Here is a 91,766-nt window from a genome sequence, read left to right as displayed (position 1 = left end):
AGGCTAGAATTCTAACCCTGACCCCTGATCGGGGCGGGAGACAGTTTCAGGTGGGCAGTTTGACTGGGGCGGTCGCCTCCTAAAAGGTAACGGAGGCGCGCAAAGGTTCCCTCGGTCCCGTTGGAAATGGGACGATAGAGTGCAAAAGCAGAAGGGAGCTTGACTGTGAGACCCACAAGTCGAACAGGGACGAAAGTCGGCTTTAGTGATCCGACGGCACCGCGTGGAAGGGCCGTCGCTCAACGGATAAAAGTTACTCTAGGGATAACAGGCTGATCTCCCCCAAGAGTTCACATCGACGGGGAGGTTTGGCACCTCGATGTCGGCTCATCGCAACCTGGGGCTGAAGTCGGTCCCAAGGGTTGGGCTGTTCGCCCATTAAAGCGGTACGTGAGCTGGGTTCAGAACGTCGTGAGACAGTTCGGTCCATATCCGGTGTAGGCGTAAGAGCATTGCGAGGAGCCTTCCTTAGTACGAGAGGACCGGGAAGGACGCACCGCTGGTGTACCTGTTATCGTGCCAACGGTAAACGCAGGGTAGCCATGTGCGGAGCGGATAACCGCTGAAAGCATCTAAGTGGGAAGCCCACCTCCAGATGATTGCTCTCATGGCATTAAGCCAGTAAGGTCTCGGGTAGACTACCCGTTGATAGGCTCTAGATGGAAGCTCGGTAACGAGTGCAGTCGAGGAGTACTAACCGACCGAGGGCTTGACCTGATTCTTCTTTCACCACTTTTTTCCTAGCTTTTGCAGTCTTGAGGGTTCTACCCTTCCTGGTGTCTTTAACGTGATGGCACCACTCCGATTCCATCCCGAACTCGGTTGTGAAACTTCACCGTGGCCAAGATACTTGTCGGGTTGCCGACCGGGACAATAGCTCGATGCCAGGATTATTCTTTCCTACCCCTCAATCTCACCAGATTGGGGGGTTTGGTTTTTAGGAAAAATCAGAGGATTTTAAATCTAAACCTCGCTCAAATATTGTATCTATGGCTAACATTTCTCCGTCGCTAGTCATAAATTTATGATCTTTGGTTGCTTGGATAGTTTGCCCATTTTCTAGGGTGTATTCAAAGACCTCTTGTAAACCCCGCTCGTGCCATTGAGAGATTGGTTGACTATAAACAAAACCATTTTTATCTACACTATAAACAGTACAGTTAATTTCTTCGCTCACAATTTTAGCAATTGGCAATAATCCGTATTCCTCAGTCAAAATTAACGTCTCACCTCCCAGACAATATTCGGCAAAATTTACCATCTGTTCAAAGAGATTTTCAGCGATTCTTTTTTCCACACCATTTTTAGCAGCACCATCGATAAACATCTCCCTTTGTTTCTGCATTTCGGAAGCTTTTTTCTTACCCATTGCTCGACGCAATAGATCCGCTTCTCCTAGGGAATAACCCGCTAAATCCTGCGCCATTTTCATAATCTGTTCTTGATAGACTAAAACTGCGTAGGTTTCCTTAAGAATTGGTTCCAATAAAGGATGATCATAACGAATGGGTTCTCTACCGTGTTTTCTGCCAATAAAGAGAGGAATTAATCCCGCATCTAAAGGTCCGGGGCGATAGAGTGCTAGGATTGAAGATATGTCCTCAATACCCGATGGTTTTAACTCTTTAACGATCTGTTTCATCCCCGATGATTCTAACTGGAAAATACCTTCTAAATCCCCTTCTTCTAGTAATACGTGGGTTTTGAGAATATCGGGAGGTAGTTTTTTATGTTCCCCTTTAGCCCGAATTTGCAGGGCTTTTCTTTCATCTAAAGGCAATTGTTCGAGATCGATATCTATACCCTGATTTTGTTTAATTAAATCGGCGGTTTTTTTCAAAGTGGTTAAATTTCTTAAACCTAAAAAGTCCATTTTTAACAATCCCAATGATTCTAAATCCTCCATGAAATATTGGGTAATTACCGCCCCATCATTATTTTTCTGGAGGGGAACCACTTCATCTAAAGGTTGGGAAGAAATGACGACTCCCGCGGCATGAACTCCGAAGGTTTTGTTAGTACCTTCGATACGAATTGCCATATCTAACCAATGACGCACATGGGGTTCCGTATCGTATCTTTCTTTAAATGCTGGTTCGGGAGTTTCATCGGAAATCATCACTTTTAAAGGTGTGGGTTTACCGCGAGAAACGGGAATCATTTTCGCCATTTTGTCCGATTCGGCGTAGGGAATATCTAACACCCGCGCCACATCTTTTAAGACAGCTTTTGATGTCATACGGTTAAAAGTAATGATTTGGGCAACATTAGCCTCACCGTATTTTTCCGTAACGTATTGGATCATTTCATCCCGTCTCTCGATACAGAAATCTGTATCAATATCAGGCATAGATTTCCGTTCAGGATTGAGAAAACGTTCAAATAATAACCCGTGATGAACGGGATCAATATTGGTTATTTTTAAAGAATATGCTACCAAAGAACCCGCAGCAGAACCGCGTCCTGGGCCGACGGGAATATCATGATCTCTAGCATATTTTATATAGTCCCAAACGACGAGAAAATAGGTAGAAAATCCCATTTTCTGTAACATTTTTAATTCGTATTCAAGCCTTTCTTTGTAAACAGTTTCAATCTCGTGACGAGAAGGACATTTTAATCTTTCTAGTAATCCTAACCAAGCAATTTCTTCTACATAACTATCAGCAGTATGTCCCGCAGGAACTGGATAATTAGGCAGTCTTGGTTCATTAAAGATGTTATAAGGTTCGACTTTTTCTGCTACTTCTAAGGTGTTATTAATCGCTTCTTCAATCACATCTTCTGGCAGATGATCACGGAAAAGTAAACGCATTTCATCAGCAGATTTTAAGTATTCTGTGCCGCTATAACGGAGTCGTTTGTCTTCAGTAATTAACTTGGCAGTTTGAATACAAAGCAAGGCATCGTGTGCCTCTACATCGTAACAGGAAATAAAGTGAGAATCGTTAGTAGCAACTACTTTAATTCCTAATTCTTTAGCAATTTTAACTATTTCTACATTGACAATCCGATCTTCTTTAGAACCGTGGTCTTGAATTTCTAAATAAAAATCATCACCAAAAAGTTTTTTATACCATTTAGCCGTTTCCTTAGCAAGTTTTCTATTATTAGCTAAAATCGCTTGGGGAATCTCTCCACCCAAGCAAGCACTGGTAACTATCAATCCTTCGTGGTATTGTTGGAGTAACTCTTTATTGATACAAGGACGAGCAAAAATGCCTTTACCTTGAATACCTTTCAGATTAGAAATAGTAGTTAATTTAACCAGATTTTTATAGCCTTGGGTGTTTTTGGCTAAAACAACTTGATGATATTTTCGGTGGCGAAGATTGACTTCAATATCGCCATTGACTACATACATTTCATTGCCAATAATTGGTTTTATTCCCTTATTACGGCAGGTTTTAATTAATTCGATCGCACCATACATGACTCCATGATCGGTTAAAGCGATCGCTGGTTGTCCTAATTCGATCGCTCGATCAATTAGTGCCGGTAATTGGGAAGCACCATCAAGTAAGCTATAATCACTGTGAATATGTAAACCGACAAAAGACATAGTTTTTCAGGAAAAAGTGACAAGGAAAAGGGGAAAAAAAACAGAATTTACTTACTTTTAATTTTCAGCAATCACAGTCTATTTTTAGGGTTGATTGAGAATCGTATAGGGGAAAGAACTTTCTTCTAAATTAAACCATTGTTCTCGCAGTTTCTGGTTATCATTGCTGCCGACAACAGTATCAACAAATTTTTTCCATTCGGGATCGTTTTTGGGTAAAATACAGCCATAAAGTTCGGTGGTAATCGGTTGACTGGGTAGTAGCACAAATTGTCGCGGATCCTGTCCTTGTTTAACGATTTCCCCCAGTAGAAGAATTCCATCACTAACCACTGCTTTAACTTCTCCCCTTTGTAATTTTGCCACTGCCTCACTTCGATCGCTGACAGCTTGCCAATTAGCCAGAGGATAGATATAACGAATAATACTATCGGTGGTGGTGTGGGGAATATAGGCGATCGCAACTGCCGCTAAAGTGTTATTAATATCTATTTTATCAACATTTTCCCTTTTAGTTAAAAATTGCGCTCCTGTCATAAAATAGGGAATAGAAAAATTAACCCTTTCTAGTCTTTCTTCCGTGATTGTTGCCGCATTACAGGATAAATCTACTTGTCCCTGTTCCACTTGCTGAAAACGATTATTAGTCGTCGCTTCTATAAAGGTTATTGTAATCGGTTTACCTAATTCTTGTGCTAATCGACGTTGGACTAAGCGCATTAATTCCACTCCGTAACCTGTCCATTGTCCCGTTTTCTCATCGATATAACTAAAGGGAGTAGCGTCTTTTCTGGCTGCCGCTTTTAATTCTCCTGTGCGAGCAATTCTTTGTAAAACTGTTTCTGCCAAGGCTGATAAATGTAGGTTATTTATCAGTAAAAGACCTAGAAAAATAAACCAAAAGTTTTTAGACATATCAAGAAAGCAAGAAGGAGATAGGGAGAAAAAAGCTAACCACCGACGTGCGATTAGCAAGTACTGCTATATTTTAACTAGAGCTTGCTGAATAAATCTAAAAACTTTGTTGGATAAGACTTTTAGACCTTTTTAAAATCCAAAAGTGCCTCGTCTGGGAGTGATCAGGGGGAAAATTCAGGTACTTTTTCCCTGAAAATTAGGTAATTGAGCAGATGAAAATCGGTAAAACCCTACACCCCACACCCAACCCCCCCGATGTCGGGGGGGTTGGGGGGGCCACACCCTACCCCCACCGAAAAACTTTTTGCCGCAAACCCTAACTACGATCCTCAAATAATCCACTCAAACGTTCTACTTCTGTTTGTGCTGTGTACATAGGAGTTCCGGCCAGAATTCCGGTAACATTGCGGAAAGGTTGACCGATGTGCATACCTTGATGATCGATCGAAAACTCACGAATATCCTTATCGTGCATAGAACCGCGCATTTTTAAAACAGTGATACCGCGGCGCATTTCTCCATACATTTCCACATAACGCAGCAGAATAATTGAATCGGTAATTGTAGAAATATGCGCTTCTGTGATCGAGGAACCTCCTAATAAAGTGGGAGTGGTGGAAGTAAATAATCCTCCCACCTCTTTTTGCTTAATAAAAGAAGTCAAACCGATAATAAATTCCCGAAATCCTTTCAGATTAGAAACCCTTTCTAAAGCAGATAAACTATCTACTGCCACTCGATTAGGTTGAAACTCCTCGATAATTTCCTTCATCATAATTAAATGATTTTCTAAACCCGTAGTTTCCGGATAACGGCAGACTACCTTTAATTTACCTTCCTTTTCCATGCGGTCATAATCCACACCCCAACCGGTAGCATTTCTAAATAACTGTTCGCGACTTTCCTCGAAGGCAAAAATTAAACATCTTTCCCCATTGGTTACTCCCCCTGCCATAAATTCTGTCACCATGAGGGTTTTTCCTGTTCCTGTGGCTCCCGAAACCAAAATAACCGAATCGCGGAAGAAACCACCCCCACACATTCTATCGAGTTCCAGACTGCCGGAAGTAATACGAATATTAGAGGATTTTTGTTCTAATTCAATGGCTGACAAAGGAATAATCACAGCCCCTTTATTGGGAATAATTGTAAAAGGAAATTCTCCTTTTTGGTGATCGGTTCCGCGATATTTTAAAATTTCGATCGTCCTTCTTCTTTTCTCATCGGTTAAAACGTTGCGTAAAATCACCACATTATCGGCAACAAACTCCTCCACCCCATAACGACTGATTTCGCCGTATTCTTGCGTTCTTTCTGCGGTCATAATCGCTGTTACTTCCAATTCTCGCAAAGCGGTTGCCAGACGAAAAAGATCACTTCTCACTTGAGCGCTATCACTCAAATGGCTAAAAATTGCGCCTAAAGAATCCATAGACACCCGTTTGGCTTTATTTTTGCGGATAGCAAACTCAATGCGAGCGATTAATGCGCCTAGGTCGTATTCTCCCGTCACCATCGGCTTTTCTTCCGGTTGGGGGGAAGCATCGACAAAGGCCCACTGACGATTCTCCTCCCACTGCCGGATATTCCAACCAAAACCACCCATATTTTTTCTTAGTGCTTGGGGTGGCTCCTCGAAGGTGACAAAAACGCCATTTTCTCCATTTTTGATGCCTTCTGCCAGAAATTGACAGGCAAAAACCGTTTTAGCACTTCCTGCCGTCCCCGCTATCAAAGTCGCTCGTCCTTTCGGTAATCCCCCTTCCGAAAGAAAATCAAAGCCGGGGATTCCTGTTTCTAACTTCTCAATCAACTCTAGGGGATTATTTTGCGTCATTTAAGTTCTCTATGAAAACGAGCTAATGTTTATTGTACCTATTTCAGTGACCAGCGATACCAGAAATTCATCCCTAGTTGGGGTGTATCAAGAAAATTCAGTGAGCGTTGTTAACTTTTATGACAATATCGACTAGATTATCCACATTATCTGCTGAGAATTTCTCGAATATAAATGATCAATAAATAATCCCAAGAGCTTATTTTTCAAGAAAATATTAAGTAGGCTGTGTTAGCGCAGTAAGGTAGTTAGGGTTAGATTCCCGCACAAAATTTACCCAAAACAGGAATAGAAATAAAAATCATCTCATCTAATAAAAACAAGATTACGGCTGTTACTATCGTCCTAATTGCCCAATTTAATCTAATTGCTTTTTGCTCTCTAATTTTAGAGATTATAACTAAAGTTTCTGTTTGTAAATATTGTATTAAAGCCGTTAGATAGTCTTCTTCCTCTGCTTGGTTCCATTCCTCAGCAAGCAATTGTTCTGGTAGGATAATTTCACCACCCACTACTGGGGATAGACCCCATAATCCTAAGCCAATAGTAATAATTGTGAATAAATAGGCCAAAAATTTCAAAAGATAGCAGGTAAGACAAGGATAAATAGACTGGTTACATTCAAGGGAAACTAGATAAGCAGGTCAATGTCAGCCACAATTAACCAAAACCCCCCTAATAGTCAGAATCAAAGTAAGTTTTGTATTTAGTTGATTAATACTATCCTTGACAACTTTGAGAGAGTTTAAGGTATAATCATAGGTAAGCTGGATATTTGTCATAGTTATTTGCTCTACTATGGAACATACAACCGATAATAATCAAAATCAGCAAGAAACCGATAATCAAACAGAAAAAATAGCAAGAGATAATAAACCCATCCTGAAGATTGATCCTAAGAAAACTATACCCTACATACAGGAAGGAATCAAACCGAAAAATAGATAAATTCTGTTTATTTCAGGGTTCCTTGAGATGCGTCAAATGATGGCGCATCTCAAGGAAAAATCAAGTATATTTCTCTAACTATAAAGGAACTTGAGTAATCCAATCTTGATACTTTGGTTCCTGATTGAGAACGATAGAACTTAACTTTTCTTTTAACTGATAAGTAATCGGTTTAGCCGCAGGTAAAGAAAAAGTTTCAATCTTTTTAATCGGAGTAATTTTTGCCGCAGTGCCACTTAAAAACACCTCATCAGCGATAAATAACTCCGTCTTATCTACGGGTCTTTCAATAACCGGAATACCCAAATCCCGCGCGATAGTTAAAACACTATCTCTAGTAATACCCTCTAGGATATCTTGGTCAAAACTAGGAGTAATTAGCTGACCATTTCTGATGATAAAAATATTCATTCCCGTCGCTTCACAGACTTTACCCTGAGAATTCATCAAAATTGCCTCATCAAACCCCGATTCTACCGCTTCCGTTTTTGCTAAAGCAGAAGTGATATAAGCGGCGCTAATTTTACCTCGCAACGGGAAACTTCTATCCTCTTGACGATACCAAGAACTAATCCGACAGTTAACCCCATCGGCTGCTAAATAATCATCCATTTCTAGACCATAGACTAGAAAATCCTTCTCGATACCATGTAATCGCGGAGCAATTCCCAACCCGGAACTATAGACAAGGGGACGAATATAAAAAGGTCGATTACACTGATTTTTTTTCACAAAATCGATAATTATTTGATAGATTTTATCGGCAGGAATCTCGTAATTAAGAAACTTAGCACTTTGACTTAAACGCTGACAATGACGTTCTAATCTAAATAATAATATCTGTCCCGGATTGCTAGGGTCGGGAGTACCTCGTAAACCCCCAAAAGCGGCAGTTCCGTAGTGTAGTGCGTGGGTAGCAACGGATAATTTTGCCTCACTAAAAGGGATAAATTTATTCTCAAAATAGGCGAGAGGAAGGAAAGGAATTTCGGTAATAGACATTTTTTTTTGATTGAACCAAGAACTAAACGGGATTTACCCATGCGGAAAAATTTTGTTTCTGGCTATTAGAAGGATTTTCTACCCTGATAATTTCATAGCGAATCGTCTGCGGGGCGGCCAGTGGAACAGCAAGGGTTCGCAATTCATCGAGATGAAAGACTGTTATCTGAATAATATCACCTGCGCGGTAGTCTTTTAATCTTTCGTTTAACTGTTCCGCCGTCACCCGCAATCCATCGATAGCCAATAACTCATCATCAGCATTAATTCCCGCTTTTTGGCAAGGGGAACCCATCTCGACAAATTTAATTATTTCTTTACCCGCTTCACTCTGTACCCGCATTCCCAGATGAGGTATCGTCTCCCCATTGCCAACACCCCGCAGATAGAGTCCAAAAGGTTCAAGATATTCATTAAAGGGTAATTCTGCCAAACCGTCGATATAACGGCGGTAGAAGTCGCTTAAATCCACCCCTGCGGCAGATTCGAGAATTGCCTGCAACTCCCCATCGGTATAACCAATCTCCTCTTTACCGAAATGTTGCCACATCGAGCGTAAAACATCATCGAGGGAACGACGGTTATCGGTGTGGGTGCGAATTAGTAAATCGAGAAGCAGCGACAATAATTCCCCCTTGAGATAGTAGGAAATTTGACTATTATCGCTATTGCTATCCCGTCGGTAGAGTTTTATCCAGGCATCGAAACTCGATTCGCCTAGAGGTTGGACAAGACGACCGGGTATATTGAGATAACGGGTGATTTCTTTGCTTAAAAGCTCTAAAAAAGTCTTACTATCGTATATTCCCGCCCGTAGAGGGATTACTATATCGTAATAACTGGTGGTTCCTTCGGCAAACCAGAGGGAAGAAGTATAATTTTCTGCATCATAATCGAAGCTTTCTAAAGCTTTTGGGCGAATACGCTTGATATTCCAGAGATGAAAGAACTCATGGGCGACTAATTGCAGAAAACGATTATACTTATCCTTATCTCGTAATCCCAAACGCGCATAGTTAAGGGTACAGGAATTTTTATGTTCTAGTCCCCCGTAACCGGCTGCCGAAAGATGTAGCAAAAAGAGATAATTATCATAGGGGAGTCCACCGAACATAGCCGACTCGGTTTGAATAATTTTAGTGGTATCGGCGATAATTTGACTAGGATTAGCGTTTCCCCGTCCCCAGATAGCTAATTGATGGGGTTTTCCCTCGACGACAAAATCGTATAACTGATGAATCCCCACTTCCACGGGACTGTCCACCAGGGTATCAAAATCGGGAACGTGAAAGGTGTTTTTCTGTCCGGGTAAAGATTTTAAGGCAGTGGTAACGCGCCAATCGGCATGGGGAGGGATAATTGTCAGGGTGAGGGGATGTTTTTGATAATCGGGGATATAGAAAAATAAAGCAGCCCCGTTGAAGTAACCGTGAGTATCATCGAGATGGTTGGTTCTGACGGTTAAATCGTGGGCAAAAACGCGATATTTGACTGTTATTTCTGAACTATTACCGGTGTCAATCTGCCAGTGATTTTTAGCAACTTTGCGACTGTTGAGGTTAACAGCTTGAAAATCTTGAACTAAACGGGAGTATTCCCGCACTAGATAGGAACCGGGAGTCCAAACCGGCATTTTTAGGTTTAAAATCGGAGCTTGCCAACCGGTAATCTGTAGAGTAACTTCAAAGAGGTGTGAAGTCGGTTCCGACATAGCCACTTGATAGCTGAGACTTAAACGAGTTGAGGAGATGGTAGTGGGGGAAATAAGACTGGTCATCGGCATTAAACGGCTTTTAAGTTATTCTACTAAATCCAGTTATTAAAAACTGATTATTTATTCCCCCTTTTGCATGACTGCCTCTCCTGATATGTAGCCTATACTCAACGGATTTAGTATTATAGCGGTGCGAGAAATCCGATGGTTTTCCAAGATTTGGCCGAGCAGTTTGGGAAAGAAAACCCTCGCAGGATTTGCGGGGGTTTTTCGCCGATTCAGCGTCTTTCTGCCGGGGGTGCGGGAGGAATCACATCGGTGGGAGGAGTTACCTCTAGGGGAACCGAACGAGTTTCGGGAGCTGCCACAGTGACGGGAACGGTAATCGGTTCGGCTGCTGGGGGGGCCGTATTTTCAGGACGAGGAGCAGCGGCACTGGTAGGAGCAGTGCTAGTACGCCGACGACTAGAACGGCGTTGGCTGGGTTCGCTAGTATTAGAACGGACGATAGTTTGCTCACGACTTACCCGAACCCGTCGCCGTCTGCGGATGGGTCCTTCGGTGGGGGAACCCTCATCGCTGCTGGCTAAACGATTGTTAGTAGTTTGGGTAAAGTAGGTACGTCGGGGTTTAATTGGTTCCGCTTTTAATGTCACTGGACGTTTGCCTAAATTCGGTTCTGGGAAACCTTGATAGGGAATGTCCTTAATTGCTCCTAACATAAATTGTCGCCACATCCAAGCGGACATGGTACTGGCTCCATTGGTGGGTTTATTATTGTCATTACCGAGCCAAATTCCCGTGACTAATTGGGGAATATAACCGACAAACCAAAGGTCGCGAGCCTTGTCAGAAGTGCCGGTTTTTCCTGCCACCGGACGACCAATTTGTGCGGGGGTTCCCGTTCCCGAATTAACCACATCTTGCAGCATCCAAGTCATCGTCGCTGCCGTGTTTTGATTGAGAGCAGTTTTCGGTTTAAAATTGGCTTGATAAATTACTTTACCATGGCGATCAAGTACCTGATTAATACCGTAAACTGGTTGATGCACACCATTATTAGCCAAAGTACCGTAGGCGCTGGTCAATTCTAAAAGATTGACTTCCGAAGCACCCAAAGCCAAAGAATAAGTGGGTAAAAGTTTCGACTGGATCCCCATATCTTGAGCTAATTTAATCACCGGATTCCAACCCACAGCCACTAACACCTGAACTGCCACCACATTCAGGGAAGAAGTCAAAGCATCGCGCATGGACACCTCGCGGCCGCTATACTTATCGCCGTAGTTTTCCGGTTTATAACCATCCACCACATACTGAGCATCTTTATAATTAGAATAGGGGGATTTCCCCGCCGCAATCGCCGCCGCATAGACAAAAGGCTTAAAAGTAGATCCTGGCTGACGTTTTGCTTGTGTCACCCGATTGAATTGATTCTTATCGTGGTCAATTCCCCCGACCATGGCCTTAATTTGTCCATTTTTGGGGTCAATTGCCACTAAAGCCGCCTGTTGGAAGTTCTGCCACTTGCCATAACGAGAAACCGCTCTTTCTACCACTTCCTCCGCTTCGCTTTGCCAACGAGGATTAAGGGTAGTTTTTACCACCAATCCCCCCGCTTCTAGGGTTTTAGCGGGAACCAGTTGCGGCAGTTCTTTTTCCACATAATCGGTAAAATAGGCCGCTTGCCGTTGCAGACGTTTTAGGGGACTGGTTTTAATGCCTAGGGGAGATGCGATCGCCAGTTGCGCTTGAGCCTTAGTAATAAATCCCACCTCGGCCATAGTTTTGAGGACGATATTACGCCGTTCTAGGGCAGATTTAGGGTTTTCGAGGGGAGAATAGAGACTAGGAGCGGGAACAATGCCAGCAAGGGTGGCAGCTTCGGCTAGAGTTAATTTATCGACGGGTTTACTGAAATATAACCAAGCGGCATCGGCAAGACCGTAGGCCCCGGAACCGAGATAAACTAGGTGAAAATAACGCTCTAAAATCTGGTCTTTTGTATATTTATCTTCTATTTTCTGAGCGATACGCATTTCGCGTAATTTGCGATCAAAGCTCCTTTCTTGGGATAAAAAGACAATCCGGGCCAATTGTTGGGTGATGGTGCTGCCTCCCTCCACCACTCCCCCGGCTCTCAGGTTAGAAAAGAGAGCGCGAGCAATACCCTGGCCATCAACTCCCCCGTGTTCGCGAAACCGGCGGTCTTCACTAGCGATAAAGGCCTCCTGTACCAGTTGAGGAACTTGGGCAATTTTCACAGTTTCGTAAGTGCTAGGGCCATTTTGCTTGAGGATTCCCCCATTAGCGGCTTGAATGGTTAGGGTGCCGGGACGAGTATATGTTTGTATATCGGCGATATTTTGCGGTAAAGAGCTTTCAAGGCGATAAATGCCCCAACCTACCCCCAAAAGTCCCCCTGTCACGCCTAATCCCAATCCCAAGTACAACCCAAAGCGGGGATGTTGTCGCCATTGCGGTAAGGGGGAATTGTCGATCAGGGTAGTAAATTTGTTTTTTAAGGGTTTTAACGTCTCTAGAGCCTTGTTACTGGTTCGGGAGACTAAATTGACCTTTTTTTCTTTGGAAGCGGCTTCTACTGGCTTTTCCCCCGCAACTGGCGCAGATTTGGAGTCGATAGGATCGACTTTAGGGGGTTGCTCGGAATTCTCTAATTTATTAGCAAGATTATGAAAAAATTGACTAAGTTTTTGTTTGTATTTCATGTTAATCGAGCGGGTGAGGGTGAGGGAGTGGGAAGTGGGGTGTGGGGGTGTGGGGTGTGGGGTGTGGGGTGTGGGGTGTTGGGGAAGTGGGGAGGTGGGGTGTGGGGTGTGGGGTGTGGGGTGTCGGAAGAGTAAATAGAAATAATCTCCTATCTCCTGTCTCCTGTCTCCCGTCTCCCGTCTCCTGACGACCGTCTCCTGTCTCCCGTCTCCCGTCTCCTGTATCCTGACGACCGTCTCCTGTCCCCTGACTCCTTAAAGATCGCTAAATTGTCGCCACCATTGCTGGAGAGGATAATAGACGAGGGGAGTCCAGAGACTACTAAGCAGAGCAGCAGTGAGGGCAATGCGTTGATAATCGAGCCAAAGATCGGCGAGATTTTTGCCTCCTTGTAGATAGTATTGAAAAGCGATGGCAGCGTCGGCAATTAAAGTCATAACAAAGACAATTAAGACCACGGCGATCAATTCTTCTTTAACATAACGTTGTCGGTGTAAACGGGAAGTGAGGAAGCCGATGAGACCAAAAACCATGATATGGGAAGGATAATTAGAGGTAAGACTATCTTGAATAGTGCCGATCGCTAATCCGGCCACCACACTATCGAGACAAGAGCGATTGAGACTCCAACTAACCAACCAAATCAGTAACCAATTGGGAGCGATGCCTAAAATCTCCATACCGGGCAGCCGCATTAAGGAAAGAAAGGTACAGAGAAGCAGTGAAGCGATAGTGACTAAAATATTCAGGATAAAACGAGAACGGGCTGATAAACGGCTTAATTTCAGCATAATTCCCCCTCTCACTGCTGGGGTTGCGGGTGAACGAACACCCATTCGAGATTGTCCACGGTGGCGGTAAATTCAATTTTGGCGGTGGGGGCGGGATTTTCCTGTAAATTAAGGGAAATTATGCGACCGATGGGCAACCCCGGCCAAAAAAGACTACTAAAAGCCGAAGTTGTCACCACATCTCCCGGTTTGACATCGGGAGCTTTTTCAAAAAAGCGCAGGGTGGCGACTTGGGAATTCTGACCTTGAATCAAACCCATGGACCGACTACGATTTACCGTTGCTCCGATGCGACTTTGGGAATTACTGACCAATAAAACTTTGCTGGTGTGGGGAGTAACTTCCGTAATCCGTCCCACTAAACCGCCAATTCCCGTCACCGAAGCACCCACTGGCACACCATCGGCGCTACCGCGACCGATAATTACCTGTTGCCACCAATCATCGGCGCTGCGGCCAATAATTGGCGCAGAAATCAGGGGTTTTTTCTGGGTTTGATAATAACCAAGCTGTTTTTTTAATTGTTGATTTTGATATTCGACTTCACTTAAACGATTTTGTAATTCTCGCACCCGTTGATCGGCCAGAAGTTGCTCTTGCAGATTAGTTTCCTCTCCCTGAAAAGGACGAGTTAATAAACCATACAATTCTAAAATCGCCCCACTTTGATAGGTGCGAATGTACCAAGCTCCCCCCAAAGCGGCAGCGAGCAGAAACAGTCGCCATCCCTGCTGTGTCCATTTTCGTCGTGCTGAATACATGAGCGATTTAAAACCTCTTGACTGTGTAGAGTGAGAATCCGTCCATTTTTCCGCTGCTGATGGCTAACGGCTAACCGATCCTAGTGACCTTTAGACATTGCGAGTTGTTTCATTAACGATCCGCTCAAAGAGTTTCTGATTTTTTAACACTTCTCCCGTGCCTTTGACCACACAGCGCAGGGGATCTTCAGCGACATGGGTAACGATACCGGTTTCGTGACTGACTAGGCGATCGAGTCCCCGTAATAAAGCACCTCCTCCCGCTAACATGATGCCGCGATCAATAATATCAGCAGCTAATTCGGGGGGAGTTTTTTCTAGGGTACGTTTGATCGCATCAATGATCACGGAAAGTGGCTCATCCATACTTTCCCGCACTTCTTCCGCTTTGATCGTCACGGTGCGGGGTAAACCGGACATAAGATGCAATCCCCGCACTTCCAGAGGAGGAAATTCATCTCCGGGGGTGGGATAAGCGGAAGCAAGGCGAATTTTAATATCTTCGGCCGTACGTTCCCCGATAATCAGATTATGGACTTTTTTCAGATAAGCGATAATTGCTTCCGTCAGTTCATCCCCGGCCACACGCACCGATTCGCTGATCACTGTCCCATCGAGACTGAGAATCGCCACTTCCGTGGTGCCACCACCGATATCAATGATCATATTTCCCGTCGCTTCCGAGACGGGTAAACCGGCACCCAAGGCCGCAGCAACCGGTTCATCAATTAACCCCACTTCTCGCGAGCCGGCATTTTTGGCCGCATCCACCACCGCACGTCTTTCTACTCCAGTAATCCCACTGGGAACACCGATTACCATGCGGGGATTGCCAATCGTACCATCGAGCGCTCGTTTGATGAATTCCGCTAACATGATCTCGCAACTGTAAAAATCGGCGATTACCCCATCGCGCAGGGGTCGCAGAGCGGTGACATGGCCCGGAGTTCGACCGAGCATTTTTTTGGCCTCCTCCCCGACAGCGACCGGGTTACGATCTTGATCGATCGCCACTACCGATGGTTCCTCTAAAACGATGCCTTTCCCTGATACATAAACGAGGGTGTTTGCTGTCCCCAAGTCTATACCTATGTCCCTTGATAAGGCTAGACCTCTAAAAAAACGCACTTGTTTTCACTCCTGTTCTGATAACAACGTTACTATAGCTAGACTTTCGATCGAATCGACTTGGATTTTATTAGGTTTTGTTTCTCAAGTCTAGTTAATTATCGCTTCTTTCTCTCCGGATTTACGCAGGTCTTCGGCCTAATTTTCTGGCTGCCCACCGGTCAAGTCCAAGGTTTCGGGCTAAAATAAACATACTATTGTACTAAATTGAGGATTTAAGACCATGAGTTTAAATCTGGTTCATTTGGTGGGACGAGCGGGGAGAGACCCGGAAACGAAGTATTTCGAGTCCGGCAGTGTTAAGTGTACCTTCACTTTAGCGGTTAATCGTCGCTCTAAAAATAGCGATCAGCCGGATTGGTTCGATCTGGAAATTTGGGGCAAAACGGCGGAGGTGGCCGCTAATTATGTGAAAAAAGGCGGTTTAATCGGGATTAAAGGGTCTTTGAAAATGGATACCTGGAATGATAAAAACACGGGATTAGCTCGTTCTAAACCGGTAATTCTCGTCGATCAATTAGATTTACTCGGTTCTAAGCGCGATAGTGAGGCTAATTCCGAGCGAGAATTTTAAAGCTTGAGCGGCATTATTTCCAGATTTTGGATGTGTTAGCCTCTGGTAACACATCCTTATTAGACCTCTGGTAAAAATCAAAAATTGTTGTTAGGGTCAGGAGTCAGTAGTCAGGAGTCTCCGAGTCAGGAGTTAGGAGTTAGGAGTCTCCGAGTCAGGAGAATTAAGAATGAATAATAATCAATTAAGTAGCTGGTTATAATTAAATTGAAGATAGCTCCCCCCTTAATCCCCCCTTAATCCTCCCTTAATAAGGGGGGGATCTGACAATTTTTAACACCTACCTACTTAAATGGTATATTCACAGATTTTATGCCATTTAATCCTTATTTTTGCCGTTTTTGAATCATCAAAAATGAATTATGCAAGAGCAGAAGTGTTGAACGTTGAGAAAAGTCAGAAAAAAAATGCTATTATATGGCATAGAACGAGTTAGTTAGGACAGATGCCTGAAGGCTTTACTCACAGCATCCACAAGGTTTTCACTATCATTGATAATCTGACTAACATAGTTTTTCAATCTAGCCCAGAACTTTTCAATTTTGTTGAGGTCTGGAGAATAGGCGGGTAAAAATAGCACTTCACATCCCGCTTTAGCTAACAATTTTTTGATTCTCTCTTTGGGATGAAAACTGGCGTTATCAATGATGATAATTTGACCGGGTAGTAGTTCGGGTAATAGCAATTGTTCTATCCACTCACACACCAACTCTGTATTACAGTACCCCTCAAACACCATTGGCGCGATCGTGGAACCACGCCACCAACCGCTGATCACACTAACTCGTTCGCTACAGTGACCTAACTTTAAAGCCTCAAATCTTTCTGATTTGTGACAATATCCATAAGGATAATCGATGGTGTTATCTATTCCAGCTTCATCAATATAGACAAATCTTTCCGGGGCATAACCTCTGATTTTTTGGAGAAACTCTTTTCGGGCTTCTTCATCTCTTTCTCTGTAGCCATAAGTTTTTTTTTTCTAGTAAATCCAATTCTTTTGAGCGCTTGACCAATTCTCATCCTACTGACTGGGTTAGCCCATTTTTGCGCCATTTTTTCTTGGGTCAAATGCCCATATTGTTCGGCCAACTTTTGAAAGGCTTCTAAATCGTCAATTTTGGGCTTCGGCCCTCGACGATAGTTAGTTTTAGCGGCCACCGTCCCAGTTTGTTTCTTCCGTTTCAGCCATAGGTCTAATGTATTACGACTAATATTGAGGGTGCGACAGACATGGCTTTTTTTCTCCCCTCGCTCTACGGCACTCACTGCTTTCTGTCTTAAATCATCACTATAGGGTGCTGCCATGAAAGCTTCTCCTCATTTCTTTTTCTCTATTATGTCCTAACTATCCCGCTCTTTGCTATAGATAGAATCTAGACAACTTATTCCCCTCACAATAGGGAGTTTGCCCTGATGACGAATTTTTCAAAACTCATAAAAGAGCTTCTCAAACCACTGCCTAAAAATGACTACCCCGCTTTAGATACTTTTACATTTTTGTCCTGTTGGATTGGTTTTGCTTTAGATAAAAGCATCGTCAGTATGAGGGACTTATGCAGTAGAATGGTACTTCAAGGAATTAATGTAAATTTATCCACATTTTCTAAGGCAAGCAAAATTAGAGAAACAAGTCCATTTGAGAAAGTCATTGTCGAATTAAATAAGCGTTTAGTTGCCAAAAAAGGAATAGAGAATGCGCGAGCTTTATTTCCTATTGACTCAACAATAATTAGCTTAACCAGTAAATTACTATGGTCCCAGGGATGGCATCAAGTAAAACTATTCTCTGGTCTTAATAGTATCACAACAGAGGTGGTCGGAATACTCATCCATTTTGGTCAAGGTCATGACTCAAAAGAAGGAGGAAAAACGATAGAAGCAATTCCTGTAAATGGAGTTGGAGCAATGGATAGAGGATTTGCGTCTAATCAAAGAATCACCGAATTATTAGAGAGTAGTGACAAGCATTTTGTCTTGAGAGTGAAAAATAATATTAGCCTAGAGATGCTCGAAAATGGCAAGTGTAAACTCGGAAAAGATAAAAGACAAATAGAAGTAAGAGTAGTCGCTTTTTGCGACCTAGAAAGTCAAACAGAATTTCGGCTGGCGACAGATTTACCTCTAGAAGGAGAAGGAGCAGTTAGTAATGAAGAAGTTGCCGAAATTTACATCCAAAGATGGCAAATAGAACTGCTGTGGAAATTTTTAAAAATGCATCTAAAGTTGGATAATCTAATCACTAAAAACGAGAACGGAATCCGCCTACATATCTATAGTTGCATTATCGCTTATCTGATTCTACAGCTAATAGATATTGAAGAAGGATTTGGGAAAAGCTTATTAGACAAACTGCGCTATTTACAGAGTTTCATGTGTCAACATATTAGCTATGTACACTGGTTCCGGAGGATTGTCTATTCAATTTAAAATTTGATGTTATAGGGGTATTATGCTTGTCAATGTAAAGTTTTATTACAGGATTCAACGTTTCTGATGCAAGAGGTTTATTGATTCTCTAATTGACTGGAAAAATATTGCTGTAAATCTGGTAAAACTTCCCGATAAATAGCTGTATTTATCTCTAGATCACAGCCAAGAATAGAATTAAAAGGGATAATTTCCACCAGAGAATTACTATAAGCGATCGCTTGTAAAGTCCCGACAAATTCAGGGGTCCAGAGATTTTCTTGCAGGGAAATATTTTGTTTTTTTAACCAGCCGATCAAAGCCGAGCGCCCGATCCCGGGTAAAATATCAGCAGTAAGCAGGGGACTGTACCAGCAATTATCTTTCCATCCCCATAAATTGCCCGTGCTAGTTTCTAACCAATGACCGACTCGATCGACTAATATCGCTTCTTTTGCTCCTTTTTTTTGAGCAGTTTGTGCCGCTAACCAAGGGGTTAAATAATTACCAGTTTTATGTTCTCCTAAAACGCGTTGCCAAGCGGGATTATCTATTACCCACCCAATAATTCCCTGCTCTTGTCTAATGTTTAAATCTTCGGGTAAAAATCTGCCTTTAATCCACTCCCTACCATCGGGAAAAATTGTGATTCTCAGGACAGGATACAATAGGGATAATTTTTCGGATCCTTGGCGAATTCGCTGCCAATCGGGAGCGGGCCAGTGGAAAACTTGTAAACTAGAGTGCAAACGTTCGAGATGCTCTTGCCAATGGGTTAGGGGATGATCTAAGCTTTGTTGATAGATACGCAGGGTAGTAAATATTGTGGCTCCATAAAGCAACCCAATATCATCAATACCCAGACTTATTCGCTCATTCTCGATTAATTCGCCATTATACCAATACATAATCAGTTAACTGTTTACTGACCTAGCTTATGAACCGTCAAAAATTTACTTGGGGATATTCTGGTTATAAATTGCGTCAGAGAGAAAATTTTAAAGAATTTCTGTGTTTACTGGGATTATTAATAGCGGCCTTAATTATCTATCTAGTGGGATTAGGTAATTTACCCTTGCGGGATTGGGATGAAGCGACCATTGCTCAGGTGGCCAAGGAAATTAGCCAAACCCCGCTGGAACAATTGCGCTGGTTATTTCCTAGTCTTTGGGGTGATCCCTACCTGAATAAACCGCCATTGATTCATAGTTTAATTGGTCTAACCTACCATTTCTGGGGCATCAATGAGGCCAATACTAGACTAATTCCCGCTTTTTTTACAGCTTTATCGGTGCCGCTTCTCTATCTTCTCGGTCGAGAAATTTTTCCGGCTCGTTTGCCAGCTTTACTGTCGGCCTTGATCTATTTAACTCTTTTGCCGGTGGTGCGCCATGGCCGTTTGGCCATGTTGGATGGAGCGGTATTGTGTTTTGAAATGCTGATGTTTGTTTGTTTACTGCGCTCACGGCGCGATTTACGCTGGTCTCTGGGGGCGGGGTTAGGATTTGCCCTCCTTTGTCTGACGAAGGGGATTATGGGGCTATTATTGGCGGGTATCGGCTTGATTTTTCTGCTCTGGGATACTCCTCGGTTGTTAACTTCTGTCTATTTTTGGTCGGGTTGGTTATTGGGAGCAACCCCCGCTTTTGCCTGGTATAGCGCCCAATTTTGGCACTACGAGCGGGAGTTTCTCGATTCCCTTTTTGTTCAACAGTTAAAGCGAGTTAGTGACGATCTGGACAATCATCGCGGACCGTTTTGGTATTATCTACTGGAAATTCTTAAATATAGTTGGCCCTGGTTAATTTTCTCGGTTTGGGGTTTAGGTTTAGCGCGTCAGGAATATCTCTACAGTTGGGCGAAGTTACTGTTAGTTTGGACGGGTGTTTATCTGTTGGTGGTCTCGGTAATGGCGACCAAATTGCCTTGGTATATTCTGCCGATCTATCCGGCCTTGGCTTTAGCGGCCGGTTATGCCTTGGCGCAGCTGGGTAATCTTCCCATCGATCGCCCCTATAATCCGATCTGGTCAATTATTTTGGGTATTATCGGCCTTGGGGCGGGTTTATTAGCTTTAATGGTCTATTTTCCTGGTAATTTTGCCCCGATCGAACCTGTCCATCCTTTGATTCTGTTAACCTTATTGTCACTTTCCCTGACCATGGTGACAACGGCGTTTTTGTTAGCCCGGCGCTCGGAACAATTCATCGTGGTTTTACTTTGGGGAATGTTGGTTTCTTTGTTTATTTTTGTCAATTCTCCCCTGTGGATCTGGGAATTAAATGAGAATTTCCCCGTCAAACCAGTGGCGAGTTTAGTGCAGAAATATGTGCCGGCCGATCACCCTGTTTATATTGCTTTTGCCTACGAGCGCCCCTCGTTAAATTTTTATAGTGGTCGTCGGGTTTTTCCCCTTGCTGCTGAAGAATTAATCAATCATTGGCAAAGTCACAAGCAACCTTACCTAATTATCGATCGTCAAACCAAAGAAGCTACTGATTTAGAAGGGTTAAAGGTGATCGGGTCCACGGATTCCGGTTGGTTTTTGGTGACGAAGCAGTAGTGAGGTTAATTAGAGTTCTTGCATAATTAATTAATTTTTGAGAGGGCAAAAATGAGAAAAATAGGCATAAAATTGTCTAAAATCTGTGAATAGACCATTTAATTGATTAATGCTCATTCTTAATTCTCCTGACTACTGACTACTGACTACTGACTCCTCACCTAACCGAAGATTTTTGATTTTTGCCAGAGGTCTATTGTTAATTGGGTGCATATCACATTGGCAAAAATACCGACAATCAGCAATGCTCAGTGATACTAAATCCAGTTATTAAAGACTGATTATTTATTCCTCCTTTTGCCTCTTGCAAGAGTGCCTCTTGCCTGTCCTCATAAATAGCCTATACTCAGCGGATTTAGTATGACTCCCGACTGCTAACCCCAGGAAAAAGTTTTTCAGCAGCTCCTAGTTAATTTTACAGATCAAGTTCCAAAAAACCAGAAAAAAGCGGGGTAATTTGCAACTACCCCACTAATATTAAGTAGCTGGTTATAATTAAATTAAAAATGGATTTTAGGTTCGATCCCCCCTTAGTACTAGGGTTGATTCATAGTAGGGTTGATTCATGAATCAACCCTACCCTATAGTCCCCCCTTGATAAGGGTGGTGTCTGATAATTTTTAACGCCTACCTACTTATCAAGGAATTACGATTACTTATAAGCGTCCATACCCTCACAGGAACAAACCAGATTTCTGTCCCCGTAGGCATTATCAACCCGTCCCACTACCGGCCAGAATTTATAATCTTTTAGCCAAGAAAGCGGGTAGGCTGCCTGTTGACGGGAATAGGGACGACTCCAATCATCGGCAGTTAAAACCGCAGCTGTGTGGGGGGCATTTTTCAAAGGATTATCGTGGGGATCCATGCTGCCATTAGCGATCGCTTGTACTTCTTGATAGATAGTTAACAAAGCTTCACAAAAACGGTCTAATTCGCCCAAAGATTCGCTTTCCGTGGGTTCCACCATCATTGTACCCGCCACGGGCCAGGAAACCGTCGGCGCGTGGAAACCGAAATCCATCAAGCGTTTTGCCACATCTTCCACCTCGATGCCGGCCTGTTTTTTCAGGGGACGTAAATCAATCACGCACTCGTGGGCAACCGTTCCCGCGCTACCCTTAAATAAAACCGGATAGGCCGACTCCAGACGAAAAGCCATATAATTAGCGTTCAAAATTGCCACTTCTGTCGCTTTTTTCAAGCCGGCTGCCCCCATCATAGCGATATACATCCAAGAAATCACCAAAATGCTGGCACTACCCCAAGGCGCGGCCGAAATTGCCCCAATCGAGTCCTGATGCTTACCGTTAGCGGTTTCTGGGGATAATTTCGCCAAAACCAGGGAAACATCGGGCAGAAAAGGCACTAAATGGGATTTTACTCCGATTGGTCCCATGCCGGGTCCCCCCCCACCGTGGGGAATACAGAAAGTTTTATGGAGATTCAAGTGACAGACATCGGCGCCAAAATCCGCCGGACGACATAAACCCACCTGAGCATTCATATTGGCTCCATCCATATAGACTTGACCACCGTATTGATGAATCAAGGCGCAAATTTCGCTAATTCCCTGTTCAAAAACGCCGTGAGTGGAAGGATACGTTACCATCAAAGCCGCTAGATTATCCTGATGCTTCTGGGCCTTAGTTTTTAAGTCATCAATATCAATATTGCCCCGAGAATCGCAATTAACCGCCACTACTTTCATACCACACATAACGGCGCTGGCAGGATTAGTCCCGTGAGCGGACTCAGGAATTAAGCAAATCTGACGATGACCTTGACCGCGACTTTCATGGTAGGCTCGGATCACCTGTAAACCGGCATACTCTCCCTGGGAACCGGCGTTAGGTTGTAGAGAAATGCCATCAAACCCGGTAATTTCCCCTAACCAAGTCTCTAACTGTTGAAAGAGAAGTTGATAGCCTTCTGCTTGGTCAATCGGAGCAAAAGGGTGTAATTGGCCGAATTCTGCCCAAGTTACCGGAATCATCTCCGCTACGGCATTGAGTTTCATCGTACAGGAACCGAGGGGAATCATGGAAGTATTTAAGGCTAGATCCTTTGTTTCCAGACGGTGCAGATATCTGAGTAATTCCGTTTCCGAGTGATAACGATTGAACACCGGTTCGGTAAGATAGGCACTGGTACGGGTTAGATTAGCGGGTAATTCTAGACTAATTTTCTCGACTAATTCCGCCGTGGTAAAGGGCAATTCCTCGGTGGGGGCAAAAATTTGCCATAAATCCCACACATCCCTGAGACTGCTGGTTTCATCGAGACTAATTCCTAGATTATTCTCATCAAAATAACGCAGATTAATCTTATGGGTTTTTGCCTTGGCGAGGAGAGCCTTAACTCCCGTGGATACCGTAACTTTGAGCGTATCGAAGCACGGTTCTTTCCCCACCTGATAACCCAACTGTTTTAAACCAGTTGCCAATAAAGCGGTTAATTTCTGCACTCTTTGGGCGATTTTCTTGATTCCTTCCGGTCCGTGATACACGGCGTACATGGAAGCAATCACCGCTAGTAACACCTGTGCGGTACAAATATTACTGGTGGCTTTATCCCGGCGGATATGTTGTTCGCGGGTTTGCAAAGCTAAACGCAGTGCGGGTTTACCCTGACTATCCTTCGATACCCCGACAATGCGCCCCGGAATACTGCGTTTATAGGCATCTTTGGTGGCAAAATAGGCGGCATGGGGACCCCCATAACCCAAGGGAACCCCAAAGCGTTGACTGCTACCCACGGCAATATCAGCCCCCAATTCGCCGGGGGGAGTCAACAGGGCTAAACTGAGAATATCGGCGGCAACGGTGACTAACGCGCCATTTTGCTGCGCTTTGGCGATAAATTGCCGATAGTCATAAATTACGCCATCGGTGGCTGGATATTGTAATAATGCGCCAAAAATCGGCGTTTTAAAGTCAAAGAGACGATGATCATCGATAATAATGTCAATACCTAAAGGAATCGCTCTGGTTTTAACAACTTCAATTGTTTGGGGATGGCAACTACTAGAGATAAAGAAAGCATTGGCTTTAGTTTTGCACAGTCCGTAACTCATAGTCATCGCTTCTGCGGCTGCTGTTCCTTCATCGAGGAGGGAAGCGTTAGCAATTTCCAGACCGGTTAAGCTAGTGATGAGAGTTTGGAAGTTTAAGAGAGCTTCTAAGCGTCCCTGGGCGATTTCCGCTTGATAGGGAGTATAGGCGGTGTACCAACCCGGATTTTCTAAGATGTTGCGGAGAATTACCGGCGGGGTGATACAGTCATGGTAGCCCATGCCAATAAAGGAGCGAAATACCTGATTTTTGGAGGCAATAGCTTTTAATTGGGCAAGAGCGGCGTATTCACTCAAGGCAGGTGGTAGATTAAGGCTTTTTTGTAAACGAATTCCTGACGGGACAGTTTTAGCGATTAATTCCTCCACGGTAGCAACACCCAAAACCGCCAGCATTTTCTCGATTTCCGTCTCCGTCGGTCCAATGTGACGGTTAACAAAGCTATCGGTACAGTCTAGCAGGTCTTGCAGGTCAGCAGGAGCGAATTCCTCGGTTTTCTCGGCCGTAATTGACCTATTTAGCATATTAATCTCGGTTTCAACAATTACAAAAGTGCTGCGTTTCATCGCTAGGGGTGATTTTAACGCAACTTGTAAAATTTTTGTAATATTTGAAGCCATCAGCTAGATAAGCTGTCCGCGCCTTTAAATTGCTTGTTGAAATGAGGCAAGAGGCAAAGCACAAGGCAAATCCGCACCCCGTCAAGAAAAACTACGGGTTTCAACCTAGATGCGGTTTAGTGATAATTCTTTGACAATAGAGTTGAATTCCCTGTAACTTGGCTAGGGAGAATTTTGGTTTAATGGGAAGGATCAGTAAAGACATAAAACTCATCCGCAGCAAGCGATAAACAAGGATAGTTAAAGTCGTATGTTTTTCGAGACTGAGAAGATAACTATAGATATTATGAGTTAGTCTTAGATAACCATAGCGACGGGTGATAGAAGATGGTTCATGAATGATTTTAATCTGATTGGTAACAACGACTAAATAGCCTTGATTTGCGTATCTTCGGGAAAAATCAAAGTCTTCGTAGTAGAGAAAGTAATCGGTATCGAAATGGGGACAAGTGGAAAAATTCGAGAAATTAATTAATAAACTGCATCCCGTCACCCAGTCGGGAATAAGATAGGGTTTATCTCGATAGTCTAAGGATTCCTCTACTACGTTAATTGTGCCGATTTTGGCATTAAATTTTCCCCAACCAAACCAGATTTTACCATCCGGTTCGTAAATTTCTGTACCGGCGATGGCAACTTCCGGATATTGCTGAAAAAATTTGCTTGCTTTCTCCAGAGAGTCCGGTAATAAGTAAGCGTCAGGATTAACTAACCAAACGATAGCTTCTCTGTCTTGTTGATAAATCCAATTAAGTCCCAGATTACATCCTTTCCCAAATCCTAAATTTTCCCCCGCTTCAATAATCTTGACTCTTTCAGCTGCTAGAGATTGGATATTTTTATCTTCAGTGGAATTGTTAACAATGATGAGAGTAGCAGATAAGTCATCGTTGAGGGAAGCGATTAAACGCTTAATTAATTCCGCGCAATTGTAGTTAACGGTCAATAGATAAATCATTACAGATAAAAGGTAGGAGTCACTGGCAATTAACAATGGTTAGAGAATAGAGAATAGCTTTCCCGTGAGAATTACTTTTTTTGAAGACGACAGAGATTAAAATTTTCAATTTTACTGGGAAAGGGTTGACAACTTTGGAAGTCAATAACGAGATTTTCCTTCGCTAAATCCCCCACTATATCAGGGGATTTTTTATTAAAGTCCGTCTGGAGAATGTAGAGAGATTCTGGGGGAGTATTAGCAATAAATGTCTCGGCATTTTTTCGCATTAAAGTTCCCTCACTGACTCCAGTATTGCCTTTGAGTCTCACAAAACGAGTCGAAGCGGGAAAATAAGGGACGATAAAAGATGTTCCTTCATCTCCCCAGATAACAATCGTGGAATTTTCGTAGGGTTTTAATGCTTGACTATCGATACCAAAATAATGATCTGACCATCCCATTCTCCACCAATCCATCGGTTTAACCGTAGTGACAATTAAGGAAAATATTACCAAGTTTATGATTAATAATGGTTTCTTGCGAGGATAAAGATAGGCAATAATCAAAATAATTAAAGTGGGAGTGATTAATTCTAATGGCATTAGATAACGATAGATAGAAAATCCCACTAACCAAATAGAGTAAGCGGTCAGAGAAAAAGGCAGTAAAAACCCTAAAACTGCACCGTGGGTTAAGTCAGGTTCAGAAGATAGATTGCGCTTAGAAATAGCACGAAAAATAATCACTACTATTAGTAAAATTATCAATAAATAGGTGATGGCTAATCGGCTATCTTGGAAAGGAACCTCAGATACAAGAGTTTGTCTCTGGATAAAATAAACAGGATAAAACAACCATTGCCAGATATCTTTAGGCAAATATTGTATCCCTTTAAAATTGTAGTCGGTTTCGATATAAGGAGATTGAAAGATTTTATTATAGAAGGGAAAAAGAGGATTAGCAAACTTTGTCCACATTAGGATTATCCAATAACCAGCAGTGAGACTAAAACCCACGGCCATTGAGAGAATTGATAGGATTAAATTGCGTAATTTGTCTGACCAAGAATTAGGTAAAAAATTAATGGCTACCAAAAAGCTAATACCATATAAAGCATTGGTTAATTTAAACCCCGTTGCTAATCCTAATAAGAATCCAGCTAAAAGAATATTTTTAGAGGGAATTGGCAGATTTTTCCCTAAACTACTAACTATAAAAAATAATCCTCCCAGAACGAAAACACTGGTGGTATTATCACCAATACTGGTTCCTAACTCCGAGATATAGGCTGCCCCAAAAATACTGGTAATCGCTGCCGCTATGCTTAGAGTTATCTTGTATCTTTCGGAAACTTTATCCAGGGAATGATAGGTAATTAGGTGAACTAACCATTGATTTAACCCGTGAAATCCTCCCATTAAAAACCCCACGACAATCGGAGGCAGTTTCAGATAATAAACAGCGACGAAAAAGGGAACATCAATCAGGGGATTAAAAAAAGTTTGTATCTGTGCGGGTAGGACATCATACTTAAACCTTCCTGTCAATAACATATAGGGATTATAAAAATGATAGTTTCGTAAATCCCAACTAACATCTTGACCTAAAATAACCGAGATAATTCCCAAAGCAACAAAGTAGATAATTGCCCAAAATAAGGGATGAGAAAGTGGAAAACGTTTCAGGGTTGTCATAATTAAAATTTCAAGATTTATTTGTTTAGTTTTACTAGCTTAACTTGGCAATTTATAGTTAAGGATGAGATGAAGATTACCTAGTAACAATCCCCAAAAGACAATCAGCATGATTATCTTGACAAAATTAGTTAAAATTTTCGATTTTTTCTCGGTTAAATCATTAAAGAAAAATCCCCCTAAAGTAATTGCCGTTCCGATAATAAAGTAATATCTACCGTAAGGGGAACTCAAAACCCAATCCTTAATATTTAAATTCACCGACCAAACGACAAGAAAAATAAAGATAGTGGCAGCACCGATAAAATCAGGGTTCTTACGAAAATCGTCTAAGAATATACCAAGCACCAGAAAGAGAAATCCATAGTAAGGAATTACATACCAAGCATAGTAATGACTTTGAGCGCCAGAAAAGGTGAGAAGAATTGTATAGATTAATATAGGAAAAATTACTAATCGTATTTTAGATATTTTCAAAGGAAATCTGGACACTAACAGGAGAGTAATCCAACTAAAAATTAACCAACCATCCTCAAAAAAAACTGTGGGTAAAACTAGATTTTTTAACATAGCAAAATCCGTAAAGCGATTTTTATGTTCTTGGAGAGTAGTTAAAAACCAACTAAAATCATAAAACCAACCGTAAAGGTAATACAAACCAAAGGATAAAACTGCCGTCAGAGAAGCGATTAAGCTATCTCGCCAATTTTTTTGTAATAACAGTAAAGCGACTAGAGAACCTAGAATATATAATCCTGTCACCTTAACTAAAGGTGCTAAACCACCTAGAACTATAGCCAAGTATAGATACTTTTTTTGAGACTTTTCACCGTACTGAAGGAATAAAATTGCTACCGCTAAACTTAGACATAATAATAAATTTTCACTAACTGCTAAACGAGATAAAAAAACCGTATTGGGGTTAGTGGCAAAAATTAAAGAAGTTATAATCGCCACACTGGTATTAGTCAAACGTAAAGCTAATAAATAAAGTAAGAAAATAGAGAGAGTGCCAAAAACTAAAGAAGGAATCCTAATTACTGTTAAACTACAGTCAAAAAATTCCTTTGCTCCCGATAAAATAGCCGTCATACCCACAATTAATCCAAACAAGGGAGGATGATCAAACCAAGGAGTAACAAAACGATAACGAACGGCAGTTTTTTCCCAAACTGTCACCAAAAAATCATCCGTGGGACTGAGGAAAGACCAACTGGTAGGAACTCCCTCTTGAATCAAACTCATGCCACTCCAAGCAAAAGCAAATTCATCTTGAGTCCAGTTATAGGGAGGTAAGGAATCGTACTGATAATATCTTAAAATAAATCCTAAGCCCGTAATTAATATACCCAGAAATAGACGGTAATCAAACTTTTCAAAATTATTAAATAGAAAATCTCGCTGTAGCATTATTCTGAAATTGGCTCGCTATTTATCTTTTGGGGTGAACCCGTGCTATTGTAACATGGTTTGACGGTTAAATTTTTTGACAAACCCAGATCGATTAAATACCCGATTATCGAGGTTAAGTCATCTCGATAATTTCTCCTTCGTAAATTCTCAGGGATATCAAATGGTCAACTCATCTTTATAGCCAACTCCAGACAAGGGACTCATTTCTGGCAGAAAAGTTCCCCAGTTTCTCCCCACTAAACTATAACTTAAGAGATTGACATTACCATCAGCAATATGCTAAAAAACATTAGCTTGATAGCCGAGTAACAACAATTACCCCGTTAAAAATCCCTAGATTTTCCCCTAAAGCAAAAATCTTTATCCTTAGTTGCCAACATGATTCGTCAGTTAAATTATTCTAGAGTTTGGTTGTTATTAATCCTTATTTTTGCCCTTTTCCTACGTCTAAATGCCGCTTTCTCTTATCCTAATATTCTCTGGCCGGATGAAATTTTTCAGACCTTAGAACAGGGTCATCGACTAGCTTTTGGTAATGGGATGATACCTTGGGATTTTCGGGACGGGATTCGTTCTTGGTTATTTCCGGGCATTCTTGGCGGGATTATGAAGTTAACTGCTGGTTTTTCGGAAGGCTCCAGTGGCTATCTGGCCAGTGTCAAGATTTTCCTCAGTTTACTATCTTTAATTCCCGTTTGGATCGGATTCTCGATCGCCTACGAAAGCATCGGTTTGGCCGGCGCTATCCTAACCGGCGGTATTTGTGGGATTTGGTTTGAATTTATTTATTTTGCCCCGAAAGCCTTCACCGAAGTTATTGCCGCTTATTCCCTGCTGGTCGGCGTTTATTTAGGATGCTACGGCAAAAATCCCCCCTCTCGTCAGCGACTGTATTGGACAGGGTTTTTCTACGGATTGACCACCTATCTTCGATTTCATTTACTGCCGGCCATCGCCATCGCCCTCATTTATCAAGTTAGACAAAAAAATTTTCCACAATTACCGCCCCTTGCCCTCGGTTTTATCGGTCCGGTTTTGCTGGGGGGTGCTTTAGACGCTTTCACTTGGTCCACCCCCTTCCAATCGATTTGGAAACTGATCTGGATTAATATTTTTGAAGGAAAATTTAATAGTTTTGGCGTATCACCCTGGCAGCAATATTTTACTTGGCTAGCCCTCAATTGGTCTTGGTGGCTGTTTCCGATCCTCGTCTTCTGTGCAATCGCTGCTCGTCGTCACTGGATTCTCGCCCTTCTGGCCCTAGTTATTATCCTCTCTCACAGCTTTTTAGGTCACAAAGAATATCGCTATATGTTCCCGGCCCTACCACTAATTATTATTCTCGCCAGTTTGGGTACTGCCACTCTCGTCTCGCGTTTATCGTTAATGCGAGGTTCCCTCGCTGGCAAAACTATCGTTATTTTTAGTAGTTTACTTCTTTGGGCTTTTCTATCTTGGTTGCTGGCGGGGCGTTTTAATACCGACCAGACTTTTAATTTCGGACCGCCTTGGCAAAAACCGGGCTATACTCACTGGCAAACCCACGGCGGACAATTACAGGCCTATCAGTATTTAAGTAGCGAGAAAAAACTGTGCGGTTTAGGAGTAAAAGGATTGGCGTGGCAGTACACGGGGGGATACGCTTACTTACACCAAGATGTACCGATTTATTTCCTCAAAGATAACGAAAATTTCGAGGCACTACAACCTTATTTTAATTATCTATTATTTAACCAAGACCGGGCCGCGGTCGGAGATTATCAACGGGAGAAATGCTTTAACGGAACTTGCGTTTACAGGCGCTCGAACTCTTGTCAAGTTAACCCGGATTATCATATCAATCAGTATCTCAAAGAAGCTGGTGAGTAGGATCATATATCCTTATGCAAATTTGCAAAATTTGTCAAAAATAAGTCTAAAAAGCAGAGAAAAAATTTTAATTATGTAAGCGGGATAACTTCGATCATGAAAAAAGTTAAAATCTTGCCAATTTACCTAAGTTTTCTAATTTTAATCTATATAATTTCTGTCATGACGGTCAACCTCTCCTCTTTCCCCGCATTGCAAGGAGATGAGGCTTGGTTTGGACTGAATGCCCGGGAAATCCTCCACCACTATTTTGATTGAATACTGTCCCCATTGTCTAGATTTTCCCAAATCTTGGAAAATTATCTAAGGAAGTTACCGCGAATCTATCATTATTAAAAACAAATCATCCACACAAATCCTCAGCTTAATTTTGATAAAAGCCAATAATAAGCTGACTTTAAACCTCAAAATTTTTGGTAAATATCTTGACAAATGATCCCGATCAATGGTATGATCAGAGTGGTTTTGGTAAAAATATCCAACAGCCAGAGACTCCCTAGACTAACTTAGTAAAATTAATTCCTCCCTATTGATAGATGAAAATCAAGAAATATCTTAAGTTCTGGAAATATCCTCGCTTAGTTGATGAACGAGAGACTTTAATTGAAGAACGAGATTCTCTCAAAGATCATCTGAAGAGTTTGAATCAAGAAAAACAAGAAATGATTCGGGAAAAAAACGCTCTTTATGAAAGATTAGGTCAGTTATCTTTAACCATTCCCGAACTGCAAGAAATTAGTCCGAAACTTCTCGATATTAGCGTCATCAAAAATAAAGCCCGCCAGTTTCGAGTCCAATTAGATGCCGAAAAAGAAAAACTCGCTCCCGACAATTTTGGCTGGTATCCTTACAACACTTTAACCTGCTTCGAGATTCTCGAATTACTATTAACTGGTAAAAACCGTTTTCTCCTGGAATTAATCTCGGAAAAACCGATTGTTGATATTGGTTGTGCCGATGGGGATCTGGCGTTTTTTCTGGAATCTTTGGGCTGTAAAGTGCAGGTAGTTGACTACGCTCCTACTAACTTTAACCTTATGCAAGGGGTTAAACTGCTCAAAACCGCGCTTTCTTCCTCTGTGGAGATTCATGATGTTAACTTAGACTCTCAGTTTCTGCTTCCCGAAAAAAGCTATAGTTTAGTCATCTTCTTAGGAATTTTATACCATCTCAAAAATCCCTACTATGCCCTCGAAACCTTAGCGAAATCTGCCAATTATTGCCTGATTAGCACCCGCGTCACTAAGTTTAATACGGTGAGTAATGCCGCTAATCGAGTCGATCTTTCCGCGATTCCTCTAGCCTATTTACTCGATGAACTAGAAGCAAATAATGATTCCACCAACTATTGGATCTTTTCTAATGCCGGGTTACGCCGAATTTTACAGCGAACCGGCTGGGAAATTTGCGATTATATAACAGTAGGTAATACCGAAAACTCCGATCCCGCCAGTCGTGACGGCGATGAAAGAGCCTATTGTTTAGTAAAAAGTCGTTTCTATCAAGATTAGAAATGCCTAAATATCAGACCAGTCTCCTAAAAATATGAACTATCCCCCTAATCCCCTCTTAAACCGACGTAGCTTGCTGAAATTAGCGGCCCTAGCCGGAGGAAGTGCCGGACTAGCTACCCTTCTCTCCTCTCGGCTCAGTTATTCTGCCGACCAAAACCAAGCTATTGCCGAGAATATAGAGGCAATGGAGGAATTTTTGCGGCAAATTCGCCCAGTAGATTCGCAAAATCTCCAGTGGACAGAATATAGCTTTGAAACAGTCACCGTCAATCGTCAAGGGCAAATTATTGATCGCCGTCAGGGTAGCGCTCGCTCCTGGAGCGAACCCCTAGGCAACGGCAGCGAACTAGAAATGGTAGCCATTCCGGGGGGCAGTTTTCGACGCGGCTCGAAAAATGAAGAAAGAGGCGATCATACTAGCAGTGAAAAACCAGAAAATTCCGTGACGACGGCGGCCTTTTTTCTGAGCAAATACCCGATCACCCAAGCACAATGGCGAGCGATCGCCCAACTGCCGAAAATTAATCTCGAACTCAACCCGGCGCCCTCCTTTTTCCAAGGCGATAACTTACCCGTAGAGAGAGTCTCCTGGTACGAGGCGATCGAATTTTGTCAAAGACTCTCCCGATCCACCGGCAAAGATTACCGACTAGCGAGTGAATCACGCTGGGAATACGCCTGTCGCGCTGGTACAACCACCCCCTTTTACTGCGGGGAAACCCTCACCAGCGAGCGGGCCAATTACTTTGCCGTCTATGATCCCTACGCGGAAGAACCCAGCAGCGCCTATCTGGCCAAGACTACCCCGGTGGGCAGTTTCGCCCCCAATAATTTCGGTCTCTACGATATGCACGGCAACGTGGGCGAATGGTGCGCCGATAGCTGGCACCGGAATTACGAGGGAACCCCGCCCCTGGATGGTAGTGCTTGGTTAGACAGCGATACTCGCTTGCAGCCCCGTTATCGTTCCGCCCGTTTAGTGCGAGGGGGCAGTTGGGGCGATGAAGCTAGGCACCTACGCAGTGCCAATCGCACCTTTTGCCTTCCCGATCAACACCACAGCGTCTTGGGTTTACGAGTCATGGCCGATAGCTTGCCCTGAGCTACGTCGAAGGGTACCGGTTAATCAATGCTTGTGTCCGCCCAAGAGACGACAAAGGTATGGTTCAATAGGTTAGGTTCCAAAGGGCCAAAACTATTCAGAATCTTCTGCCGTTGTCAGTGCGTCTGTAGCTAAATCAACCGCGAGTGAGGTCAAATTTTTCATGAAGGTACAGCAGTCTCATCTTTTCTTAACTCCCCCCACAGGAGATCTACAGGTACCTTTATCTCCTCCTCCCCCAGACGACGGCAACTTAGAAGCAGAAAAAAATTATCCTCTCAGCCTGTCTCTAGTCATTCCCACCTACAATGAACGGCAAAATATCGTTCAATTAGTCAACATTCTTAGTCAAATACTTGACGAAGCCCTTGCCAAAGATTACGAACTGATCGTTGTCGATGATAATAGTCCCGATCGCACTTGGGAAGTCGCCGCATCTTTAATCGCTGAATATCCCCAGCTGCGAGTGCTGCGCCGGGAGGGAGAAAAAGGCCTATCCTCGGCAGTGGTAAGGGGGTGGCAAGTGGCACGGGGCGACATTCTTGGGGTCATCGATGCCGATTTACAGCATCCCCCGGAAGTGTTATTAAAATTATTCGAGCAAACCAGAGCCGGAGCCGATCTCGCCGTGGCTAGTCGCCATGTGGAAGGGGGTGGAGTCAGCGAATGGAGTCTGACTCGACGCTTCCTCTCCCGGGGGGCGCAGCTGTTGGGATTAGTCATTCTGCCTAACGTGGTGGGACGGGTATCGGATCCGATGAGTGGCTATTTCATGGTTAATCGACAAGCGATCGCAGGCCCGATCTTAAACCCGATGGGCTATAAAATTCTCCTCGAAGTTATCGGCCGCGGCAATATCGACCGGATCGCCGAAGTGGGTTACGTTTTCCAAGAGCGTCAAGACGGCGAAAGCAAAGTCACCTGGCAACAATACATCGAATATATCCTGCACCTGCTGAAATTGCGTTCCCGCGGTCGTTTCGGTGGTCTGAAAAGGCGTTGGCAATTCCCCCTCGCTCGCTTTCTTCGCTTTAGTTTAGTCGGGTTTAGTGGCCTATTCGTCGATATGGCCATCTTGTATCTCCTCAGCGATCCCACTACCCTCGCTTGGGGAGTAACTCGCAGTAAGATTATCGCCGCCGAGGTGGCTATTATTAATAATTTTCTTTGGAACGATCGCTGGACTTTTGGCGATTTGTCCACCGGCCAAAATCAGTGGCAGCAGCGTTGCAAACGTTTTCTTAAATTTAATCTTATTTGTTTGGCCGGTTTGATCCTCAACGTCCTGCTCTTAAACTTTTTCTTCAATGTCTTACATATTAATCGCTATATTGCTAACTTAATAGCGATCGCTATGGTTACTGTTTGGAACTTCTGGATGAATTTAAAACTCAGTTGGCGTGTGACGGATGTTAAACCGGAAAAGTCCGGCAAGCCATAGGAAAGCCTTTGAAAACTTGCCCTCTCATCCTGCAAACCCTTTTTAATGGAGTTCAACCTCTGGCAGCCTTAATGTTCGGGACTTAAAAGCTGTCAGGGGTCAACAGGAAACCGATTACCAGGGATTTAAGTCTCAAAGAGGGGATGGAATGGCTTGCTCAAAATGCCGATGACTTTGCTTGGGGAAAGGCCGCCGACCCCGATTATTACATGGGTTTATCCCGATACGATTACTTCCAAGCTTTCCCCCATTGTCCCATTGTTCATGCCGTCCAACGCCAAGAAACCCCCCTAACCATCATTAAACGTTGTCGTCAGCCATGATCGAAATGACTGCTATTCCGCCGATTTCTCTGAAAAACTACCGTATCGCCGTCATAATTCCCTGTCACAACGAAGAACTAACGATCGCTAAAGTGGTCTCCCAATTCCAAACTTTTTTGCCAGAAGCGGCAATTTATGTTTATAACAACCGTTCTACCGATGATACCGTGACCGAGGCACTGAAAGCGGGGGCGATCGTGCGTCAGGAAATCCAACCGGGAAAAGGCAATGTTGTCCGGCGGATGTTTGCCGATATCGAAGCGGATATCTATATTCTCATCGATGGTGATGATACCTACGAAATTGCGGCAGTACGTCGCTTAATTGAACGAATGCTGGGGGAACAGTTAGATATGGTGGTCGGTGCGCGTCGGGAAGCGGCAAAATCCTCCCAGGCTTATCGTCCCGGTCATCGCGCTGGTAATCTATTTTTAACGGGATTGGTGAAATTTTTGTTTGGAGCGCGTTTAATCGATATGCTCTCCGGTTATCGCGTCTTTTCTCGTCGTTTCGTCAAATCTTTTCCCGCTTTGTCCAATGGTTTCGAGATTGAAACCGAGTTAACTATCCACGCTTTAGAATTAAAAATTCCCTTCGCTGAAGAACCAACCCTCTACGGGGAACGTCCCGAAGGTTCCCAAAGTAAGTTAAAAACCTTTCAAGATGGCTGGCGGGTATTGGGAACCGCTATCCTACTATTTAAAGAAATTCGTCCTTTTCTCTTTTTTAGCCTTGTATCGCTGATTTTGGCGGTTATTTCCCTCCTCTTAGCGATTCCCGTCCTGTTTGAATACCTCGAAACCGGCTTAGTGCCACGTTTTCCCACCGCTATTTTATCGGCCTCGATCATGCTTTTAGCCTTTTTAGGTTTGACCTCTGGCATGATCCTCGATTCCGTCTCCCGGGGACGAAAAGAGATGAAACGAATGGCTTATCTAGCTAACAGTTGGCTGAAAGTTTAGGGGAAAAAGTTCGCTAAACATACAGGTCTAGGTCATATATCGGGTTAAACCGTCTCTAACCGTTGCAGCACGGAGGAGGGTTTTTTGTCAATAAATTCCGCCGGCGAAATTTGATATTTAATCAGATTGGCTAATTCCTCTAGTTGGCTGATGGCTTCCGCGCCTTCGAGTTTCATTAACTCTCGATCATCGCGCATTTCTGTCCAGGTGATGCCGTAATCGGACACGAGAAACCGAATTAGATGGGTTTCACCCAATCCCACCATAAAAGATGCGCTATTCAGTTGACCGCCACAGGTGTAGCAAGATGCTAGATAACCTTGATTTTCTAGTGCGATCGCTAAGGCCTGTAAATCCATGACTAAGTCTTTGACCAGTTGGCGATGCTGTTCTGCAAGTCGTTTAAACACAATTTTCCTCCTGATAACACTGCCCAAGTATAAAACCTTAACACTTTTTTAAGATTCTTTTCTGAGAAAATAGGGTAAGTGAACTAAGTTTTCTTACGGATGTTAAGCAACAAAATGTAAAGAACCCGAGACCTAGGGTAGCGTGAATTCCTGAGTTCGCCAAGTATGTGTAAGTACAAAGCCACCAGTTTATCCGTCTTTCCACCCCCTCGATCCCAACCATTCCCATCATGCCTATTTTTAAAGTTTATGATCCAGTTTCGACAAAAAAGTTCGTAAATCTATATTGACAATTACATAAACCTATGCTTCTATGCCGGATGCGGAGGGGTGTGGGGTGTAGGGTGTGGGGTGTAGGGTGTAGGGTGTGACCCCCCAACCCCCCCGACATCGGGGGGGCAGGGGGGGTGTGGGGTGTGGGGAGAATAAATAAAAATAATCTCCTGTCTCCTGACTCCTGACTCCTGATCACTGATTACTGATCACTGATCACTGATTACTGATAAGATTGTTACGAAAATATAAACACGAAATTCTATAGTTAGCCATGACCCAAAACGGAAGCTCGAAGTCGATCGTTGTCTCTCCCTCGATCCTATCGGCGGATTTTAGTAAATTAGGAGCCGATATCGAGGCTGTGGATAAGGCAGGAGCCGATTGGATTCACGTTGATGTGATGGATGGTCGTTTTGTCCCGAATATCACCATTGGACCCCTGATTGTCTCCGCTATTCGTCCCTATACGAAAAAACCTTTAGATGTGCATTTAATGATCGTGGAACCAGAAAAATATGTGGCTGACTTTGCGAAAGCGGGTGCTGACATTATTTCTGTTCACGCTGAACATAATGCTTCTCCCCACCTCCATCGTACTCTTTGCCAAATTCGCGAACTCGGTAAACAAGCGGGTGTGGTATTAAATCCCTCCACTCCCTTAGATTTAATCGAATATGTGCTGCATTTGTGCGATTTAGTCCTAATTATGAGCGTTAACCCCGGTTTTGGTGGCCAGAGTTTTATCCCGGAAGTTGTCCCCAAAATCCGTCAATTACGCCAAATGTGCGATGAAAAAGGCTTGGATCCCTGGATTGAAGTGGATGGCGGCTTAAAACCGGCTAATACTTGGCAAGTTCTCGAAGCGGGTGCTAATGCGATCGTAGCAGGTTCGGCGGTATTTAATGCCCCTGATTACGCGGCGGCGATCGAAGGTATCCGTAACAGCAAACGTCCCCAACCTCAATTAGCCACGGTTTAATTGCCGCGGGGGTGGGTTAGCTGTTGACTAATTATCTTAGTATTCGCACTAACCCACTCTGTTGATTTGTTCTAAAACCTGCCGCCATAAACCGGAATTAGAGACGGCTAAAACTTCGCTAGAATCAGCTTGTAGGGGATTACCCGACCAATCGCTAATTATTCCGCCAGCACCTTCAATAATCGGGATTAAAGCACAAAAATCGTAGTATTTCAGGTCTGATTCTAGGATTACCATCGGCATGGCAGTGCAGCCGGTGGCTAACATCATATAGTTATAACAATCACCCCCAAAAGCACTACGTTTACAGACGCTTTGCAGCTGACGAGCGATCGCCTGTTGTCGTTCTGTGATAAACATTAAGGGAGTGGTGGAGGCTAAACAGGCATTTTTTAAGACAAGTTCCCGATCTTGACGGTAGGGATTAACAATCATCCGGTTATTATAAAGACTGGCTTTTCCCTTCACTCCTAACCAGCGATCGCCTAAAATCGGTTGATCGACAATTCCTAAAATCGGTTGATTTTCTGCCACCAGGCTGATTAAAGTCCCAAAAATCGGTAATCCCTTGACAAAAGAGGATGTGCCATCGATCGGATCCAACACCCAATAACGACCACTTTGGGAGGGAATATTGGCTCCTTCTTCCCGAATAACCCCATCTTCAGGCAATTCTCGCCGAATAATCGCTACCATCGCCTCCTCAGCTTCTTGATCGGCGATTGTTACTATTGAGGAAACTTGCTCGAGTTTTGTCTCGGTTTCTAGATGGGGCTGCCGAAAATAGCGCTGGATAATCTCTCCAGAAGCGTCCGCTAATTGATGAGCTAGTTGGATAGTGCGATCAATATTCATCAATAAAAGTTATCCATACAGGAAAAGAATAATGTTTATTTATGGTAAAGGGGAATTCGGGAAGTGGGGAAGTGGGGGAAATTTGCCTATCATCCTAAATCCCTGTTGCCTCTTGGATAGTGCGATCAATATTCATCAATAAAAGTTATCCATACAGGAAAAGAATAATGTTTATTTATGGTAAAGGGAAGTGGGGAATTGGGGAAGTGGGGGATTTAGCGGAAATTTCCCTATCACCCTAAATCCCTATTGCCTCTTGCATAGTGCGATCAATATTCATCAATAAAAGTTATCCATAGTGGAAAACAATAATATTTATTTATGTTAAAGGGAAGTGGGGAGATGGGGGATTTAGCGGAAATTTCCCTATCACCCTAAATCCCTATTGCGGCATCGAACCTAGAACTATCAGTGGGTAACAGCTTGATTTTGACTCCATAATTAAATTAGTCAACGATCGACTCAATCTCAAGACGAGAAAAAATTAATCTATTTAGGAGTTTAGCTGATGACGGCTTTTACGGAAAATGACCTAAAAAGGTTAGAAAATCTGATTATCAATGGACAAAAAGCGATCGAAACTCGTTTAACCTCTTTGGAGAGTGGACAAAAAGCGATCGAAACTCGTTTAACCTCTCTGGAGAATGGACAAAAAGCGATCGAAACTCGTTTAACCTCTTTGGAGAGTGGACAAAAAGCGATCGAGAATAGTTTCGGAGAGATCAAAAGAGAAATTCAGGTCTTAGAGATAGGACAGACGGAAATTAAGGGAGAAATCAGGACTTTAGACGCAAAAATCACCGGTTTAAATGAAAGAGTGCAACTCATCGAGGCATCCGTGGGAAAAATTCCCGATTTAGCTGAAAAAATCGGGGGGGTAAAAAACTGGATTCGGGGAAAATAAAACTAGGCCATGTAACATAGTATTAAGCATTTGTATATTTTTATTAATTTTTATGGAACAGACAGCTTTAAATCTGATCGCGATTACCGTTTTTTCGATCACTCTTTCCGTATTTGTCACTCCTTTGCTGTCTATTTCGCCTTTTGTCCCCGCTTTAGCTACTTTTAGCCTCTTGGGATTAGTTACAGTTGATACTCTCACCTTTAATAACCGGGGTGTGACTTTACTACTGGATGCTCTTTCTCCCAGTAAACACCGTCAAAGAGTTATTCACCACGAAGCCGGACATTTTCTCACCGCTTATATTTTGGGCATTCCGATCGCCAGTTATAGTTTGACCGCTTGGGAAGCCTTTCGTCAAGGCCAGGAGGGAGTCGGCGGTGTTCAATTTGACCTAGCAGATTTAGAGCAAAAAGTCAAGAACTTTACCGATTTTCCTGCTTTTTTAGAGCGAATTTCTACGGTGTGGATGGCGGGAATTGCTGCCGAAACCTTAGTTTATGGTAAAGCGGAGGGGGGAGAAAGCGATCAATTTTATCTGCAATCGGCCTTAAAATTAGCGGGGGTTCCTGAGAATAATTATGCCCAAAAAGAGCGCTGGAGTTTATTACAGGCAAAAACTCTTTTAGAAAAACAACAGACTGCCTATCAAGCTTTAGTGATAGCTATGGAAAACAGGGCAAGTGTGGAAGAATGCTGTCGGGTGATTAGTGAAAGTTTAGTATAACGGGAAAAGTAATTAGGGATGAATTTGATGATTTCCCCGTTAAATTTTTATGAATAATCAGAGCATTCAGTCCGATCAGCGATTAGCTTTAATTGTGCGCGGAGCAGTACAAGGGGTCGGTTTTCGTCCTTTTGTTTATCGATTAGCAACGGAATTAAACCTAACTGGTTGGGTGAATAATACAGCAGCGGGAGTTTTTATTGAAGTCGAGGGCAATCGAGACAAACTAGAAACTTTTTTGAATCGATTATCTTTAGAAAAACCACCTCAATCGCTAATTGAAAATATTGAGACTCAATGGTTAAATACCGTCGGTTATCAAAACTTTAGCATACGTCCTAGCAGCGGCGGTGAAAAGAATACAATTGTTCTGCCCGATTTAGCCACTTGTCCCGATTGTTTAGCCGATATTTTTGACCCTAATAATCGTCGTTATCGCTATCCTTTTACTAACTGCACTAACTGCGGTCCTCGCTACAGTATCATCGAGAGTTTACCCTATGATCGCAGTGCCACAACTATGAGGGGTTTTAATCAGTGTCCCGAATGTCAAAGGGAATACGAAAACCCTCTGGATCGCCGTTTTCATGCCCAACCGAATGCCTGTCCTCGTTGCGGACCCCAAATTAGTCTTTTAGATAGTCAAGGCTCTGTATTAGCGGAAAAAGATCAAGCTTTAATCGCTACTGCTAGAGCAATTGAACAGGGAAAAATTATGGCGCTCAAAGGATTAGGAGGATTTCACCTAGTTGTCGATGCAAGAAATACGGAAGCAGTGCAAAAATTGCGACAACGTAAACAGCGACCAGATAAGCCTTTTGCCGTGATGTATCCTAATCTTGACTTAGTGAAAAACCACGGTTATGTATCTTCTTTAGAATCGCAATTATTGCAGTCTCCTGCTGGGGCAATTGTCCTGATTAAACAGCGAAAAAATGATCTTTCTGCTGCCGTTTCTCCGGGTAATCCCTATCTAGGAGTCATGTTACCCTATACTCCCCTACATCATCTTTTATTGGCAGAATTAGGCTTTCCTATTGTAGCAACCAGTGGTAATATAGCCGATGAACCTATCTGTATTGAGGAAAAAGAAGCTTTAGAAAAATTAGGAACAATCGCCGATTTATTTCTAGTTCATAATCGTCCCATAGTTCGGCCAGTGGATGACTCTATTATCAGGGAAATGGCAGGAAAAGCGATGATTTTGCGGCGAGCGCGGGGATATGCTCCCTTTCCAGTTAAAGTTAATGAGGGAGATTTCCCCCCGATTCTGGCCGTGGGAAGTTATTTTAAAAATACCGTGGCTATCTACCAAAAAAATCAAGTTTTTATTAGTCAACATATCGGCGATTTAGATACAGTTAATGCCGTCAATCATTTTGAAAATATCCTCGATAGTTTAAAAAAATTATACGAGTTTGTACCCGAAGTTATTGCCTGTGATGCCCATCCTGAATATCTAGCGACCAAGTACGCTTATAGCTTAAATTTACCCGTTATTCCCATTCAACACCATTACGCTCACGTTTTATCCTGCATGGCAGAACATCAGCTACAACCTCCGGTTTTAGGGGTTGCTTGGGATGGAACAGGATACGGTTTAGACGGCACAATTTGGGGGGGAGAATTTATCCATATTGCTGCCGATTCTTGGCAGCGAGTCGCCCATTTTAAACCCTGGCCATTACCCGGAGGAGAAAAAGCGGTTAAAGAACCCAGACGCGTAGCTTTAGGATTACTAGAAGTTATGGAAAATGCTGATAGGATAAAATCAGCTTTTAGTGAACAGGAATGGTCGATTTTTAGGCAAATGTTAACCAAAAAAATTAATTGTCCTTTAACTTCTAGTGTCGGGCGTTTGTTTGATGGTGTGGCGGCGATTCTAGGTTTATGTTATCAATTAAGTTTTGAGGGACAAGCAGCAATGCAATTAGAATTCGCCCTTGAGGGCATTAAAACGGAGGAATATTATAATTTTTCTTTATCAGCTGACTCACCCATAGTTATTGATTGGAATCAGATAATTTTAGGAGTTGTTGAGGATTTAGAAAAACAAGTACAAATCGGCATAATTGCCGCTAAATTTCATAATAGTTTAAGTGAGATTATTGTAGAAATTGCTCAGAAAATAGGTAGAGAAAAAATTCTCTTGACGGGAGGCTGTTTTCAAAATCGTTATCTGACGGAAAGAACAATTAATCGCTTACAAGCTTCGGGATTCCAACCCTACTGGCAGCAAACTGTTCCCACTAATGATGGTGGTATTAGTCTTGGTCAAATTATTGGGGCTTTTTCTCAACTTAAACGGTTCTAGATAGGACAAAATTAACTTCTTGGTTAGGACAGGCAAGAGGCAAGGGGTGCATCTCACATTTGCAGAAATACCGACAATCAGCAATTATCAGTGACCCTTAAATTATTACAGACATATCAGCAGCTGCCTGTAAGCATCCCACCGAAAAACTAATGCGCTCCAGGGTTTGGGTAGGGTTGATTCATGAATCAACCCTACTATAGAGTTCTTGCATAATTAATTTTTGAGAGTGCAAAAATGAGATGCACCCAGAGACAAGGGGCAAGAGGTAAGAGGTAGTTATAAGCGTTAAAGATAAACCACAGAGACAGAAAGAACAGAGAGAGCCGATTTTTTTCTAGACTGTTAAACGATGCCACTCGACGATTTTATTGCCTACTTTCAAAATGATTGCTTGACCTAAACCGAGTTCTTGTGTCACATTAACTAGATGGGCAAAATTTTGACGGGTGATTGCTAGTCCCTGCAAACAGGCTAGAAAATCGAGACAGAGAACCGTAGAAAATTCCCAAGTTTGCCGGTAAACACGGCAATTATCCGGTAAAAAAGCCACAAGAGTGCGAAAATGACTCAAAGCGGCTTTCTCAAAATTGGCGCTAGTGCAGTCAAAAGACGAGTGCTGATAGCTCATAAAAACTTGGCCTGATAGGAAGAGAGCAGGGTTTCCCTCAGACTAGCACCTCGCTTCTGGGGATCACGTTCCCTTTAGAATTTCTCAATAGACTGGCAAATCCCCCCAGAGGGGTATCCTTACTCGCAAACAAATTGCTAGAAGCTAGGTTTCTTCCCAGAGATAGTGTACTTTAGATATTGATGTCCTTCCGGCTGGCAAGATAACCCGCAAATTTCCCCACTCGTCCCTAGCGATAAAAGGCTGTATTTAGTCAAAAATCAAGTGTTGACTTTGATGCAAAACTTGCCAAGTAAAAAATGATGACAGCCTCAAGTTGCCGCTTAACTACTTGACTAATTAACTGATAACTGGTAACTAAAATTATGAATAATGCAATTGTCAAACCGAGAGATGTACAAGTAGCACCGATAGCCGTCGATACTTTTGTCTTTCGTTCCCGCACTTGGGACCGGTTAAAATTCGAGATCGAATACGGATTACAAAAGGGAACCACCGCCAATAGTTATCTGATTAAAAGTGAAAAAGTCGCTCTTTTTGATCCACCAGGGGAATCATTCTCGGCTATATTTTTAGAGGCTTTAACTAAAAGAATCAATCCGAAAACTATTGATTATATTATCCTCGGTCACGTTAACCCCAATCGTGCCGTCACCCTCAAGGCACTTTTAGAAATAGCTCCTCAAGTCACTTTTGTTTGTTCCAATCCGGGGGCAATTTCCCTGAAAAAAATTCTCGAAACTGAAGCATTAAATCTATTGGTTGTCAAGGGGGAAGAAATATTAAATTTAGGAGCAAACCATCAATTAGAATTTATCCCCACTCCTAACCCCAGATTTCCCGATCAACTCTGTACCTACGACAGCAAAACTGATATTCTCTACACCGATAAATTATTCGGAGCGCACGTTTGTGGCGACCAAATTTTTGATGAGGGTTGGAGCGTTTATAATGAAGATCGGCGTTATTATTTTGATTGTCTCATGGCTCCCTATGCCAGCCAAATTAGCAACGCTTTGGAGAAATTAGCCGCTAAATCGCCCTTATTTTATGCCGTTGGTCACGGTCCTCTGGTGCGTTACGCGATGCACGAATTGACCCTTTCCTATCAACAATGGTTAGCAGTACAAACGTCCCAAGAGTTGACAATCGCCCTGATTTATGCTAGTGCCTACGGCAACACTGCCACCCTCGCTCAAGCGATCGCTATGGGGATCACGAAAGCGGCAGTGGCAGTCACGGCGATTAACGCCGAGTCCGCCGAACCGGACGAGATCAAAACGGCGATCGAAAAAAGTGTCGGTTTTATCTTTGGTTCCCCCACTTTGGGAGGACACACGCCGACTCCCATCCAAACCGCCTTGGGGATTACCCTGGCAAATGGCGATAAAAGCAAGCTGGTGGGGGTTTTTGGCTCCTACGGTTGGAGTGGGGAAGCGATCGATCTTTTGGAAAGTAAATTCCGGGATGGCGGTTATCGCTTCGGTTTTGAGCCAATTCGGGTTAAATTTAAGCCCACGGAGGCAATTTTAAAGACCTGCGAGGAAGCAGGAACCGATTTCGCTCAAGCAGTCAAAAAAGCTCGCAAAAGCAGACAACCGAAAACTAATGTTAACCAACCCCAAAGTGATCGGCGATCGCAAGCCCTCGGCCGTTTGGTGGGTTCTCTCTGTATCGTCACCTGCGAATTGGGGGAATTGCGCGGCGCCATGTTAGCCTCTTGGGTGTCGCAAGCGACGTTCACGCCACCTGGATTGACTATTGCCGTGGCGAAAGAACGAGCGATCGAGTCTCTGCTTTATAGTGGTACGCCTTTTGTCCTTAATATCCTCCAAGAAGGTCAACATTTGGCTTTAATGAAGCATTTTCTTAAACCTTTTTCCCCCGGAGAAGATCGTTTCGCTCATATCGAAACCACTAAAGCTGAGAACGGTGGGCCGATTCTGGCCGAAGCGCTCGCTTATCTGGAATGTCGGGTGGAACAACGAATGGAGTGCGGTGATCATTGGCTGCTTTATGCGATCGCAGAAAAAGGCAAGGTTTTACACCAGGGTTTAACCGCCATCCATCATCGCAAATCCGGCAGTTATTATTAGTTTGTCGTTATCATCATTTCAGGGGGTGTTTTCAGGCAGGATAACGCACCCTGATTGGTCTAAAAATATTCTTAGTACCTAGGCAAAATTAATTACACATATCTAACTACCTCTTGCATGAGTGCCTTTTCCCTTTTGCCTTTTGCCTATCCTAACCAAGAAATTAATTTTGCACGACTACTTATGAAAAGCATTGTTTTAATTGTTGGCTTTGAAACCTTTAACAGTAATTTGTATCGGCAATCAGGCCTGTTGGCTAGTTCTAAATGTCCCGATTTAGAAGTAAAAGTATTTAGCGATAAATCCTTGACTAGCGAACCGGAAATAGTCGAGCAAGCTTTAGCCACTGCCGACGTTTTTTTTGCTAGTTTGATCTTCGATTACGATCAAGTTACTTGGCTACGGCAACGAGCGGCACAGATTCCGATTCGCTTAGTTTTTGAGTCTGCTTTAGAGTTAATGAGTTTAACCCGTTTGGGAGAATTTGCCATCGGGGATAAACCAAAAGGAATGCCAAAACCAATTCAATTTATCTTGAGTAAATTTTCCAGTGGCAAGGAAGAAGATAAGTTAGCCGGTTATCTTAGTTTCCTCAAAACCGGTCCGAAACTACTGAAATTTATTCCCGCTAAAAAAGTTCAAGATTTGCGTAATTGGTTAATTATCTACGGTTATTGGAATGCGGGAGGAACCGAAAATGTTGCCGCTATGTGTTGGGTAATTGCCCAAAAATATCTAGGATTAAAAGTACAGGAAATACCCGAAGTTATCGAAACTCCAAATAAGGGACTATTACACCCCGATTATCAGGGTTATTTTCTCACTCCCCAAGAATATTTGACTTGGTATAAAAAAAATAAATCCCTTGATAAACCAGTGGTTGCCCTGCTGCTTTATCGGAAGCACGTTATCAGTAAATTGCCCTATATTAATCAATTAATCCGTCATTTTGAAACGGCTAATTTAATTCCCCTACCCGTGTTTATTAACGGAGTAGAAGGCCATACAATTGTTCGGGATTGGTTAACCACAGACTACGAAATTCAGCAAAGAAAAAAAGGAATCATTGAAACTCCTTCTTTAAGTGAAGATGCGGTGACAGTAGATGCAATTGTCTCGACGATTGGCTTTCCTTTGGTGGGGGGTCCTGCGGGTTCTATGGAAGCAGGAAGACAGGTAGAAGTGGCTAAACGAATTCTGTCCGCTAAAAATATTCCTTATCTTATCGCTGCCCCTTTATTGATTCAAGATATTTATTCTTGGACAAGACAGGGAATCGGTGGTTTGCAGAGTGTGGTTCTATACGCTTTACCTGAATTAGATGGGGCAATTGATACGATTCCTCTGGGGGGATTAGTGGGGGAAACTATCTATTTAATCCCCGAAAGATTACAGCGTTTAACTGGACGTTTAAATAGTTGGATTAAGTTACATAAAACCCCTCCGCAAGAACGCAAAATAGCCATCATTCTCTATGGATTTCCGCCTGGTTATGGGGCAGTTGGTACGGCAGCTTTATTAAATGTTCCCCGTAGTTTAGTTAAGTTTTTACAAGCTTTGCAAGCGCAGGGTTATAATGTGGGAACGATTCCCGAAGACGGGGAAGAAATTATTCAAAAAGTTAAATTTGCCGATGATGAAAATCTCTCTAAACACAATCGTTTATCGATAGAAACTTTAGAAAATTGGCTAGGTTATCTGTTAACCTCTCGCATTGAAAAACACTGGAAATCTCTGAAAGATGCGGGGATAAAAACTATTGGCAACCAGTATCATTTAGGGGGAATTGAGTTAGGTAATATCTGGATTGGAGTGCAGCCACCTTTAGGAATTGCTGGGGATCCGATGCGGTTAATGTTTGAAAAAGATTTAACTCCTCACCCTCAGTATGCGGCCTTTTATCAGTGGTTACAAAAAGATTTTAAGACCGATGCGATCATTCATTTTGGTATGCACGGAACCGTCGAATGGCTGCCCGGTTCACCCCTAGGAAATACTGGTTATTCTTGGTCAGATATTTTATTAGGAGATTTACCGAATTTATATATTTATGCCGCTAATAATCCCTCGGAATCTATTCTAGCCAAACGTCGCGGTTATGGGGTGTTAATTTCCCATAATGTGCCTCCCTACGGACGAGCGGGATTATATAAAGAATTGATGATTTTACGAGATTTGATTGCAGAGTTTCGAGAAAATCCTGAGAAAAATTACGCTTTAAGAGATAGTATTCTCCAAAAGATTATTGATACAGGTATCTCTAAAGATTGTCCTTTTCTGGAAGCAGAAAAACAGGGAATAGAGTTCACTTTAGAAAATGCCAAATTATTTAGCCGCTATGCACTAACCGATTATTTTGTCAAGGTGTATAATTACCTACAAATCGTCGAACAAAGACTATTTTCTTCCGGGTTACACACCCTAGGAACTGCTCCCAATCAGGAAGAATTAAAAGGTTATCTTGATGCTTATTTTACCGATTTATCTGAGCGAGAATTTCAGCAAATTATCGCTGACGAAGCAACCAATGAAAAGGTTAAAGAAGGCATTACTATTAAAAATTTATTAGGACAAAATAGCGAAGAGTTAACTAATCTTTTGCGAGGATTAAATGGGGAATATGTACCCCCAGCGCCGGGGGGTGATTTACTCCGGGATGGTGCGGGAGTTTTGCCCACAGGACGCAATATACACGCTTTAGACCCCTACCGGATGCCTTCCCCAGCAGCCTACACCCGCGGACGAGAAATCGCCAAAAAACTGCTAGAACAAAACTTAACTGAAAAAGGAAAATATCCCGAAACTGTAGCGGTTTTACTCTGGGGATTAGATGTGATTAAAACTAAGGGTGAATCCCTGGGTATTCTCTTAGAATTAGTCGGTGCGGAACCGGTGAAAGAGGGGACAGGAAGAATTGTCAGATATGAATTAAAACCTCTAGGGGAAATTGGACACCCGCGCATCGATATTTTGGCTAATTTATCGGGAATTTTTCGGGATACTTTTATCAATATTATCGAGTTATTGGATGATTTAATGCAGCGGGCAGCCGAGATAGAAGAATCGGAAAATGATAATTATATCCGTAAGCACTATTTAGCCTTAAAAAGTCAAGGAATTGACAATGCCAGCGCTCGTTTATTTTCCAATCCTGCCGGGGATTTTGGCTCTTTAGTTAATGACCAAGTAGTGGAGGGAAATTGGGATAATGAAAACGAATTAGCGAAAACTTGGGAAAAGCGTAATGTTTTTAGTTATGGTCGTCAAGATAAGGGACAAGCGCGACCAGAAGTGCTACAACAGTTATTAAAAACCAGTGAAAGTATTATCCAAGAAATTGACTCGGTAGAATACGGTTTAACCGATATTCAGGAATACTACGGCAACACGGGAGGATTAAAATTAGCCGCAGAAAAACAAAGCGGTAAACGGGTGATGACGAGTTTTGTCGAGAGTTTTTCCAATGATACAACTCCCCGCAAATTAGAGGAGGTTTTGCGCTTAGAATACCGCAGTAAATTACTCAATCCTAAATGGGCCAATGCCATGGTTAATCAAGGTTCTGGTGGGGCCTACGAAATCTCCCAAAGAATGACCGCTTTAATTGGTTGGGGCGGTACGGCTAATTTTAGTGACGATTGGGTGTATGATCAGGCAGCCGATACCTACGCTTTTGATGCAGAAATGGCGGAAAAATTGCGTCAAGCTAATCCTGAAGCTTTCCGTAATATTGTCGGTAGAATGTTAGAAGCACAGGGTCGCGGTTTTTGGCAAGCAGACCCCGATAAATTAGAGAAATTACAGGAATTATATCAATTGACCGATGAAAAGTTAGAAGGGGTTACTTAGGGTTTTCATGGCAACAGGGGATCCTGATGATAATCTGATTTCCCTCCTGTTTTACTCAGCAGACGGATATTTTCAATCAGGATTGATTTTTCTAACGCTTTAGCCATATCGTATAAAGTCAAGGCTGCCACCGATACCGCAGTTAAAGCCTCCATTTCTACACCGGTTTCCGATTTTGTCACCACTTCTGCCCGAATTTCGTAGCCGGGTAACTCTGCTTTCGGGATAATCTGAACATTGATTTTTTGCAGGGGTAAGGGATGGCAAAGGGGAATTAAGGAGGAAGTTTGTTTGGCCGCCATAATTCCCGCTAGTCTGGCCGTCCCTAAAACGTCACCTTTAGGCGCATTTCCCTGTTCTATGGCTTCAAAAGTCGTTTTTAGCATTCTCACTTGTCCTAGGGCGATAGCAGTGCGTTTAGTGGGCATTTTCTCCGATACATCCACCATCTGGGCCTCGCCTTGGCTGTCGAGATGAGATAATTTTTCTTTACCCTCTTGCGTCATTGAATGAACCTGTGCTATAGTGGTTTACTGTTGAGAAAAACAAGGGCTTGTAGCTTAGTGGATTAGAGCGTGTGGCTACGGACCACAAGGTCGGGAGTTCGAGTCTCTCCAAGCCCGTTAGATACAATGGCATATACTACAGGAATTAGGAACCATAGCTCCCTAATTCCTTTGGTTTTTTGCTCAAAACTCCCTCAAGTCTCTTTATAGTACAAGTGTATGCAAGGCTGGCTGAATAAATCTAAAAAACTTGTTGGATAAGGCTTTTAGACTTTTTTGACCTCAAAAAGTGCCGACCCTTGCACTGATCGGGGGTAAAATTCCGGTACTTTTTGCCTGAAAATTAGGTAACTGACTACCTCAAAATCGGTAAAACCCTACACCCCACACCCCACCCCCCCAACCCCCCCGATGTCGGGGGGGCAGGGGGGGTGGGGGTTGGGGGGGCCACACCCTGCCCCCACGAAAAACTTTTTGCCGCAAACCCTATGTATTTGCTGCCAGGGTACTGAGGCTAAATTGGAGGGCGTTGCTGATTTGAGATCTGAATCTTTTTTGGTGGTGTTTTTAAAACCTAGAGCCAAACTCGCTTTTGGATACGATGCACAGTTAGCATTCATACCTTGATTCAGCAACGCCGAAAAGCGCATTCGTTTAAGGCAAAGTGAACTGTTGCAAAAATTTCCAGACTACTTCACTAGCATTGATTGCTTGACTGTTCTTGCCCACTAGATTTTCACGGTCTCGATTGCTAAAATCGTTTTGGTTAGCTCGTCTCATGATTCGCCCTCCAGGCCAACCATGACCTCCTCCCTCAATGCGATAGAGCATGACGGTGGCATTTTGATGACAACCTGAATACTGGTAAGATACCACTTTAGTCCCATCATGCTCCGTGTCAGGAAGTTGTTCCTCTTTTGGCGTTGCCGAGCAGCCATTATTTTTGCGCCAAAATGCCACCGTCTCCGGAACTGAAAGGATTTCTCCTCTGGCACCCACTGTCATTTCTCCTCCTACCCAAGGGACAAGTCTATCCTCAGTGCCATTGATCATAAGTACGGGAATAGGTCTTTGGGGCCGACATCTAGATTCGAGGGATTTTGCCATCGTCGAACTGACAGAGGCGATCGCAGCAATTTGGTTAGCCATTTCGCAGGCTAATCTTTGGGCAAAAAACCCTCCATTGGAACCCCCAGTAACATAGATTCTTTTTCTGTCAACATTCCTCAATTTTTCTACGTCTTCAATCACGGCCCGAACGAAAGCAACATCGTCAATTTCTGGGTGAACCTCAGGGGTGTTGCGTCCGTCATTCCATTGCCCCCCAGCAGCACCTAAGTTAATGCCGTTGGGATAGACAACGAGAAAATCTTCTCTATCAGCTAAATCGTTAAACCCGGTTTTCGCCGCCATGGTATCACCTTGACCAACACCACCGTGAAAAGCTAACAACAGTGGTATGGGTCTGTCCCTAGTATAAGAACCGGGAGTGTAAAGATAGTAACTTCTTTCTAACCCTTGATTGTATAGAGTTCTCAAGACCATATCTTGATTGAGATTAACTCTCCTTCTTCTTCTCATTGTCTGCGATAGTAACTGTTCCTTTAAACTTTCTTGGGGTTGTGGCTGGCTGGCATAACAAGCGGTCAAAAATAAGAGAGTAAGCAGACATAAAAGAAAAATCATGCTTGTCATTCGCCTGAGCTTTCCAATTTTCATTTTAAGCAAATTGTCAACATTATAAGGGAGTGATTGGGTTTAAGGAAGCCAAGACCAAATTTCGATCTGGAAGAAACGCACAATCGGACTGGAAAAAGCGACAATGAAGGGTTTCATCGGCCCTTCAATCTTAGCATAGCCCGTCATCCCAGTCTTAAAAAGGTGTTTTCCATAGGGAATTTCCACCAAAACCTTCACAACTGGTTCTGAAGACAAATCGGCCGTTGTTGTGCTGTTGCCGGCCGCAGGGGTAATGGAGACAACTTTCCCCATAATGGTTTCCGTGGGATAGGCATTGAGTTTGATTTGAACATTTTTACCAATCGAAAATTGTCCGACATCGTACTCTGGAACTTGCACTTCTGCCAAGATCTTGGTAGCATCTTGCGCTGTCGCAAAGGTCTCTCCTTGATCCAAATAGCTACCCACTTTGGTGTCCAGATAAGGAGTTACTAGATAACCATCCAAGGGCATGACTAAGGTGGTGAGTTTGAGTTTATCTCGCTCTTGCTGCTCTTGTTTCCTTAAGCGTTCTAGCTCGGCACGAGCCACTTCCACATCCTGCCGAGCCGCTTCAATCTCGTCGGGGTAGGGACCGGCTAACAATAACTTGAGTTGAGATTCACTTGTCTCCAAAACTCTTTGCTTGCTTGCTAGCTGGCTGCGTGCTTGTTCGATTACTTGTTGCTGTTGTAACAAAGCCTGGCGCTTTTCTTCCGCTTCAATTTTCTTGGTTTGAGCGTTCCTTTGGGCATCTTCTACAAGATTTAGGGCAATTGCTCCCTCTTTGTAACCTTCTTCCAGGCGAGAAGCCTCACGGAAATAAAAATCAGCTTGGGTGAGCGCGCTTTCTATTTGCTTCTTGATTACCTCTAAATTTTGCTTGTCCACTGCTACCTCTTTCTTAGCTTTATCTACTTCTTCTCGAGCTATCTTTACCTGATTGCGGGCTACTTCCACATCTTCCTTTCTTGGCGTGGCTAAAAGTTTAGCTAGATAAGATTGCTTAATTTTGACATCGCCTAGCGCTTTTGCGATTTGAGATTGCAGCGTCTCTATCGTATCTTCAATATCGACATCTTCCATCTGGGCAATGACCGTTCCTTTGCGGATTAATTGCTCGTTACCCCCTGGGAACATGACGCGAGTAATTTTGCTTTTACCATCAACTTCAGCCTGAATAGCCACCTCGGCGGGAGTGAGTAATTGCAGGGGACCTCCTGGCATAGTCCGATAAGGCAGAAAAAGCAGCGCCACCAAACCAGCTAGGATAAAAAATTTCAGATTTTTCTTCAGCCAAGACTGAAAGCCTTGGCGAGAACGACTTGAGGGCTTTTTTGAGTTCTTAGTCTCTTCTGTCAAGTTAGAAGGAAGGCCACTCGTACCTTGGGAATTCCGTCCCCTGAAGAACAAGCGAGAAATCTGTTTGCGAAAACCGATGAATACCAGGACGGAGACGATAATTATCGCTGATTCAGCCCCAAAAATTTCTGGAAAAAGTGTGTATAGACCTTTGGCAAAATTGGTAACGATCAAATAGATCATCAATAAACAAAATAAGATACTCCCCAGGCCAAAACCGACAAGCATCAATTTTTCTCTCGTCGATAAAAAACTAGGCAGATTCCGCCCCTTGATCACCATCCCCCACGCTCTGAAAGACTGAGACATAAAGTTATCCGGCAGTCGGAAAAAAGCGATCAAGAAATAATAACCATAGAGAGGCCAGAGAGGGCAGGCCATCAACACAAAAGTTACCAAAGCAGCATGGGCGAGTAAGAGGAGCCAAATATGAAATGCTGTTCCTGAACTTCTCTGTGCGTACCAAAAAATCATACCAAAGCTAAAGATAAAAAGGCGCATGATCAAGGGAGTCCCATAGATCCAGAGTTGGGCCTTTCGTGGTACGCTTTGATACTCTCTCAGGTCCACCTGGAAGTGAGGCTTGAATCCTAAAGCCAAGGTCATGCCAAACACGCTGGAACGTCCGCCATAGGCAGCAAACACCGTCCCTTGAATAATACGGCCGCATAAATTCAAGATTAAAATGTCAACTAAATAACTTAGGACAAAGGGTAAGCCATCAACAAAACGCCCCACGTCGTACCATAAAACCGTCCTATTATTCCAAAAAGTCAATAGAGCAATAGGTAAAAGAGGCAGCAATAGCCAAGTTGACCATCTAAGCCAACGGTGGCAAGGGTGAGTCCAACGGGCTAGGCTAGTAAAAACGGCATCAGGGTTAGGATGTTTCCAAATAAAACGCAACGAATGCTGCTTGGATTTTTTCTTGGTTGGCGAGGAGTTTTTGTGACCGTTTCCTTCCTCGGATTGAGAGGATGGCAATTGGTTCTGATGCGGTTCTAGTAGTCCAAAACTATCAATCTGTCCAGCAAACTTCTGGTAATCTTCTTCAGTGAGACTGATATTAAAGCGTTCTTGAAAACTAGCCAAGATTTCTGGTACAGATGTCACCCCATCCATAAGTTGACATAAAAAATATTCTTCTTCTCCGAATTCAAAAGTTTCCTGAGAGATGGGATCTTGAATAAAATAACGCTTGGCCGAGGTTTGACGATCTATTTTCCTGGTGACAAGCAAATCCTCACGCAAGCAATTGGAGAGAGGCATAGGCATAGAGCTATTAATAAAAAATTATAGATATGATACTAGATTTATTTTAAAGCATAGTATATTATATGGTTAACTATAAACTCTGATAGGTCGAGAACCATTTTATGAGAACGACTAAACATAAAAACCGACTCACGGGAGACATCTATACCGTAGCATCGAAGCCGCCGATGCACCTGGGCGGCAATAGTCCACCCTCGATCAATACAGCGTTCATTAAAACTGATGTTAGAATAAAAAAGCCAACGCACCCAGGGGTGCCAAGATGGGCGAATTGGTGGTTCTCGCCAGACAAAAAGCTTGACCAAAGTAAAATACCTGACAACAAGGGCGACATCGTTTGTAAATGAGGAATCGCAACATAATCAAGTTTTGTTATCTGCTGCCGGGCAGTCAGTGGATTTAAAACAGATGCTTGTGGAGGGGAATCTGGACGGGGTTTCAAGACAGAGATGACTTGGGACTAGACAAACCCGATGAAACAAGAATCTCCCGTCAAGCTACGCTGTGACGGTGAGAGTGTCAATGTAAAGCCGTGCTTCTAGCACGGGGTTTCCCACCCAATTTTTCTGATGAATTCGGCAAACTCACCTGCTCAGATTGCGATTATTGGCATGGCTGGACTGTTCCCAGGCGCCAAGGATCTGGCTACCTACTGGCAAAATATTCTCAGTAAGGTCAGCGCCATTCGAGAAGCCCCCGATGACTGGAATCCTGCCAATTCTTGCGATGATAATGGCGGATTATATACCTGTAAAGGGGGGTTTCTTGATGATATCGCCGAATTCGATCCCCTAGAATTTGGCATTATGCCCAACTCCATTGAGGGGGGCGATCCGGATCATTTTCTCTCCCTGAAAATTGCCCGGGATGCTTTGAAAGATGCCGACTATCTCGTTCGCCCTTTCAACCGTGAAAAAGCTGGCATTATCTTGGGGCGCGGCACTTACTTCAATCGGGGTTTTGGCACGGTCATCCAACATGGTCTGATCGCCGATCAAACCATAGAACTGTTACAGCAAATCGTCCCCACTCTCGATGCCGAAACCTTGGGCCGGGTCCGCCAAGAGCTAAAAGCCAGCTTGCCCCCCTTTAATGCCGAGATGTCCCCTGGATTAGTACCTAATGTGGTGACTGGACGCATTGCCAACCGCCTCGATTTAATGGGTCCTAACTACTTAGTGGATGGAGCTTGCGCTTCCTCTTTGATTGCCGTTGATTTAGCAATCCAAGAACTGTTGAGCGGTCGCTGCGACATGATGCTGGCGGGGGGAGTCCAAGCTTCTACACCACCCCAGGTTCACATGGTCTTCAGCCAACTCGATGCCCTCTCCCGTTCTACCATCAAGCCTTTTGACCAGTCTGCCGACGGAACTCTTCTCAGTGAGGGCTTGGGAATTTTAGTGCTCAAACGCCTAGCTGATGCCCAAAAAGACGGCGATCGCATCTACGCAGTTATTCAAGGTATTGGCACTGCCAGCGATGGCAAAGGTTTGGGACTGTTAGCTCCCCGTTGGCAAGGGCAGGTACTGGCCATCCAGCGAGCTTACGAGAATAGCGGCATTGATCCAGACACAGTTACTCTTGTGGAAGCTCACGGCACGGGGATGCCCTTGGGAGATAGGACAGAAATTAAGTCCCTCACCCACATCTTTGGCCAACGTCAAGGGGAGATGCCCCACCGGGCCATTGGTTCGGTTAAATCAGCGATCGGCCACTGCATTCCCGCCTCCGGAGCCGCCAGTCTGATTAAAATGGCTTTAGCTCTTTATTATAAAGTCTTACCTCCTACCCTCTGTCAGCAGCCTCACCCCTGTCTAGAGGAAGAAAAGACTTCATTTTACGTCAATACAGAAGCCCGTCCTTGGATTAACGGACAGAGCAAAGAACCCCGTCGTGCTGGTATTGATGCCTTTGGTTTTGGGGGCATCGATGCTCACGCCATTTTGGAAGAATACGATCGCTCCCCTGAGCTTCCAGAGAGGAAGCTGCCCTGTTCATGGCCCACAGAATTGTTCGTTTTTTCGGGAGATGAGACAGCCAATCTCATTGATTTAGTTGAACAGGTAGAGCGGCGGCTGCAGTCATCCCCCAATCTGCTCCTTTCTGACTTAGCTTATACCCTAGCTAACCGTAATCCTGGCCCTCACCGTCTGGCTATAGTTGCCACCGAGAAGACGGATTTACAAGCCAAACTCCAACTGGCCAAGTCAAAACTAGCAGAACCCGGGCGGACTCGTTTCCAGACTCGCAGTGGCATTTACTACGCTCAGGTACATCCGGAAACTGAAGTAGGTAAAACCGCTTTCCTATTTCCGGGAGAGGGATCTCAGTACACCAATATGCTCTCAGATCTCTGTCTCCACTTCCCGAAAGTGCGGGCTTGGTTCGACTTTTTAGACGATATATTTGGCAAAAATAGGAATTATCCGCCAAGTTACTTTATTTTTCCGCCACCCACAGGCTTGAGCGAGGAGCAACGCCTCCTAGCAGCCAAGGAGTTGTATAACCTAGATCTGGCAACGGAGACAGTTTTTACTGCTAGTATGGCTCTCTACGAACTGCTCAAAGATCTAGAAATCCAGTGTGACGTGATGGTTGGTCACAGTACGGGAGAAAATACAGCCCTGATTGCATCTGGAACTATCCAACTGGCCAGCCGCCGAGAAATGGGGCAGAAAATTCTCGAACTTAACCAAATTTACCTAGATTTGACAGCAGAAGACCGCATTCCCCGAGGGACTCTGCTCACTGTTGGTGCTGTGGAAACTGCCATTTTGGCAGAGATGGTCGCCCAATCTTCGGGGCAACTCTACCTAGCCATGGACAACTGTCCTAACCAAGCCGTTCTCTTTGGTAATGAAGATGCCATCAAGCAAGCGGCCAATCAACTCAGAGAATTAGGGGGAATCTGTACCCGTCTGCCCTTTGATCGTGCCTACCATACGCCCTTGTTTAACCAAGTGGCAGAAGCTCTCAGGGAATACTATCAGGGGTTGACTGTTGGACCAGGGCATACCCAACTCTACACTTGCGCTACGGCGGGTCCTTTCCCGCCAACACCACCGGAAATTCGAGAATTGGCCCTGAGCCAGTGGTCGAGCCAGGTGCGCTTCCGGGAAACGATTGGCCACCTCTATGAACAGGGAGTCAGAACTTTTGTCGAGGTAGGTCCTAGTAGCAATCTCAGCAACTTCGTTAGAGATATTCTCTCCGGGCAAGACTGCTTGGTTCTGGCCAGCAGCAGCCAACGTCGTTCCGGTCTCGAACAAATTCAACATCTGTTAGCCCAGTTATTTGTCAACGGTCGCGCCCTCAATTTTGCTCCTCTCTACCAATACCGGCAAGTGGACCTAGTAAACCTAGAGACTGCCTCTCTAGAAGCAGCAGGCAACGGTAGGCAGAAAAGGCTCTTGGACTTGACCATGCCCAAGATGAAACTTACATCAGCTTTTGTCCACACCCTTGAGCAGAAGCTCCCCTCGGTGCCGCCAGTGGCAACGGGTAGAGAGGGCCAAGTCCCAGAGAGTATTGAACTACCGTCAACTTTGCCGGTTTTCCCCCCAGAGAAGCCTCCTCTACAAGAGCAGATTTCTTCACCCAGTTTCTCTGCCAGCTTCCCCGATATTCGTCTTCCTGTCTTCTTGAGTCACTTGGATTTGATGGAGGAATTCCTCAATAGTCAAGCTAGGACGATCAGCAGTTTCTATACAAACCCATTCTCCCATCAGCAGCAAGAAGCGGTTGGTCTGCCTTGGGTTGATGTAGAATCTGTTCCCCTCAGCTTTTCAGAGGCTTGGCCTTTCCTAGGGGAGATTATTGAGAAGGGCGAAGGCTACCTCTACTGCCGGCGACATTTCGATCTCCACTGGGATGACTTCATTTATGACCATATGCTAGGAGGCCCCTGGTCCCATCGGCAGGCTGGTGAATTTCCCTTGCCCGTGATTCCCTTTACCGTCAGCATGGAAATTATCGCAGAAGCTGCTGCCTTTCTCTGTGATGGACAGCAATGGGTCAGTCAGGTTGACAACGTGCGTAGCTATCGCTGGCTGGCTCTGGAACAGGGATACTTGGTTCTCGACATCGTTGCCCAACTGCAAGAGCAATTAGCACCAGATATTTGGGATGTCCACGTCCAACTGTTTCAGCCGTCGCGGGGCAGCGAGCGCCGTTTAGTCTTTGAGGGTGATGTCAGGCTCACCTCTCAACTAAATCCATCACCACCAGCAACCCCTTGCCAGTGGCAGGACTCCCAACCCTCACGCTGGTCAGACGAGCAACTTTATACGGAAGGTATGTTCCACGGCCCGCGACTCCAGGGAGTCAAGCATATTCGCCAGGTCAGCCAGCAAGGGATTGAAGCTGATCTAGAAGTGATGCGCGTCGATAATTTTTTTAGAGATATTGCCAGACCCATCTTTCAGATTGATGCGCCACTTTTGGATGCGGCCGCCCAGTTAGTGGCCTACTGGGGTTCGGAGTTCTTTGGGGTGAATTTTCATACTTTTCCTTTCAGTGTTAGGGTTTTCGAGCAATATGCTCCTCCCTTGCCTGCCGGAACTCCCATCTCCTGTCGTGGTTGGTTAAGCTTTGACGGCGAGCGACAGCTTCAAGGTAATTTTGAGTTTCTCAACAGCGAAGACCTTGTGATTGCTCGCTTGGAAGGATTACTGGAAATCTTTATTCGTGTCCCTCTGGAGTATCATCAACTCCGCCGGGAGCCGCAAGTGGCCTACTGGTCCGAGCCTTGGCAAGAGGAAGTAGGTATGCTCTCCCGTCGGCTGACCTTAGTTCCCGTCAACTTTTTGGATGAATTGGGAGGGGTGATTAAATATATCATCGCTCACCTGATTTTCACCCAATCAGAGCGAGAATTTTGGTACAGTTTACCAGAGCAGGGTTCCGAGCGTAAGCAGTGGCTCTTAGGGAGTTTGGTGGCCAAGGAAACCATTCGCCAGTTTGCCTGGCAAAAATTTGACTTGGCTCTAGGCCCCCTAGACATCCAACTCTTCCCCACCGAGAGCGGTAAGCTGCAAGTGTACTGCCCTCCACTGGAGAAGATAGGAGTAGTGCCTGAGGTTTCAATCGGCCAGAATCAGAACGTTTTTGTTGCGGCTGTGGTTGAACCAAGTATTGATAATCAAGAAAACTAACAGGCAGCCTTTGACAATAGCAGCTAAGTGACTATAATGTAAACACAACATTAATTCTTGTTCAATTGTTGTTTTTGAAAAGTGAGGTTAATTAATTTATGTCTGGGAAACAAAGTTTAATTTTTAGCCAAGAAGATATCGAAGCCCAAGTAATTGCTGTCTTAGAAAATATGACGGCCGACTGGGAATTGGAGGATGGCGGCAAAATAGATACAGAGACTCGCCTCATGGAAGATTTGGCTTTTGAATCGATCGATGTGGTGCAGTTGGTAGTTGCCCTAGAAAAGAACTTTGAGCGCAAGGGATTGCCCTTTGAACAACTATTTATGAGGGAGGGAGACTACGTTGATGAACTTGAAGTGAAAGAAATTGTTGAGTTCCTGCACAAAAATCTGCAATAACTATAACAACTAATAGGAACTTGATACTCCCACGGGTAAACGCGTGGGATTCTTTGAAAGAGGATTTTTATGAATAAAGTTTTGATGCTTGGACTCGATGGAGCGACCTTCTCTCTCTTGAATCCTTTGATGGAGGATGGTATCATGCCATTCTTGCAGCAATTTGTCAAGCAGGGAGTGTGGGCAGATTTAATGTCAACCCCTAATCCTCTCACCCCGCCAGGATGGGTATCGATGATCACTGGCAGGAGTCCTGATGCTCACGGCATCCATGATTTTTTGTATCCTGAACAGGTTGGAGAACAAATCTTTCTCAAGGTCAATGACTCCCGCAATGTTCGCTGTGAAACAATCTGGTCGATGGCCAATCGCTATGGCAAACGGGTAACGGCTTTGAACTTTTTTGGCATGGCTCCTCCCCCGCCTCTTGACGGCTATTCCATCTCTGGTTTCGTCACTTGGAAGCATTTACGGAGTGCCACCCACCCCTCTCAACTAATTGATACCATCAAAAACTTGCCTAATTTTGACTACAAACATTTAGGCATGGATATCACGGAAGAAAAGAAAACCATTCAAGGCATACCGGAAGAAGAATACGAAGATTGGATCGCCATTCATTCCCAGAGAACGAAAACTTGGGCTGATTTACTCGCTTATCTGATGACAACCGATCCTACGGATTTAACTGCCATTGTCTTGGACAGTCCCGACAAGCTGCAACACTTTTTCTGGCGCTATCTGTATCCACCACTGATGGGGACTGATGCGGATCCAAAAGAGAGCCAAATTCGCGAACTCTGTATTCAGCACTATCGAGAGTTAGATGGCATGCTCGAGCAGTTGGTGAAGTTGGCAGGACCGGAAACTAATGTCCTTCTGACCTCAGACCATGGATTCGGCACGACAACAGAAGTTGTTTATCTCAATGAATGGCTAGCCCGTCAAGGATACCTAACTTGGGGGGAAACAGCCCAGACGGATACGGATGGCAAGTTAACAGCAGACAGGATGAAAGATCATCTCATGCTGATTGACTGGCAGAAGACCATCGCCTATTGCCCTACCCCTAGCAGTAATGGCATTTACATTAAGAAAGAGACTCCTCTCAATCATGGTGTTAAAAAAGAAGATTACCAGCAATTTTGCCAAAGCTTGCAGCGACAACTTCTTGACTACAGAAATCCAGCCGACGGGGAACCGATCTTTCTTGAAGTCACTTTAAACCGAGCTAAACTTGCTGGAAGACCAGAAGCGGAAAATTCCCCTGACATGACCGTCAGGTTGCGGGATGGGGGCTTTGTTTCCATTTTGAAATCCACAGAGGTGGTCAGGCCTAGAGTCAAACCCGATGGAACTCACCGTCCGGCTGGAATTTTCATCGGTTCTGGTCCTGATTTTGTCAGCGGCCAACACTTACAACCTCTATCTATTCTCGATATTACGCCTTTGTTGTTATACTGCTTGCAACTGCCAATTCCCACTAATCTAGAAGGAAGAGTTCCCCAAGAAGTTCTCAAACCTGAAGTTCTTAAGGCTCGTCCCATTAATTATCAAGACTTCTCTGACAGTTGGGAGCAGGAAAGTGACGAAGAGGAAGCAGAAATTTCTGAGACCGAAAAAGAGGCTCTTCTCCATCAACTTCAGTTACTGGGTTATATGGAATAAATCTGATGGGACATCTCCAAGAATTGAGTTATAACCGTTATGATACCGATTTAAAATCTCAGTTTCCGGAGATGTCTAATGTAACTTTCTCAACTTTACCCGTTAAAGACAATGCCTACAGTTCAAGTTGATCCAGTTCACCAGATATCTTTAAACTACCAATGCTTGGGAGAAGGGGAAGATTTATTGCTTATCCATGGGCTAGGAGCTAACCTAGCTTTTTGGTATCCCGGTATCGCTTCTGCCCTTGCCCAGCACTACCGCGTGATTATTTATGACCTCAGAGGCCATGGCAAAAGTACAATATCTGACTCTGGCTATACTCTGACTCGGATGGTACAAGACCTGCGAGTCCTGCTTGAGTATCTCGAAGTCGAAAAAGTTCATCTTGTCGGGCATAGTTTTGGAGCGAGGGTTGCTCTCCTTTATAGCATTTCCCATGCTCAGCAAGTTAAGTCTCTGACAGTAGCAGATACTCAATTACAATGCTTGCAAGCCAAGATGCGGCTGCGGGATTGGCCTCATTGGCAGAGTTGGCGACAAAAACTTCTAGAACAAGGAGCGCCCCTGCCGTCAGAAGATCAGATTATTGATTTTCACCTGCTCGACCAGTTAAATACAACTGTCAATGAACTGACCAAACCTTCCTTAAAAAACCGTGATATGGGCAGAAAAGGAAAGGAGCGATGGCAAAAATTGATGGCAACTGGTGCCAAGCAAGAATTTGAGCAGGAAACTGAAATAACGACGGCTAAATTGTCACAAATTATTCAACCAACTCTAGCAATTTATGGAGAGAAGTCTCACTGTCTGCCGACTTGCTCCCAGTTAAAGAACTTACTTCCCAATTGTTCGGAGGTAATTATTCCAGAAGTAGGACACTTTTTTCCCGTGATTAAACCCGATCAATTTGTGCAAGTGATCTTGAATTTTTGCCAGAAGGACAATCGGTTTTTAGAGAGAAAGTTGTTGGTCAGTCCAGCTTTAGAAAAATAGTAATAACTACTGCTTTTCTACAACAGCATCTCCGTCACGACTTGAGAAAATTGGGAACCAACAGTCCATGTCTAATCAACAGAAAGTGGCAATTGTTACAGGTGGCAGTCGAGGCATTGGTAGAGCGACTTGTTTAGCTCTTGCTGGGCAAGGCTTTTCTGTTGTCGTCGTCGGCACCAACCCTGAGCGCATTGAGCAGACTCTCAACTTAATCAATGATAAATGCAATCCTTCTCCAGCTTCCCATCTCGGACTAGCACTAGATGTTAGAAAGGAAGCAGATATGGAGGAAATGGTCAACCAAGCAGTCGCCCATTTTGGTAACATTGACTTACTTGTTGCCAGTGCTGGATTGGGTAAAAAAGTCAGATCAGATCGTTCCCTGCCCCGTCCGACTACTGAACTTTCCTTAGATGAATGGCACGATCTCTTGGAAGTTAACCTAACAGGAATATTCTTAAGCAATCGTGCCGTTTTGCCGATCATGATCTCACAAGCATCGGGTCAGATTGTGAATATTTGCTCGTCAACAACACCCTATGGTTTAAGGGGGGAACCTTACGCTCCCGCTTATTGTGCCTCCAAGTTTGGCGTGGTAGGATTAACTGAATCCCTTGCTGAAGAGGTGCGCCCCTATGGTATTCGTGTGCAAGCAATCTTTCCTGGTTTGGTAGAAACTGGCATGATTGCTAAAACTGCATTAGCCCGTCGTTATGGTGGACTACTCACAGTAGAAGATGTGGCAGCAATTATTGTTTATTTAACTCAACAGCAAGACGATACTGTAATTGTCCACCCCCACCTACTTCCTGTTTTAGAAAGATAATCGAGAGGATTGTCAAGGAGAAGATTCAATTATGAGCGAGCAAACAGGTTCTAATTTAACCGATCAAGTCACAATTATTACAGGAGCTAGTGGAGGCATCGGTCTTGCCTGTGCCAAGCGACTCTTGAGCCAACACCATAAAGTGGTATTAGTAGATATCAATCCAGAAAAATTGGCTAGTACCGTCGAAGAATTAGTTACAATTGCTGCACCAGAGCAAATTCTCAGCTTGGTACTTAGTGTCTGTGATGAAAATGATATGGCGGCAATGGCCAGCAAAACAGTAGCTCATTTCGGGCGGATTGACAACCTCATTGCTTGCGCTGGTATTCTGCGAGTGGGAGAGGATTTGAAAACAATCTGGCAAACCTCTTTGGAGGAATGGCGGGCAGTGATTGAAACTAATTTAACGGGGACTTTTTTGAGCAATCGAGCCGTTATCCCCACGATGATTGAACAGAAACAAGGGGATATTATTAATATTTCTTCAGTTTCTGGCCGTCAAGGTCGGCCCTTCGATGGCCCTTATTGCGCTTCCAAATTTGGCATTATTGGACTGTCTGAATCCCTGTCGGAAGAGGTTTCCGCTTGGGGAGTGCGGGTACAGACTATTTTACCAGATGCCATTGATACACCTCTGTGGAATCAAAATGGCCCAAGTGTGCCTAAACCAACTTACGCTCTTCCTCCAGAAAGGGTGGCTGAGTTTATTAGCTATCTTCTGAGTTTACCTAGAGATACTTTCTTGCTCAATCCCGTCCTGATGGCTTTTAAGAGCCGCAAAAAACGTCCTAAGATTAAGTAACGGACTGGCCTAAAAATGACACCCCCGCCGATAAATCGGCGGACTTCTGCTGACAGTAAGTTAAAGCTTACTAAGGCCTACCGAGCCAGACTTCTAGCCCTCCTCGCGGGTTGTCAGTATAGACCCACTTGCCATTTTCCCTCACGGCGATTTTAGGTGCAAAAGGATTGGCCGTACCCGCAAAAAATCCGTGGGGAGTCGAAACTAAATTTCGCAAGCCAATATTGTAGGGATTGCCAAACCCGTGCTGCTCCACTGGCAGCCAGTTTTCTCCGTCATAAGTTCGCCACAATTCAAACCCACTTTGATTTTTGATGAGATTTTCTAGTCCCACTTTATCCAGATAGCGCCGCGCTCGCTCTTCCAGTTTAGTGTGATCGAACCAGGAGAGAATAACACTACCATTACAAGTTCCTAAATAAAGCCAACCGTCATGAATTCCCATGTGCCAAAAATAGCCATTAAAAAAATTGCCAAATCCTGGCTGTAGATAGCTAATAGGGCGTTTTTCGCCTTGGGGAGTCTGACGGGGGGAGCCCACCACTAGCTCCCAACTATCATCGGGAAAAATGCGGATCAATTCCCCAGGTGCAGGTCCGATGCGATTGATAATATCATACCCAGAGTTTTGAATCGCACTCCCCACATATAAGGCATCGTTGAAAACCATCATGCAGGCCGCAATCTGGTTGAGCGGGCCGCGATAGGCTCCTTGGTCAATCACCTTTACCCACTTATAGGGGGGTTGGCCCAGACAGTCACTCCGCCAAACTTGGAACCCAGTACAATTGAAAGTACCTGCGTAAAGCTGATCTCGAAAAGGACAGACAGCAAACACGGCTTCATTGGTCGGATCACCAAAACCGTTAAGGCTACAGGGCTGCCATTTCCCTCCCAGAGGATCACTGCTTTCGTAAATAATGGTGTAGTCTGAGGTATTGTGCTTACTGTTGCGAGAGCCAGTAGGTGAAGTAAACAACTTGCCGCGAAAGGGGACTAAAAACCGGATGCTGGTAATCGGCAGGCCGACAATACCATATTCAGAAGCAGGCTGGAAAGTCTCTCCATCTTCAGACCGTAAGATTAAAGCTCCAGGCGCTCGGCCAGGGCAGGTACTCGCCACATACAGGGCTGGCTGGGAATCGGATTCTCCTTGGAAAACCATCATGTGGCGGTAGCCCATCTCCCTCGGCACCATTCCCCCCTCACTGCCCATTACCATTGGAGATTGGTACACATATCGCCATTCTTCGGTCACGGGATTGTAACGCCAGATTTGGGAGCGTCGATCTACTTGCTCATATAAGCCCTCCACATCATCGGGACATTCAATTGGCCAGACCTCAAGCCCCCATTCTTCAATGCAGCGATGCAATTTGAGCGCACAGAGCAGAGAGCGGGTTGTGCCGACAAATAAATGATTGTTAAACCAGGCCATTGAATGGGCATGGGTGTTGTGTCCATCGCCAAAACCATTTTCGCAGATCTGTGAGAAGTTATGAAATTTAAGTCCAGGAGAAGGAGATGGATCGAAAGGACGTTGTCTGACCGCAGTAACCATACTGTTAAATCTAGTTAATTAATGTTTAGCTTGACAACATCATATTAAGCAACCGCTCAGCGAGTGTCAATCAGCCAGTACCATCGACAATCTGGGTAACTATCGTGGCGGGGGGGCAAAAATCCCCCTAACAGGGAAAATCCAGAGCAAGGCTTGCTCTAAAGAACAGGGTTGGGACGATGGGACTGGAGTCACTGAGTCGATCCCTGACAATTTCACGACAATTGTGATAGGCTGGATTAGTCTAAGAAGTTCTTTTCTTATATGTCCACCACTGCACTTGCTTTTGGATTATGTCAGTCTTACAGCCTCTTTTTATTCTCGCTTCTCCCCGTTCTTTTACTTCATTGACTTGCGGTATGTTAGGTCAACACCCAGATTTATATGGAGTGGCAGAACTCAATCTATTCTATACTGATAATGTGAAAAATTATTTGCAAATATTTAGAGATGAGGGACAGTTCAGAAGGACTCACGGCTTACATCGAGTCATTGCTCAACTTTTTGCTGGAGAACAGACCATTGAATCTATTCAGTTGGCTCATCGGTGGTTGATGAATCGCTACCATTGGAGCAATGGAGATATTTATTGGGAATTATGTAAGAAAGTACAGCCTCTCAGGATTGTTGATAAATCTCCCGCTTATTCTCTGTTTCCTGAAAGTCTTGTTCGCATTCGAGAAACTTTTCCTGATGCTTATTTTTTACATCTAGTTCGCCATCCTAGAGCTCAGGGAGAATCTGTCATGAACCTGATGCCGAATGTTCGCTATGGAAAAATCATAGTTAAAAAAGTTTTTAGTATCTCTGATACGAAAACGGTTAACCCCACTATGATTAATACATTAGATACTTCACAAGAAAAACCAGTTCTTGATTATCAGTTTCTTTGGTATCGTATGCAGTATAGAATTATGGAATTTATGAAAACCATTCCCCCCGAAAGACAAATGCGCTTGCGAGGAGAGGACATTTTAGGTAATCCCCCCCATTACTTTGAAATGATTTCTAATTGGTTGAAAATCTCCTGGAGCGACGCGGCCTATGAAGCTATGTTGCATCCAGAAGACTCTCCTTTTTCTTCGCCTGGCCCCCTAGGAGCGCAGTTTGGCAACGACCCTAATTTTATGAAAAATCCAGTTTTCAGACCAAGAAATATTAAAATTCCTAAACTAGAAGGTAGTCTTCCCTGGCGAAGTGATGGCAAAGGATTTGCTCCCAAAGTTATAGAGTTAGCCAGAGAGTTAGGATACGAGTAAATTTTTGGTACTGCTTTTCCAAAATTTACTAATTAGGGTTTGCTGAATAACTGTGAAATACTTATGATATAAGGATTACAGCCATATTAAATTCCCAAAAAGTCAAGAAAAAGGGATAGAAAACGGCTAAAATTGCTAAAATACCCTTGCACTTATCCGACAAGAACAGATGTACCGAAAAACGAACGAGTCTTCAATTGCCCCAGAAAACTTTGAGTTGCCTTTTGAGGGAAAATTATCAGCAGATAATCGCTGGATAATAATGGCAGAGTTAATTCCCTGGGAAGAATTTGAAGAAGAATATGCCCAAAATTTTGACGAAGAAATGGGTGCGCCAGCCAAACCATTTAGGATGGCATTAGGAGCATTAATTATTAAGGAAAAATTAAAAACAAGCGACAGGGAAACCATAGAGCAAATCAAGGAAAACCCCTATTTACAGTATTTTCTAGGGATGTCAGCCTATAGTAATGAAGCTCTATTTGATGCGACAATGTTCGTTAATTTTCGTAAAAGAATCAGTAAGAATTTAATCAATAAAATTAATAAAAGAATGGTGATGAGAGAGAGAAAAAAGAAGGAAATTGCAGAAAAAAGTGAAAGAAAAGAAGAAGAAAAAGAGAGTCAAATAAAAAATAAAGGAAAATTAATATTAGATGCAAGTTGCGCCCCTGCTGATCTAAGTTATCCCCAGGATTTAGGGATATTAAATCAAGCAAGAAAGAAAACAGAAAACATTCTAGATTGTCTCTATCAAAATTTGAGAATCAAGCTGAAGAAAAAGCCAAGAACTTATAGAAAAAGAGCGAGAAAAGATTATTTAAAAGTAGCCAAAAAACGTCGTTGTTCTCAAAAAGAAAGACGAGAAGCTATCAAGAAGCAACTGCAATATATCAAAAGAAATCTATCTCAAATAGAGAAATTAATCGAGGGGGGATCAGAGTTAAGTAGTCTCAGCAAAAGAAACTACAAAATGTTGTTAGTGGTGACAGAAGTTTATCGTCAACAATTGTGGATGTGGGAAAATAAATCATCGAGAATTGATGATAGAATTGTGAGTATAACCCAACCCTAAGTACAGGACAAAAAGCTTGAAAAGTAGGCGGGAGTGGGGTTTTATGAGAAATAGCACTAATCTCGAAACCCCTATGAACCAGTATAATGCGTTGAAACAAGCTCTCAAACCTCATTTGCGATGGCACGGAGCAAGACTCTCTTTCCTCGCTCTATTCTTACTGGCTCTGTTGAAAGTAAAAACCGTCAACCTCAAGGAATTAGCCCTAGGTTTTGAAGGTCGGGTATTGGTAGAGTCCCATTACAAACGATTACAACGCTTTTTTGGGGACTTCGAGATAGATTACCCTGAAATAGCTCGCATTGTAGTCCAGTGGCTCAATATCCCTCAACCCTGGGTATTGAGTATTGACCGCACCAATTGGTCATTTGGTAGTCATCACTACAACATCCTCACAGTCGGCATTGTCCATGAAGGGGTAGCTATTCCCATTCTCTGGTGGATGCTCAAGAAGAAAAAAGGCAACTCAAACAGCGATGAACGGATGCGTTTTATTGAGGAGATGCTGAAGATTTTTCCTTCTGCGGAGATTCGTTGCTTGTGTGGAGACCGTGAGTTTATTGGGCTGGCGTGGCTGAGGTATCTTTTGCTTGAACCGATGCTGGCTTTCTGTTTAAGAATTCGGGCGACAGACAAGATTGAGTACAATGGCAAGCGGTTGGCCGCCAAGGTTATTTTTGCCCATCTTGCCATTGGTGAATCTCAACGTCTGCAGGGGAGTTGTCTAATTTGGGGTTATCCCGTTTCTGTAGAGGCTCTTCGCTTACCCGATAATTCTTTGCTCATCGTCATTGGACAGCCCGATTGTCTGGGTCTGATTCAGGATTATGCCCAACGTTGGGGTATTGAAACTCTTTTTGGCATCTTTAAGACCCGTGGGTTTTGTCTAGAATCTACTCACTTTACTGACCCAAAACGTCTGCGTAAGCTTTTAGCCTTACTGACTTTAGCTTTGGTCTGGTCTCTCAAGACAGGATTGGAGATACATCATCTTAATCCAATTCCTATCAAGAAACATGGTCGCCGAGCAAAAAGCCTCTTTCGGCTAGGTTTAGACCACCTTCGTCATCTTATTCTCAATCCTTCATTACCTAACTTTTCTCTTTTTCTCCAGTCCTTACATTTTTTGTCCTGTACTTAGAACCCAACCACACATCCGCCCTATCGTTAGAGGAAAAGCAGGAAAACCAGTTGAATTTGGAGCAAAAATCTCAGTAAGCTGTTTTGAGAGTTATGTATTTTTAGACCATTTAAGTTGGGATAATTTTAATGAATCTGGGGACTTACAAGCGCAAGTAGAAGAGTATAAAGAATTCACAGGATATTATCCAGAATCAGTTCATGTTGATAAAATTTATCGAACTAGAAAAAATCTAGCTTGGTGTAAAGAAAGAGGAATTAGAATCAGTGGAGTTCCTCTAGGAAGACCACCTAAAAATATTAGTAAAGAAACTAAAAAACAAGCTCTTGAGGATGAAGGAATTCGGAATGCAATTGAAGGTAAATTTGGTCAAGCAAAAAGAAGATATAGTCTTGATTGTATCATGACAAAACTTGATAAAACTTCAGAAACTGACCTTGCCATTACTTTTTTAGTCATCAATCTTTCTAACCTGCTTAGACAGGTTAACTGTCTTTTTTTGTCCCTATTTCTTTATACATCTAAATTTAGCTTTATTCATCCCTCTTTGATTAGAAAAGATGATAAAAAAGCTGATTTCTCAACAGAAAAACTTATCTTAAATTCGGGCTGATTTTTGAGAGTTTTTGTTTTTTACTTTTTCAGCAAACCCTAATTAATTACTGAATTAATTAGTAAATAATATATGAAGCAATTTAAGCTCTTTTTCAGCTTCTTGAAGTAATACCTGTAACCAAGAAACTCGATATTCTAATTGTTCTTTGTAACGATTAATCTCTTCAGGTGTACTTGAAGTTAAACAAACCACAGAATGAGTTTCAGATTCAAAATCCTGTTGCATTTTAGCGATAAATTCGCTAACTTGATCTTCGGAGTAATCATTATCATTTGATTCATTTTCTGTAATTGTAGAAATTGGAGTATCAACTGACTTCTGGAGGGCAGTTTCTAGTTTGCTAATTTGTTCTTGTAATAATTTCTTTTCCTGTTGTAGATCGTTAATATTTTCTAGAAATTGTTTACGTTCTTCGGCAAAAACTTTCTTGATGTCAACCCAACTAAATGCCAAATGTATTAACTCTTTTGGTAGATTTAAATCGACATTTATATCTCTATTTTCATCTTCTGTAGCTTTGGTTAACTCGAATTGCAGCCACTTTATACCTTGAGAATACTGGTCGTGAATCATTGATTTAAGCCGATAAACTAGGTATCCAACTACAATAGCTATTACCAAAGACATCAAAATCATAATAGCAATATTTAGTTGAGAAGCAAGATTAGGTTGTTGAGCAACTTGACCAGCAACCTCAAAGGTGAAAAGTACATAAACAAAAATTAATCCAGAAATTAGGTAAACACTTACTAACTCTTTAGTCTTTAGGGAAGGTTTTTTTCTTGTAGGATAGTTAGACATTATAGATTCCTCTTTGGTAATAGATAGTTGATGCCATTAATTTAATTTTAGTCTGAAACAAACAATTTAAAATATTTCATCTATTTCATTTTCATCCGATCAAATTAAAATTATCAACAACAGGTATATTTGGTTGTATTTCAGAGCCTAATACTGAGTTGGTTCCCAGTCCTGTATCAGCTCGATGAATGGTTGAAACACCACCCACTACTTCAGTGGTGGAATAATAAATAAACGCCTTATCTTGAGCCTGAGTTACATAAGCTTCAGGATCGGGAATTTTGTTTGAGTTTATCGTTCCATTATCGCTACTAACTCGACGTAATTTCACGAGTCCGTCTTCTTCGTTTGGACCTACACCTGAGAACCACACCTGTTGACTACCATCTAGTACCCGCTCTCCCTTAGGTCCACCTTTGCTGATATTAAATGCAATGTAGGAGTGGCCATTGATAGTAAAAGGTTCATGTCCTGTAATGATAGGCAATTCAGGTACAGGACTGACAATCGTCTGTATTTTGGTCCACTGTCCATTTACTTTACGATAAACTGAATGTTGGTTGGGACGGAAGTTATTATCTATCGTTGTCTCTGCGACAAAAAAGATCAACTCATTGTTAAATTCTGGCGCTCGAAACATGAAAGCATCCCCAACTTTGTCGGTCGCATCAAAGGTCAGTTGTTCCAAGCTATTAGTGTCAATATTGAACTTAAAAAGTTGTTCATAACCAGCAACTTCTTGAGTTAGCAAAATGGAGCGTTCACCTTCCACCCACCTTCTGCGTTCTCCGGGTAAGATACCGCCTATACCCTGATTGTCTAAATCTGCCCAAGCTGACAATCTTACGGTTGTGTTTCCTACTTTAATATCTTTCAGATAACTTAACAAGCCAAAATTTTTATCCAGATGAGTTAGAGGACTAATTCCTTCAAGGGGATTTCCCTGTGAATCAATGATCGATCCTTTCTTCCAGGTTGTCCCGGTCCATTCAGCCTTGTTAAAAACAATCTTGCCATTAACCGTCTTATTATATACGATTTTCAAGCTGTTTCCGTAGGCCCATTCAGGGCCATTTTCAGTTTTTCCTAATGAGGGTAAACCATTATCCAGAGCTTTTATGTTATCTAAAAGCAGAAAACCAGTTTCAGGATCGATAGGAGCCAACTGGAGAATTCCATTGTCGTTTATCCCACCACCGGCTTGCCAAACTGCTTGAGAACTTAAGGAATCAAATTCTGGGTCAGGAAGAGGAACTTCTGGATTAGAAACAAGGACATCATCAACGATGTAGGTGGCAGAAACGGTTAGATTATAATTAGTGGAAATTGATAGGTTTCGATTGGATCGAACCAAGATATAGTAAGTTCCTGGATCTAAACTTTGAGTTAGAGATTCGTCTTCATTCCCCTTGTTGACAGAAAAATTAATTGTCTGACCTAGAGAATTTAGCAAGAAAACATTAGCATCAGCGGTCATTCCACTGAGCTTTAATTGAAGTTGACTATTTGATAGTAAATCAAAGTTGTAAAAATCTAGTTGATCTTGCTGACTAACCGAATCGGAAAAACTTTGAGAAAAGGGAGTGGCATCAAGTAAACCAATTTTTTTTGCAGTTTCTGGCGTATCATCAGAACTGTATTTATCTATATTACTGTTTCCGTAACCCCATGTAGAGTTATTTCCAATTTTTCCCGATGAGGATAAACTATTATTGATAGCTTGTGGGTTATCTAAAACCAGAAAACCAGTTTTAGGCTCGATGGAAGCCACCTGGAGAATTTCTTGGTCTTTTACCACACCATTGGTTTGCCAAATTGCTTGAGAACTTAAAAAATCGAATTCTGACCCAGGAAGAACAACTTTTGGCTCGACGATGTAGGTAGGAGAAACGGCTACATTATAATCAGTGGAGATTGATAGATTTCGATTGGGTCGAACCAAGATAGAGTAAGTTCCTGAATCTAAGCTTTGAGCTAGGGATTCCTCTTCATTCCCCTCGTTGACAGAAAAATTAATTACCTGACCTAGAGAATTTAGCAAGAAGACATTAACCTCCGCCGTCGTTTCACCGAGCTTTAATTGAAATTGACTATTTGATAGTAAATCAAAGTTGTCAAAATCTAGTTCATCTCCCTGACTCAGCAAATTGGAAAAAACTTGAGAGAAAGGAGTGGTATCAAGTAGATCAATTCTTGGTTTAATCATAAAATTTAACCTCATCAAACTAAGCTAGTGGGTAAAGTGATTAAGTGAATTTCAACTAAATCTAAGAATAACTTAGTTGAAGGATCTAAGGTGATTCTTAAGATTTTAAAGCTTGCCAAAATTTTCTGTCAGAAAAACCAGATCTTCTTCTATTGAGTAAAGAATCTCGAATTCCTTTTGATTGGCGGACTACGACTAATTTTTCAAGTCGGCTAATATACAAACGTTGAGCTCCTACTCCCGCTGCAAACACTAAATCTGGTGGAAAGAGTCCAGATATAGGACGAACATCCGTTCCTCTTATTAAAGGGGTAATCATTGCTCTCATACTATCAGGCATATCCCTATTTAACCACCAACTTAATCCATATGCAGGATTGACCTTACTTCCCTCAAAGCATTCTTTTAACAAAGAACTTTCTAAATATTTCTGTCCTCGCCAGACTCCCATCTGTCTGATAAATTCACCATACAACGCCCAATTCCTAGCAGTTAGTTGCGCCCCATGAGCCATAAATGAATGACCATCAGCAGCTTTTCTCCAACCTCCTATTTTAATACCAATAGGGCTTAAAATTCGACGCTTGAGGTAAGAAACCGGGTCTTCCCCCTTCAGTTTTCGCAACATCACTGCTCCAAATATTTGGAATGGTACTTGTCCGTAAGCAAATTTAGTACCTGGTTCATCTAATACAGGCATGGCTATAGACTGCTGATAACTAATGTTAATAGAGGCGCGGTTCCCTGCTGCTTTAGGAGTCTGAATGCCGCTCGTTAGGTTGAGCAATTGTCTGATAGTTACCTTTTCTTTGATCCGATTACCTTGCCATTCTTTAATAGTCCGAGCTACTTTCTCATCGAATTGAAGCAAGCCATCTTGAACAGCGGATGCGGCAATAATGCCTGTAAAACTTTTCGTTCCGCTCGCTAATTCAACAGGCTGGTTGGCTGCGCCGCCATTATCGTAGGCTTCACAGACAATTTTCCCATCATACATCACGAGCAAAGAAGTGCCTTGATATTTTCGACTGTATTCTCTTGCTTCCTGACAGCCAGCATATACTGGTTGAAGCAATGCCAATTCTAAACAGTGATAGAATAGAAGACTAAACAATATGCTGATTAATGTGTTCTTTTTTATAGAACCATAACCTCTATTTTCAGAGCTTGCCACATCTGTGCTGCTATTGAGCCTGATGGTATCATCGAAACGGCTGTCTTCCTTAACTTTCTTAGCAAGAGTGTGTTGCCGTCTTGTGAAGCGAGACAGAAAAGCACTATATGCTTGTCCGTCGTTAGCGGTGATTTTAACTGCCGACGGAAATGAAAATAAAGGCAGCATCAATTTAGTCTCCTTTTAGTCTCCTTGGTTTTGCGGCATTTCAATTGTACTCCACATTACTCAAAAACGTCAAGTAACCGTTCAGTACCTTTCAGGATGGTTGTCAAGCAGCTAGTAGCATTGGTTTTGTGGGAGAAGTCTCCCCGACTCGTCCCTACTCAGTCTTAGCTTAGAAAATCGAAAAGTACGGAAGAACTAAAAAAGCCAATCCTGCAACAACCAAAACAACTCTTGTCAGGCGAAGTTCCTTGGCATTTATCCACTTTAAATAACCGAAAATTCCTAAAATTAGAGCAATTGATAACAAGATTCCTCCGACTCTTAACCAAGGCTCTCGAGTTTTAAATAAGATCGAGAAAATCAATAAAATAATGCCAATAATTAAACTGCTTAAAGGAACTAATAGCGATTTGAAACTGCTTTTTGGGGGTTGATTTGTTATCTAAGTACAGGACAAAAAGCTTGAAAAGTAGGCGGGAGTGGGGTTTTATGAGAAATAGCACTAATCTCGAAACCCCTATGAACCAGTATAATGCGTTGAAACAAGCTCTCAAACCTCATTTGCGATGGCACGGAGCAAGACTCTCTTTCCTCGCTCTATTCTTACTGGCTCTGTTGAAAGTAAAAACCGTCAACCTCAAGGAATTAGCCCTAGGTTTTGAAGGTCGGGTATTGGTAGAGTCCCATTACAAACGATTACAACGCTTTTTTGGGGACTTCGAGATAGATTACCCTGAAATAGCTCGCATTGTAGTCCAGTGGCTCAATATCCCTCAACCCTGGGTATTGAGTATTGACCGCACCAATTGGTCATTTGGTAGTCATCACTACAACATCCTCACAGTCGGCATTGTCCATGAAGGGGTAGCTATTCCCATTCTCTGGTGGATGCTCAAGAAGAAAAAAGGCAACTCAAACAGCGATGAACGGATGCGTTTTATTGAGGAGATGCTGAAGATTTTTCCTTCTGCGGAGATTCGTTGCTTGTGTGGAGACCGTGAGTTTATTGGGCTGGCGTGGCTGAGGTATCTTTTGCTTGAACCGATGCTGGCTTTCTGTTTAAGAATTCGGGCGACAGACAAGATTGAGTACAATGGCAAGCGGTTGGCCGCCAAGGTTATTTTTGCCCATCTTGCCATTGGTGAATCTCAACGTCTGCAGGGGAGTTGTCTAATTTGGGGTTATCCCGTTTCTGTAGAGGCTCTTCGCTTACCCGATAATTCTTTGCTCATCGTCATTGGACAGCCCGATTGTCTGGGTCTGATTCAGGATTATGCCCAACGTTGGGGTATTGAAACTCTTTTTGGCATCTTTAAGACCCGTGGGTTTTGTCTAGAATCTACTCACTTTACTGACCCAAAACGTCTGCGTAAGCTTTTAGCCTTACTGACTTTAGCTTTGGTCTGGTCTCTCAAGACAGGATTGGAGATACATCATCTTAATCCAATTCCTATCAAGAAACATGGTCGCCGAGCAAAAAGCCTCTTTCGGCTAGGTTTAGACCACCTTCGTCATCTTATTCTCAATCCTTCATTACCTAACTTTTCTCTTTTTCTCCAGTCCTTACATTTTTTGTCCTGTACTTAGATTTGTTATATATAGCTTTCGGACTAACTTACTTTCTTCAGAAGCTCTTCCAGGGACACCATACTCTATCCCTTGTGGATTTAAGTAATACAGTCCGAGAATCTGGGGAATTAAGGCCATTTTTTCCCCGTGACTACCAAGACGCAACCAAAATTCATAATCCCCAGCACAATGGAAATCAGACCGAAAATCACCATAGGGTTTATGGAGTGACTTTCGCCACATTGGCTGGGAACCAACACAACATCGCTGCTTCAGTTCTGAATAGGAATAAGGCGGCCAATTGAAGCGCTGTTCTGCTTGCGTATTGTCAAAGGTTTCATTGGCGACATTTGTGAGTAGTTGATCAGCATAAACAAGGCAGATTTTTGGATGCTCGTCTAAGTAGTTTGCCATAACTTCTAAGGCATCAGAACGCCGCCTATCATCTGTATTAGCATTGGTGATATAGCTTCCCTGCGCCATTTTGATTCCCCGATTCCAGGCTGTATAAATAGTTTCTCTTGTCGCAGTACGCTGGTAAACAATATTAGGATAATCTGCCTGAAACTGCTGGACAATTGACTTTTCATCCTGGGGGGAAGCGCTATCAATTACAATAATTTGTAGCTCACCTTTTTGATAAAGTGTCTGTGCAATTAGATCCTGCAAACATCCTCTGATAAATTGTTCAGAATTATAAGTGGAAACGATGGCGGAAACTCGAAATTTTGTCTTCATTGATTGGCAAATGTTTTAATTTATCTAAGGTGGATTTTAAATGGGAAATAAATTACAATCGGCAAGCTGGAACTACTCATTGGTTTATCTGATAACATTTTCGATAATTTGTGCAGTTTAGATGAGTAACTGCAACGACTCAAGTCGTTACTACAAACGACGAGCGGCCAAGGACGAACAACCGACTACCCTGACAGGGGGACAAGCAAGCTGAAAAGCTTATGTAGCATAAAATACAGACACAGACTCCCAAAAAAGATCAGTCATATTTACCATATATGACCTAAATAACGAAAATGATAAGTGAACTATACCAGAAAGTGTTAGAAAATGAACTGGGACGAGCCAGATATCTACTGTTGTTAATGATAGTTGGAACCTGGCAAATACTAAAGCAAGCTAAGTTAGAGATATTAGCTGAAGCCTTACCAATACCAATCCTGTTTGAGAGTCGGAGAAAAAAACTAAAAAGATTTTTAAAGCTGGAAATTCTGAATATTGAAAAAATCTGGTTTCTCTGCCTAAAAGAGATGTTAAAACAGCAGCAGAGATTCACAACAAAAGGATTAGCGTATATTGCTATAGACCGGACAAGTTGGGGAGCAATAAATATCTTGATGGTGAGTCTAATTTATGACAAGAGAGCCATCCCAATCTATGGGGAGATATTAGATAAAAAAGGAAGTAGTAATCTCGAAGAACAGCAGCGAGTATTAGAAAAAACATTGACCGTGCTATCAGGTCATAAAATCGTGGTGTTAGGAGATAGAGAATTTTGCTCGGTCAGTCTTGGAAAGTGGCTTCAGAAGCAGAGTTTATACTTTTGCTTAAGACAAAAAAAAAGTACAAATGTCAAGACAAAAGAAGGAATTTATCAAGAAATGAGAGCCTTAGGTTTAAGTCCAGGAACTCAACTATTTTTAAATGATGTTAATCTTACAAAAGAGAAGGGATTTGGCGAGTTTAACTTAGCGGGTAAGTGGAAAAAAACTTATCGGGGTTTTCCAACAAAAGAGCCTTGGTATATTCTGACTAACTTTGGAGATTTAGAGACGGCAATAATGGCCTATCAAAAAAGATTTGATATTGAGGAGATGTTCCGAGATTTTAAGTCGGGAGGCTATAGCTTAGAAGGTTCTCAATTAGCACCGAAATACCTATCAAAGCTGATAATTGTTATAGCTATCGCCTATACAAGTGCCACACTACAAGGTAAAAAAATTAAGGATATGGGAATCCAAAAATATGTTACAAGACCTGAAAAAAGATATAAAGGTCAACGCAGACACAGCAGTTTTTATGTGGGTCAACATCTCTATCATTGGCTCCAGCTACATCAAATGTTCCCAAAAAATATAGAAGAGCTAATGCAAATTAGCCGCTATCGGTTGAAGGATTACATCAAAGGACAAAGAGCGATATCGCTTGCCCTATCTACCTTCTAGCTCGCTTGTCCCCCTCTCAGCCGACTACCAGTAAGATGATACCATATTTCGCTATGATTCAACCGTGGCTTGACTGATGTACATAGTATGATGTACCTTAAAACCAGTCAATTTATTTAGATCATGAAACGCAAATCCTTAGAAGTCATTTATACTCCCTCGAGTCAGATCTACCATCCGGTAGAATTGTTTCGGGAAATGAGTCGAGAGCTAGTTCTTCTCGTCCATCGCCATTGATATCCCCGGCACTATTGACGGAACGTCCGAATCCGCCTTCTGCTGGGGAGAAGCCAGCACTCGCAAAATTGTCCGCTGCCTGTCCCTGCGGCAGGATTTGGGGATAGAGGGTAAAACCATTGCTGCCATTTAGATTAGCTAGGTTAAAAGTGGCAGGGAAAGGTGTGTTACTGCCGAAAATGACATATGCTTCTCCCACGTTGTCTCCTTGGGTACTAGCATAGGGCGCACCAATAATTAGATCGTCTAATCCATCGCCATTCATGTCACCGACAATGGCAGATGATCGCCCCGATCGATTGAGTACCGCCAGTCCGGGGATGGCGAAACCATTGCTGCCATCTAAGTCAGAGGCCTTGAGGTTAGCTGGAATTCCTTCCCCAGAGCCGAACACCACGTAGGCAGTTCCTGCGGATGTCTTGCGGCGAGGATCGGCATAGGGGGCACTAATAACTAAGTCATCAAATCCATCGCCGTTGAAATCACCTTCTCCTGATACCAATAAGCCAAAATTCTCGCCTTCAGTAGTGCCGGAAATTGTGAACCCATTAATCCCATCCAGTTGAGCGAGAGAGAATACTGAATTATCCTGCGCTGTTTCAGTGCTGACGGTGGTGGTGGCAGCGGCCGCGGCTTCTTGGGAAGTAACAGTTGGGGAGGTGACAGTGGCCGCAGATTGTTTGAAAGTAACAGTTGTTGTCGCTACCGCACTGGTGTTGCTGTGAGCTTGCCCATCATCGAGGACAAACTCAATGGTGCGGGCGGTGGTATTGGGATTGGTTGCCTTGTTATTGTAAACAACGGTACGAAGGACTTGTTGGTATTGGGCGAGCGTTGCTGTCCCCGTGAGGGTTAGCACCCCCAAGGCAGCATCATAAGTAGCTGTGATGCCGGTACTGCCAGGGGTGGCGCGGAGTAATTCGTTCGTACCGTCTAATAAATTGGTGATCTTGACGGTAGCTCCCTTAAGGGTGGCGGTGTTAGGGTTGAGGGCGGTCTTTACTCCACCGGGCAGAGCAAAATCAGCGACGGTGAGGGCGACTTTATCTACCACCGAGACAGCACCTCCTTTGGGGGTAAAGGTCGCCGCAAAATTAATCCCCGTTCCCTGACCGTTGAGGTCGAGTTTGGGGGCGATATTGCCGAAGACCACGTAGCTTTGTCCCCCCTCGCTCTTGCCGTTGGGGTCAGCATAGCGGGCACCGATAATCAGGTCGTCAATGCCATCCCCGTTCACATCTCCGGCACCGCTGACGGAGCGACCTGAGTTATCCTCCGCTGCAATACCGTTAATGGCGAAGCCGTTGCTACCATCCAAGGTGGAGGGGTCGAGGCTGGCACTAAAGCCGTTACTGCTGCCGAAGACCACGTAGCTTTGTCCCGCCTTACTGTTGCCGTTGGGGTCGGCAAAGGGGGCACCAATAATCAGGTCGTCGATGCCATCCCCGTTCACATCCCCGGCACTACTAACAAAGAGGCCTAATGAGTCTCCTGGAGCGATGCCCTCAATCACAAAACCGTTGCTGCCGTTGAGAGTAGAGAGGTTGAGGCTGGCACTAAAACCACTGTTGCTGCCGAAGACCACGTAGCTTGCCCCTGTACTGGCGGGGATGCTAGTGGCAAAGGGAATCTGGGGAGCCCCGATAATCAGGTCGTCGATGCCATCTCCATTAATGTCCCCAGCAGCGCTAACGGAGCGTCCTGAGTAGTCGCCTTGATTGATGCCGTTAATCACGAAGCCGTTGCTCCCATTGAGGGTAGAGAGGTCGATGCTGGCACTAAAACCGCTACTGCTGCCGAAGATCACATAGCTTTCCCCCGCCTTACTCTTGCCGTTGGGGTCGGCACAGGGAGCGCCAATAATTAGGTCGTCGATGCCATCGCCGTTGATATCCCCGGCACTGCCGACAGAGTATCCTGAGTAGTCACCCGCCTGAATGCCATTGATAGTGAAGCCATTGAAACCGTTGAGTGTAGAGGGATCAAGGCTGGCGCTAAAGCCGCTGCTATTACCAAAGATCACGTAAATCTCCCCCGCATCAGTCTGTCCGTTGGGGTCAGCAAGGCTGGCCCCAACAATCAGGTCGTCAATGCCGTCCCCGTTTACATCCCCAGCATTGCTAACGAAGACTCCTAAATTGTCACCAGTGTCAATGCCATTGATGGTGAAGCCATTGGAACCATTGAGAGTAGCGAGGTCGAGGCTGGCACTAAAGCCGCTGCTGCTACCGAAGACCACGTAGCTTTGTCCCGGGGCTGCTTCACTGTCGCCGTTGGGGTCGGTACGGTTTGCCCCGGCAAGGCTTGTCCCAACAATCAGGTCGTCGATGCCGTCGCCGTTGACATCCCCAGCACCACTGACGGAGAAGCCCAATCGGTTATTGGCCTCAATGCCATTGATGAGGAAGCCGTTGGAACCATTGAGGGTAGAGAGGTCGATGCTGGCACTAAAACCACTGTTGCTGCCAAAGAGCACGTAGCTTTCCCCCGCCTTACTCTTGCCGTTGGGGTCGGCATAGGGAGCACCGATAATCAGGTCGTCGATGCCATCCCCGTTAACATCCCCGGCATTGCTGACTTGACGGCCTGAGAAGTCACCCGCATCAATACCGTTAATTACGAAGCCGTTGGCGCCGTTAAGCTCGGACAAATTAAAAGATTTATTAGCCATAAGAAAGACACAACTTACGAGTTTAAGGGAACAGAGAGCAGAGGGGAAAATCGCTTTACCTCATTACTCTGAATACCGCCAATAGAGTTCTTGCCATAATTAATTTCTGAAAGTTCAAAAATGAGAAAAATAGGCATAAAATCGCACAAACTCCCTAAATAAAGCATTTAATTGATTAATGCTCATTCTTAATTCTCCTGACTCGGAGACTACTGGCTCCTTACTCTTTACCTAAGGTCAGATTTTTGATTTTTGCGAGAGATCTAATGATGTCGCGCAACCATCATATTATAGTTCCGCAGCTTTGAAGAAATCAAGCTTAAACTTAAAAATTTTAACTCACCGTTCGCTTAATTTTTTTTGATGGTTTTCTGCCCGGAAACAAACTATAATAATGGTCGGAGGGTCAAATTTAAAACTTTTTGCTTCAAACCATATCTGCCTAACGGTTTCAGAAGCTTGATCCACTAGATCATCAGTATTGTATTGATTTAACTCAGTATCTCTAAGACTTTTAGACATAGCTAGTATATTCATACTTAGTTAGTTTGCGTATAGTACAATTCAGACTATTGAGAAATGCAGGAGAATACATCAATGCTGCCTTTGTCTTCATCTCCATCCGCAGTTAAAATCACGGCCAGCGACGGACAAGCCTATGATTGCTTTGGACAAAATGTCTCCCTCGATGGCAATACTCTCCTAGTCGGAGCCGCTCAAGATGATGACAATGGCTTGGACTCTGGTTCAGCTTACATATTTAATAACACTAATGGTGTATGGACAGAGAAAGCGAAACTCAAGCCAAAAGATGGCAGAGCAGGCGACCTCTTCGGTGACACCATCAGGCTTAATAGCAACACAGCTTTTGTCGGCTCTTGGAACAGAGGTCCTGGTTCTGTGTATATCTTCAATCAGGGTAGGAGCGGGTGGATGCAGACAGCCAAACTTAGGTCGAGTGATGGAAAACAAGGGGATCGCTTCGGCACTTCTTTTGATTCGACTGATAGTGGTACGCTCCTGATCGGGGGGCCCGGCACAGACCACAAAGGCTTGGATTCAGGTTGTGTTTATATTTACGGTCAAGTCAATGGCGGTTGGACAGAAACTGGCAAAATTTATGCCAGCGATCCCTGACCGGGGGCTCTTTTTGGTAGATATATCGATATCGATGGTAATCAGGCTGTCATCGGAGCAGTCAAAAGCAATGGACAGCAACCAAACTCTGGCTCGGTTTATATTTATGAAAACCTTAATGGCATTTGGACAGAAACAGCGAAATTGAGTGCCAGCGATGGAAAAAATGGAGATGAGTTTGGAACACCGGCGGCTATTGAGGGTAACACCATTGTTGTCGGAGCATCTGAAAGTGACGAAACCAAAGGCGCAGCCTACGTTTTTGAGAAAGTAAACGGAAAATGGCAAGAAACAGCCAAACTGACTGCTAACGATGGACAAGTCGGGGAAGAATTTGGTACGTCTGTTCTATTAGTGGTAACACGATCGCAGTCAGTCCTCGCCACGATGATGATCGAGGGGTAGATTCGGGTTCGGTTTATATAGCAAAGAGCGGGATAGTTAGGACATAATAGAGAAAAAGAAATGAGGAGAAGCTTTCATGGCAGCACCCTATAGTGATGATTTAAGACAGAAAGCAGTGAGTGCCGTAGAGCGAGGGGAGAAAAAAAGCCATGTCTGTCGCACCCTCAATATTAGTCGTAATACATTAGACATCTGGCTGAAACGGAAGAAACAAACTGGGACGGTGGCCGCTAAAACTAACTATCGTCGAGGGCCGAAGCCCCAAATTGACGATTTAGAAGCCTTTCAAAAGTTGGCCGAACAATATGGGCATTTGACCCAAGAAAAAATGGCCCAAAAATGGGCTAACCCAGTCAGTAGGATGAGAATTGGTCAAGCCCTCAAAAGAATTGGATTTACTAGAAAAAAAAACTTATGGCTACAGAGAAAGAGATGAAGAAGCCCGAAAAGAGTTTCTCCAAAAAATCAGAGGTTATGCCCCGGAAAGATTTGTCTATATTGATGAAGCTGGAATAGATAAGTACCTAAGCAAAATTAATTACACATATCTAAACACCTCTTGCAAGAGGCACTCTTGCCTCTTGCCTATCTTCACTAGGAAATTAATTTTGCACGACTACTTAACACCATCGATTACCCTTATGGCAGAAACGTTGAATCCTGTAATAAAACTTTACATTGACAAGCATAATACCCCTATAACATCAAATTTTAAATTGAATAGACAATCCTCCGGAACCAGTGTACATAGCTAATATGTTGACACATGAAACTCTGTAAATAGCGCAGTTTGTCTAATAAGCTTTTCCCAAATCCTTCTTCAATATCTATTAGCTGTAGAATCAGATAAGCGATAATGCAACTATAGATATGTAGGCGGATTCCGTTCTCGTTTTTAGTGATTAGATTATCCAACTTTAGATGCATTTTTAAAAATTTCCACAGCAGTTCTATTTGCCATCTTTGGATGTAAATTTCGGCAACTTCTTCATTACTAACTGCTCCTTCTCCTTCTAGAGGTAAATCTGTCGCCAGCCGAAATTCTGTTTGACTTTCTAGGTCGCAAAAAGCGACTACTCTTACTTCTATTTGTCTTTTATCTTTTCCGAGTTTACACTTGCCATTTTCGAGCATCTCTAGGCTAATATTATTTTTCACTCTCAAGACAAAATGCTTGTCACTACTCTCTAATAATTCGGTGATTCTTTGATTAGACGCAAATCCTCTATCCATTGCTCCAACTCCATTTACAGGAATTGCTTCTATCGTTTTTCCTCCTTCTTTTGAGTCATGACCTTGACCAAAATGGATGAGTATTCCGACCACCTCTGTTGTGATACTATTAAGACCAGAGAATAGTTTTACTTGATGCCATCCCTGGGACCATAGTAATTTACTGGTTAAGCTAATTATTGTTGAGTCAATAGGAAATAAAGCTCGCGCATTCTCTATTCCTTTTTTGGCAACTAAACGCTTATTTAATTCGACAATGACTTTCTCAAATGGACTTGTTTCTCTAATTTTGCTTGCCTTAGAAAATGTGGATAAATTTACATTAATTCCTTGAAGTACCATTCTACTGCATAAGTCCCTCATACTGACGATGCTTTTATCTAAAGCAAAACCAATCCAACAGGACAAAAATGTAAAAGTATCTAAAGCGGGGTAGTCATTTTTAGGCAGTGGTTTGAGAAGCTCTTTTATGAGTTTTGAAAAATTCGTCATCAGGGCAAACTCCCTATTGTGAGGGGAATAAGTTGTCTAGATTCTATCTATAATAGCATTTTTTTTCTGACTTTTCTCAACGTTCAACACTTCTGCCCTTATGGATATTGTCACAAATCAGAAAGATTTGAGGCTTTAAAGTTAGGTCACTGTAGCGAAAGAGTTAGTGTGATCAGCGGTTGGTGGCGTGGTTCCACGATCGCGCCAATGGTGTTTGAGGGGTACTGTAATACAGAGTTGGTGTGTGAGTGGATAGAACAATTGCTATTACCCGAACTACTACCCGGTCAAATTATCATCATTGATAACGCCAGTTTTCATCCCAAAGAGAGAATCAAAAAATTGTTAGCTAAAGCGGGATGTGAAGTGCTATTTTTACCCGCCTATTCTCCAGATATCAACAAAATTGAAAAGTTCTGGGCTAGATTGAAAAACTATGTTAGTCAGATTATCAATGATAGTGAAAACCTTGTGGATGCTGTGAGTAAAGCCTTCAGGCATCTGTCCTAACTAACTCGTTCTATGCCATATTTTTCAGAAAATCAATGGGGTTTGGACGCAAGTTTACAAACTTACCGCTATCGATGGAAAAGCGGGTGATGTTTTTGGCAAGCGGATAGTAATTGATGGCGATACCCTAGCCGTTACTGCTTTTCAAGATGATAACGAAGTTCCTCAAGTGCCTGATGCTGGCTCTGTATATATTTATTCCCTTTCTTCGCTCTTGTCCAATCCAGATAGCTTGACGGGAATTAAGCCAAAGGATACTCTCACTGGTGGAGCCAGCAATGACCACCTATTCGGTGGGGTTGATGATGCTCAGTTTTCTCCGCCGACTTTCAGCGATCGCTCAATTGAAGGAGATGAGATTAGTGATTTTGAACTGGCTGCTGATAGGCTATTCTCAAAACAATTTTTTACCGGCTTTGGTGACAGTGGCAATACTTCTATCGAAGATAACTCTTTAAAATTGGCAGAGATTGGCGCAGCAAGCGTCCAATTGCCAGTTCAACTAGATAGTAGCCTTGGCTTGACTAATTTTGCCCTTTCTGAGTTCTGGTTCTATACCTATTTATGCCCTTTCTTCCCTCTTGTCCAATCCAGTTAATTCGAGCCAAGAAACGACAAATCCAGATAGCTTGACGGGAATTAAGCCAAAGGATACTCTCATCGAAAATTTGGGTCTGAAACCCCGTCGTTTTACGACGGCTTTACTGTTAAATATTAGCGCATTTACAGAATATATGCTAAAATGTGAGGTATGGAAAAAGCCTATTCGTTTCGATTTTACCCCACACCCGAACAAGAGTCGCTATTGCGGCGCACATTGGGCTGTGTAAGATTAGTTTACAACAAAGCTCTCCACGAACGAACACAAGCTTGGTACGAAAAGCAAGAAAGAGTAGGCTACGCTCAAACTTCTTCAATGCTAACCGATTGGAAAAAGCAAGAAGAATTAAACTTTCTCAATGAAGTAAGCTGTGTACCTTTACAACAAGGGTTAAGACATTTACAAACAGCTTTCACTAATTTCTTTGCTGGTCGTACTAAGTATCCCAACTTTCAGAAAAAACATCAGGGAGGAAGTGCCGAATTTACTAAGTCTGCTTTTAAAATTAAAGACAAACAAATCTATTTAGCTAAATGCACAGAACCTTTACCTATTCGATGGTCAAGACAAATACCAGAAAGCTGTGAACCAAGTACAGTAACAGTCAGATTACATCCTTCTGGACGTTGGCATATTTCAATTAGATTTGATGACCCAACGATTAAGCCTTTACCAGTAACAGATAAAGCCATCGGAATTGACTTAGGAATTAGTAGCCTCGTGATTACTAGCAATGGCGATAAAGTATCTAATCCTAAGCATTTTAAAAAGCATTATCGGAGACTGCGAAGAGCATCGAAAAATCTTTCTAGAAAACAGAAAGGGTCAAAAAATCGGGAAAAAGCAAGAATCAAAGTAGCCAGAATTCACGCTCAAATCACCGATAGCAGAAAAGACCATTTACATAAGCTAACCACTCAATTAGTTCGTGAAAACCAAACGATTGTGGTTGAGAATTTAGCCGTTAAGAATATGGTCAAAAACCCGAAATTATCTCAGGCAATATCTGATGTAAGCTGGGGAGAAATCACCCGACAATTAGCCTATAAATGCCGTTGGTATGGGAGAAACTACATCGAAATAGATAGATGGTTTCCTAGCTCTAAAAGGTGTAGTAATTGCGGGTATATTGCTGAGAAAATGCCGTTAAATGTTCGAGAGTGGGACTGTCCAGACTGTGGGACTCACCATGACCGAGATATTAACGCCAGTAAAAATATTTTGGCCGCAGGGCTTGCGGTGTCAGTCTGTGGAGCGACTATAAGACCAGAACAGAGTAAATCTGTTAAGGCAGGTGCGAAAAATCCTTCGGGAAAGAAGCAGAAACCGTTCGGCGGTTCGGCTGAGCTCACCGTCGAAGCCTGAGCTCACGGCCGAAGCCTAAATCGTGAGGTTTGGGAATCACCGTCCGTTTACGGCGGTGAGGATGTCAAGGACGGAGCCAACAATACAGAGCCTGGTTTAAAGCAATACAATACTAAAGTATTACTGGGTACAAACTCCTGAAATCCTTACGCAGATAGGGTTTGAAGTCAAATTTTTCAAATTCGACCTTTCGACCATTATAGCTTGTTTGGGGGCAGAAAATCATCAAAAACTTTGTATGGGCAAAGTCCAGATCTTAACGCTATTGACGCTCCCATCGCGCTCACGCGATGGGTTCTTGGTTCAACAAGTCCACTTACTTTAGATTCCTTGGGTTATCTAAAACAGAGGTGGTTCTTACGCCTGCGCGTTAATTTTCGTGGGATCCCTCTTGCCCCTCCGACATCGGGGGGGCAAGAGGGGGGTGACAAAATTTGCTTGAATTGAAGCATTAGCTTCAAGTATTGTGTTGTCTAGTTCCTGCAAAGATTTTACCTACCTACGAAGCCCAAATCGTGAGGTTTGGGAATCGCGGCCGTAAAACGGACGGCAAGGATGTCAAGAATTGGCTCTTCAATTTTCGGACAGGTCTATTGAGAATCCTTCTGATAAATCAAGAAGGATTCTCAAGGGACTCTCGCCACTGAACATTCAGGCGATTCAGGGCAGCACTACAGGTACTTTCAAGATTTTCCAGGTAAAAGCGGACTTGACCTTGTTCATCAAAGACAGATGCCTCGTAAACAATCATCTGAGCATCACTTCTGACAACTCGAAAAGCTACCCGTAGCCTGCCTGTTAGGGGCGAACTACCATAGCGGATGACTCTGCCTAGCTTGGAAGGCAAAGCACTACTGTCCTGATAGAGCCGAGACCAGACTAAAGCCATTTGTGGTATAGTATCCATAAAGCCTGGGTCGAACAGCCAAGGGGGGACGGCAGTTGCAGAATCTTGCCCTACCCAAGCTGAAGGCTGGCTGGGCTTCACCCAAGCATCAATTCCCTGTTCGTCAATCGCTATAATCTCACTCATCAGTTGAAATCGCTTGCCGTGAAATAGATACTCTAGGTAAGCAAATTGAGGGTCTAGACTCCTGCCTGATTTGAGCTTGACGGGATGAAGAGAGGGAGGAGCTTCTATCTCTGGGCGCAGAATAACAAGAGCGCGATATAGTGGCATCCTAGTCTCAGGCTCTAGGATTTCGGCAGTTACCTGCAAGGTCGTTGCATCTGCGTGACTAGAAGAACGGGCGACGAAGAGAACTTTACGGCTCCCTTCGACGGCCATGGATACTCCCCGCAAGACCCTCAGATCAACGATTTCACAAACTTGCCAGTCGGGCCAGGCAGCTTGGGTAAATTCAGCAATCCATTCCAAGGCCCCGGTTGCCGGCAAAACAGCTTTGCCATCCAAGCAGTGATCTTCAAGATAGGGATCTGCCTCTAGAGAAAAGATGTGTTCCAGAGTCACTTTACTGTCAGGTTGCAGTTGAGGGACAGTAGAAATGAAGGGAAAAGGACGGTTAGCGGGAAGGAGAGCGAGTTTTCCGGCCTCAGCTTCATGGGTTTCCCACGGAGCTTCCCCGGCAATTACTTCTGCTGTTCCCTTATCTCCATAACTCAATTCTTCCTGGAAAAAGCGGCGACCACCGACTAGAGAAATTGGGATTACTCCCCGTTCCCGAAACTGACGCTTCACTTCTTCAGAGGCCATGCCCTTAGTATCCCAGGGTCCCCAATTGATGGCGACTACGCGGGTATTCAACCAGCGCTGGTCAAGCTGCCAGGCCAGACGATTCAAAATTTCATTGGCAGATGCGTAGTCAGATTGCCCACGATTACCGTAGCGACCGGCAACTGAACTGAAGAAAACCAGCCACTTCAAAGACTCTGGACGCAGATAGCGGCTGAGGATCAAGGCACTATCCACTTTCGTATCAAAGACCCGCTCAAAGGAAGCCAGTTCTTTATCGACAATCAATTTGTCCTCAATAATTCCCGCCCCGTGGATGGCAGCATCCAACCGTCCGTAGCGGGAGTAAATGCCTTCAATAACGGCAGCAAAAGCCTGCTCATCCTTCACATCTGCTACTATATACTCCACCTTTGCCCCTGCTTGTCGGAATCGTGCCAAATTAGCCCGAATTTCCCGCTCCCTCAAGATTAACTGGATGTGGCGCTCGATCTCAACGGGGGTGGGCAACTTGCCTTGGGAACGAGCCTGAGCCAGGAGGAATTGACGCAAGCCAGTTACATCTTCAATATGGGCTGTTGCTTCGTTCTCTAGAGGAGCCCGTCCCACCACAATCATCGTCAGGCCAAAGGAGGCTAAATCGCTGGTTACTTCCGCAGTAATGCCGCGAGCGCCGCCTGTAATTAAAACGACCCAATCGGGAGTGGGTGTAAATTTGGCAACAGTTGCCCGGGATGAGAAAGGAGCCGGCTGGGTGCGGAAAGTGGTACGTTGTCCTTGGGGATAGCCAACTTCGATGCGCCCCCCAGGTAATAACAGTTCTGAGACGAGGCATTCTGCCAGCACCTTTGGGGAAAGGTGGGCATCGAGATCTACTGCCTTGGCATGGAGGTTAGGCCACTCAGCCCCTAGGGTTTTCAAAAGCCCGTTGCCACAACCTGCAATTGGCAAACTCGTCCCCCAGTTACCATCCCGGCCAAACTGTCCCCCCAAACAGGAAGCCATCAGGACGCGGCCTGGCTGTTGCCCTTTGCGGAGGTCATCAGCACACAACTGGAGCAGGTAAAACAAGCTCTTAGCCTGTATTTGCGTATATTGCCGCCACTCAGATAGGGTAGTTGGCTCAGCCGCTTGGCTTAAAGCAGCCAAGTGGACAATCCCGGCGACCAGCCCATGTTTTTCCCGTTCCCTGCTGACTGCCTCAGCTAACGCCTTTGGTGTTGGCAAACTAGCTCGCTCAATCAGTGCTACCGCCAGCCCTCTTTGCCGCAGAGACTCTGCCAAGTAGGGAGCGACGCTAAGTTCGTCTTCAGTAATAAGAAAAAGCCCTTGGGGAAGCGGCCACTGACCGGTGGGTAGGGGGTCTGCCTGTGCTTGCATCAGGTAACGTGGAATCGATTCCCCCTGGGCTAGAACTTTCCCAAGCTTTTTGAGGGTTCCACTGTCCCAGACGGTGAGAGGCATAAGACTTGTTGAACAATGCCGTTCAGGGATTTAACCTTGGTCAAATTTTCCATCTGGGACTGCATACCTTCAGCGACAGCAGCGGGCAAACTTTTCTGTATTGCTCCCAAAATTTCCACTCGCTTGATCGAGTCAATTCCTAGTTCTGCTTCCAAATCCTGATCCAAGCCCAACATATCAATTGGGTAGCCAGTGCGTTCACTGACCAATTGCAAGAGAGTTTTGGTCAAACTCTCCCGTTCGAGCAGGACAGAGGGGACAACGGCATCGGCAGGGGTTGGCAGATTGGGAGATGCTGCTGCTGGCTGGGGCTTGAGCACTGGCTCTTGCTGCTCAATTGTGGGACTAACCGATGTGGGACTAACGGATATCTGAGGCGGTGCAGCGGGTCGGGAAGGGGGTGGGGAAATTCGGGGGGGTACTGGCGGCGAAGCAGGGGAGAGGTTAGCACTTCCCCCTCCATTGGAGCCAAGGGAAAGTACAGGTTGGGCTGCCGGCCGGCTCCGCTCTGGCATAGCCACCAATCTTGAAGGAGTCATTCCTTCTACCTGACTGGCTTGGAGAAATTGCAGCATTACCTTCTCCTGAAGAGTCAAAAACTGACGCATGGTCTGCTGGTAAGCTTGATAGGCTTGTAAAGCCACCGAGCCAGCAACTGAGGGTTCTTGGCTAGTAGAATAAGTCTGTGGAGTTGCCGGTTGGGAGAGCGGGGGAAAATTTTGTTCAGACATTGTTCGCTGGATTTTGGGTTGCGGATTTGAATTAGTAGGAACTATGGGGTTTAACCCGGTGAGTTGGGAAGGGGAATGGGCATGAGGGGCAGGACTAGGCGGCTTGACTGGCTCAAATCGCTCTATCCCTGAGTCTGGCTTCGCCTCGGTGTTACCGTTTTGCCCTTTTTTGTCTTGTCTGCCTAGGATAGACGTTTCCAAGGACAGGGGGGGGAGCTTGCCGCTATAACTATTGGTAGCTCCTAATGACCTGACACCACCACCGTTAACCAGCCAAGTGGTGGGTGCTAATTGAGAGGGGCTCGTTAGCTCTGCCAGTCGAGATAATTGCAGCTGCTGGACTTGGCGTCCGACAAACAGAGAAAGGAGTTGCACATCTAGCCCTCTGGTAATTAGAGTCCCTAAGCCCAGCAGAAAGCCTCGCAGTCCTCCCCCTTGCCCATCTAAAGATACGCAAGTATGCTCTTTGTCTCCTAAAATTTGACCGACGAACTTGGTCAGGATGCTTTTTGGACCGACTTCAATAAAGGTGCGAGCGCCAGCTTCATATAAAGCCTGAATTTGACTGACGAACTCTACTGGACGGAGAGCCTGTTGGCTTAACTGGCCACGGATGCCATCGGCATCTGAAGGGTAAGGAAGGGCTGTAGCGTTAGCATAGACAGGAAACTGGGGAGACTCAAAGCAGCCAGAATTTAACTGACGGGTCAACTCTTCCTGAACCTCTGCCAGCAAGGGCGAGTGAAAAGCTCCGGCCACAGGCAGCTTTCTAGCGGTAATGCCGTCCGCGTTCAAACTGTTGATTGCTTGTTCGATCGCTGCTTGTGGTCCGGAAATGACGGACTGAAGGGGAGCATTGTGATTGGCTACCACAACTCCTGGAAAACTGTCAAGATATTGTGCCAATTCCTCGCGGGTGATTTGCACGGCAGCCATAGCTCCCTCAACCCCCTGACAAGCTTGGGACATAATCTGGCCTCTAAGGGCAGAAAGATTGAGAAATTGAGCTTGGGATAGCACACCGGCAGCGTAGAGGGCTGTATATTCGCCATAACTGTGTCCTGCTGCCAAATCTGCCTTAATGCCCAGCTTGGCCAGCAAGGCTAGATAGCCCGATTCCACGGCTCCTAGAGCGGGTTGAGCTACTTGAGTCTGTTTAAGCTGTTGTTCATTGCTAATTTCGGCCGCTTCTGAATAGGCACTGGGGGGATAGATATACTGACTCAGCAATTTTGGGAAGCGATGGTCCAGATGGCTGTCGGCAAATTCCAAAGCTTGGCGCATCTCTTGCCTATAGAGAGCAACTTCCCTGGCCATGCCGGGATATTGCGCCCCCTGCCCCGGAAAGAGAAAAGCAGTGAGAGCTTTTGTCCCAGTGGGGGTGTGGCCTTCGGAGAACTGAATCTCAGGGGGCAGGGGACTGGCAGAATCGCCTGCCAGATAACTAAGAGCCGAGGACAAGCTGGCGACTAACTCTGACAAATTACTGGTCACGATGGCTAGGGTTGCTCCCCTGCCTAGGTGGTTTGTCGCTGTTAAAGCGCAACTGTAGGCCAGATCTCCCAGTCGCGGTTTTGCTCCTCCTTGCAAAGCTGTCAGCAGAGACCGCACTTTTGGCAATAATTCTTGGCGATTCTCGGCAGCCAAGATCACCAATTCCCAAGGCCAGTTATCTCCTCCCACGGCTGGTCTCTGAACTGCTCCCCCATACTCCTCGAGAATGGCATGAAAATTCGTCCCCCCAAAGCCAAAAGCACTGACCGCTCCCCGGCGAGGTTGGTTGGGATTAGTCAGCCAAGGATGATTGTCTTTCAAGAGATAGACCGGACTTTC

The 91,766-nt window shown here is 43.8% G+C and carries 64 protein-coding genes, 1 tRNA gene, 2 rRNA genes and 5 pseudogenes (2 of these 72 cut by a window edge); 39 read left to right on the top strand and 33 right to left on the bottom strand.

Annotation, left to right across the window (positions count from 1 at the left end; genetic code table 11):
• Both RAM70_RS16410 and rrf read left to right on the top strand, forming a co-directional pair.
• Nucleotides 1–717, top strand: a 23S ribosomal RNA gene (locus RAM70_RS16410); it begins 2,183 nt to the left of the window's first position.
• A gap of 55 nt (nt 718–772) precedes the next feature.
• A 5S ribosomal RNA gene (gene rrf / locus RAM70_RS16405) occupies nt 773–890 on the top strand.
• A gap of 47 nt (nt 891–937) precedes the next feature.
• Here rrf and RAM70_RS16400 read toward each other — a convergent pair.
• The 4 genes from RAM70_RS16400 to RAM70_RS16385 all read right to left on the bottom strand — a co-directional run bounded on the left by RAM70_RS16400 (nt 938) and on the right by RAM70_RS16385 (nt 6,898).
• The gene (locus tag RAM70_RS16400; RefSeq protein ID WP_045357669.1) at nt 938–3,562 is read right to left on the bottom strand and encodes a trans-splicing intein-formed DNA polymerase III subunit alpha N-terminal partner DnaE-N; all 2,625 of its coding nucleotides are present in this window, start codon (nt 3,560–3,562) and stop codon (nt 938–940) included.
• Between the two features lie 84 nt (nt 3,563–3,646).
• Nucleotides 3,647–4,477, bottom strand: coding sequence for an amino acid ABC transporter substrate-binding protein (locus tag RAM70_RS16395; protein WP_045357666.1), 831 nt, complete (start codon nt 4,475–4,477; stop codon nt 3,647–3,649).
• 319 nt (nt 4,478–4,796) lie between these two features.
• Nucleotides 4,797–6,317: a circadian clock protein KaiC gene (gene kaiC / locus RAM70_RS16390; RefSeq protein WP_002797104.1), complete on the bottom strand. Its 1,521-nt coding sequence runs from the start codon at nt 6,315–6,317 to the stop codon at nt 4,797–4,799.
• 254 nt (nt 6,318–6,571) lie between these two features.
• Nucleotides 6,572–6,898 carry a hypothetical protein gene (locus RAM70_RS16385; RefSeq protein WP_072319688.1) on the bottom strand — a complete coding sequence of 109 codons (327 nt, stop codon included), beginning with the start codon at nt 6,896–6,898 and terminating at the stop codon, nt 6,572–6,574.
• Nucleotides 6,899–7,115: 217 nt separating this feature from the next.
• Between RAM70_RS16385 and RAM70_RS16380 the strand changes: the two genes are divergently transcribed.
• Nucleotides 7,116–7,265: a hypothetical protein gene (locus tag RAM70_RS16380; protein WP_190381308.1), complete on the top strand. Its 150-nt coding sequence runs from the start codon at nt 7,116–7,118 to the stop codon at nt 7,263–7,265.
• 78 nt (nt 7,266–7,343) lie between these two features.
• Here RAM70_RS16380 and RAM70_RS16375 read toward each other — a convergent pair whose 3' ends face one another.
• The 6 genes from RAM70_RS16375 to RAM70_RS16350 form a co-directional block, all read right to left on the bottom strand.
• Nucleotides 7,344–8,267 carry a branched-chain amino acid transaminase gene (locus tag RAM70_RS16375; protein WP_045357662.1) on the bottom strand — a complete coding sequence of 308 codons (924 nt, stop codon included), beginning with the start codon at nt 8,265–8,267 and terminating at the stop codon, nt 7,344–7,346.
• 22 nt (nt 8,268–8,289) lie between these two features.
• A complete protein-coding gene (locus RAM70_RS16370; RefSeq protein WP_312674655.1) occupies nt 8,290–10,050 on the bottom strand; it encodes a M61 family metallopeptidase in 1,761 nt (586 codons plus the stop codon).
• 209 nt (nt 10,051–10,259) lie between these two features.
• Entirely contained in the window at nt 10,260–12,710 is a 2,451-nt protein-coding gene (locus tag RAM70_RS16365; RefSeq protein ID WP_312674654.1) for a transglycosylase domain-containing protein, read from the bottom strand.
• Between the two features lie 255 nt (nt 12,711–12,965).
• Nucleotides 12,966–13,547, bottom strand: coding sequence for a rod shape-determining protein MreD (gene mreD / locus RAM70_RS16360; protein ID WP_045357649.1), 582 nt, complete (start codon nt 13,545–13,547; stop codon nt 12,966–12,968).
• On the bottom strand, nt 13,514–14,263 hold the full coding sequence (gene mreC / locus RAM70_RS16355; protein ID WP_045357646.1) for a rod shape-determining protein MreC: 750 nt from the start codon (nt 14,261–14,263) through the stop codon (nt 13,514–13,516). The genes mreD and mreC overlap by 34 nt, the downstream gene beginning before the upstream one ends.
• 90 nt (nt 14,264–14,353) lie before the next feature.
• Nucleotides 14,354–15,391 (bottom strand): rod shape-determining protein, encoded by a 1,038-nt coding sequence (locus RAM70_RS16350; RefSeq protein WP_045357644.1) that lies wholly within the window; start codon nt 15,389–15,391, stop codon nt 14,354–14,356.
• A 223-nt stretch (nt 15,392–15,614) separates the two neighbouring features.
• On the opposite strand from RAM70_RS16350, the gene RAM70_RS16345 reads away from it, so the two are divergent.
• Nucleotides 15,615–15,965 (top strand): single-stranded DNA-binding protein, encoded by a 351-nt coding sequence (locus RAM70_RS16345; RefSeq protein WP_045357641.1) that lies wholly within the window; start codon nt 15,615–15,617, stop codon nt 15,963–15,965.
• A gap of 436 nt (nt 15,966–16,401) precedes the next feature.
• Here RAM70_RS16345 and RAM70_RS16340 read toward each other — a convergent pair.
• Together RAM70_RS16340 and RAM70_RS16335 are read right to left on the bottom strand one after the other, a co-directional pair.
• Nucleotides 16,402–16,887 (bottom strand): annotated as a pseudogene (locus RAM70_RS16340) (IS630 family transposase); the annotation flags it as partial.
• The gene (locus RAM70_RS16335; RefSeq protein ID WP_312672026.1) at nt 16,833–17,273 is read right to left on the bottom strand and encodes an IS630 transposase-related protein; all 441 of its coding nucleotides are present in this window, start codon (nt 17,271–17,273) and stop codon (nt 16,833–16,835) included. The pseudogene RAM70_RS16340 and the gene RAM70_RS16335, both read right to left, overlap by 55 nt.
• A 105-nt stretch (nt 17,274–17,378) precedes the next feature.
• On the opposite strand from RAM70_RS16335, the gene RAM70_RS16330 reads away from it, so the two are divergent.
• Nucleotides 17,379–18,395: an IS4 family transposase gene (locus RAM70_RS16330; protein WP_312675755.1), complete on the top strand. Its 1,017-nt coding sequence runs from the start codon at nt 17,379–17,381 to the stop codon at nt 18,393–18,395.
• A gap of 77 nt (nt 18,396–18,472) precedes the next feature.
• Here RAM70_RS16330 and RAM70_RS16325 read toward each other — a convergent pair whose 3' ends face one another.
• Nucleotides 18,473–19,282, bottom strand: a complete 810-nt coding sequence (locus RAM70_RS16325; protein ID WP_312674653.1) for an aminotransferase class IV — start codon at nt 19,280–19,282, stop codon at nt 18,473–18,475.
• A 29-nt stretch (nt 19,283–19,311) separates the two neighbouring features.
• Between RAM70_RS16325 and RAM70_RS16320 the strand changes: the two genes are divergently transcribed.
• Nucleotides 19,312–20,937: an ArnT family glycosyltransferase gene (locus tag RAM70_RS16320; RefSeq protein ID WP_312674652.1), complete on the top strand. Its 1,626-nt coding sequence runs from the start codon at nt 19,312–19,314 to the stop codon at nt 20,935–20,937.
• A 652-nt stretch (nt 20,938–21,589) separates the two neighbouring features.
• Here RAM70_RS16320 and gcvP read toward each other — a convergent pair.
• The 4 genes from gcvP to RAM70_RS16300 form a co-directional block, all read right to left on the bottom strand.
• Nucleotides 21,590–24,577 carry an aminomethyl-transferring glycine dehydrogenase gene (gene gcvP, locus RAM70_RS16315; RefSeq protein WP_312675945.1) on the bottom strand — a complete coding sequence of 996 codons (2,988 nt, stop codon included), beginning with the start codon at nt 24,575–24,577 and terminating at the stop codon, nt 21,590–21,592.
• A gap of 154 nt (nt 24,578–24,731) precedes the next feature.
• Nucleotides 24,732–25,589, bottom strand: a complete 858-nt coding sequence (locus RAM70_RS16310; RefSeq protein WP_045357632.1) for a glycosyltransferase — start codon at nt 25,587–25,589, stop codon at nt 24,732–24,734.
• Nucleotides 25,590–25,660: 71 nt separating this feature from the next.
• Nucleotides 25,661–27,265 (bottom strand): glycosyltransferase 87 family protein, encoded by a 1,605-nt coding sequence (locus RAM70_RS16305; protein ID WP_312674650.1) that lies wholly within the window; start codon nt 27,263–27,265, stop codon nt 25,661–25,663.
• 39 nt (nt 27,266–27,304) lie between these two features.
• Nucleotides 27,305–28,675: an ArnT family glycosyltransferase gene (locus RAM70_RS16300; protein ID WP_312674649.1), complete on the bottom strand. Its 1,371-nt coding sequence runs from the start codon at nt 28,673–28,675 to the stop codon at nt 27,305–27,307.
• A gap of 381 nt (nt 28,676–29,056) precedes the next feature.
• Here RAM70_RS16300 and RAM70_RS16295 point away from each other — a divergent pair, with 381 nt between their 5' ends.
• From RAM70_RS16295 to RAM70_RS16265, 7 genes are all read left to right on the top strand, one after another.
• A complete protein-coding gene (locus RAM70_RS16295) occupies nt 29,057–30,547 on the top strand; it encodes a glycosyltransferase family protein (RefSeq protein WP_045357624.1) in 1,491 nt (496 codons plus the stop codon).
• Nucleotides 30,548–30,643: 96 nt separating this feature from the next.
• On the top strand, nt 30,644–30,805 hold the full coding sequence (locus RAM70_RS16290) for a hypothetical protein (protein ID WP_190380324.1): 162 nt from the start codon (nt 30,644–30,646) through the stop codon (nt 30,803–30,805).
• A gap of 278 nt (nt 30,806–31,083) precedes the next feature.
• Nucleotides 31,084–32,058 carry a methyltransferase domain-containing protein gene (locus tag RAM70_RS16285; RefSeq protein ID WP_012266876.1) on the top strand — a complete coding sequence of 325 codons (975 nt, stop codon included), beginning with the start codon at nt 31,084–31,086 and terminating at the stop codon, nt 32,056–32,058.
• A gap of 34 nt (nt 32,059–32,092) precedes the next feature.
• Nucleotides 32,093–33,163: a formylglycine-generating enzyme family protein gene (locus tag RAM70_RS16280; protein WP_045357621.1), complete on the top strand. Its 1,071-nt coding sequence runs from the start codon at nt 32,093–32,095 to the stop codon at nt 33,161–33,163.
• A gap of 163 nt (nt 33,164–33,326) precedes the next feature.
• Nucleotides 33,327–34,604: a glycosyltransferase gene (locus RAM70_RS16275; RefSeq protein WP_045357618.1), complete on the top strand. Its 1,278-nt coding sequence runs from the start codon at nt 33,327–33,329 to the stop codon at nt 34,602–34,604.
• A 143-nt stretch (nt 34,605–34,747) separates the two neighbouring features.
• Nucleotides 34,748–34,927 carry a hypothetical protein gene (locus tag RAM70_RS16270; RefSeq protein ID WP_045357616.1) on the top strand — a complete coding sequence of 60 codons (180 nt, stop codon included), beginning with the start codon at nt 34,748–34,750 and terminating at the stop codon, nt 34,925–34,927.
• Nucleotides 34,924–35,889, top strand: coding sequence for a glycosyltransferase family 2 protein (locus RAM70_RS16265; protein ID WP_312674641.1), 966 nt, complete (start codon nt 34,924–34,926; stop codon nt 35,887–35,889). Before RAM70_RS16270 ends, RAM70_RS16265 begins: the two co-directional genes overlap by 4 nt.
• Nucleotides 35,890–35,933: 44 nt before the next feature.
• Here the strand turns inward: RAM70_RS16265 and RAM70_RS16260 are convergent, their stop codons facing one another.
• Nucleotides 35,934–36,299 (bottom strand): DUF1815 family protein, encoded by a 366-nt coding sequence (locus RAM70_RS16260; protein WP_312674639.1) that lies wholly within the window; start codon nt 36,297–36,299, stop codon nt 35,934–35,936.
• 547 nt (nt 36,300–36,846) lie between these two features.
• On the opposite strand from RAM70_RS16260, the gene rpe reads away from it, so the two are divergent.
• Nucleotides 36,847–37,554 carry a ribulose-phosphate 3-epimerase gene (rpe, locus tag RAM70_RS16255; protein WP_190380329.1) on the top strand — a complete coding sequence of 236 codons (708 nt, stop codon included), beginning with the start codon at nt 36,847–36,849 and terminating at the stop codon, nt 37,552–37,554.
• A 48-nt stretch (nt 37,555–37,602) separates the two neighbouring features.
• Here the strand turns inward: rpe and hisN are convergent, their stop codons facing one another.
• A complete protein-coding gene (gene hisN / locus RAM70_RS16250; protein WP_312674637.1) occupies nt 37,603–38,409 on the bottom strand; it encodes a histidinol-phosphatase in 807 nt (268 codons plus the stop codon).
• Nucleotides 38,410–38,917: 508 nt separating this feature from the next.
• Between hisN and RAM70_RS16245 the strand changes: the two genes are divergently transcribed.
• Genes RAM70_RS16245 through hypF form a run of 3 tightly spaced genes read left to right on the top strand, consistent with a single transcriptional unit; the run spans nt 38,918 to nt 42,354 of the window.
• Nucleotides 38,918–39,313, top strand: a complete 396-nt coding sequence (locus tag RAM70_RS16245; protein ID WP_312674636.1) for a hypothetical protein — start codon at nt 38,918–38,920, stop codon at nt 39,311–39,313.
• 52 nt (nt 39,314–39,365) lie between these two features.
• Nucleotides 39,366–40,040 (top strand): ATP-dependent Zn protease, encoded by a 675-nt coding sequence (locus RAM70_RS16240; protein ID WP_312674635.1) that lies wholly within the window; start codon nt 39,366–39,368, stop codon nt 40,038–40,040.
• 49 nt (nt 40,041–40,089) lie between these two features.
• Nucleotides 40,090–42,354 carry a carbamoyltransferase HypF gene (hypF, locus tag RAM70_RS16235; protein ID WP_312674634.1) on the top strand — a complete coding sequence of 755 codons (2,265 nt, stop codon included), beginning with the start codon at nt 40,090–40,092 and terminating at the stop codon, nt 42,352–42,354.
• A 337-nt stretch (nt 42,355–42,691) separates the two neighbouring features.
• Here hypF and RAM70_RS16230 read toward each other — a convergent pair whose 3' ends face one another.
• Complete coding sequence (locus RAM70_RS16230) at nt 42,692–42,985, bottom strand: hypothetical protein (RefSeq protein ID WP_045357600.1); 294 nt, start codon at nt 42,983–42,985, stop codon at nt 42,692–42,694.
• A 365-nt stretch (nt 42,986–43,350) separates the two neighbouring features.
• Between RAM70_RS16230 and RAM70_RS16225 the strand changes: the two genes are divergently transcribed.
• Both RAM70_RS16225 and bchH read left to right on the top strand, forming a co-directional pair.
• Complete coding sequence (locus tag RAM70_RS16225) at nt 43,351–45,081, top strand: diflavin flavoprotein (protein ID WP_288002100.1); 1,731 nt, start codon at nt 43,351–43,353, stop codon at nt 45,079–45,081.
• A gap of 183 nt (nt 45,082–45,264) precedes the next feature.
• Nucleotides 45,265–48,930, top strand: a complete 3,666-nt coding sequence (gene bchH / locus RAM70_RS16220; protein ID WP_045357674.1) for a magnesium chelatase subunit H — start codon at nt 45,265–45,267, stop codon at nt 48,928–48,930.
• A gap of 5 nt (nt 48,931–48,935) precedes the next feature.
• Here the strand turns inward: bchH and moaC are convergent, their stop codons facing one another.
• Complete coding sequence (moaC, locus tag RAM70_RS16215) at nt 48,936–49,436, bottom strand: cyclic pyranopterin monophosphate synthase MoaC (protein ID WP_045357594.1); 501 nt, start codon at nt 49,434–49,436, stop codon at nt 48,936–48,938.
• A 43-nt stretch (nt 49,437–49,479) separates the two neighbouring features.
• Between moaC and RAM70_RS16210 the strand changes: the two genes are divergently transcribed.
• Nucleotides 49,480–49,553 (top strand) — tRNA-Arg (locus RAM70_RS16210).
• A 537-nt stretch (nt 49,554–50,090) separates the two neighbouring features.
• On the opposite strand, the gene RAM70_RS16205 is transcribed toward RAM70_RS16210, so the two are convergent.
• Entirely contained in the window at nt 50,091–51,122 is a 1,032-nt protein-coding gene (locus RAM70_RS16205) for an extracellular catalytic domain type 1 short-chain-length polyhydroxyalkanoate depolymerase (RefSeq protein ID WP_288002368.1), read from the bottom strand.
• 72 nt (nt 51,123–51,194) lie between these two features.
• A complete protein-coding gene (locus tag RAM70_RS16200) occupies nt 51,195–53,792 on the bottom strand; it encodes an HlyD family secretion protein (protein ID WP_312674631.1) in 2,598 nt (865 codons plus the stop codon).
• 569 nt (nt 53,793–54,361) lie between these two features.
• Here RAM70_RS16200 and RAM70_RS16195 point away from each other — a divergent pair.
• The 6 genes from RAM70_RS16195 (at nt 54,362) to RAM70_RS16170 (ending at nt 63,641) form a co-directional block, all read left to right on the top strand.
• Nucleotides 54,362–58,945 carry a type I polyketide synthase gene (locus RAM70_RS16195; protein ID WP_312674629.1) on the top strand — a complete coding sequence of 1,528 codons (4,584 nt, stop codon included), beginning with the start codon at nt 54,362–54,364 and terminating at the stop codon, nt 58,943–58,945.
• A 98-nt stretch (nt 58,946–59,043) separates the two neighbouring features.
• Nucleotides 59,044–59,346 carry an acyl carrier protein gene (locus tag RAM70_RS16190; protein WP_045357582.1) on the top strand — a complete coding sequence of 101 codons (303 nt, stop codon included), beginning with the start codon at nt 59,044–59,046 and terminating at the stop codon, nt 59,344–59,346.
• A gap of 69 nt (nt 59,347–59,415) precedes the next feature.
• Entirely contained in the window at nt 59,416–61,014 is a 1,599-nt protein-coding gene (locus RAM70_RS16185; protein ID WP_312674627.1) for an alkaline phosphatase family protein, read from the top strand.
• A gap of 111 nt (nt 61,015–61,125) precedes the next feature.
• Nucleotides 61,126–62,010, top strand: coding sequence for an alpha/beta fold hydrolase (locus RAM70_RS16180; RefSeq protein WP_045357578.1), 885 nt, complete (start codon nt 61,126–61,128; stop codon nt 62,008–62,010).
• 67 nt (nt 62,011–62,077) lie between these two features.
• Complete coding sequence (locus RAM70_RS16175) at nt 62,078–62,836, top strand: SDR family oxidoreductase (protein ID WP_002751234.1); 759 nt, start codon at nt 62,078–62,080, stop codon at nt 62,834–62,836.
• Nucleotides 62,837–62,867: 31 nt separating this feature from the next.
• A complete protein-coding gene (locus RAM70_RS16170; protein ID WP_045357576.1) occupies nt 62,868–63,641 on the top strand; it encodes an SDR family oxidoreductase in 774 nt (257 codons plus the stop codon).
• Nucleotides 63,642–63,711: 70 nt separating this feature from the next.
• Here RAM70_RS16170 and RAM70_RS16165 read toward each other — a convergent pair whose 3' ends face one another.
• The gene (locus RAM70_RS16165) at nt 63,712–65,202 is read right to left on the bottom strand and encodes a hypothetical protein (protein ID WP_045357574.1); all 1,491 of its coding nucleotides are present in this window, start codon (nt 65,200–65,202) and stop codon (nt 63,712–63,714) included.
• A gap of 293 nt (nt 65,203–65,495) precedes the next feature.
• Between RAM70_RS16165 and RAM70_RS16160 the strand changes: the two genes are divergently transcribed.
• From RAM70_RS16160 to RAM70_RS16145, 4 genes and pseudogenes are all read left to right on the top strand, one after another.
• A complete protein-coding gene (locus RAM70_RS16160) occupies nt 65,496–66,461 on the top strand; it encodes a sulfotransferase family protein (protein WP_045357573.1) in 966 nt (321 codons plus the stop codon).
• A gap of 169 nt (nt 66,462–66,630) precedes the next feature.
• Nucleotides 66,631–67,533: pseudogene (locus RAM70_RS16155) on the top strand (IS5 family transposase); the annotation flags it as partial.
• Between the two features lie 76 nt (nt 67,534–67,609).
• Nucleotides 67,610–68,677, top strand: a complete 1,068-nt coding sequence (locus RAM70_RS16150) for an IS4 family transposase (RefSeq protein ID WP_045356388.1) — start codon at nt 67,610–67,612, stop codon at nt 68,675–68,677.
• A 1-nt stretch (nt 68,678) separates the two neighbouring features.
• A pseudogene (locus RAM70_RS16145) lies at nt 68,679–69,290 on the top strand (transposase); the annotation flags it as partial.
• 54 nt (nt 69,291–69,344) lie between these two features.
• Here the strand turns inward: RAM70_RS16145 and RAM70_RS16140 are convergent.
• The 3 genes from RAM70_RS16140 to RAM70_RS16130 all read right to left on the bottom strand — a co-directional run bounded on the left by RAM70_RS16140 (nt 69,345) and on the right by RAM70_RS16130 (nt 73,642).
• Nucleotides 69,345–70,094 carry a hypothetical protein gene (locus tag RAM70_RS16140; protein WP_045357567.1) on the bottom strand — a complete coding sequence of 250 codons (750 nt, stop codon included), beginning with the start codon at nt 70,092–70,094 and terminating at the stop codon, nt 69,345–69,347.
• A 91-nt stretch (nt 70,095–70,185) separates the two neighbouring features.
• A complete protein-coding gene (locus tag RAM70_RS16135; protein WP_045357564.1) occupies nt 70,186–72,300 on the bottom strand; it encodes a PPC domain-containing protein in 2,115 nt (704 codons plus the stop codon).
• Nucleotides 72,301–72,397: 97 nt separating this feature from the next.
• Nucleotides 72,398–73,642, bottom strand: a complete 1,245-nt coding sequence (locus RAM70_RS16130) for a serine hydrolase domain-containing protein (RefSeq protein ID WP_052426684.1) — start codon at nt 73,640–73,642, stop codon at nt 72,398–72,400.
• 519 nt (nt 73,643–74,161) lie between these two features.
• Between RAM70_RS16130 and RAM70_RS16125 the strand changes: the two genes are divergently transcribed.
• Entirely contained in the window at nt 74,162–75,229 is a 1,068-nt protein-coding gene (locus RAM70_RS16125) for an IS4 family transposase (protein ID WP_045356388.1), read from the top strand.
• On the opposite strand, the gene RAM70_RS16120 is transcribed toward RAM70_RS16125, so the two are convergent.
• Nucleotides 75,206–75,949, bottom strand: coding sequence for a glycosyltransferase (locus tag RAM70_RS16120; protein WP_312674622.1), 744 nt, complete (start codon nt 75,947–75,949; stop codon nt 75,206–75,208). The two genes, RAM70_RS16125 and RAM70_RS16120, sit on opposite strands and share 24 nt — an antisense overlap.
• A 320-nt stretch (nt 75,950–76,269) precedes the next feature.
• Between RAM70_RS16120 and RAM70_RS16115 the strand changes: the two genes are divergently transcribed.
• Nucleotides 76,270–77,394 carry an IS4 family transposase gene (locus tag RAM70_RS16115; protein ID WP_238567755.1) on the top strand — a complete coding sequence of 375 codons (1,125 nt, stop codon included), beginning with the start codon at nt 76,270–76,272 and terminating at the stop codon, nt 77,392–77,394.
• A gap of 145 nt (nt 77,395–77,539) precedes the next feature.
• On the opposite strand, the gene RAM70_RS16110 is transcribed toward RAM70_RS16115, so the two are convergent.
• Complete coding sequence (locus RAM70_RS16110; RefSeq protein WP_312674619.1) at nt 77,540–80,302, bottom strand: integrin alpha; 2,763 nt, start codon at nt 80,300–80,302, stop codon at nt 77,540–77,542.
• A 339-nt stretch (nt 80,303–80,641) separates the two neighbouring features.
• Nucleotides 80,642–80,839: a hypothetical protein gene (locus RAM70_RS16105; protein ID WP_193745595.1), complete on the bottom strand. Its 198-nt coding sequence runs from the start codon at nt 80,837–80,839 to the stop codon at nt 80,642–80,644.
• Between the two features lie 69 nt (nt 80,840–80,908).
• On the opposite strand from RAM70_RS16105, the gene RAM70_RS16100 reads away from it, so the two are divergent.
• From RAM70_RS16100 to RAM70_RS16090, 3 genes and pseudogenes are all read left to right on the top strand, one after another.
• Entirely contained in the window at nt 80,909–81,439 is a 531-nt protein-coding gene (locus RAM70_RS16100; RefSeq protein WP_238567754.1) for an FG-GAP repeat protein, read from the top strand.
• A gap of 24 nt (nt 81,440–81,463) precedes the next feature.
• Nucleotides 81,464–81,891 (top strand): annotated as a pseudogene (locus tag RAM70_RS16095) (FG-GAP repeat protein).
• Nucleotides 81,892–81,920: 29 nt separating this feature from the next.
• Entirely contained in the window at nt 81,921–82,280 is a 360-nt protein-coding gene (locus RAM70_RS16090; RefSeq protein WP_312672113.1) for an IS630 transposase-related protein, read from the top strand.
• A gap of 275 nt (nt 82,281–82,555) precedes the next feature.
• On the opposite strand, the gene RAM70_RS16085 is transcribed toward RAM70_RS16090, so the two are convergent.
• Nucleotides 82,556–83,572, bottom strand: a complete 1,017-nt coding sequence (locus tag RAM70_RS16085) for an IS4 family transposase (protein ID WP_312675755.1) — start codon at nt 83,570–83,572, stop codon at nt 82,556–82,558.
• Nucleotides 83,573–83,587: 15 nt separating this feature from the next.
• Between RAM70_RS16085 and RAM70_RS16080 the strand changes: the two genes are divergently transcribed.
• The 4 genes and pseudogenes from RAM70_RS16080 (at nt 83,588) to RAM70_RS16065 (ending at nt 86,045) form a co-directional block, all read left to right on the top strand.
• On the top strand, nt 83,588–84,079 hold the full coding sequence (locus RAM70_RS16080) for a transposase (protein ID WP_312672115.1): 492 nt from the start codon (nt 83,588–83,590) through the stop codon (nt 84,077–84,079).
• Nucleotides 84,080–84,098: 19 nt separating this feature from the next.
• A pseudogene (locus RAM70_RS16075) lies at nt 84,099–84,266 on the top strand (FG-GAP repeat protein); the annotation flags it as partial.
• A 27-nt stretch (nt 84,267–84,293) separates the two neighbouring features.
• A complete protein-coding gene (locus RAM70_RS16070) occupies nt 84,294–84,677 on the top strand; it encodes a hypothetical protein (protein WP_312674618.1) in 384 nt (127 codons plus the stop codon).
• A gap of 153 nt (nt 84,678–84,830) precedes the next feature.
• Nucleotides 84,831–86,045, top strand: coding sequence for an RNA-guided endonuclease InsQ/TnpB family protein (locus tag RAM70_RS16065; protein ID WP_312674617.1), 1,215 nt, complete (start codon nt 84,831–84,833; stop codon nt 86,043–86,045).
• Between the two features lie 613 nt (nt 86,046–86,658).
• On the opposite strand, the gene RAM70_RS16060 is transcribed toward RAM70_RS16065, so the two are convergent.
• Nucleotides 86,659–89,202 carry an SDR family NAD(P)-dependent oxidoreductase gene (locus tag RAM70_RS16060; protein ID WP_312674615.1) on the bottom strand — a complete coding sequence of 848 codons (2,544 nt, stop codon included), beginning with the start codon at nt 89,200–89,202 and terminating at the stop codon, nt 86,659–86,661.
• Nucleotides 89,148–91,766, bottom strand: partial view of a polyketide synthase gene (locus tag RAM70_RS16055; protein ID WP_312674613.1) — the final stretch only. It continues 3,294 nt past the right edge of the window; the window shows 2,619 of its 5,913 coding nt (coding positions 3,295–5,913); its start codon lies beyond the right edge, outside the window — the gene reads right to left on this strand; it ends in the stop codon at nt 89,148–89,150. The genes RAM70_RS16060 and RAM70_RS16055 overlap by 55 nt, the downstream gene beginning before the upstream one ends.

The organism is Microcystis wesenbergii NRERC-220 (assembly GCF_032027425.1).
GTDB classification, from domain to species: domain Bacteria; phylum Cyanobacteriota; class Cyanobacteriia; order Cyanobacteriales; family Microcystaceae; genus Microcystis; species Microcystis wesenbergii_A.
Note: the sequence above shows the minus strand (reverse complement) of the source record. Positions and strands in the feature narration are given on the sequence as shown.

Excerpts from the sequence above, each read along its gene's own strand:
- RAM70_RS16135 (WP_045357564.1), bottom strand. The coding sequence starts at position 72,300 with ATGATTAAACCAAGAATTGATCTACTTGATACCACTCCTTTCTCTCAA.
- RAM70_RS16175 (WP_002751234.1), top strand. The coding sequence starts at position 62,078 with ATGTCTAATCAACAGAAAGTGGCAATTGTTACAGGTGGCAGTCGAGGC.
- bchH (WP_045357674.1), top strand. The coding sequence starts at position 45,265 with ATGAAAAGCATTGTTTTAATTGTTGGCTTTGAAACCTTTAACAGTAAT.
- RAM70_RS16275 (WP_045357618.1), top strand. The coding sequence starts at position 33,327 with ATGAAGGTACAGCAGTCTCATCTTTTCTTAACTCCCCCCACAGGAGAT.
- RAM70_RS16090 (WP_312672113.1), top strand. The coding sequence starts at position 81,921 with ATGGCAGCACCCTATAGTGATGATTTAAGACAGAAAGCAGTGAGTGCC.
- moaC (WP_045357594.1), bottom strand. The coding sequence starts at position 49,436 with ATGACGCAAGAGGGTAAAGAAAAATTATCTCATCTCGACAGCCAAGGC.
- RAM70_RS16180 (WP_045357578.1), top strand. The coding sequence starts at position 61,126 with ATGCCTACAGTTCAAGTTGATCCAGTTCACCAGATATCTTTAAACTAC.
- RAM70_RS16285 (WP_012266876.1), top strand. The coding sequence starts at position 31,084 with ATGAAAATCAAGAAATATCTTAAGTTCTGGAAATATCCTCGCTTAGTT.
- RAM70_RS16240 (WP_312674635.1), top strand. The coding sequence starts at position 39,366 with ATGGAACAGACAGCTTTAAATCTGATCGCGATTACCGTTTTTTCGATC.
- RAM70_RS16245 (WP_312674636.1), top strand. The coding sequence starts at position 38,918 with ATGACGGCTTTTACGGAAAATGACCTAAAAAGGTTAGAAAATCTGATT.
- RAM70_RS16165 (WP_045357574.1), bottom strand. The coding sequence starts at position 65,202 with ATGGTTACTGCGGTCAGACAACGTCCTTTCGATCCATCTCCTTCTCCT.
- RAM70_RS16290 (WP_190380324.1), top strand. The coding sequence starts at position 30,644 with ATGAAAAAAGTTAAAATCTTGCCAATTTACCTAAGTTTTCTAATTTTA.
- RAM70_RS16125 (WP_045356388.1), top strand. The coding sequence starts at position 74,162 with ATGAACCAGTATAATGCGTTGAAACAAGCTCTCAAACCTCATTTGCGA.
- RAM70_RS16370 (WP_312674655.1), bottom strand. The coding sequence starts at position 10,050 with ATGCCGATGACCAGTCTTATTTCCCCCACTACCATCTCCTCAACTCGT.
- RAM70_RS16200 (WP_312674631.1), bottom strand. The coding sequence starts at position 53,792 with ATGCCTATGCCTCTCTCCAATTGCTTGCGTGAGGATTTGCTTGTCACC.
- RAM70_RS16335 (WP_312672026.1), bottom strand. The coding sequence starts at position 17,273 with ATGGCAGCACCCTATAGTGATGATTTAAGACAGAAAGCAGTGAGTGCC.
- RAM70_RS16140 (WP_045357567.1), bottom strand. The coding sequence starts at position 70,094 with ATGTCTAACTATCCTACAAGAAAAAAACCTTCCCTAAAGACTAAAGAG.
- RAM70_RS16190 (WP_045357582.1), top strand. The coding sequence starts at position 59,044 with ATGTCTGGGAAACAAAGTTTAATTTTTAGCCAAGAAGATATCGAAGCC.
- RAM70_RS16345 (WP_045357641.1), top strand. The coding sequence starts at position 15,615 with ATGAGTTTAAATCTGGTTCATTTGGTGGGACGAGCGGGGAGAGACCCG.
- RAM70_RS16325 (WP_312674653.1), bottom strand. The coding sequence starts at position 19,282 with ATGTATTGGTATAATGGCGAATTAATCGAGAATGAGCGAATAAGTCTG.
- RAM70_RS16305 (WP_312674650.1), bottom strand. The coding sequence starts at position 27,265 with ATGACAACCCTGAAACGTTTTCCACTTTCTCATCCCTTATTTTGGGCA.
- RAM70_RS16060 (WP_312674615.1), bottom strand. The coding sequence starts at position 89,202 with ATGCCTCTCACCGTCTGGGACAGTGGAACCCTCAAAAAGCTTGGGAAA.
- RAM70_RS16395 (WP_045357666.1), bottom strand. The coding sequence starts at position 4,477 with ATGTCTAAAAACTTTTGGTTTATTTTTCTAGGTCTTTTACTGATAAAT.
- RAM70_RS16365 (WP_312674654.1), bottom strand. The coding sequence starts at position 12,710 with ATGAAATACAAACAAAAACTTAGTCAATTTTTTCATAATCTTGCTAAT.
- RAM70_RS16130 (WP_052426684.1), bottom strand. The coding sequence starts at position 73,642 with ATGCTGCCTTTATTTTCATTTCCGTCGGCAGTTAAAATCACCGCTAAC.
- RAM70_RS16205 (WP_288002368.1), bottom strand. The coding sequence starts at position 51,122 with ATGATTTTTCTTTTATGTCTGCTTACTCTCTTATTTTTGACCGCTTGT.
- RAM70_RS16170 (WP_045357576.1), top strand. The coding sequence starts at position 62,868 with ATGAGCGAGCAAACAGGTTCTAATTTAACCGATCAAGTCACAATTATT.
- rpe (WP_190380329.1), top strand. The coding sequence starts at position 36,847 with ATGACCCAAAACGGAAGCTCGAAGTCGATCGTTGTCTCTCCCTCGATC.
- RAM70_RS16375 (WP_045357662.1), bottom strand. The coding sequence starts at position 8,267 with ATGTCTATTACCGAAATTCCTTTCCTTCCTCTCGCCTATTTTGAGAAT.
- kaiC (WP_002797104.1), bottom strand. The coding sequence starts at position 6,317 with ATGACGCAAAATAATCCCCTAGAGTTGATTGAGAAGTTAGAAACAGGA.
- mreD (WP_045357649.1), bottom strand. The coding sequence starts at position 13,547 with ATGGGTGTTCGTTCACCCGCAACCCCAGCAGTGAGAGGGGGAATTATG.
- RAM70_RS16160 (WP_045357573.1), top strand. The coding sequence starts at position 65,496 with ATGTCAGTCTTACAGCCTCTTTTTATTCTCGCTTCTCCCCGTTCTTTT.
- RAM70_RS16105 (WP_193745595.1), bottom strand. The coding sequence starts at position 80,839 with ATGAATATACTAGCTATGTCTAAAAGTCTTAGAGATACTGAGTTAAAT.
- RAM70_RS16300 (WP_312674649.1), bottom strand. The coding sequence starts at position 28,675 with ATGCTACAGCGAGATTTTCTATTTAATAATTTTGAAAAGTTTGATTAC.
- hisN (WP_312674637.1), bottom strand. The coding sequence starts at position 38,409 with ATGAATATTGATCGCACTATCCAACTAGCTCATCAATTAGCGGACGCT.
- RAM70_RS16225 (WP_288002100.1), top strand. The coding sequence starts at position 43,351 with ATGAATAATGCAATTGTCAAACCGAGAGATGTACAAGTAGCACCGATA.
- RAM70_RS16280 (WP_045357621.1), top strand. The coding sequence starts at position 32,093 with ATGAACTATCCCCCTAATCCCCTCTTAAACCGACGTAGCTTGCTGAAA.
- RAM70_RS16380 (WP_190381308.1), top strand. The coding sequence starts at position 7,116 with ATGGAACATACAACCGATAATAATCAAAATCAGCAAGAAACCGATAAT.
- RAM70_RS16110 (WP_312674619.1), bottom strand. The coding sequence starts at position 80,302 with ATGGCTAATAAATCTTTTAATTTGTCCGAGCTTAACGGCGCCAACGGC.
- RAM70_RS16265 (WP_312674641.1), top strand. The coding sequence starts at position 34,924 with ATGATCGAAATGACTGCTATTCCGCCGATTTCTCTGAAAAACTACCGT.
- mreC (WP_045357646.1), bottom strand. The coding sequence starts at position 14,263 with ATGTATTCAGCACGACGAAAATGGACACAGCAGGGATGGCGACTGTTT.
- RAM70_RS16150 (WP_045356388.1), top strand. The coding sequence starts at position 67,610 with ATGAACCAGTATAATGCGTTGAAACAAGCTCTCAAACCTCATTTGCGA.
- hypF (WP_312674634.1), top strand. The coding sequence starts at position 40,090 with ATGAATAATCAGAGCATTCAGTCCGATCAGCGATTAGCTTTAATTGTG.
- RAM70_RS16310 (WP_045357632.1), bottom strand. The coding sequence starts at position 25,589 with ATGATTTATCTATTGACCGTTAACTACAATTGCGCGGAATTAATTAAG.
- RAM70_RS16185 (WP_312674627.1), top strand. The coding sequence starts at position 59,416 with ATGAATAAAGTTTTGATGCTTGGACTCGATGGAGCGACCTTCTCTCTC.
- RAM70_RS16120 (WP_312674622.1), bottom strand. The coding sequence starts at position 75,949 with ATGAAGACAAAATTTCGAGTTTCCGCCATCGTTTCCACTTATAATTCT.
- RAM70_RS16230 (WP_045357600.1), bottom strand. The coding sequence starts at position 42,985 with ATGAGCTATCAGCACTCGTCTTTTGACTGCACTAGCGCCAATTTTGAG.
- RAM70_RS16270 (WP_045357616.1), top strand. The coding sequence starts at position 34,748 with ATGGAATGGCTTGCTCAAAATGCCGATGACTTTGCTTGGGGAAAGGCC.
- RAM70_RS16195 (WP_312674629.1), top strand. The coding sequence starts at position 54,362 with ATGAATTCGGCAAACTCACCTGCTCAGATTGCGATTATTGGCATGGCT.
- RAM70_RS16400 (WP_045357669.1), bottom strand. The coding sequence starts at position 3,562 with ATGTCTTTTGTCGGTTTACATATTCACAGTGATTATAGCTTACTTGAT.
- gcvP (WP_312675945.1), bottom strand. The coding sequence starts at position 24,577 with ATGAAACGCAGCACTTTTGTAATTGTTGAAACCGAGATTAATATGCTA.
- RAM70_RS16065 (WP_312674617.1), top strand. The coding sequence starts at position 84,831 with ATGGAAAAAGCCTATTCGTTTCGATTTTACCCCACACCCGAACAAGAG.
- RAM70_RS16295 (WP_045357624.1), top strand. The coding sequence starts at position 29,057 with ATGATTCGTCAGTTAAATTATTCTAGAGTTTGGTTGTTATTAATCCTT.
- RAM70_RS16320 (WP_312674652.1), top strand. The coding sequence starts at position 19,312 with ATGAACCGTCAAAAATTTACTTGGGGATATTCTGGTTATAAATTGCGT.